At 42.8% G+C, this 115,343-nt stretch carries 73 protein-coding genes (1 of these 73 running past the window's edge); 36 read left to right on the forward strand and 37 right to left on the reverse strand.

Annotated elements, in window-relative coordinates; translation table 11 throughout:
* A partial coding sequence (locus KXD93_RS21370) for an IS4 family transposase (protein WP_258139393.1) occupies positions 1-1,039 on the reverse strand: 1,039 nt, incomplete at its 3' end.
* Between the two features lie 353 nt (positions 1,040-1,392).
* On the reverse strand, positions 1,393-2,865 hold the full coding sequence (locus KXD93_RS21375; RefSeq protein WP_308726300.1) for a glycoside hydrolase family 30 protein: 1,473 nt from the start codon (positions 2,863-2,865) through the stop codon (positions 1,393-1,395).
* Between the two features lie 537 nt (positions 2,866-3,402).
* Here KXD93_RS21375 and KXD93_RS21380 point away from each other — a divergent pair.
* The 10 genes from KXD93_RS21380 (at position 3,403) to KXD93_RS21425 (ending at position 24,119) form a co-directional block, all read left to right on the forward strand.
* Positions 3,403-5,763 carry an ABC transporter permease gene (locus tag KXD93_RS21380; RefSeq protein WP_258139394.1) on the forward strand — a complete coding sequence of 787 codons (2,361 nt, stop codon included), beginning with the start codon at positions 3,403-3,405 and terminating at the stop codon, positions 5,761-5,763.
* 220 nt (positions 5,764-5,983) lie between these two features.
* Entirely contained in the window at positions 5,984-8,374 is a 2,391-nt protein-coding gene (locus KXD93_RS21385) for an ABC transporter permease (RefSeq protein ID WP_258139395.1), read from the forward strand.
* Positions 8,375-8,485: 111 nt separating this feature from the next.
* Positions 8,486-10,861 carry an ABC transporter permease gene (locus KXD93_RS21390; protein ID WP_258139396.1) on the forward strand — a complete coding sequence of 792 codons (2,376 nt, stop codon included), beginning with the start codon at positions 8,486-8,488 and terminating at the stop codon, positions 10,859-10,861.
* 271 nt (positions 10,862-11,132) lie between these two features.
* The gene (locus KXD93_RS21395) at positions 11,133-13,535 is read left to right on the forward strand and encodes an ABC transporter permease (protein WP_258139397.1); all 2,403 of its coding nucleotides are present in this window, start codon (positions 11,133-11,135) and stop codon (positions 13,533-13,535) included.
* Between the two features lie 131 nt (positions 13,536-13,666).
* Positions 13,667-16,048 carry an ABC transporter permease gene (locus KXD93_RS21400; protein WP_258139398.1) on the forward strand — a complete coding sequence of 794 codons (2,382 nt, stop codon included), beginning with the start codon at positions 13,667-13,669 and terminating at the stop codon, positions 16,046-16,048.
* 139 nt (positions 16,049-16,187) lie between these two features.
* Entirely contained in the window at positions 16,188-18,656 is a 2,469-nt protein-coding gene (locus tag KXD93_RS21405) for an ABC transporter permease (RefSeq protein WP_258139399.1), read from the forward strand.
* 80 nt (positions 18,657-18,736) lie between these two features.
* The gene (locus KXD93_RS21410) at positions 18,737-19,420 is read left to right on the forward strand and encodes a hypothetical protein (protein ID WP_258139400.1); all 684 of its coding nucleotides are present in this window, start codon (positions 18,737-18,739) and stop codon (positions 19,418-19,420) included.
* A gap of 35 nt (positions 19,421-19,455) precedes the next feature.
* On the forward strand, positions 19,456-20,103 hold the full coding sequence (locus KXD93_RS21415; RefSeq protein WP_258139401.1) for a hypothetical protein: 648 nt from the start codon (positions 19,456-19,458) through the stop codon (positions 20,101-20,103).
* Between the two features lie 263 nt (positions 20,104-20,366).
* Positions 20,367-22,931, forward strand: coding sequence for a BamA/TamA family outer membrane protein (locus KXD93_RS21420; protein WP_258139402.1), 2,565 nt, complete (start codon positions 20,367-20,369; stop codon positions 22,929-22,931).
* 42 nt (positions 22,932-22,973) lie between these two features.
* Complete coding sequence (locus KXD93_RS21425; protein WP_258139403.1) at positions 22,974-24,119, forward strand: M28 family metallopeptidase; 1,146 nt, start codon at positions 22,974-22,976, stop codon at positions 24,117-24,119.
* A gap of 9 nt (positions 24,120-24,128) precedes the next feature.
* Here KXD93_RS21425 and KXD93_RS21430 read toward each other — a convergent pair whose 3' ends face one another.
* Positions 24,129-25,112 (reverse strand): hypothetical protein, encoded by a 984-nt coding sequence (locus KXD93_RS21430; protein ID WP_258139404.1) that lies wholly within the window; start codon positions 25,110-25,112, stop codon positions 24,129-24,131.
* Between the two features lie 144 nt (positions 25,113-25,256).
* On the opposite strand from KXD93_RS21430, the gene KXD93_RS21435 reads away from it, so the two are divergent.
* Complete coding sequence (locus KXD93_RS21435) at positions 25,257-26,396, forward strand: aminotransferase class V-fold PLP-dependent enzyme (RefSeq protein ID WP_258139405.1); 1,140 nt, start codon at positions 25,257-25,259, stop codon at positions 26,394-26,396.
* 88 nt (positions 26,397-26,484) lie between these two features.
* Here KXD93_RS21435 and KXD93_RS21440 read toward each other — a convergent pair whose 3' ends face one another.
* On the reverse strand, positions 26,485-27,258 hold the full coding sequence (locus KXD93_RS21440; protein WP_258139406.1) for a MerR family transcriptional regulator: 774 nt from the start codon (positions 27,256-27,258) through the stop codon (positions 26,485-26,487).
* Positions 27,259-27,374: 116 nt separating this feature from the next.
* Between KXD93_RS21440 and KXD93_RS21445 the strand changes: the two genes are divergently transcribed.
* From KXD93_RS21445 to KXD93_RS21455, 3 genes are all read left to right on the forward strand, one after another.
* Complete coding sequence (locus KXD93_RS21445) at positions 27,375-27,950, forward strand: arylesterase (protein WP_258139407.1); 576 nt, start codon at positions 27,375-27,377, stop codon at positions 27,948-27,950.
* 211 nt (positions 27,951-28,161) lie between these two features.
* Entirely contained in the window at positions 28,162-30,465 is a 2,304-nt protein-coding gene (locus KXD93_RS21450) for an ATP-binding protein (RefSeq protein ID WP_258139408.1), read from the forward strand.
* Positions 30,466-31,665: 1,200 nt separating this feature from the next.
* Complete coding sequence (locus tag KXD93_RS21455) at positions 31,666-31,851, forward strand: hypothetical protein (RefSeq protein WP_258139409.1); 186 nt, start codon at positions 31,666-31,668, stop codon at positions 31,849-31,851.
* Here KXD93_RS21455 and KXD93_RS21460 read toward each other — a convergent pair.
* Positions 31,848-32,270, reverse strand: coding sequence for a DUF5655 domain-containing protein (locus KXD93_RS21460; protein WP_258139410.1), 423 nt, complete (start codon positions 32,268-32,270; stop codon positions 31,848-31,850). The two genes, KXD93_RS21455 and KXD93_RS21460, sit on opposite strands and share 4 nt — an antisense overlap.
* A 330-nt stretch (positions 32,271-32,600) precedes the next feature.
* Between KXD93_RS21460 and KXD93_RS21465 the strand changes: the two genes are divergently transcribed.
* The 6 genes from KXD93_RS21465 to KXD93_RS21490 all read left to right on the forward strand — a co-directional run bounded on the left by KXD93_RS21465 (position 32,601) and on the right by KXD93_RS21490 (position 38,585).
* Positions 32,601-33,281, forward strand: a complete 681-nt coding sequence (locus KXD93_RS21465; RefSeq protein WP_258139411.1) for a DUF6134 family protein — start codon at positions 32,601-32,603, stop codon at positions 33,279-33,281.
* A gap of 1 nt (position 33,282) precedes the next feature.
* Positions 33,283-34,263 carry an SDR family NAD(P)-dependent oxidoreductase gene (locus tag KXD93_RS21470; protein WP_258139412.1) on the forward strand — a complete coding sequence of 327 codons (981 nt, stop codon included), beginning with the start codon at positions 33,283-33,285 and terminating at the stop codon, positions 34,261-34,263.
* Positions 34,260-35,051 carry an SDR family NAD(P)-dependent oxidoreductase gene (locus tag KXD93_RS21475; RefSeq protein WP_258139413.1) on the forward strand — a complete coding sequence of 264 codons (792 nt, stop codon included), beginning with the start codon at positions 34,260-34,262 and terminating at the stop codon, positions 35,049-35,051. Before KXD93_RS21470 ends, KXD93_RS21475 begins: the two co-directional genes overlap by 4 nt.
* 184 nt (positions 35,052-35,235) lie before the next feature.
* The gene (locus KXD93_RS21480) at positions 35,236-35,889 is read left to right on the forward strand and encodes an RNA polymerase sigma-70 factor (protein WP_258139414.1); all 654 of its coding nucleotides are present in this window, start codon (positions 35,236-35,238) and stop codon (positions 35,887-35,889) included.
* The gene (locus KXD93_RS21485; protein WP_258139415.1) at positions 35,886-36,860 is read left to right on the forward strand and encodes a FecR family protein; all 975 of its coding nucleotides are present in this window, start codon (positions 35,886-35,888) and stop codon (positions 36,858-36,860) included. Before KXD93_RS21480 ends, KXD93_RS21485 begins: the two co-directional genes overlap by 4 nt.
* 6 nt (positions 36,861-36,866) lie before the next feature.
* Positions 36,867-38,585 (forward strand): STN and carboxypeptidase regulatory-like domain-containing protein, encoded by a 1,719-nt coding sequence (locus KXD93_RS21490; RefSeq protein WP_258139416.1) that lies wholly within the window; start codon positions 36,867-36,869, stop codon positions 38,583-38,585.
* A gap of 3 nt (positions 38,586-38,588) precedes the next feature.
* Here KXD93_RS21490 and KXD93_RS21495 read toward each other — a convergent pair whose 3' ends face one another.
* The 6 genes from KXD93_RS21495 to KXD93_RS21520 form a co-directional block, all read right to left on the reverse strand.
* Complete coding sequence (locus KXD93_RS21495; RefSeq protein WP_258139417.1) at positions 38,589-39,170, reverse strand: TetR/AcrR family transcriptional regulator; 582 nt, start codon at positions 39,168-39,170, stop codon at positions 38,589-38,591.
* A gap of 62 nt (positions 39,171-39,232) precedes the next feature.
* Positions 39,233-39,988 (reverse strand): SDR family oxidoreductase, encoded by a 756-nt coding sequence (locus KXD93_RS21500; protein WP_258139418.1) that lies wholly within the window; start codon positions 39,986-39,988, stop codon positions 39,233-39,235.
* Positions 39,989-40,164: 176 nt separating this feature from the next.
* Positions 40,165-40,479, reverse strand: a complete 315-nt coding sequence (gene rhaM, locus KXD93_RS21505) for an L-rhamnose mutarotase (protein ID WP_258139419.1) — start codon at positions 40,477-40,479, stop codon at positions 40,165-40,167.
* A gap of 19 nt (positions 40,480-40,498) precedes the next feature.
* Positions 40,499-41,938: an arabinose isomerase gene (locus tag KXD93_RS21510; RefSeq protein ID WP_258139421.1), complete on the reverse strand. Its 1,440-nt coding sequence runs from the start codon at positions 41,936-41,938 to the stop codon at positions 40,499-40,501.
* Positions 41,939-41,950: 12 nt separating this feature from the next.
* Positions 41,951-44,983, reverse strand: a complete 3,033-nt coding sequence (locus KXD93_RS21515) for a glycosyl hydrolase (protein WP_258139422.1) — start codon at positions 44,981-44,983, stop codon at positions 41,951-41,953.
* Between the two features lie 129 nt (positions 44,984-45,112).
* On the reverse strand, positions 45,113-45,886 hold the full coding sequence (locus tag KXD93_RS21520; protein ID WP_258139423.1) for a DNA-formamidopyrimidine glycosylase family protein: 774 nt from the start codon (positions 45,884-45,886) through the stop codon (positions 45,113-45,115).
* A gap of 112 nt (positions 45,887-45,998) precedes the next feature.
* Between KXD93_RS21520 and KXD93_RS21525 the strand changes: the two genes are divergently transcribed.
* The 5 genes from KXD93_RS21525 (at position 45,999) to KXD93_RS21545 (ending at position 49,941) form a co-directional block, all read left to right on the forward strand.
* Positions 45,999-47,096 (forward strand): serine hydrolase domain-containing protein, encoded by a 1,098-nt coding sequence (locus KXD93_RS21525; RefSeq protein WP_258139424.1) that lies wholly within the window; start codon positions 45,999-46,001, stop codon positions 47,094-47,096.
* Between the two features lie 141 nt (positions 47,097-47,237).
* Positions 47,238-47,630: an MmcQ/YjbR family DNA-binding protein gene (locus tag KXD93_RS21530; protein WP_258139425.1), complete on the forward strand. Its 393-nt coding sequence runs from the start codon at positions 47,238-47,240 to the stop codon at positions 47,628-47,630.
* A 106-nt stretch (positions 47,631-47,736) separates the two neighbouring features.
* On the forward strand, positions 47,737-48,327 hold the full coding sequence (locus KXD93_RS21535; protein WP_258139426.1) for a TetR/AcrR family transcriptional regulator: 591 nt from the start codon (positions 47,737-47,739) through the stop codon (positions 48,325-48,327).
* 100 nt (positions 48,328-48,427) lie between these two features.
* Positions 48,428-48,649 (forward strand): hypothetical protein, encoded by a 222-nt coding sequence (locus tag KXD93_RS21540; protein ID WP_258139427.1) that lies wholly within the window; start codon positions 48,428-48,430, stop codon positions 48,647-48,649.
* A gap of 5 nt (positions 48,650-48,654) precedes the next feature.
* A complete protein-coding gene (locus KXD93_RS21545) occupies positions 48,655-49,941 on the forward strand; it encodes an MFS transporter (RefSeq protein ID WP_258139428.1) in 1,287 nt (428 codons plus the stop codon).
* Positions 49,942-50,095: 154 nt separating this feature from the next.
* Here the strand turns inward: KXD93_RS21545 and KXD93_RS21550 are convergent, their stop codons facing one another.
* The 5 genes from KXD93_RS21550 to KXD93_RS21570 all read right to left on the reverse strand — a co-directional run bounded on the left by KXD93_RS21550 (position 50,096) and on the right by KXD93_RS21570 (position 58,497).
* A complete protein-coding gene (locus KXD93_RS21550; RefSeq protein WP_258139429.1) occupies positions 50,096-52,561 on the reverse strand; it encodes a glutaminase family protein in 2,466 nt (821 codons plus the stop codon).
* 98 nt (positions 52,562-52,659) lie between these two features.
* A complete protein-coding gene (locus KXD93_RS21555) occupies positions 52,660-54,420 on the reverse strand; it encodes an alpha-L-rhamnosidase-related protein (RefSeq protein ID WP_258139430.1) in 1,761 nt (586 codons plus the stop codon).
* A 212-nt stretch (positions 54,421-54,632) separates the two neighbouring features.
* On the reverse strand, positions 54,633-55,046 hold the full coding sequence (locus tag KXD93_RS21560; protein WP_258139431.1) for a response regulator: 414 nt from the start codon (positions 55,044-55,046) through the stop codon (positions 54,633-54,635).
* 72 nt (positions 55,047-55,118) lie between these two features.
* A complete protein-coding gene (locus tag KXD93_RS21565; protein ID WP_258139432.1) occupies positions 55,119-56,447 on the reverse strand; it encodes a vanadium-dependent haloperoxidase in 1,329 nt (442 codons plus the stop codon).
* A gap of 16 nt (positions 56,448-56,463) precedes the next feature.
* On the reverse strand, positions 56,464-58,497 hold the full coding sequence (locus KXD93_RS21570) for a kojibiose hydrolase (RefSeq protein ID WP_258139433.1): 2,034 nt from the start codon (positions 58,495-58,497) through the stop codon (positions 56,464-56,466).
* 368 nt (positions 58,498-58,865) lie between these two features.
* Here KXD93_RS21570 and KXD93_RS21575 point away from each other — a divergent pair, with 368 nt between their 5' ends.
* Positions 58,866-59,801, forward strand: a complete 936-nt coding sequence (locus KXD93_RS21575) for a GyrI-like domain-containing protein (RefSeq protein WP_258139434.1) — start codon at positions 58,866-58,868, stop codon at positions 59,799-59,801.
* 223 nt (positions 59,802-60,024) lie between these two features.
* Here KXD93_RS21575 and KXD93_RS21580 read toward each other — a convergent pair whose 3' ends face one another.
* The 6 genes from KXD93_RS21580 to KXD93_RS21605 all read right to left on the reverse strand — a co-directional run bounded on the left by KXD93_RS21580 (position 60,025) and on the right by KXD93_RS21605 (position 74,602).
* Positions 60,025-63,321, reverse strand: a complete 3,297-nt coding sequence (locus KXD93_RS21580) for an FG-GAP repeat domain-containing protein (protein ID WP_258139435.1) — start codon at positions 63,319-63,321, stop codon at positions 60,025-60,027.
* A 22-nt stretch (positions 63,322-63,343) separates the two neighbouring features.
* A complete protein-coding gene (locus tag KXD93_RS21585) occupies positions 63,344-66,646 on the reverse strand; it encodes a VCBS repeat-containing protein (protein ID WP_258139436.1) in 3,303 nt (1,100 codons plus the stop codon).
* Positions 66,647-66,721: 75 nt separating this feature from the next.
* The gene (locus KXD93_RS21590; RefSeq protein ID WP_258139437.1) at positions 66,722-68,269 is read right to left on the reverse strand and encodes a RagB/SusD family nutrient uptake outer membrane protein; all 1,548 of its coding nucleotides are present in this window, start codon (positions 68,267-68,269) and stop codon (positions 66,722-66,724) included.
* Between the two features lie 11 nt (positions 68,270-68,280).
* Complete coding sequence (locus tag KXD93_RS21595) at positions 68,281-71,253, reverse strand: SusC/RagA family TonB-linked outer membrane protein (RefSeq protein WP_258139438.1); 2,973 nt, start codon at positions 71,251-71,253, stop codon at positions 68,281-68,283.
* A 62-nt stretch (positions 71,254-71,315) separates the two neighbouring features.
* A complete protein-coding gene (locus KXD93_RS21600) occupies positions 71,316-72,719 on the reverse strand; it encodes an MFS transporter (protein ID WP_258139439.1) in 1,404 nt (467 codons plus the stop codon).
* 2 nt (positions 72,720-72,721) lie between these two features.
* Positions 72,722-74,602, reverse strand: a complete 1,881-nt coding sequence (locus tag KXD93_RS21605; protein ID WP_258139440.1) for a P-loop NTPase fold protein — start codon at positions 74,600-74,602, stop codon at positions 72,722-72,724.
* Positions 74,603-74,952: 350 nt separating this feature from the next.
* On the opposite strand from KXD93_RS21605, the gene KXD93_RS21610 reads away from it, so the two are divergent.
* The gene (locus KXD93_RS21610; protein ID WP_258139441.1) at positions 74,953-75,945 is read left to right on the forward strand and encodes a LacI family DNA-binding transcriptional regulator; all 993 of its coding nucleotides are present in this window, start codon (positions 74,953-74,955) and stop codon (positions 75,943-75,945) included.
* Positions 75,946-76,131: 186 nt separating this feature from the next.
* Positions 76,132-77,706 (forward strand): alpha,alpha-trehalase TreA, encoded by a 1,575-nt coding sequence (gene treA / locus KXD93_RS21615; protein ID WP_258139442.1) that lies wholly within the window; start codon positions 76,132-76,134, stop codon positions 77,704-77,706.
* An 80-nt stretch (positions 77,707-77,786) separates the two neighbouring features.
* Here the strand turns inward: treA and KXD93_RS21620 are convergent, their stop codons facing one another.
* The 10 genes from KXD93_RS21620 to KXD93_RS21665 all read right to left on the reverse strand — a co-directional run bounded on the left by KXD93_RS21620 (position 77,787) and on the right by KXD93_RS21665 (position 95,546).
* Complete coding sequence (locus tag KXD93_RS21620; protein WP_258139443.1) at positions 77,787-79,493, reverse strand: DUF3863 domain-containing protein; 1,707 nt, start codon at positions 79,491-79,493, stop codon at positions 77,787-77,789.
* A gap of 93 nt (positions 79,494-79,586) precedes the next feature.
* On the reverse strand, positions 79,587-81,281 hold the full coding sequence (locus KXD93_RS21625; RefSeq protein WP_258139444.1) for a RagB/SusD family nutrient uptake outer membrane protein: 1,695 nt from the start codon (positions 81,279-81,281) through the stop codon (positions 79,587-79,589).
* Positions 81,282-81,289: 8 nt separating this feature from the next.
* The gene (locus KXD93_RS21630; protein ID WP_258139445.1) at positions 81,290-84,679 is read right to left on the reverse strand and encodes a SusC/RagA family TonB-linked outer membrane protein; all 3,390 of its coding nucleotides are present in this window, start codon (positions 84,677-84,679) and stop codon (positions 81,290-81,292) included.
* A 301-nt stretch (positions 84,680-84,980) separates the two neighbouring features.
* Positions 84,981-86,162 (reverse strand): FecR family protein, encoded by a 1,182-nt coding sequence (locus tag KXD93_RS21635; RefSeq protein ID WP_258139446.1) that lies wholly within the window; start codon positions 86,160-86,162, stop codon positions 84,981-84,983.
* Positions 86,163-86,613: 451 nt separating this feature from the next.
* Positions 86,614-86,940 carry a hypothetical protein gene (locus KXD93_RS21640; protein WP_258139447.1) on the reverse strand — a complete coding sequence of 109 codons (327 nt, stop codon included), beginning with the start codon at positions 86,938-86,940 and terminating at the stop codon, positions 86,614-86,616.
* 68 nt (positions 86,941-87,008) lie between these two features.
* The gene (locus KXD93_RS21645; RefSeq protein WP_258139448.1) at positions 87,009-87,614 is read right to left on the reverse strand and encodes an RNA polymerase sigma factor; all 606 of its coding nucleotides are present in this window, start codon (positions 87,612-87,614) and stop codon (positions 87,009-87,011) included.
* Between the two features lie 276 nt (positions 87,615-87,890).
* Positions 87,891-89,234: a DUF3863 domain-containing protein gene (locus tag KXD93_RS21650; RefSeq protein WP_258139449.1), complete on the reverse strand. Its 1,344-nt coding sequence runs from the start codon at positions 89,232-89,234 to the stop codon at positions 87,891-87,893.
* Positions 89,235-89,354: 120 nt separating this feature from the next.
* On the reverse strand, positions 89,355-90,818 hold the full coding sequence (locus tag KXD93_RS21655; RefSeq protein ID WP_258139450.1) for a GH39 family glycosyl hydrolase: 1,464 nt from the start codon (positions 90,816-90,818) through the stop codon (positions 89,355-89,357).
* A gap of 102 nt (positions 90,819-90,920) precedes the next feature.
* On the reverse strand, positions 90,921-92,432 hold the full coding sequence (locus tag KXD93_RS21660) for a RagB/SusD family nutrient uptake outer membrane protein (RefSeq protein ID WP_258139451.1): 1,512 nt from the start codon (positions 92,430-92,432) through the stop codon (positions 90,921-90,923).
* Positions 92,433-92,453: 21 nt separating this feature from the next.
* The gene (locus tag KXD93_RS21665) at positions 92,454-95,546 is read right to left on the reverse strand and encodes a SusC/RagA family TonB-linked outer membrane protein (protein WP_258139452.1); all 3,093 of its coding nucleotides are present in this window, start codon (positions 95,544-95,546) and stop codon (positions 92,454-92,456) included.
* Positions 95,547-96,061: 515 nt separating this feature from the next.
* Here KXD93_RS21665 and KXD93_RS21670 point away from each other — a divergent pair.
* The 5 genes from KXD93_RS21670 (at position 96,062) to KXD93_RS21690 (ending at position 105,161) form a co-directional block, all read left to right on the forward strand.
* Positions 96,062-96,973 (forward strand): AraC family transcriptional regulator, encoded by a 912-nt coding sequence (locus KXD93_RS21670; RefSeq protein WP_258139453.1) that lies wholly within the window; start codon positions 96,062-96,064, stop codon positions 96,971-96,973.
* Positions 96,974-96,985: 12 nt separating this feature from the next.
* Entirely contained in the window at positions 96,986-99,442 is a 2,457-nt protein-coding gene (locus KXD93_RS21675; RefSeq protein ID WP_258139454.1) for an alpha-L-rhamnosidase-related protein, read from the forward strand.
* A gap of 291 nt (positions 99,443-99,733) precedes the next feature.
* Entirely contained in the window at positions 99,734-102,529 is a 2,796-nt protein-coding gene (locus tag KXD93_RS21680) for a TonB-dependent receptor (RefSeq protein WP_258139455.1), read from the forward strand.
* 24 nt (positions 102,530-102,553) lie between these two features.
* The gene (locus KXD93_RS21685; RefSeq protein WP_258139456.1) at positions 102,554-103,939 is read left to right on the forward strand and encodes a hypothetical protein; all 1,386 of its coding nucleotides are present in this window, start codon (positions 102,554-102,556) and stop codon (positions 103,937-103,939) included.
* A gap of 16 nt (positions 103,940-103,955) precedes the next feature.
* The gene (locus KXD93_RS21690; protein WP_258139457.1) at positions 103,956-105,161 is read left to right on the forward strand and encodes a metallophosphoesterase family protein; all 1,206 of its coding nucleotides are present in this window, start codon (positions 103,956-103,958) and stop codon (positions 105,159-105,161) included.
* Here the strand turns inward: KXD93_RS21690 and KXD93_RS21695 are convergent.
* From KXD93_RS21695 to KXD93_RS21715, 5 genes are all read right to left on the reverse strand, one after another.
* The gene (locus KXD93_RS21695; RefSeq protein WP_258139458.1) at positions 105,158-105,724 is read right to left on the reverse strand and encodes a hypothetical protein; all 567 of its coding nucleotides are present in this window, start codon (positions 105,722-105,724) and stop codon (positions 105,158-105,160) included. The genes KXD93_RS21690 and KXD93_RS21695 overlap by 4 nt on opposite strands.
* A gap of 67 nt (positions 105,725-105,791) precedes the next feature.
* Positions 105,792-106,607, reverse strand: coding sequence for a sterol desaturase family protein (locus KXD93_RS21700; protein ID WP_258139459.1), 816 nt, complete (start codon positions 106,605-106,607; stop codon positions 105,792-105,794).
* Positions 106,608-106,934: 327 nt separating this feature from the next.
* A complete protein-coding gene (locus KXD93_RS21705) occupies positions 106,935-107,843 on the reverse strand; it encodes a helix-turn-helix domain-containing protein (protein ID WP_258139460.1) in 909 nt (302 codons plus the stop codon).
* A 25-nt stretch (positions 107,844-107,868) separates the two neighbouring features.
* Positions 107,869-108,675 carry a helix-turn-helix domain-containing protein gene (locus tag KXD93_RS21710; RefSeq protein WP_258139462.1) on the reverse strand — a complete coding sequence of 269 codons (807 nt, stop codon included), beginning with the start codon at positions 108,673-108,675 and terminating at the stop codon, positions 107,869-107,871.
* Between the two features lie 18 nt (positions 108,676-108,693).
* The gene (locus KXD93_RS21715) at positions 108,694-109,743 is read right to left on the reverse strand and encodes an SDR family oxidoreductase (protein WP_258139463.1); all 1,050 of its coding nucleotides are present in this window, start codon (positions 109,741-109,743) and stop codon (positions 108,694-108,696) included.
* A 262-nt stretch (positions 109,744-110,005) separates the two neighbouring features.
* Between KXD93_RS21715 and KXD93_RS21720 the strand changes: the two genes are divergently transcribed.
* From KXD93_RS21720 to KXD93_RS21730, 3 genes are all read left to right on the forward strand, one after another.
* The gene (locus tag KXD93_RS21720; RefSeq protein WP_258139464.1) at positions 110,006-113,053 is read left to right on the forward strand and encodes a sensor histidine kinase; all 3,048 of its coding nucleotides are present in this window, start codon (positions 110,006-110,008) and stop codon (positions 113,051-113,053) included.
* A 54-nt stretch (positions 113,054-113,107) separates the two neighbouring features.
* Entirely contained in the window at positions 113,108-113,734 is a 627-nt protein-coding gene (locus KXD93_RS21725; protein ID WP_258139465.1) for a response regulator, read from the forward strand.
* Positions 113,735-113,855: 121 nt separating this feature from the next.
* Positions 113,856-115,343, forward strand: partial view of an IPT/TIG domain-containing protein gene (locus tag KXD93_RS21730; protein ID WP_258139466.1) — the 5' portion only. Its footprint extends 315 nt past the window's final position; the window shows 1,488 of its 1,803 coding nt (coding positions 1-1,488); its start codon is at positions 113,856-113,858; its stop codon lies off the right edge, out of view.

The following is a 115,343-nucleotide window of genomic DNA, read 5'->3' on the forward strand; positions in this document are numbered from 1 at the left end:
CCATGAAAACTGTAGCATAAAAGTCTTGCTCAACAGATTCGACAGTTAGCCCACTGAAAGCTTCCATCTGTAAGATGTTTTTCTGGATGGATATATTGGTTTCCACTCCCCACCTCAAAAAATAAAGCGCCTTAAATTCACTATCCGGATGACCTTCTTCTTCCCAAAGATTGGTCACCAGTACTTCTATCGTCTTTTCCAGATCTACCCGTACAAGCCTTACTTTCAACAATGTGTGCTTTGTTATGATAAACCCGCTTTCCTTTAATGATTTTATAGCTGTAGATACGGGGGATAGGTAAACAATAGCTGACTGTTTGCCCCCTGCTATGAATTCTCTTACCATATTTTGATCGTCCTTGCCCCTGATGACAAATTTGATTTCCTGCTCCGCCCACATATGCAGGGCAAACATTTTGTAACTGCAAAAATTTCTATCATAAATAACCAGCATATCGTCTTCCAATTGTTCTATTGCATCATAAGCCATAGGTACTTCTCCATAGCGATAAGGCATTATCCTGGGCATCAGGACAAGTTCATTCAGTACGTCATAGTAGTAAAAGGTCTTAGCTTGAACAAAACTGCAACTCTGATTGCTTGCACCACCAAAGTGACTGTTTAGCACAACTGTATTCACTAAACTAACGTTGGAACCGTCAGCAGCAACAACACGAAATCCCTTCCATCGCTTTATATCATTCAACCCCGCATAATGATAATAACTGCTTAAAAGAACCTTGTTCCACCAATAAAAGAAAGGCGCTTTTAACTTTATACGCTGTTGCGTAAAGGCACTCACTGAACAGGCCCTGTGCTCTCCTAATTCCTCAAAAAACCTTTCCAGCTCTATGCTAAGTGTCTTTTTACAAAGCTTAACTATCAGCAAAACAAGGCGTTCAAAGGGTAGTTTTCTATTACGGGTAAAGTCTTTATCCGATTTTCGGAAATTATCTAACAGCTTCTCATCCTGAACTACATGGGATATAAAGCTTTTTAATTCAGAAATGATTTTTATTCCTATTTTTATCTCGGCCATTAGGGTTGTAGTAGTGTTTTGTGTTTTAGTCGATTCAAAACTACTTGCTGCAATCCTTTTTTTATTCCCTTTTTCCTAACTTAATAACATATAGGCCAGTCCATTATCCCTTAACTTAATGACATTGATTGCTGCAATCCTTTTTTTATTCCCTTTTTCCTAACTTAATAACATATAGGCCAGTCCATTATCCCTTAACTTAATGACATTGGCCTACGGCACGGACTTCTGCTTGCTTGTTTTTCTACCAATATTTGGCCCTTACAGGGCCGGACTGTGGTGATAATTGAGGTAAATAAAAATGTCCTTTTAAGCTAGGCTTAAAAGGACATTTTTATAACAAGTCATAGTAATTATTCTACAACCAACGTAGCAATTGAATGCGCTAACGCAGTTGTTTTTGCGGCTTTACCTTTTATCCAAAGCGAGTAATCAATGTTCTCGTCGGTTTTGTTCATTACCACAACGGCAAGCTTGCCGCCAGGATTAATATAGGCAGTGGTCAATAGCTTATCCCTACTGGCTGCGCTTACGATGCGTTTTGCACCCGGGTGAATAAACTTTGAAAAATGGCCCATGTAATAGTAAGAATTTGTATAGATCAAACTTCCATTACGGGTATCTGCATGGATTGGAGCGAAGCAAAAGTTGCCCACGTGGTTTGGTCCGCCTTTTTCGTCGAGCAGGATGTTCCAATCGGTCCAGGCTACGGTGCCTGCGTTAAAATCATTGATCATTGAAAGGCCGTAACGTTCCCCAAGCGACCAATCACTCAATTTGTCAAAATCAAACTTCTCCACGCAGCCTTCTGTAAATATCAATTTCTTATCAGGAAAGGAGTTGTTTACTAAGCGGGTGTTTTCAAAGTTCATACCTGCGCCGGTCCATGTTTCGTACCAATGGAAACCCACGCCCCAAACATATTTGGCGGCAGCTGGGTCTTCAAGAACAGTACTGGCGCGTTGGTAAAGCAAATCGCGGTTATGATCCCAGATGATCAGTTTTTTGCTTGCCATCCCGGCTTTAGTAAGCGTTGGGCCTAAAAAGTTCTTGATAAAATCGCGTTCATCTTCAGCAGTATATATACATGATTCCCAGCTTTGAGTAGCCATCGGCTCGTTTTGTACCGATAAGCCCCAGATAGGCACACCCAGCTTCTCATAAGTTTGGATAAATTTGATATAGAAATTGGCCCATGGCTGATCGTATTTTGCCAGCAGTTTACCACCGTGCAAAACATTGTTATTGCTTTTCATCCATCCCGGCGGGCTCCATGGCGTAGCAAACAGGTTGATATGCCCCCCCGCAGCAGCCATTATCTCCTTTATAAAAGGAATGCGGTACTTTTTGTCGTGACTAACATCGAATGATTTCAAGCTCACATCACCGTCTTTGATATAGCCAAAACTCTCGCTCGAAAAGTCGCTGCTCTGGATGCTGGTGCGACCCATGGTATAGCCAATCCCTTTATCCTTGTCAAAATAAGCGGTTAGTAGTTCCTGTTGTTTATCCTTTGGTAATTTGTAAAATGTTTCTGCTGCTGCATCTGTCAGCGCGCCGCCAATACCCAGCATGGTTTGGAATGTTTTTGACGGGTCAACAAACACGGCTACTTCCGTTTCAACCGGCTGCGGACTATCCTTAAATGTAAGCGTTTCAATTTGTTTCATCCGGTCGTCCGTACCTTTTGCGGTAACATATACTTTTACCGATTTATTGGCTGCCGAATATGTCTTCGCTGCTTTCTTTTGAGCGCCCGCGTGTTCAAAGCTGAGCAGCGCCATCAAAACAAAAACAATGGAAAGTTTAATAGGTCTTCTTTTCATAATGAAGTTAAAATAGAATAATGAGATGTTTATAGCTGGTTATAACAACCAAATCTATTAAAGATTCTTAAATTTCGGGTACGAAAATTTTATAAATAATTGATTTATAGCAGCTTGATTATTGTTTAATACGCTTTAATACCAGTCAATTTCCTTACAAATAATTCTCATAATCAGTCAATTCCATACGTCAGTTTAAAAAATGAGCGTAATTTTTAATACGGCTGCATTTTTTCTAAATAATGCAGCATTTACGTTGTTTTAGATAGATAAATAATAGTGTTATATTAAAGTACTTATAACTAAGCCATTATATTGTAACAAAACCGGACACTTACCGTACGGATATGCAACAAACGCACACCCTAATAAAATGTATTAATTAACTGATTATCAATATTTTAAATTATCGGCATGATGTTGATTGCTGAGATTAGAGGTTGGAGGTTACAGATTAGGTTGAAAAACGCTGAAAAGAAAATCAATAACCTGTATTCTACCAATTACCAATAACCCAATGACTAATGACCCAACGCTATGATAAAGAACTATTTAAAAATCGCCTGGAGAAATATCATAAAAAATAAAACGTCGTCAATAATAAATATTGGCGGGCTTGCCGTTGGTATGACCGTGGCCATGTTGATTGGGTTATGGGTTTGGGACGAATTATCGTACGATAGGTATCACCAAAACTATGACCGCATAGGGCAACTGATGACTACGCAAACCAGCAATGGCGAAACGGGGACTTTTCCTTCAACTGTGGTACCGCTCAGTAATGAATTGCGCACAAAGTATGCGGCCGATTTTAAACGTGTTGCCCTTACCTGGGAAGGATCACATATACTGGCGATAGGCGCCAAAAAATTATCGCTGAATGGCATGTGGGCTGAACCTGACCTGCCGGCAATACTATCGCTGGTAATGGTTCAGGGCAATTATGATACTTTTAACGATCCCGCATCTATTCTTCTTTCGGCCTCGGTAGCAAAGGCATTATACGGCAATGCCGACCCTATTAATCAAACCCTTAAGGTTGACAATAAAACCAACATGAAAGTTGCCGGTGTTTATGAAGATTTGCCGCATAACACCACTTTTAGCCAAACCATGTTTATGATGCCCTGGAACGATCCGGCAAACTGGTGGACCACACAAACAACAGCATGGTCTAACCATGGCTGCCATCTTTTTGTACAAATGAATACACAAGCTGATTTTGCCAGGGTATCAGCCAAAATAAGGAACATTACTAAGCCGCATTTTAAAATGAATGACGAAACCATGCAGGTATTTCCAATGGCGAAATGGCATTTGTATAGCGAATTTCAAAATGGAGTTTCAATTGGGGGGCGGATAAAATTTACGTGGTTGTTTGGCATAATCGGCGCATTTGTACTATTGCTGGCCTGTATTAATTTTATGAATTTAAGCACCGCACGCAGCGAGAAAAGGGCCAGGGAAGTGGGTATCCGCAAAGCGATTGGTTCGTTAAGGAGTCAGCTTATCCGGCAGTTTTTAAGCGAATCGATGCTGGTTGTGTTTTTAGCTTTTGCGTTAACAATAATACTTATGGTGTTGGCCGTGCCATACTTTAATACAATAGCAGGCAAAACAGTAAGTATTCCCTGGAGCAACTCCTTATTTTGGTTAATCGCACTAACTTTCACTTTTTTAACCGGTATTATATCAGGAAGCTATCCTGCCTTTTACCTGTCGGGTTTTAAACCCATTAAAGTGTTAAAGGGTACCTTCAAAGCGGGCCGTTTAGCCGCATTGCCACGTAAGGCGCTGGTAGTTATTCAATTTACAGTATCAATAGTTTTAATAATAGGCACTATTGTAGTTTACAGGCAAATACAATTTGCCAAAAATCTACCGATTGGTTATAACCGAAGCGGCCTTATTACGGTCAACATGAATACGCCCGAAATTTATGGCCACTACGATGCCTTGAGAAACGACCTGATACAAACGGGCGCCGTAACAAATATGGCGGAATCAAACAGCTCCACTACACAAATATGGTCAAATAACGGGGGCTTTGACTGGCTGGGAAAAACGCCGGGTTTCGACCCTACTTTCGGCACTATTGCCGTTACGCCGGACTTTGGTAATACTATTGGCTGGAAAATAATTGAAGGGCGTGATTTTTCAAGGAATTTTCCTTCGGATACCGGAGCCTTTATTTTAAACGAGTCGGCTGTAAAGCTTAGCGGCATTAAAAATCCGGTGGGTAAAATAATGCGGTGGGACGGCAAAAATCACGTTATTACCGGTGTGGTAAAAGATATGATAATGGAATCGCCTTATAAGCAAACTATAGCCACCGTTTTTCATATGAACCCGGGATGGGTTAACCTTATTACTTTGCGCATAAATCCAAAAACACCAATGCGCGATGCGCTGAGCAAAATTGCGCATGTATTTCAAAAATATAATCCCGGCAGCCCGTTCGACTTTAAGTTTGTTGATGACGAATATGCACGGAAGTTTTCAGATGAGCAACGCATAGGCGATATCGCTACTGTTTTTGCAGGGCTTGCCATTTTTATTTCGTGCCTGGGGCTGTTTGGTATGGCATCGTTTATGGCCGAGCAGCGCATCAAAGAAATTGGCGTACGCAAAGTGCTCGGTGCTACGGTATTTAATTTATGGCAACTATTATCAAAGGATTTTGTGGCGCTTGTAGTTATCGCATTACTTATTGCCACGCCTTTTTCATATTATTTTATGCATAAGTGGCTGTTGGGCTACCAGTTCCACACCCAAATTACCTGGTGGATATTTGCGGTTGCAGCTGTTGGCGCAATTACAATTACATTACTAACGGTTAGCTATCAAAGCATTAAAGCTGCGCTGGCAAACCCCGTGAAGAGTTTGAAATCAGAGTGATTAGAGGTTAGAGACCAGAGATTAGTTAAAAAAATCGACTTCGGCTACGAACCATCAACTAAAAATGAGTGATTAGAGGTTAGAGACGAGAGATTAGTTAAAAATTAGTTTCGGCTATGAACTATGAACTAAAAATGAGTGATTAGAGGTTAGAGACCGGAGATTAGTTAAAAAAATCGACTTCGGCTATGAACCATGAACCATTAACTATGAACCAAAAATGATAAAGAACTATTTAAAAATCGCCTGGAGAAACCTGAACAAGCACCGGTTCTTTTCATTAGTGAATATTTGCGGCCTGGCCATTGGGGTAGCGGCCTTCTGGATTATCGCGTTATACGTAACCGATGAGTGGAGCTACGATCGTTATAATGAAAAATCGGATCGTATTTTTCGTGTGGCGCAGCATGGCAAATGGGGCAATGGCGGTTTTAACCTCGCGATAACTTCAATTCCTTATGCACCAGCCTTAAAGGCAGACTACCCCGAAGTAGAAGATGCAATCCGTATTGATTTAGAGGGTGGCGGTAAGATCACTTATGGCGAAAAGCAAATTGAGGCAAATGATATCTCATTTACTGACAATGCCATCTTCAACATATTTACTTATCATTTTTTGTCCGGCGACCCGGAAACGGCTTTGTCAAAACCGCATTCCATCGTATTAACAAAAACCCTGGCCGAAAAGATCTTTGGCGATGCCTCCGATGCGATGGACAAAACTATCTCCTTTGATAAAAATGACCACAACGTAGTTACCGGAGTAATTGATGATGTACCTGCAAACTCAACCTTTAAATTCAGTGCCCTACGCTCTCTTAATGTAGACTATAATGGCCGCTGGGGCAGTGCAGGCGTGTTCACCTTCGTTTTATTAAAAAACCATGATGATTATAAAAAGATCGAGGCGCATTCTGACGACTTTTTCAACAAACATTTGAAAGGTGATTTTGCCGGGGTAAAATACAAAATGGAGCTGCAGCCGCTTACTTCCATCCACCTGCATTCAAACCTTGACTATGAAATGGGCAATAATGGGAACATTGCTTATGTATACGTATTCAGCATTGTTGGTTTGTTAATCCTGGCTATTGCCGTAATAAATTATGTAAACCTAACAACCGCGCGCTCTTCGGTAAGGATCAAGGAGATCGGCATCCGTAAGGTTATCGGTTCGGGCAGAAGCCAGCTGCTTTATATGTTCTTTTCCGAATCGGTATTATTAGCGGTATTTGCGACCATCGCCGGGATGGTTTTAATACAGGCTGCTATTCCTTATTTTAATTTACTATCGGGAAAATCGCTTGATATCTGGTATTTCGGGATAGCTAAATCATTGTTGATATTCGCATTTTTCGCGCTAATAATCGGACTCATCAGCGGCATTTACCCGGCTTTATTTCTATCCGGCTTTAATACAATTCCAGCTATGAAGGGGCAATTGGGTAACCAATCGTCGACTGTTATATTTAGAAAAGGTCTGGTAATCTTCCAGTTTGTGATCACCATTGTGATGATAGTTGGCTCCAGCGTTATTTACCAGCAGCTCCATTACGTTTTAAATAAGGATTTGGGATTTAATAAGTCGCAAATGCTCACATTTCATATCCACAGTCATGATGCCCGCGCAAAAACAGAGGAAATAAAATCGCAATTACTGCAAAACCCGCTGATTGAAAGCGTAGCCGTTGCGGGTAATCCTATCGGCAATAATGATATAGGCTCAAACGACTTTAACATCGGTCCCGATGGGAATAATGCTCCCGATACCAAAATGGTGGAATCGTTAATTATCGATGAGGACTTTATCCCCGCTATGCAAATAAAAATGGCGGAGGGCCGCAATTTTATCAAAGGTGTTTCAGATACTGCAAACCATTCCATCATCGTAAATGAGACCCTTATCAAAGAATTGGGTTGGACTAACCCGATAGGCAGGCGTGTGCGCACAGGGGTTGATCATGGCGTTATTCAATACTCAACCATTGTAGGCGTGGTTAAGGATTTCAACACTTATTCCCTACAACACAAGATCTCGCCAATGGTATTAAACCTGCCAGCTGTATCAAATGATAAAGACAACCTGTATGTGCGTTTAAGAAAAAACAATATCCCGGCTGCGCTTAGCTACCTGCAACAGGTGTACGCCAGGTTCGATCCTGAAAACAAGGTGGATTACCACTTCCTCGATCAAAATTTTGCAGCACAATACCAATCAGAACAAAAACAGGGAAACCTGCTGTTAATTTTCACCGTGCTGGCCATCAGTATTGCCTGCCTGGGCCTATTCGGCCTGGTAACATTTACTGCCGAGCAACGGGTTAAGGAAATTGGGATCCGTAAAGTTTTAGGTGCCGGTATTCACCATATCGTAAATATGCTGGCAAAGGAGCTGGTACTACTGGTATTGATTGCCGCAGTTGTCGCCACGCCGCTTGCATGGATGGCGGCGAGTAAATGGCTACAAAGCTTTGAGTACCGCACGAGCATCCATTGGTGGGTATTTGCAGCTGCAGGGTTAGCTGCTATGTTGTTGGCTTTTATAACCATAAGCGTGCGTTCGGTTAAAGCAGCATTGGCTAACCCTGTGAAAAGCCTGAGGAGTGAGTAAGGAGTTGACAGTGAGCAGTTGGCAGCCATGGTGATTCTTTCCGGCCATGAACCATGAACTATCAACCATGAACTATCAACCATGAACTAAAATGAACCATGAACTAATACCATGATAAAAAATTATTTAAAAATTGCCTGGCGCAACCTTATCCAAAACAAGGTTTCATCATTGATCAATATAGGCGGACTGGCTGTTGGTATGGCGGTGGCTGTATTGATCGGTTTATGGATCTGGGATGAATTGTCGTTTGATAAATACCATAAAAACTACGACAATATAGCCCGGGTTATGCAAAATCAAACGGCTAATGGAGAGATCAGCTCCGTAAAAGCTATGCCAATGCCTGTGGCTTATGAACTTCGTCATCTTTATGGCAATGATTTTAAACATGTAGTATTATCTTCCTGGACTAACCCTCACCTTCTTTCATTTAAAGATAATAACATTTCTATGCCGGGCAATTTTATGGAGCCCGATGCACCTGAAATGCTTACCTTAAAAATGATCAGGGGAACTGGAAATGCCTTAACAGATCCTTCTTCAATATTATTATCCGAATCGGTATCCAAAGCCATTTTTGGTAATATCGACCCAATAAACAAAATATTAAAGCTGGATAACTTCACTTTAAAAGTAGCAGGCCTATACAAGGATCTGCCTGCGAATACAAGTTTCAGCGAGGTTAAATTTATTGCTCCCTGGGGATTATACGAGCATACTCCAGAAATGCAGCAAGCCAAAACCAACTGGAATGCTAATTCATTCCAGATTTTTGCCCAGGTAGCCAATCAAAAAAACATGGCTGATGTTTCAGCAAAAATAAAGGACCTTAAACTTAATAATGAAGACCAAGATGGCAAAAAAGGGAATCCGCAAATTTTCCTTTTCCCGATGAGCCGCTGGCATTTATACGCAGAATTTAAAAACGGCGTAAATACTGGTGGAAGCATCAAATATATCTGGCTATTTGGGATCATTGGTATTTTTGTACTGATGCTGGCGGGTATAAATTTTATGAACCTGAGTACAGCGCGGTCCGAAAAACGGGCAAAAGAAGTTGGGATCAGGAAATCAATAGGCTCATTGCGGGGGCAACTGATCTGGCAATTTTTAAGTGAATCTTTATTGGTGGCAATCCTGGCTTTTATGCTGGCGCTATTCCTCGTACAATTAACCCTTCCATTTTTTAATGATTTAACGGGTAAGCAATTATTTGTTTTATGGAGTAATCCTTCATTTTGGCTAACAGGGATAGGATTTGTAATTATTAGCGGACTGTTTGCCGGCAGTTACCCTGCTTTTTATCTTTCCTCGTTTCAGCCGGTAAAGGTGTTAAAAGGTTCATTTAAGGCTGGCAAAATGGCAAGCCTTCCCCGTAAGGTACTTATCGTAGTTCAGTTTACATTTTCTGTAACAATGATAATTGGAACCATCGTGGTACTGCAGCAAATTCACTTTGCTAAAGATCGCCCTATTGGTTACAGCCGCTCCGGGTTAATTATGGTGAGGCCTTATTCAGAGGCCTTGCACAGGAATTTTGATGCGCTTAGGAATGAATTGCTTCAAACAAGAACAATAACAGAGATTGCTGAATCGGGAAACCAGATAACAAAAGGGAGCAGATCAAGCGGCGGATTTAGCTGGCAGGGTAAAGACGCTGGCACAGCCGGCGAATTTGCCACTTTCGCCGTAACTCCCGGGTACGGTAAAACAGTAAACTGGCAATTTACTCAAGGCAGGGATTTTACAAATTCATCTGTTTCAGACTTAAATGGAGTGATCTTAAACGAGGCCAGCGTAAAATACATGGGGCTTAAAAACCCTGTTGGGCAAATCGTAAATTGGGATGATAAAAAATATACCATATTGGGTGTTGCGAAAGATATGATCGTAGAGTCGCCCTATGAACCTGTAAAACCGACTATCTTTTACATTGAAGGTGGCCCGGGCCTGGTAAATGTGCGCATTAACCCTAAAATGAGCGCCAGTACAGCAATAAGCAATATTGAAGCTGTTTGCAAAAAATATGCGCCCGGTGACCCTTTTGATTACAAATTTGTTGATGACGAGTATGCCAAAAAATTTGGCGATGAAGAACGTATAGGTAAGCTTGCAAGCTTTTTTGCCAGTCTGGCCATATTTATCAGCTGCCTGGGTTTGTTTGGCATGGCATCGTTTATGGCAGAGCAGCGGACCAAAGAAATTGGCGTGCGAAAAGTGTTGGGTGCTACAGTGTTCAATCTATGGCGGATGTTGTCAAAAGACTTTGTATTGCTGGTTGTTATTTCACTACTTATTGCCACACCTGTATCTTATTATTTTATGCACAACTGGCTGCAGAATTATCAATATCGTTCTGAAATAACATGGTGGATTTTTGCTGTAACCGGGTTGGGCGCCCTTATGCTTACGTTACTTACAGTTAGCTATCAAAGTATAAAAGCAGCATTGGCAAACCCGGTGAAAAGTTTGCGTTCAGAATGATTAGAAATTAGAGACCAGAGGTCAGTAAAAGAAGCAATTATGAAGTAGTAACGAAATAACACAATTCGGATTTGACAGTTTGCAGTTGGCCGTAAGCAGTTAATGTCCTATAGATTGAATATAGAATATGCTCCGGTGCGGAATAAAAACCGCATCGGATTATGCATTTAGTTAATTGACAATGAACAGCTTGCAACGCTTATGAAAAAACATTGTCTGTTAAACGGTAAAGATCTAATGATCAATAACACAATGATTAAGACCAACTGACATGATAAAAAACTACTTAAAAATTGCCTGGCGGAACCTTATTAAGAACAGGGCTTCCTCATTGATCAACATCGGCGGCCTTGCCGTGGGTATGGCTGTTGCCATGTTAATAGGTTTATGGATCTGGGATGAATTGTCCTTTGACGCTGGTTACAAAAATCGCGACCGGATTGCAACGGTGATGGATAACCAATTGATCAATAGCCAAACGGAAACATGGGGGTCATCGGCCTGGCCGCTTGCTCCTACCTTGCGCAGTAACTTCGGCAATTATTTTAAACATGTCATTATCGCGGCGTTTACCGGCGATCACCTTTTAACCTTTGATAATAAAACCATCACCCAAAGTGGTAACTACATGGAGCCTGCCATTACCGATATGCTATCGGTAAAAATGGTAAAAGGCAACGCCAAAAGTTTAAACGACCCTTCATCTATCATCATTTCCCGAACAACAGCAAAAGCACTCTTCGGCGATACAGACCCAATAAATAAACCGATAAAGATCGATAAAACGCAGAATGCCAAAGTCACCGGCGTTTATGAAGATCTGCCTGTACACTCATCTTTTGGTAATCTTGCTTTTATCGCTCCTTTTCAAATGCTGGCCATAAGCCAAAACTATCCCGGCAGATTTAATAATCCATGGGGTGCCAGCTGGTTCCAGACACTTGTACAGATTGCCGACAATGCCGACATGGCACAGGTATCAGCAAAAATTAAGGACATAAAGTTAAATATGCTTCGGGGTCTGAATAACAGTGATGCACGCTTCCGGTCGCAGTTATTTCTGCACCCTATGCCCAAATGGTACTTATATGGCGAATTCAAAAACGGGGTAAACAGTGGCGGCCGCATTCAGTACGTGTGGTTATTTGGCATAATCGGCGTATTCGTATTATTATTGGCCTGCATCAATTTCATGAACCTGAGCACCGCACGTTCCGAAAAACGGGCAAAGGAAGTTGGCATCCGCAAAGCAATTGGTTCGGTTCGCAGCCAGCTTATTGCCCAATTCTACAGCGAATCGCTATTGATTGCAGTGCTTTCATTTTTTTTATCGCTGCTTTTAGTTCAGCTGCTCCTGCCCGGGTTCAACCAACTGGCAGATAAAAAGGTAGCTATTTTATGGGGCGAGCCCTTGTTTTGGTTATTGGGCATCGCGTTCACTTTATTTACAGGGCTTGTGGCAGGTAGCTACCCGGCATTATATCTATCATCATTCCGGCCTGTAAAAGTGCTGAAAGGCGCATTTAAGGTTGGTAGGCTGGCAGCTATTCCGCGTAAGGTATTGGTGGTAGTACAGTTTACCGTTTCGGTAGTGCTCATCATCGGCACCATAGTGGTCTTTCAACAGATCCAGTTTGCTAAAAACCGACCGGTGGGCTACAATCGGGATAATTTGCTAAATATAACCCTGCAAACCCAGGACTTAAATAAACAATACAAGGCGTTAAGAAACGACCTGCTTGCCAGCGGTTCAGTTAGCAATGTATCTGAATCTGAAAGCCCAATAACCAGTGTATACATTGGCAATGGCGGTTTTAATTGGAGGGGAAAAGACCCGGCTTTACAAGAGCAGTTTACCAGTATGTCCATAACCGCCGACTTTGGGAAAACGGTAGGCTGGAAAATCAAGGAAGGCCGCGATTTTAATCCGGCGTTCGTGTCAGATTCTTCAGGCTTTATTATTAATGAGGCTGCTGTAAAATTCCTGGGTTTTAAACATCCTGTTGGAGAAAACATTGAATGGATTGGTAATGGCAAGTATAAAATTATTGGTGTAGTGAAGGATATGGTTAACCAATCGGCATATGAAACTACTAAGCAATCCTTTTTTTATTTACCAAGAAACTGGAACCAATTATCAAACATCAATATAAAAATCAACCCATTGGTAAGCTCACATAGCGCCATGGATAAGATCAAGGCTATTTTAAAGAAATATGATCCATCAACATCATTTACCATTCAGTTTGTTGATGACGATTACGCCAAAAAGTTCGATAACGAAGAACGCATAGGTAAACTTGCCAGCTGTTTTGCCGGCCTTGCCATTTTCATTAGCTGCCTGGGCTTATTCGGAATGGCAATATTTATGGCCGAACAGCGCATAAAGGAGATCGGCGTGCGTAAGGTGTTGGGGGCATCCGTGTTTAACCTATGGCAATTGCTATCAAAGGACTTTGTTATACTGGTGGTCATTTCGCTGTTGATAGCATCGCCCATAGCCTGGTACTTTATGCACAGCTGGCTGCAAAGCTACCAGTATCGCACAGAAATAAGCGGATGGATTTTTATAGTAGCCGCAGCCGGAGCAATGATAATTACCCTTTTAACAGTTAGCTATCAAAGCATAAAGGCTGCACTGGCAAACCCGGTGAGAAGCCTGAAAAGTGAGTAGGTTGTTGGCAGTGAGCAGTTGGCAGTTTAAAACAGAGAGATTAGAAATTAGAGACCAGAGATTAAAGATTAGTTAAGAAATATGAATTGGGTTCGGCTATGAACCATGAACTATCAACCATGAACTAAAAAATGATAAAGAACTATTTAAAAATTGCGTACCGGAACCTTGTTAAGAACAAGGTGCATTCGTTCATTAACATTACCGGGTTGTCAGTGGGTATGGCGGTAGCTATGCTGATAGGCTTATGGATCTGGGATGAGTTGTCGTTCGATAAGAATTTTAAAAATTACAACAACCTTGCCCAGGTAAAACAAAACGTTTTGATGAACGGTGAAACCGCAACGGGCACAAGTGTACCCTGGCCCATCGGCGCTGAAATTTTCAAAAACTATGGCAACAGCTTCAAGGCCGTAAGCATGGCCTCGTTTACCTATGGCCATATACTTACCCTTGGTGATAAGAAATTAACCAAAAGCGGGACATTCCTTGAACCACAGGCGCTGGATATGTTTTCAGTAAATATGTTGAAGGGCAATAGAACTTCCCTTAACGATCCCTCGTCCGTTATTCTTTCTGCGTCAACAGCTAAAGTTTATTTTGGCGATGCCGACCCGATGAACAAGTTGATGAAGATTGATAATAGCATGACGGTAAAGGTAACCGGCGTTTACCAGGATTTTCCTTACAGCTCAACTTTTGCTGATGTGAACTTTATTGCCCCATGGGAGCTTTTGTCAACCGCGCAGGGGATGAAACAGCAAAAGGATACCTGGCGGTGCAATTGCTACATGGCTTTTGCAGAAGTGGCCGATAACGTTGATATGAAAGCGGCTTCGGCAAGAATAAAAGACGTAAAGCTTAGCAAGGTAGATAAGAGCGAGTTAAAAGAGAAGCCGCAGGTTTTCCTCGACCCGATGAAGAACTGGCACTTGTTTTCCGATTTTAAAAATGGCAAAAACGTGGGTGGCCGCATCCAGTATGTTTGGTTGTTTGGCATTATCGGAGTTTTTGTGCTGCTGCTGGCCTGCATCAACTTTATGAACCTAAGCACCGCCCGGTCTGAAAAACGGGCCAAAGAAGTAGGCATCCGCAAAGCCATTGGCTCCTTACGGGCACAGCTTATTTACCAGTTTTTAAGCGAATCGCTGCTGGTGGTTGCTTTTGCTTTTGCGCTCGCTATCCTGTTTGTACAGCTTGGGCTTCCCTTTTTTAATGATGTATCGGGCAAAAAAATGGTTATCCCCTGGGGCAGCCCCTTGTTTTGGTTAGTGGGGATAAGCTTTAGTTTAATAACAGGCCTTGTTTCCGGCAGCTATCCGGCATTGTACTTGTCATCATTTCAGCCGGTAAAGGTATTGAAGGGTACATTTAAGGTTGGCCGACTGGCAGCTATTCCGCGCAAGGTATTGGTGGTAACGCAATTTACCGTTTCAGTTACATTAATCATTGGCACCATAATAGTTTACCAGCAGATCCAGTTTGCCAAAAACCGCCCTGTTGGTTATACAAGGGATGGCCTGGTTATGCTGCCCATGGTAACAGGCGAAATTCATAATAAATTGGCCGCGGTTAAGGATGAGCTGTTCAAATCAGGCACTATCACCAGCATAGCCGAATCAAGCAGCCCTACAACCGGCGTGTACGGAACAAATGCCGGTTTTGATTGGAAAGGTAAAGATCCAACACTTGCTGTTGATTTTCCTAATACTGAAATATCGCCCGATTATGGCAAAACCGTTGGCTGGCAGTTTAAAGACGGGCGCGATTTCTCGGCGCAATTCTTATCTGACTCTGTTGCTTTTGTGATTAACGAAACCGCAGCAAAATTCATGGGCCTTAAAAACCCGGTTGGCGAAACCATACGTTGGGATGGCGTACCGTTTAAGGTAGTTGGGGTAATTAAAGACGTGGTTACTGAATCGCCATACGAGCCGGTAAGACCCATGCTCTATCACCTGGCCAAAGGAGGTGTCGATTTTGTTATCCTCAAAATCAATCCAAAAATCAGCACAAGCCAGGCTATAGATAAAATAGGCAAGGTGTTTAAAACATACAATCCGGCCCAGCCATTTGATTACCAGTTTGCAGATACAGAATATGCCAAAAAATTCGGGAATGAAGAACGCATAGGCAAGCTGGCGAGCGCATTTGCAGGCCTGGCCATATTCATCAGTTGCCTCGGGCTTTTTGGCATGGCCTCGTTTATGGCTGAGCAGCGTATAAAGGAAATTGGTGTGCGCAAAGTATTGGGCGCAACGGTATTTAACCTTTGGCGTTTGCTATCTAAAGATTTTGTGATCCTGATTACCATTTCGCTGCTGATTGCAACGCCGGTAGCTTATTACTTTATGCACGGTTGGCTGCAGGGTTATACCTACCGGTCAACCATAACCTGGTGGATCTTTGCCATAACCGCCGCCGGCGCTATGGTCATAACATTATTAACCGTAAGCTATCAAAGTATAAAAGCAGCGCTGATGAACCCGGTGAAGAGCCTGAAAAGTGAGTAGGCAGTCGACAGTGAGCAGTTGGCAGTAACAAATGTAGGGGCGAATTGCATTCGCCCTTATGCAAGCAACTCTGCACCAATGAACTAATGAACCAATGAACAGCTTCGCTATGAACCATGAACTATTAACCATGAACTAAATGATATCAAACTATTTCAAAATCGCGTGGCGGATTATTATACGCCAGAAAGTTTTCTCGCTTATTAATATAATGGGGCTGGCAATCGGCATGGCGGCATGCCTGCTTATTGTACAGTACATCAGCTTTGAGTTAAGCTATGATAACTTCCATAAAAACGCGGCTAATATCTATCGCATAAAGCATGAGAGTTTTAGCCAGGGCAATTTAACCGAGAATATGCCCAAAACATATTCAGCGGTGGGACCGGCCTTAAAGGCCAGCTTCCCCGAAGTGCAGGACTTTACCCGGGTATCAAAAGGCGGCGGGTTGGTAACTTCGCAGCAAAGCAATGGCTCATTGATAGCCTTTAATGAAGACAGGGTTTACCAGGCAGATGCTTCGTTCCTGCGGATGTTCTCGTTCCCTATGGTGGAAGGGAGTTCCTCAGCTCTTAATAACCCAAGTACAGTAGTTATCAGTGAAAGCACTGCGAAGAAATATTTCCCTAACCAGGAGGCAGTTGGCAAAACCATCCATATCCAGCAGCAGGTATCAGGCACCGATATCAAAGCAATGGTTACCGGTGTGTTTAAGGACGTGCCCGCAAACTCGCACCTGCAATTCGACTTCCTGGTATCAGCCGATGCAAAGGCCGGCGATTGGGTTTACCCGGATTCATATACTTATATCTCGCTATCACCACAAACCGACGCTAAAATATTTGACGGCAAGCTGCCCGCATTTATTAAAAAATACGCAGTGCTTAGCGGACAAAATGCAGCCAGCTTTACGCAGGGAAAAACCAACATCAACAACATCAACCTAAGTCTGCAACCACTAAAGGACATTCACTTATACTCCAACCTTTCAAACGAAATCAGCAATGGCGGTAATGGCAATTTGGTTTGGTACCTGGGGCTAATTGCTGTGCTCATCCTGCTAATAGCGTACATCAACTACGTAAACCTGTCGACAGCAAAGGTCATCGAACGGGCAAAGGAGGTGGGCATCAGGAAGGTATTGGGCTCACAACGTGCACAGCTTATTAAGCAGTTTTTGTTCGAATCGCTACTGCTTAACGTTATCAGTGTAGCTGTGGCTGTATTTATCGTGGTGCTGTGTATGCCGTGGTTCAGTGCACTTTGCGGTGTTGAAATTGGGTTTACCTTGTGGAAGGATCCGTATTACGCACTCGGTTTTGTTGGGCTGTTAGCTGGTGGCATTTTATTATCGGCTACCTATCCGGCGCTAATCCTTTCGGACTATAAACCTGTACAGATCCTGAAGGGCAAATTCATGAACAATACCCAAAGTATTTCGCTGCGGAAGGGCCTGGTTGTTTTCCAGTTTGTGGCCACAATAGCTTTTATGATGGGCACCATGGTGGTTTACCGCCAGGTAAATTTTATGAAGGCCAATAACATGGGTATGGACATGAAGCAAACCCTGGTTGTTTTGGCACCGCAAAATGTAAGGGCGACTGATGCCGATAACGCAAATTACACGGTTAAGGATAGCGTTTTTCAAACGGAAGTATCACGCGATCCGCGGATTAAAAGTATCACCTCATCGTCGAGCATCCCGGGGGAAAGTATAGATTACATCATGTCGTACACCCGCCACACACAAAACGGCGAAAAAAGTCTGCGCCTGTCAACGCTGGAGATTGGCAACAGGTATCTCAACCAGTTTAAGGTAAATGTTATAGCCGGCGAAAGGATCACTCCAAACACCAATTTCGCCAAAAGCCCGATGATGCTGAACGAGGCTGCAGTGATGGCCCTTGGCTTTAAAAACGCAAAGGATGCAGTCGGCAAATTGATTGAAACAAAGAATGGCCGGGGTCGTGTGTTTGAGAACGAGGTGGTAGGCGTAATTCAAAATTTCCACCAAACCTCGTTAAAGGATGATTACACGCCATTGGTTGTCCGTGCTATTGATCCATCGAGCGTATCGCATTACGAGGTAAAATTTAACAACAATAACCTGCCGCAAACCATCGCCGGGGTAGAAAAAATCTATAAAAACGTATTCCCCGAAGCAGCATTCCAGTATTTCTTTTTGGATGAGTTTTTTGATCAGCAATATAAAGTGGAGCAGCATTTTGGGCAAGTGTTCAGCCTTTTCTCGGGCTTTGCCATTTTTGTGGCCTGCCTGGGGTTATTCGGTTTAACACTAATCACCATATCGCAGCGGGTAAAAGAAATTGGCATCCGCAAGGTGCTGGGCGCATCGGTACAAAACATCCTGCTGCTTATCTCAAAAGATTTTATCGGCCTGATATTAATTGCTAACGCGATAGCCTTGCCGCTGGCCTATTGGGGTTGCTATAAATGGCTTCAGAACTACAAATTCCGGATTGACTTTAGCGCCTGGTTTTTTATAACGCCGATGGCAATGGTGTTTTTGATAGCCATACTAACGGTGAGCTATCAAAGCATCAAAGCGGCGCTGGTTAACCCGGTGAGGAGCTTAAGAAGTGAGTAGGCAGTTTTGAGTGGGCAGTTGGCAGTAAATACCAATAGAGTAATTCGGCCATGAACAATGAACTATTAACCATGATCCAAATGAACTACATACAAAAAACACGGCGAGTGCTTTTAAGCAACAAGGGTTTTGCCTTACTTATTGTACTCACAATTGTTTGTCTGCAGGCTTACAGCCAGCAAACGCATTACGATCTGGCTAAAATGTTTAAAGAGAAGCAACTGATTATTTATCCGGGTAAAAAAACCGTGCTGATAAACGATGCAGGAAAAAGTGGCATCAGCACCGATGGCATTATATGGCTTAAGGATGTTGATTTCAGTACCGGCACCATTGAGCTTGATATGCGTGGCCGTAATGAATTTTTGAAAAGCTTTTTGGGCATCGCCTTTCACGCTACGGATACACTGAACTATGAAAGCGTTTATTTCAGGCCATTTAATTTTCAGTATACACCTGATACGGCACGAAGAAAATGGTCGGTGCAGTACATGAGTATTCCAGATTATTCGTACGAGCGACTGAGAAAGGAGCAAACCGGCAAATTTGAAAATGACATTAAGCCAAACCCGAAACCGGAAGACTGGTTTCATGCGCGGATAGTTGTTACAAAAGACAGTACTATTGTTTATGTGAACCACGGCGACAAGCCATCGCTGAGTGTAAAAAACTTAAGTAAGAGAATTAACGGGCTTATTGGTTTGTGGACATCGACCGGAGCGAGAATGAGTGATTTTGCCAACCTTTTTATAAAACAGGATTGATTTGAATTAAAAGCGTGGTAAACTAAATAAAAAAAATGAAGAAATACATTACAACCCTTTTTGTCCTTTCAACCACTTATTTACTTGCACAGCAAAAACAGGTGGTGCATAATTACAGTACAATAAAGCCATCTGAATGGGTGATCCCTAAAAATGATACGCTGGATTATGCTTTTAATACTTATTCAGGCGCAGATGCGTTACTGTTAAAACGTAAAATCCAGAATTATAAGGGCGCCAGCGTTGCCTATCCAAAATCGTTGAAATTTAAGGATGGAACTATTGAAATGGATATAGCATCGCCGGCCGGCAAAAACGGTTTTGTGGGCTTCGCATTCCGGATAAAGGACGCCCATCACTACGAAACACTGTACTTCCGTCCGGGCTCATCGGGCACCATAAATGCTGTGCAGTACATGCCCGAAAAGAAAAGCGAATTTAACTGGTGGGAGTATGAAGCCGACAAGTATCAGTCAAAAGCCACACTTCCGCTGACGGCCTGGTTCCACGTGAAGGCCGTAGTTAAGGGGCCGGAGATAGCAGTATTTTTAAATAATCAACCCAAACCTGTAATGGTTTATAAAAACCTCGATCCCTCGTTAAAAACCGGCTCAGTTGGTTTTTGGTTGGGAAATTGCAACTCAGGGGCATATAAGAATTTAGTAGTTGGCGCTAGCGATTAGAGGCTAGAGACCAGAGATTAGTTAAATACGAATGCTGGTTACTAATCACCACTACAAAAGAGCTTGGATCTTCTTCATCTAAGATCTGAGATTTAGTTGAGTAGCGTTCCGGGTGAGATCCGGAACGCATTTTTTTTGCCTTCACTTTTATACACTCCAAATTTATTGCAGTATATTTATTGCAGCGTGAAACTTCCCGCTTTTAGCCAGTGCCCCCTATCCTGGCTAAAACAAGTATGCCCGTTACATGTTACCGTTTTACCATGAACAAAACCATTACCCTATTATTGGTATTATCACTTGCCTTTACAACAAGCTATGCTCAGCAGATAAAAAACGACAGTATTCGTATTGCCGTCGAACCTGAATATAATAACGTCGGAAAAACACACCGTTTTTTGTTTGGCGAGAATTACCGGGCGCTATGGGCCGCACCTGTTAAACTGCCTGTTTTTAAACTGGAAAACGCTAAGGGCGGCTTAAAAATATTGCAAAAGGGCGGCGGCTTGCAAACCATGTCGCTACGCTTGCAGGATTCCACGGGGCAACAATGGGTGTTGCGCACCATTCAAAAGTACCCGGAGCGTGGTTTACCGCCAAGATTACGCCCGACCGTGGCCAAGGATATTTTGCAGGACCAGGTATCAGCAGCGCATCCCTTTGCCGCACTTACCGTACCGCCGCTGGCACAGGCTTTAGGCGTTCCGCATTCAAACCCGCAGATAGTATACGTTGCTGATGACCCGGCGTTGGGTAAATATTCAAAGGATTTTGCCAATAAGGTTTTTCTATTTGAGGAACGCGAGCCGCTGGATGCTGAGAAAACAGACAATACCGAAAAAGTACAGCGCAAGCTAAAGGAGGACAATGATAACCGTGTTGATGAAAAAACGGTATTAAAGGCGCGATTGCTGGATATGATCCTTGGTGATTGGGACCGCCATGAGGACCAATGGCGATGGGAAAAAATTGATGAAAAGAAAGGTTCTGTTTATGAACCCGTTCCGCGCGATCGCGACCAGGTTTACTATAAAACCTCTGGCGTTTTTCCGTGGATCGTATCGCACCAATGGCTTAAATCAAAATTCCAGGGTTATAGCGGCGAGATAAGAGATATTGACGGATGGAACTTTAACGCCCGGTATTTTGACCGTTACTTTTTAAACCAATTGAGCGAGGACGATTGGCGTGAACAAATAACCTATGTCCAAAAAACACTTACCGACAGCGTGATCACGGCTGCAGTTAAACTAATGCCGGATACCATTTTCAAACTCTCGGGCAGGGAGATCATCGCTAAAATGAAGGGTCGGCGCGACAATTTAATGAAGCAGGGACTGGAGTACTACCGCTTTATCTCTATTTATGTAGAGATCCCGGCTACGGATAAACGTGAAAATTTCAGCATTGATGAACAGCCAGGCGGCAACCTGGAGGTAACCGTTAAGAAGATTAAAAAGGATGGCGATTTGGATAAAACCATTTACCACCGCGTTTTTAAACCAGATGTTACAAAGGAAGTTCGGCTATATGGCTTTGATGGTAACGATGTATTTTCGGTAACAGGCAATACGCCATCGCCAATAAAAGTGCGAATGATAGGCGGCGCAGGTGTGGATAGTTTTTATGTAGATAAAAAGCTGAGCAACCGTGGCAAGCTTTATGTATATGACCGGGCCGATTCCACCAATTTAATTCCATCGTCATCGCAGGCAAGGATCCGGACCAGTACCGATACCGGCGTAAATAATTACAACAAAACCAGTTTTAAGTATGATAGGTTTGAACCCATCGTATTAGCCAATTACAATACAGATATCGGCATTTTGCTGATAGGTGGCTTCTCGTACGAAAAACATGGCTTTCGCGGCGAGCCTTATTCATTCAGGGAGGAGTTTCTCACCAATTACTCGCTCTCACGAAAATCGTTGCTGTTCACCTATGTAGCTGACTTTAAAAATGCTATTGGAAATAATGACATTCGCATAAGTGCTTTGTCAAGGGGGCCTAATAACGTGAGCAACTTCTTCGGCATTGGTAACGGAACTCCTTTTGTAAATAAGGGAGATAAAGAAATTACCTATTACCGAAACAAGTATGATTTAATCACCACTGATGTTTCCCTTTACCATCAATATGGCAATTGGCAGCTTCATGCCGGCGTTGGCGGACAGTTTTACTACAGCAATGCCGATGATAACAGCGACAGGTTCCTGGGTGATTATAACGCAGCCCACCCATCCGAAAATGTATTCGACAACAAATGGTCGGCGGGTTTGGTGGGCGGCGCTACCTATGATACACGTAATAAAGGTAACGTTACCACCAGCGGAGTTTATTGGAACACTACCGTAACATCCATGAAGGCCTTAACCGGATCGCATAATGCGTATACGCAAATACTATCGGAATTTAACTTTTATCTTAATCCCGACCGCGACTCTGTGTTAATAATAGCCAACCGCACCGGTGGCGGTACTTATTTTGGCACTGCCGATTATTTTCAGCAGATAAAGCTGGGCGGCCCGCAAACGCTGCGCGGCTTTCACACATGGAGGTTTACCGGCAGAACCATGCTCTACAACAACCTTGAACTACGGCTTAAGGTACTGGATTTTACCTCGTACCTGTTTCCAGGCAGTATCGGGGTGATCGGATTTAACGATATCGGCAGGGTATGGTCGGCAAACGATACGTCAAATACGTGGCATGATGGCTATGGCGGCGGCATTTACATTGTCCCCGCCGAGTTGGTGCTGATCCAGGCGGCTGTTGGTTTCTCAAGGGAGGGATCATTACCTTATATTTCTATTGGTTTCAGGTTTTAGCCGACGGATTTTTGCTACTTTGCAATATCCTATTTATCACCAATGAAGCTAAGATTAAGCCTGTTTTTATTACTATCCTGTCAATCTTTATTTGCCCAGGATTCTGTTTACGCGCGCCGTATTGTTGATACTTTAACATCACGTTATTTTTGGGGCAGGGGCTATACAAATGACGGTATGGGCAAAGCCGCGCGGTTTATAACAAGCGAATTCAAGAGCTTCGGATTGCAGCCTTTGAGTGGTAAGGATTTTGTTCAGCCATTTACCTATAACGCCAATATCTACCCGGGTAAAATGAAGGTAGCCATTAACGGCATCGATTTAAAACCTGGTGTGGATTTTATTGTAAGTCCTGAAAGCATGGGTGTTAAAGCCGACGGCAAATTACAGCAAAAGGATAGTGTCACATTTTTAGATGCCGAACACCGCATCGTCGTACTACTGCAAAATAAACTTACCTGGTCGGTTGAGCAGGCGGCTTCAGATTATACAGCCATTGATCTGGATAAGAAGGCAATTACCAAAACACCGTCTTCCATCAGTGTAGATATTGAGAATAAAATAATAAAGGATTTCAAAACCGGGAACATTTGCGCCATGGTTCGCGGCACAGCAAAGCCGGATTCATTTATAGTGCTTACTGCCCACTACGATCACTTAGGTGGCATGGGTGCCGACACCTATTTCCCCGGCGCTAACGACAATGCAAGCGGCGTGAGCCAGGTGATGAGCCTGGCTAAGTATTATGCGAAGCACCCGCAGCGGTACAGCATGGTTTTTATTTGCTTTGCAGGAGAGGAAGCCGGCTTGCTGGGCTCCATGTATTTTGCTGAACATCCGCTAATGCCGCTGGCTAATATCCGGTTCTTAATAAACCTGGATTTAGAAGGCACCGGCGAGGAAGGCATCACCGTAGTTAATGCAACCATCTACCCAAAGGAATTTGAGCAACTAAAAAAACTTAATACACAGGGGCATTACCTGTATAAAGTATATTCAAGAGGCAAGGCCCCAAACAGCGATCATTACCCCTTTACCGAAAAAGGCGTACCCGCATTTTATATGTATACCATGGGCGGCATAAAAGCTTATCATGATGTATTCGACATCAGCAAGACATTACCGCTTAATGAGTATAATCATTTATTTAAGCTGATAGTGGATTTTGTTGGGGCGGAGACGAGGTAATCAAAAACATTACTGCACCTTCTCGGTCATCTCAAACCTATCCACTTCCTTATCTGATCGTGGCTTTTGATTAAATGCCGTATAATAAACATACTTTTTATCCTTGTCAATTCCCGGCATTATTTTGCCTATCACCTTCCTGATCAGCAGGTTTTCATTTTTTATGGCCAACGTGTCCTTTAAATTCACTGACGTTAAATAATGGACTATTGGAAATGTGCCCTCGCTATTGGTTTGTGTATAAACCCTTATTATCCGTGGCTTAGTTGGCACCTCATTAATTGTAAATGGGAATATGTACTTGGTGTTTGCCTCATTTATTATGTCGCCATAAAATGTGTGCAGACTGTCTTCAACCGGGTACCGCCATATATTGACCGGAGCTATGCAATTATTAGCCAAAGCCGCGTTGTTAACAGCATCGATGAGGTAATTTTTACTATAATTTTCTTTCGCCAGCTTATAAAGCTCAGGGGCGGTTTTCCCGTTAAATGTATAAGGAGCCACATCCATGTCGCTGATCTTCCACCCGTAGCTATATTTAGAATACACCAGGGTGATCATATATTTGTTAGCGCCCGCTTTGGGCAGGAAAAAGGCTACATACATTTCCTGTTCGGGATTGTGATATATAAGGCTGTAGCGGTTTACGCCTTTATCAGCAGAATTTACGGTATCCGCATTGCGCCATTTATTGATGATATAATATTCTTCAAAAAGGGCATACTTGTTATCATTCAGGTAATTGCTTAGGTGTTCTATTGTCCTTTCTGTTTGTGAGTCCCGATTGAGTTCTTTTGACATAATAAACTTCATGCGCTTATACTTGTTAGCCTTTAGCCAGTATAGGGCATCGTCGGTCAATTCGTGAAAATCAGATCTTTTTCCGGCTGCTATTTTTTCATTTTCCCAAACGCCGGGCTTGTCTACACAACTTTGTAATATAATTAGTGATAATAAAACGGGAATTAATTTAAGGGGATAAGGCTTCATATTGAATACTAAAGTACTATGATAAAGTTAAAATTTCAATGTAAAATAATCCTTAATTAATAGTGATAGTTACAGCAATTGACAAATGTCAATCTTTTACGGTTGTAAACAGCCTAACTTTGCCGTGCAACAAATACCGCAAACATGGAAAACGAAATAGTTGAATTATTTGACATCCCCGAAGGCGTGGTTTATTTAAATTGTGCAAGTCTTTCGCCTCAGTTACGGTCAGTTACAGAAGCGGGTGCCAAGGCGCTGCAAAAAAAGGTTCATCCCTGGGAGATCCAATCTTCAGATTGGTTTGATGATCCTGAAACGTTGCGGGCTTTAGCTGCACAGGTTATCAACGCCGATGCAGATGGGATGGCAATTATCCCCTCCGTTAGTTATGGTATCAGCATTGCTGCGGCTAACGTACCGATAGCAAAAGGGCAACAAATATTGGTGATGGATAAGGAATACCCATCTAACTATTATTCATGGAACGAATTGGCAAAAGTAAAAGGCGCTGAAATTGTAACCGTTAAAAAAGAAGAAGCATCCTGGACAGCAGCTATATTGAATGCCGTTAATGAAAAAACGGCCATTATAGCCATTTCCAATTGCCATTGGACTAACGGAGCACTTGTTGATCTTGTACAGGTAGGCGTTAAAGCCAGGTCGGTGGGCGCCGCCTTGATTATTGATGCCAGCCAGGCGATGGGAGCATACCCTATAGATGTAGCCGCAATTCAACCTGATTTTTTAGTTTCGGTTGGGTACAAGTGGCTATTGGGGCCTTATGGGTTAGGGTATTTATATGCCGCACCAAAGTGGCGTGCGGCCGGAAAGCCTATAGAGTATTCATGGCTCACCAAAAACAACAGTGAAAACTTTGCCGGCCTGGTAAACTATAGAGATGATTTCAGGCCTGGGGCAAGGCGTTTTGACATGGGCGAATTTCCGGGCTTTATCAATGTCCCGATGGCAATTGCAGCGCTTACACAGGTATTAAAATGGGGTGTTGGCAGTATTCAATCGCAATTAAAAAGCATCACACAGCAAATAGAACAGCAGGCCGATGAACTGGGCTTAGGTTTCCCAAAATCAGCAGAAAGGGTTGACCACATGATGGGTCTTGACCTGCCAGGCGGTGTAAGCGATGCACTAAAAGCCAACCTGAAAAATGAAAATATTTTTGTTGGTTTCAGGGGAGAGAGCATCCGGGTTTCGCCATATTTATATACAACACCGCAGGATCTTGAAAAATTATTTAATGTTTTAAAAGAGCATGTAAAGCGTTGATATTTTAACCCCGCAACCTCCGTGCATCTCTGGTGAACTCTTGGCAAATTAACCCCGAAGTTCGCAAACATATACACACAGAAAAAAGCTATTTCAATTTACTATCCGCAAAACACATCATCGCCTTATACATAAATGCAGCAAAAACAGGATTGGTTTTCCCTTCAACAGTTGTATAACGATCATCCGCAACATACAGATCTGCAAGCCCTTTATAGGTTCCAATTTTCAAGTCAGTAGGATCTGACACACCCCAAAAGCTGCGGATATTGGCATAATGCCTGGCTATTTGTTCCTGTACAAGTCCACTTTCGGGGTTTTCATTTACCAGTAAGACCAGTTTCCCGGCGATGTCTTTCTGATCGGCCTTTAATTGTCCAAGATTAAGCTTCGGCATTTCCAGCAGAGCCTTTTCTGATCGCAAAACAATAGCTTCGCCCCATTTTTCAACGGCTTCATTGCGGTATGCTTCGGCTTCCTCTTTTGGCATGCCTTCATATAATTCTTCGTAGTTACTCATGGTTTTGTTTTTTAAATGATCAACAGTTTTATCAATGGTTTGCAGCAAAGTTGTAAGGTGGTCTCTTTTTGTGATGATGGATTCTTTATGGCCTTCGAGCGCCTTTACCAGGTCAAAATCGGGGTCGTCAAGAATGGGGCCGATCTCTTTCAGCGGAAAATCAAGCACTTTATAAAAAAGTATTTGCTGCAGGCGCAGTAGTTCCTTTTCTCCGTAGCGGCGATACCGGCTTTCGGTACGAATAGACGGATTTAACAGGTTTAACTTATCATAAAGGTGTAGCGTACGTACACTTACGCCCGCCAGTTTAGCCAATTGTTTTACCGAATAATCGTCTTTCATATATTTACTTAAATACCTGATTACAAAGCTATGCTATGACGTAAGGTAAGAGTCAAGTGTTTTTGAAAATAAATTCAACCACAGAACAATAGGCTGCCATTCCCGGTTAAACTACTATGCAAAATATCTTGTTTTTTGGTGATAGCCTTACCGCCGGCTATGGTTTGCGCAATGCGACTATGGAATCCTATCCCGCAATTATCGGACAAAAAATAGATGCGGAAGGGCTCGGCTATAAAATCATAAACGCAGGCCTGAGTGGCGATACATCTGCCGGCGGTCTCCGCAGGATCGACTACTGGCTTAGCCAGCCGGTAAGCGTATTTGTGCTTGAGCTGGGCATCAACGATATTATCCGTGGGATTCCGCCGGCATTAACCTTGAAAAACTTACAGGCTATTATAAATAAGGTAAGCGTTAAATATCCAAAGGTAAAAATGGCAGTAATGGGTATGCAAATCCCTGCATTTATACATAGCCCGGTGGCGGCACAATTCAGCGAAATTTTTAGCGGTTTAGCAGCTGCCAACCAGTTAAGTTTGGTCCCGTTCTTTTTAAATGGTGTTGCCGGCAATACTCATTTAAACCTCCCCGACAGGCTGCACCCCAATGCAGAAGGTTATAAGGTTATTGCTGAAAATGTATGGCCGGTTATTAAAAAGCTTATTGGTCAGCTTCCCGGGCAGGTGTAAAACGAAATTTTTTACGGGTGTTTCCGGCAATAAAAAAAGGTGATTAACCACTTGATTTTTAAGCTAATATTAATTAATATTACAAAAATCTCAACGCAGCCTTTTGATGTGGCACAGCGCCACTAAATAATAATTTGAAATACAGATAATTAGCGAAGGGTAGGGCGCCCATTTTTTATCACTCTTAAATAATTTTAAGGGTTAATTTTTTATGGGTACTAACGCGATCAATAATTATTCAATAGCAAGCGAACTCCATACCGGTTTTTGGGAATGGAATATGCAAGGCCAATTTCCTTTTGACAATCCCGCCCTGATGGAAAAGCTTGGCTATCTGCCTGCTGAGTTGTCCGTCGAGCCATTATGGATCGACAAGATCTCAGGCGAAAATCAACGGTTATTGCGTGAGCAAATTGATCTCCACATTAACAGCCACGCTGCTATACCATTTACCTGCGAAGTTTATTTTAATTATAAAAACATTAATGCCCAATGCTATTTTTTTAGTGGTAAAATAGTTCAATGGGCAATTGATGGCACGCCATTGTTAATGCTGGGCAGCTATATTAATATAACCAGTCAACGCCAGGTACTGGGTGAGCTTAACCGGATAAAGAGCTTTTTAAGCAAAGCCAACCTGGCTGCAAAAATTGGCGCATGGGAAATTGATATAGATACCCTAAAGGTTAACTGGACACAGGTTACCCGTGAAATTTTTGGTGTAGACGATAATTTTGTACCAGAGAAGGACAATTTTATACACTTTTTTAAAAAGGGCGATGATGACTTACTGAACGCTGCCTTTCACAAGGCAATAGCAGACGGCACAGCATACGACCTTGAACTTGAAGTTATAAACGCCAAAGGCGAGGAATTATGGACCCGCACCATCGGTCAACCCGAATTTGAGGACGGTCGTTGTACCCGGGTTTATGGAATTTTCCAGGATATAACAAAGCAAAAGACAGATGAGGAAAAGCTGCGTATCAAGCAAGCTCAACTAGAGGCTTTTATAAGCGCTGCGCCCACTGCACTCGCCATGCTCGACAGATCATTCAATTATATAGCCGCCAGTAAGATCTGGATGAAGTCATATAATATTGATGTTGCTACAATTATAGGCAAGAACCACCTGGATATTTTTTACGAGATTTCGGAGGAGTGGAAGGATTACATGCGCCGCTGTTTGCATGGTGAATCCTTCAGGATGGAAGAGGATCCGTTTATCCGCAGGGATGGAAAACAAGAATGGCTGCGCTGGGAAATAAAGCCATGGTATGAGACCCCCGACCGGGTTGGCGGTATTATATTATTTACAGAATTGGTAACCGAAAAAAAGCTTGCCCAACAGGAACTGATAAAGGCTAAGGAAGTTGCAGAAAACGCCTTGCAGGCAAAGTCGAGATTCCTTTCTGTGATGAGCCACGAGATTCGCACACCAATGAATGCCGTGATTGGATTTAGCAACCTCCTGTTGCAGGACCCGCGCGAGGATCAGCAGGAATACCTGAAGCTCTTAAAATTTTCGGCAGATAACCTGATGGTGATCATAAACGATATTTTAAGCTTAAGCAAAATTGACGAGGGCATGGTGAGTATTGAGCAGGTTGATTTCAGTTTAAGGGAATTACTTGAAAATATTTCCGCCATTAACAGGCAGGCCATTGTTGAAAAAAAAATCGACCTGAAATTAAACTTCGATGCCAGGCTTCCCCTATTTATTAAAGGTGATACCGTACGGTTGGGTCAGGTAATAACTAATCTTCTTAACAATGCGGTTAAATTTACCAGTGAGGGTGAAGTGGCCATAAACGTAGAAGTGGCTAATCAAAATGATAATACAGTTGACATCTATTTTGAGATAAAGGATACAGGTATAGGTATCGCCGAAGAAAAGCAGGAGTATATTTTTGAAATATTCACCCAGGAAAGCACTGAAACCACCCGAAAGTTTGGCGGCATTGGGCTCGGGCTGGCCATTTGCCGTAAATTGGTTCAATTAATGGGTGGCGATATAAAAATAAAGAGCAAGATTGGCGAAGGTTCTGCCTTCTATTTTACCCTGCCATTTAAAAAAGGCGAGCTACAAAAGGATGCCCCCGTACCTGAAAAGAAGGACAATAGTGGAGATATTACCGGAAAGCGAATATTGCTGGCTGAGGATAACCCTATAAATGTTTTGGTGGTGAAGCGTTACCTGCAAAAATGGGGAGTGGAGTGTGATGTTGCCGAAAACGGGCAGGTAGCCGTACAGATGTTGTGGGCAGGGCATTATGATATGATATTAATGGATCTGCAAATGCCCGTTATGGATGGTTATGACGCCGCGCGACAAATTAGATTGACAGGAGGAAGCTATGCTTCCATCCCAATTGTTTCAATAACCGCATCATTAGTTGGCGATATAAAACAATCTATCCTGGCCGCGGGTATGAACGATTGGGTAAGCAAGCCCTTTAACCCTGATGAGCTTTTCAATATTGTTAAAAAATACACGGTTGATGTTATCAATTAAGCACAATTACCGATTGCAATTTATCAAACGTAAATATTACCGACTGCAACTTAAGCGGGATGAGAATAAACCGTTTTTTGGTTGAAGATTTGTTAATACGGATTAGAGCTTAGATAAGGCTCTTTAAAATTAACATAACCGCTAGAAAACCCATCAGCGAGCAGATTTGGAATTTATTACCACAAGAGCCTACCTTAAAGCCCAATGGGTGACAAAATATAACACATAATGTCTGGCCTTTGATCAATTGAAACGGTTTCCCGCATTTCGGAAACTGTTTATGTTAATGCCCAATTCCAAAATACGACCAAAATCCCATTTAAGACCCTGGTATTAGCATAAACCATTGGTTTAAAATGCCTTATAAAGGTTAAAGTTGACCCTTGTCAGGTAGTATTGGTTTAACAATAAGCAATAATTTGTACAAAAATTTTCTTGGCCAGCAAACCATAATCAAATTTTTGCCGTATGATAATTAAGATGAGTAAACCTTTACTTAAATGCCATAAATGTGGCACTGTATTTCATTTCCAGATTCCGCGGGGCTTTCTACTACGGCAGGTACTCTTCTTTCTGCCAATAAAGATATATTTCTGCGCCAGATGTAAAAAGCAACGTTTTTTGTGGATTACAGACCAGCAGGCTAATAAATACCAAAAAGTATAAGCTATCCTGTTGCTAATCTTCGTGCTTTACAGCATACTGGTTGTTTTATTTTTGTTTCCCACCTGATTCCCTCCAATAACACATTTAGCTCAAAACTAAAAAATACAAACTACTTGGTATTTTCCGGTAAACTTATAAACCGGAATTTTAACCAACTAAATTATTATTAACTTTTGAAGTACAGATAATTAAGATGAACAAACCTTTGCTTAAGTGCCATAAATGTGGCACTGTATTTCACTTCCAGATTCCCCGGGGCTTTGTATTACGGCAGGTACTCTTCTTTTTGCCTATAAAAATATATTTCTGCGCCAAATGTAAAAAACAACGCTATTTATTGATCACAGACCGGGAGGTGGATAAATATCACCCGGTATAATTATTCCCCGGAATTTATAAAACTGTTTCTGTGTATCCCCGCCGTACCCGCGGTACCTTACGTGGTACCTTTTCCAACCCCCTGAAAAATACAAACTACTTGGTATTTCCCGGGGAGTTCATAAACCGGAATTTTGACTAACTAAATTATACACCATGAAACAGTTATCATTAAAATGCCCTGTATGCGCACATGCATTTCATCACCGGGTTAAGCGCAATTGGTTTTTAAAGCACGTTTTATTCTTTTTACCGATCAAGATTTACTGCTGCAGTGAGTGCAAAAAGGCGGTATACATGGTGGTGAAGGACATTGAAATTGCACCAAGCACTTCATTTTAGCAACCCGATTCGAAGGCCATCTTCATATACATCCGTACCTCATCATTTATGTCTTCCTTAAAGAACATCCGGAAGTGGTGGTTAAAATCATCACTTCCCGGAACCTGCTTTATCTTGTTAAAGCATAAGTTACTTTCATAAGGTTGCTTAAACGGAAACACCACATCAACAAAGTCTTTACCGAGCTGAATCACATATGCAAACCTTTTCCTGGCAGCAAAGCTGATCATTGACTTTGCGGGATGTACCCTTATGTCGCCCATTTGCTTATACTCATTTACCAAATGATCAAGCAGCTCAATAGTGTGCTGAGATTTGCCATTTAGGAAATCGACAAGCTCTTTGTCCCTGCACGAGTGTACCTGGTTGGTGTTTATAAACTCCTGCGAGCATAACGGGCACATCCACATAACTACCATTCATTTAATGCAGCAAGTTAGTGCATTATTTCTTTTCCTAAAAACTCCCAATACATTAAAATTATACTCATATCGTGAATTGAGCAGATGGATAAACGATTGCCGTGTACTATTGCTTATCCGACAAAAACCATATTTCGCCCTACAAAACTTAATGGTTGATTTTGATGGGGTGAAATTTAAGCCTCGTCGAATAATTAAAAATTGAGGCCGTATTCCTGGTTGATTTGCATCATGATAAAAACAAAACGTCAACCCACATAGGGGTAAAAGTTAAAACAAATGTATTACCTGTATAAAACAAAAAATAAACACTCAAACCACATTCATATGATACCTGCATTAATTATCTGGCTCTTCAAAAAATACGGAAGACCGTTTTTCAAGAAATATAACTTTTCCTTTAACCGGTTTGTAGTACCAGTTAGAAGCGCTTCGGTTACCGTGTTGTTTGTTGCGATAAGCTCAATGGCATTAGCCCAGGAGCAAACATTAAACTACAACGTGCTGCACAGCGGCCAAACCGTTGGACACCTGAAACTGCAACAGCGCAAGGAAGGCGATGATACATTTCTGAATGTCGCTTCTGATGTTAAAATGCGATTTATCTTTAGTATCAATGTAAACATTCGTGAGGACTCCCATTATCACGACGGCAAGCTGGTTTGCTCGCATGTTTCGCGCATGGTTAATGGTAAACAAAAGGCAAATAAGATAACCAAAGCAAATGGAGAAACTTACCAGCTTTCGGACGACGGTAAGATCAGTTCCATCAACCAAAAACAGATCAGCAATAACCTTACCGCCATGTACTTGAAGGAACCGGTTGGCTTATCCCAGATCTACTCAGATAATTTCCAGCAATTTGTACAGGTAAAACAGACTGACAGCCACACTTACCGTATCGACCTGCCAGACGGCAACTACAATTTTTACACCTACACCAACGGTGTTTGCAGCAAGGTTGATATTCATCATTCGTTATACACCATTCAAATTCAGCTCACCTAACATGAAAATACTAGTAACAGGGGCCACAGGTTTTATAGGCCGGAATTTATGTTTGGAGCTTGCTGAAAAAGGGTTCAGGGTGATGGCTTTATGCCGCAATACGGCCCACCCCTATCTCATTACCCATAAAAATATCACTGCCATAAAAGGCGACATTTTGGATAAGGAAAGTTTAACAAGAGCCATGACCGGCTGCCGGCAGGTTTACCATACCGCTGCACTTGCCAAAATGTGGTGTCGCGACAAAAACGATTATTACAACATTAACGTCATCGGCACCCGGAATGTGCTGGAACTTGCCGGTGAGCTGTCTGTGAACAAAGTAGTCTACACCTCCACCTGCGGTGTTTGGGGGCCAACCATAAAACATCCAATGAATGAGACCGATCCACGCATTGATGGTTTTGCTATCGACTATGAGCGTACCAAATACCTGGCGGAAATTGAAGCACGAAGCTATTCAGCAAAAGGCTTAAATATAGTTACCGTTAATCCCTCACGGGTATACGGGGAAGGGCCGATAACCGACAGCAACAGCGTTGGCAAAATGATCAGCGGATATTTGAAGGGTAAATGGCGCATCATCCCCGGCAAGGGCACACAGGTATCAAACTATGCTTATTTGGATGATGTGGTAAGGGGACACATAGCTGCTATGGAACAGGGCATTTCGGGCAACCGGTATATTTTGGGTGGGGAGGATATCAGTTTTAATACCTTTTTTAGCACACTTCAAAATATCAGCGGTAAAACTTATGGTATGTTAAAGTTGCCGCAAAAGTTTATCGAGGCTTATAGTCGATTCGAATCATTTAAAACAACACTTACGGGTTTACCGCCGGTGTTTTTACCGGAGTTTGCTGCGCGATTAAGGAAGGATCAGAAATACAGCAGTCAGAAAGCAATCACCCAATTGAATTATAGTATTACACCTTTCGAGGAAGGCATGGCAAGGACAATTAATCACATCAAAAGCTTATGAACAGGTTAACCGCTATAGTTACAGGCGCAAGCGAGGGCCTGGGAAAATCATTGGCCCTTGAACTGGCATCGCGCGAGATTGATTTGGTACTCGTATCGTTGCCGGAATCAGGCCTGCCCGAACTGGCTAATTTTATACGCAAAAACTTTGAGGTTAAGGTAACCATTTTTGAGGCCGACCTAACCCTTGCAGAAAACTGTACTTCGTTATTTACCCTGTTAAAAAGTGAAGAGCTGACTGCGCATATCCTGGTAAACAATGCTGGATTAGGTAATTGGTCGTGGTTTGAGGACATGAACCTGGGATTTTATAAAAAACAGATAGAGCTGAACGTGATTGCGCCAGTGCTGCTAACTCATTTATTTTTAGCACAGCTTGATGAAGAACGCACCGCCTACCTGCTCAACGTGGGCAGCCTGGCGGGCAGGTTTGTGGTGCCGAAGAAGCAAGTGTATGGCGCAACCAAATCGTTCATCAGCTATTTTACCCGGTGTTTGCAACTGGAGATGGAACGGGCAAACATCAGCATTAGCTTATTGAGCCCGGGCGGGATAAACACAAAGCCGGAATTGCTCGTGCTTAATCATACGCTAAAAGGCATTGCAAAATCGACCATTACGGAGCCGGACAGGGTAGCTTATGAAGCCATCCATGGGATGTTCCTGGGCAAAAGGGAAATTATCCCCGGTGGGGTTAATAAGCTTATGGTAGTACTAAATAGTATTTTACCGGGATTTGTGAAGGACATGATCATTAAGAGTAAGTTAAAGCCGGTGGTGAAGATGTGAAAATTACTTTTATAAATTTTGTCATTGCGAGGAGGAACGACGAAGCAACCTCGTCGCCATGCATATTTGACCTGCTTAGCTACGAGGTTGCCGCGCTACGCTCGCAATGACAAAAGTTTTATATTATTTTTCACCAGTCATCCTGCGGGGCAATACAAGCTGATCTGTCCCTAAAGAATGCCTGGTGAAAACGAAGATGGGTTATACGCCAAATATGATGAAAGCCATTATCTTTGAAAGGTATAATCAACCTTTTAAAGTGGAGTACAGCGAACGCACTGTTATTAATTTAATTAAGGAAGGAGACGGGCGGGCGTTTGAAAAAATATTCAGGGAGTATTTTAAAAGCCTGCACGCTTATGCTTATACATTTATGAAGGATGATGAACAGGCGGAAGAAATTGTTCAGAATGTTTTTTGCCGTATTTGGGAAAAGCGGGATCAGCTCAACCCGGATGGTTCGATAAAGGCATACCTGTACAGGGCAGTACACAACGAAAGCGTTAACTATTTGAAGCACCAAAAAACGCGGACGGCCTTCCGGGTGCATTACAATAATAGCGAAGAGCAAATCGGCGGTGAGGCTTCAGAAAAGGTTATGACCGCGGAGCTGGATGGCCATATTCAACAGGCATTGAATGAATTGCCACAGCAGTGCCGGATAATTTTCCAGATGAGCCGGTTCGAAAATTTAAAATACAGGGAAATTGCGGATCAGCTTAACCTGTCGGTAAAAACGGTGGAGAACCAAATGGGTAAGGCATTAAAGGTTTTAAGAACAAAACTTGCCGAATTTTTGCCCGTTGTTTTGTACATAATTGCATGGCTATATAAATGAGCGCAGATAACGAAAATATGATGGATGATCTGCTGGTAAAATACCTGCTCGGTGAAGCCGATGCCGGCGAAAGCCGGGAGGCGGAGCTATGGATCAATCAAAATGAAGCCAACAGGAAATATTATGCCGATTTTAAACTGATCTGGCAGGAAAGTGAGCGCATTGCATCGGTTAATCAACCTGATGAAGATGGAGCCTGGCTGCGCCTGCAAAACCGTATTGACAAAAATGATGAGCAACAAACGCCGGCTTTAAAACCTGTGCCGAAGTTTACATGGTTAAAAATTGCGGCATCGATACTGTTGATTAGCGTTGTTGGTTATTTTGCATACAATCAATACTATAGCACCAAAATCGCCAGCAATAACAGTACTGCGGCACTGACGCAAAATTTACCTGACGGCTCATCAGTAACATTAAATAACGGTTCGCAACTCATCTACCCAAATCATTTCCGCGGCAGCCATCGATTGGTACAATTGAGCGGGGAAGCGTTCTTCAAAATCACGCACGATAAAACAAAACCCTTCATAATAAAAATAAATACTGCAACGGTTAGCGTGGTTGGTACGTCATTTAATGTAAGGAACATTAAAGGCAAAACAGAAGTGATAGTTGAAACCGGTATTGTAAAAGTTAAGGCAAACGGCAAAGAGGTGCTGCTGCATCCGGGCCAAAAGGTAATTGCAGATGAACATACTGCCGATCTGGTGGTACAGGAAACCAGGGGCAGCCTTTATAATTATTACATGACAAACGCACTTGTCTGCGCCCAAACTCCCTTACATGAATTGGTCGATAAGCTGAACCAGGTTTATAACAGCCACATCCTGATCGACAATAAACAACTGGATAACTTGCCCATAACAACTACCTTTAAAGGACAATCGCTACAGCAAGTGTTAAACGTTATTGCCGAAACCTTTAAAATAAAGGTTGAAAAAAGTGGCGATCAAATCCTCTTAAAATAGCTGCAAATGCGTTTCAAGGGATTGCTTATACTCCTGTTTTCCGTTGCATTGGCACCCTGCTTCGCGCAACCGGTACTAAATCGCTCCATCACCATGAATGTAAATGGCCAGCGACTCGGCAGCGTTTTGCAGCTGATGGAAGAACGGGGCAAATTCAACTTCAGTTATAACAGCAACCTGATTGCAAAGGATAGCCTGGTAAATATTCACGTAGCCAACCAAACCGTAAGGGAGGCGTTGAATCAACTATTGAGCAACCGGTTCGAGTATCGCGAGGCTGGAAACTATGTGATATTACGTTACGCTCCATACCAATTATCCCTTGTTACCGATAAATTTTTAAATGAAGACCAGGCGTGCACGGTAAGCGGTTATATTGTTAATGAGCGTAATGGTCAGAAACTGGAAAACGCCAGCGTTTATTGCGGCCGCACACTTGAATCGGCTTTAACTGATGCCGGCGGCCATTTCGAGATCAGGGTAAAAAGCGAAAACCAGCCGGTAACCTTAACAGTAAGTAAGGAGAATTACCGGGATACATCGGTTACTTTTTTATCGGATATTAAGGTTACAGATGTCAACCCAAAAACTAAAAGTAATAATTTTCATTACCAGGCCGGCGATTTATCAAAGTTGGAGGCAACCGGAGTTGGGAAACTGTTTGTATCGTCCAAACAAAAAATCCAGTCGCTAAACCTTGGCGGGCTTATAACGCAGGCGCCATTCCAGGCGTCGTTGGTGCCCGGCTTAAGCACCCATGGTTCATTGAGCGGGCAGGTGGTCAACGCCATTTCGCTTAACCTTATCGGTGGTTATAATGCCGGTGTGGATGGCACCGAAATAGGCATCTTTAACCTTGATAAAAGCAATGTTAAATCATTTCAGTTGGGCGTACTATTCAACACCGTTGGCGGTTCTGTTGAAGGCGTACAGATCGGGGGTGTGTTTAATGAAGTACTAACCGACGTAAGCGCTTTCCAGTTTGGTGGCGCCTTCAATACTGTTAACGGCAATGTAAGTGGCGTTCAAATGGCTGTTGGATTTAATGAATCAAATAAATTAGACGGCGTACAGGTTGCGGCGCTTAACATTGCCCATGGCAATGTGTCGGGTGTTCAGTTTGGAGAAATGAATATAGCCGAAAAGAAATTCGACGGGGTACAACTAAGTGGCTTATTCAACTACGCGCAGAATCTGAGGGGGATACAACTTGGCTTTATTAATGCGTCCGACACGTCTTCGGGCGTTAGCATCGGGTTTATTAATTTGGTACGAAATGGCTATCATAAACTTGTAGCAACCACTAACGAAACAACGGACCTTACCCTGCTGTACAAAACAGGCACGCCATGGTTGTATAATGTGTTTATTGCAGGCGCAAACTTCTCCTCAAAAAATAAATTATTTGCTTATGGCTGGGGTTATGGCAATGAGCTTCCGGTATTTAAATTTCTTGCCTTTAATACTGAGGCTACAGTACGCTATTTAAACCAGGGTAATGGCAGGTACCTGAACCTGCTTTACCGGTTGGATGAAACCGTAAATATTAAGCTGAGCCGTTCGTTCAGTATTATGGCCGGGCCATCGCTTAATTTTTATTATACCGATCAAAAAAATCCGGTTAGCGGTTATGCCTTTGTTGCCAATCAAGCTAATCATCATCCAACAAATAATCCCAAATATTCCCGCTGGATAGGCTGGACAGTGGGGATCAGTATATTTTAGCAATTATTTTAAAGCAGATAAAGCTATTTCGGCCATATCTTCCAACGTCTCTTTAGGCGTTCCTGAACGGGCCGCCACTTTTATGGCGGTGATGTTTCCAAAAATAAAACGGGCATAGGTGCGTGCGTCGTTTTTCGTCGAGAACTGGCCATCATGCTGGCCTTTTTCTATTATTTTGGTTAGGGCATCTTCAACACTTTTGTTGTTTTTGTTTACTATGTCGCCAATTTCGGCGTCTATCCCGGCAAGCTCAACGGCAGTGTTTACCATAAAGCAGCCTTTCAAAAACGTATCGTCCGCACTTTCCTGTATTAAGTCAGTAAAGATCTGCTTTAGTACCTTTTTTGCGTCATCAGCCTTGCCCAGCATGGCAATCATTGCATTGGTTTGCTTTAGCTGGTATTGCTTTAATGATTTTGTGAAAAGCGTTTTTTTGTCGGTATAGGTATTGTAAAGGCTTGAACGATTTATACCTAATGCGTCAACCAAATCCTGTGCAGATGTGGCATGGTACCCCTTTTTCCAGAACAAGTTCACTGCCTTTTCAAGCAACTCATCTTCATCAAACTCTTTCGGACGTGCCATAGTAATAATTTCAGACAAAACTACTGATCTGAAACAATTGTTCCAGATCAGTATAAAAATGATTAATATATAACAGCATTAACGGTAAGGCCGCCATCAACCGTAATTTCGGTACCGGTGATAAATGAGGCATCATCAGAAGCAAGGAATCTTACCACATTGGCAATCTCTTCCGGTTTACCAAAACGTTTAAGCAGGATCCTTTGCCCAAGCACAGTCCCAAAGCCATTCACTTCTTCTTCACTTAAACCAATCTTGCCATATAAAGGTGTAGCAACCGGACCGGGAGATACAGCGTTAACACGGATCTGACGAGGAGAAAGCTCACGTGCCAAAACCCTGTTTAATGAGATGATCGCAGCTTTGCTTGCCGAATAAACACCACTGTCGGGCATGCCCAACACTGCGTTTACAGAAGTGTTGAAGATAACAGAAGCACCATCATTTAATATCGGGATGAATTTTTGAACGGTGAAATAAACGCCTTTTACATTAAGGTCCATTATGGTATCATAGTGTGATTCGGTAGCCGTTTCAACCGGGCTAAAATTAGCAACGCCTGCATTTAAAAATAACACGTCAACCTTACCGAATTTCTCCTTTACCTGGGCTACTAAATTATCTATTTGCTCAAGGCTCCCCTGATCGGACACTATACCGGTTACCCCAAGTTCTCCGGCAGCTTTTTCTACCGACGCTTTATTACGGCCTGTGATAATTACTTTAGCGCCTTGTGCGGCCAATTCTTTTGCTGATGCATAACCGATACCGCTATTACCACCTGTAACTACGGCAACTTTGTTTGTTAAGTTTATCATTTCAATTGTTGTTTAATTTATCTGAAACAATCGTTTCAAAATTATTTGTTGTTTTACTTTTGTTTTGATGGATCAAATGTAGACATTTTGAAACGATCGTTTCAAATAAAAAATCTTTAATTACTTTGGGATGATAAATGAAAAAGTTCGTTGATGTGTTTACGGGTTTGTCGACCCTATTCCAAATGAAAAACCTTTTCCAACGGTACTACTATAGGAGAGTTATCCGGGTTCACCTCCGAAATGTCTGCCATATAATCCCACCAGGTTCTCATTATAGGTTCTGCACTTAAATTTTGAGCAGCGGTTGTACTGTCTAGTTTTTGAACAGCGAATAATATATTGGTTTCCTCATCGAAAAAGATGCTGTAGTCGCTGATGCCATTTGTCTTTAGTAGCTGCTGTAATTCGGGCCAGATCTCGTTGTGCCTTTTAAGATACTCATCTCTAAAGCCTGGTTTTAGCTTCATTTTAAAGGCAATTTTTTCCATTGTCGGGCTTAATAATTGGTTAACAAACCTTAATGTATTGAATCCCCAGCAGCTTTCCTAATTTTTCTATTTTCGAGGCAATATGGCCGCGCCCTACTGCACAATGGTGCGCCGGTCCGTATGAGTTCCACGCTTCCACAAAGCCCCTCGCCCCTATCGGGAAACGGTAACGGCTATTGGTGTTACCTATCTCCAGTATCGGTCCCGCTACAGATTCCGCTTCAGCGACGAGCAATTGTAATTTACCATCTACTGTTTCAACAACTGAAAGCAAAGTAACCGGGCCATGCTTAACCGACATCTCGACGGATAACCCGTTGCCAACCTTGCCATGATATACCTGTAATGGTTTTACCTTTATTTTTCCTTCGGCAATCGCCGGGTGACAGGGTCCATCATGCCCCATCAATACAACGTCTTCTGTAAAGTCCATTGCATAATATTCGGTAAATGATCCGCCGGCACCAAAGCTGTCCATTATCTTCATGGCCTGGGCGTTCTTCACTTCGTACTCGCCAGCAACCGGAATGTTATTGGCAGTAAGTAATGAGGTGCCCAAGATAACCGAAGTCATGGCATCTAAGTTCTGCGGGTTGCCTGTCCCTCTGTGGAAGTAGGCCAGCGAGCCAAGCTTGTGTTTTGCTACCAATTTATCAAGCGCAACGGAAGTAACAGCAGCACGCTTAATTTCGGCATCAGAACAATCGGGCTGTACGTCAAACTGCTCATTAAATCTGTTGATCTTTTCTGTAATTTCTTCTTCTTTTACATCTTCCCTGATGCCTGAAAGCTCATCAACTTCAATGATCTCGATATGGCCGCCAAAGGTTGCCAGGTGAAGCGTAAGGTTTGAATAGATATCGAGCATCCCCCCATAATAACTCCCCATTACGCCAAGCCGGTTATAATACATGGTATGCGCTACCTTTGCCGCAGCAATCCATTCCTCAACCTCGTTCCAAACTGTAGGATCATTATGCAACATTCCGGTAATTTGGTAAAATGGAATCTTCGAACGGTTAAAAACGCTGGCAATCTCGGGCACCGGGCAAGCAGAACAAAAGGCAAGCCATTCGCCGGTCATGGCTCTGCGGTCTTCCATATTATTGAAAACCGTGTAATCTATTGCAGCTTCCGGCACCAGGTTCAAAACAATCACGGGGACTTTGGCCCTGCTTACAACCGGCAAAACGGTGGACGAAAGCGCATAAGTTGTAACATATAAAAATATCAGGTCAACCTCTTCCCTGCGGAACCGGCTGCCCGATTCAAATGCTTTTTCGGGAGTGTCAACCAAACCCAGGTTTACTATTTCGGCACCGTAGCTTTTCAGTCGTTCGCCTACTACTTCAACGTAACCCGTAAGGCGCTGTTCCAGGCCCTCAAACTGTTCCCAGTAGGCCTGCAGGCCTATCCCAAAAAGGCCAACCTTTAACCCGGGTTTAAAACTATCTTCCATTATTTATATTGGTTAACGTTTGCTATATTGTATGGTAACCGGCCCAACCAGCCCCGATTTTAATAGCGGAGATTTCTCATCGTAAAAATTATAGGTGGCAAAAGTTAAGCGTTTGCTGTGGCGCGGCAAGCCCTTAACAATCCACTCGGGCCAGGTCTCATCTTTAATACCATCGTCGGGATATTTTGAGTCGCCCGTAAGCCGGTTTGGCCAGCGGTTGATAACTTCAATCTCCAGCTTATTATGCTTTTGCAAACCGGCGCTGGCAATATTCACCCGCCATGGCGCTGTCCACACAATGCCCAGGTCTTTACCATTAAGTTTTACCCTTGCCATATCGTGCACCTCACCCAGATCGAGGTATATTGACGTTTTGCCTAAACTTACATTTTCCGGCAAATCAAACTCTTTCTTGTAAACCGCAGTGCCCGAATAATACTTTATCCCCTCTTCAGTCCTTTGAGTCCAGTCCTGCAACTTATCAAAAGCGATGTTTGCAGGCCCCCCCCACTTCGGATCAAATGATACCTCCCACGGACCATCCAGTGTACTCGTTGCGTTTACCATCGGGAAGTTTTGCTGCGTTGATTTCGGTACGATATTTCTTTTTGCAAACACCACAAAAAAACTTTCATAAGCATCAAACTGCATCGGGATGGTTGTTTGTGTGCCGTTCACTTTATATTCCGGCAAATTCCTGATTTCTCCTGTTATAGCATTCCAAAGCTGTGGCGCTCCCTTAGTACTCCTAAAAATAGCATTTGTTTTTAGTGATCCATCGGTACGGTTGGATACAAAATATATATCCCAATCTGCAGAGGTTCGGTGTGTATACCTGAGTTGTCCATCAGTTTCGAAATCGGGTTTAACATCCATTGCTTTTAGCAGGGCAGCAGTAAGTTCATACTTAGGGTACAGGTTATCAATTTGTTCTTCAAGCTCGCCGCCCCAAATCACTTTTCCTTTGCCATAAGCATGGGTCGTTTGCTTGTCTGTTTGCAGGTTAGCGCCCCATATTGCTTTTGCTAACGCGATTACCTTATTATCACAAGCCGGGTAGCCAGATAAGCCCGGCGATTTTACCGGTGGTGCACCAACTACTACCGCACCGTCCTTAACCAACTGACCTATCTTTTGTAATAAATCTGGTGTCATTGTCTTTACAGCGGGCAGCACCATGATCCGGTAACTTGCTCCGCCGGGGAAAACTATCCTGCCATTTTTCACAATTGCTTTATACAATTGTCCTGGCGCGCATCCGTCAAAATTATAACCCTTCCTGTCGGGGATAACTACATCACCGTCTATTGCCGAAAATGGCGGCCTGAAAACATGCGGAGACCCTTCGGGCGTGAGGTACAAAACATCGGCAACGGTATTGCCTTGTTGTAAAAGATAGGAGCAGCGCGACACATATTCATGATACGCGCCAACCATTGGCCACCAGGTTTGGTTACGGTCCCAATGAACACCGTAAGGGCCCATGGTCATCCCGGGCCTTAAAGAATCGGCCAATACCTGGTTTTGAAATGTATGGAAGGTAAACCGGTTGATGCCGTTTGCGAAGGCCCAGTCGCCCTGGTTTTTCATTGATCCGGGATACTGTTTCCAGCCCTCGTTATCCTGCGCGGTAAAGGTTTCTGCCGGAACCAATGATTTACCGTTTACGTGTGCAATTGAAGTCGCTTCAAAACAACTGAACGAAGAGTTAAAGCCCAATCCTTTGCTCCAAAATTCAGCCATTGGTACATCGGCAATATTACCGAGTTCCAAATCAGCAGTTGGGTTCATATCATAAGGCTCAATAGATAACCCTAGTCCATTCCGGTGTCCGTATTTTTTTACTTGTCCGGCATGATATTCCAAGACCAATTCTTGTGATGTTTGGCGCAGATCCCACAAAAAGCGCTCGCTGATCTCCAGGCTTTCTACAACGTTGCCTGCATATACCGGGTAAAATGGCAAGGGATCATATCCTCTACGCTTTATAAATTCAGCGCGGAAATGTGAGGTCCAGTTTTGCGAGCCCATTTCCCAGCTGTCCATGTGCAGACGTTTCAGGCCACCTGCTTTTTTGCTATCCGGCTTACCGGTCTTCCTGATCAGGCGGCCAACATAATTATCCAGGTGTGCGTTTAAGGCAACCGTATCAAACTTATCCGATTCGAAGCCTAAGCCGGGGACAGGCGCGGGGCGGGTAATAGCACCGTTATTGCGTTTTCCAAATCTCACAATCGTCCAATTGCCTGGAGGCACCTTCCAGCTCAGTGTTCCGTCTTTTTGCAATTTATTGGTAAGATCAATTATTTTATTTTTGTGGATGATAGCTTCCGGCGGCAACTGCTCGTATACAGGCAACGATGGTAAATACTGCTTCACGTCCTTTACCGACGAGTACGGTGCGCGGTAGTATAAAGCCTTTTCATCAATATCTTCGATTTTTTTATTCGCAGTTGGCGTTGGATAGGCCAATACTGCAACATCTTCATAAAAATCATTCCATTGCTTTTTTAGCTCCGGGGTAAAAGCACCTTCGCCAAAGTAAGGTTTCATTGGGGCCGGTATGGGCAGAGTGATTTTTTGATCGCTGCCGCCTTGTATGTTTATAGCGCTTGAAACCAAGTGCTGCATGGATTGATTTGCCGGCACCCAGGGCCCGCCGCTACCGGTCCATCCGGGTCCTATTCCTAAAGTTATCTCAATACCAAGTCGTTCAGATTCCTTAACCGCGTGCTTAAAAAGTTCCTGCCATTCATCACTCAAAAAATCAACTTTACCACGCGGGATACCAACGTTTACTTCAAGGAATATCAAATTACCAATACCAGCCTTTTTCATGGCTTCCAGATCCTTTGTAATGGATGCGGCTGTCATGTTACCATCCATAAAGTACCAGTATACACCCGGCTTTGCGCTGGCAGGAGGATTAAGAAACCCCTTTTTTAAATTGACAAGCTGCGCAAATGCAAATTCTGCGGTGCACATATAAGAGCCAATTAAAAAGGCGGCCATAAAAAGCCGGAGCCATAATTTGTTGTAATGCATGGTTTAAAAACAGGATATACAAATCTATTTCAATACCATTCCACTTGTATAGCTAATTTGATATTTGTTTTATAGTTTTTGATATGCTTTTGTAAGCTTCTTATTCCATTCGTGGAGCTTAATTACCGCTTAACTAAACAATTCCTGCACATCCGTATAATAAGTCTTTCGTGAGCCAACCGGTTTTTGGTGAATGGTTTCGCCGGCAGGGGTTTCCTTCTTTTTAGGTTGATGAACCAACATAAAATCCCTGAATTCGCCGCTAATGATATCCGGGTTATTTTTAAGGATATACTTTTCTGAGTCCTCCAAGATTCTTTTGATGGATTTTGCCAGTTCTTTTATTTTGCTTTCAGGAATTTTGTTGGAAGCAGAAAATGGCGATAGCTTTGCATCATACAGAATTTCATCTGCGTAAGCATTGCCAATACCCCGCAAAACTTTTTGATCCATTAGCACAGTTTTAACAGGCGTGCGCGTGGCGCTAAACTTTTGTATCAAATACTGTTCATCAAAATCCAACGCATCCGGCGTATCCAGTTTTTCAGGATCGAGAGTCGGTGTGGCTGCCTTTTGAAAATCGGTAAGCGCAAGGCCTTTCTCACCCTCAAACAACATTTCAACAATGGTGAATTTATGCTCGTTATTTTTGTCGAATTGAAAAAGTTGGCCATGTAACATCAGGTGAGTGGCCAATATATGCCCGTTGTCAAACTCGAATTGCAATTCTTTGCCCACGCGAACAACCTTGTTAAGAACCTGCCCTTCAAGTATATCTTTTACCTGTTTTTCGGGCACGTTTAGTTTCTGCGCTACCTTAAATTCAATTTTCTCGAGTTGTTTTCCCTTAAATAATTTGGTGAGATTATGGCTAAAAACCTGTAGGTCGGGTAATTCTGGCATGGTATTACATTTTATCTGTAAAACTGCTAAAGTACTGATTGGTTTTATTTTATGCCAATATTAAACCTTTTGGGGTTATCAACCTTCCAAATAAAAAAACGTATAACGCCTTATGAAAAAAATTTACCCCTGCCTTTTTGTCCTTATAAGCTTTACACTACTATTATCCTGTAAAAAAAGCAGTACACCCGCACCTGTGGTTACCAGTAACCAACCCTTGTATTTCCCACCGCTTGGCAGCAATACCTGGGCCACAACAACTGTCGCATCTCTAGGATGGAATGAGACGAATTTAAACAACCTTTATCCATACCTGCAAAGCAAGGGCACCAAAGCTTTTATCATTCTGAAGAACGGGAAGATCGTTACTGAAAAATATTTCGGAACATTTACTACCGACAGCCTTTGGTATTGGGCATCCGCAGGTAAAACCATGACCGGTTTCTTAGTTGGCATCGCACAACAGGAAGGTTTAGTAAATATTGATGACCGAACCTCAAAATACCTTGGTACCGGATGGACGTCAGAAACTTTGACTCAGGAGAACCTAATCACAATAAAAAATCAATTGACCATGACAACCGGTTTAGATGATGGCGTAACGGATCCGGATTGCACTTTACCAGGCTGTCTTGTTTTTAAAGCTAATGCCGGAACACGCTGGGCTTATCATAACGCCGCTTATACCTTGTTAGACGCGGTAGTTGAAAAAGCAACCGGATTATCATATAACACCTACTTTCAGCAAAAGATCAGGAACAGGATCGGCATGACCGGGACATGGGTAAAAACCCCAAACTCAAACAATATATTTTACAGCAACGCCCGCAGCATGGCAAGGTTTGGCTTGTTAATGCTGAACAAAGGCAAATGGGATGCGACTACAATTTTAACTGATACCAACTATTTCAAAAGCCAGGTAAATACCTCACAAAGTTTAAATTTAAGCTATGGTTACTTAACCTGGCTAAATGGCAAAAGCAGCAACATGCTCCCGCAATCGCAAATTGTATTTCCCGGTTCTATTATCCCTAACGCACCTGCTGATCTTTATGCCGCACTTGGAAAAAACGACCAGAAGATCTATGTAGTGCCATCACAAAACCTGGTGATTATTCGTATGGGAAATACCGCCGGCGGGGTAAAACCCGCCGGATCGGACTTTGATAACGAACTCTGGGGAAAATTGAAAGCGATCATCAATTATTAAGAATTCTTCCTGGTATGACCTAGTCCTTACCCTTCATGAAATTGATGCTTGCTGTCCAAATAAGTAACCGTTATTTGTTATGGTGATAAATTAAACACCTGGCACCCGAAACTTGTAAATTAGGGATCAATTAACAATTAAATGAACAACAGGCATCATTGGCGGTATAATGTTTTCCAAAAGTTAATAGAACCGCAGGTTGTGGTTTATTTAGCGTTTATCCGCAATGTATTAAATGATCTGCCGGGCGTTACTGAAAAACCCTGTTATAGCACACCTGCGTTTTACGTCAACAAAAAAATATTTTGCAGGCTGAAGGAAGATTGTGAAACACTTGTAATACAATGCATTGAACGCGACAAATGGATGGATACCGATCCGGTAACCTTTTTTGTTACCGATCATTACCTTAATACCGATTTCATGCTGGTAGCGCTTGAAACGGTTTCGCCTGGTGATCTTAGCAAATTATTAGTCGCTGCCTGGTATAGCCGGGCACCCAAAAAGCTAGTTGACGAATATAAAAAGGATTAACTGTTTAAGGTTTATTGTATTGTTCGAGCACCCGTCTTATCAAAAAAATAAAAAATATTATATAACTAAATGAATATTCATTTATATTTGTTCCGTAATTAAGATAATGCGTACAAGAGATATTGACAAGGAACAGCTGGTAAAGCAAAAGGCTATTGAATGTATTGTAAAAGATGGCATGGAAGGGTTCAGCATGAATAAGCTGGCAAAAGCATGTAAAATTTCGGTTGCCACGCTTTATATCTATTACAAGGATCGCGATGATCTGATCATTTCAATAGCCCGGGAAGAAGGGCTGCGAATGGCCAAAATAATGCTTGAGGATTTTGATGAAAATGCATCCTTTGAAGATGGATTGCGGGTACAATGGAAAAATCGCTACAAACACATGATGGAAAATCCTCATTTGGGTGTATTTTTTGACCAGTTAAGGAGCTCAAGTTACCATGCACAGTTTATGGAAACCTTCAAAACCAATTTTGAAACAGCCATAGGTAATTTTATGCACAATGTGCATGAACGGGGGGAAGTTAATGAAATGCCCTTTGAAGCTTTTTGGTCGGTTGCGTACGCGCCGCTTTATTCCCTGATCCGTTTTCACAATGAGGGATATAGTGTAGGAGGAAAGCCATTTGCGATGTCTGACAAAATACTGTGGGCAACGTTCAACCTGGTGGTGAAGGCGCTGAAGAATTAGTGTTAGAGGCTGGAGATTAGAGAACAGAGATTAGGAAAAAAAGGAGAAAGCTTAACAAAATATTTTTTGCACTATTAAGTAAGTGAATATTTATTTATTAATGAAGAAATTTGATCATATATTATTATTTAAAACAAATTGCAGCACAGGTGCCGACAAACTTATGCTGCAATGCCTGATGCAACAGGACGGGATTGAAGAATGGAACCTTGACCTGGATGACTGTGATTATGTTTTAAGGGTAATATCACGTACCTTAAATCATGCATCTATCATTCTATTACTAAACCGGCACGGCTACGAATGCTGTGAATTAATTTAAAAAAAATGAAACCACAACAACAAGAAATCATACCATTTACCGGTTATCAAAAGCTGGTAATACTTATACTGGCCCTTACCCAGTTTACGGTAATCCTTGATTTTATGATCATGTCGCCATTAGGAGATATGCTGATGAAATCCATGAGCCTTAAGCCATCGGCGTTCGGTATTGCCGTTTCGGCCTACGCCTTTAGCGCAGGGATCTCCGGGCTGCTTACAGCGGGCTTTGCGGACAAATTCGACCGTAAAAAACTGTTGCTATTCTTTTACCTGGGATTTATTGCTGGTACCGTACTATGTGGAATGTCAAACACCTATCCCCTGCTATTGGCAGCAAGGATCATCACCGGTTTGTTTGGTGGTGTTATCGGCTCCATCTCCATGGCCATTATTACTGATCTGTTCGCCTTACAGCAACGCGGCCGGGTTATGGGTTTTATCCAGATGGGATTTGGCGCAAGCCAGGTGTTAGGTATTCCAATAGGGTTATATCTGGCAAACCATTTTGGCTGGGAAATCCCCTTCTTTTTAACCGCTGCACTTGCCGGCGTTATCGCCATAGTTATCATGTTAAGATTAAAACCTGTTACCGCACATTTACTGGTTCAGCATGACCGGTCAGCATTTCTGCATTTATGGCATACAGTTTCAAAACCTGATTACCGCATTGGCTTTGCGGCTACTGCGTTGCTTTCCATCGGTGGTTTTATGATGATGCCGTTTGGCAGTGCGTTTGCTATTAACAACCTGCACGTAACCAATCAGCAACTGCCAATTCTATTCATGATCTCAGGAGTGAGCTCTTTATTAATAATGCCCTTAATAGGCCGCTTAAGCGATAAGATCAGCAAGTTTAAATTATTTGCCGCAGCTTCTGTTTGGACGATGGGGATGTGCATATTATATACCAATCTTTCGGTAACGCCATTCTGGCTGGTAGTAGTATTTAATATTTTGCTAATGATGGGTGTAATGAGCAGGATGATCCCTTCTTCTGCGTTAACCAGCGCTGTTCCTGAAATGGAAGATAGGGGTGCCTTCATGAGCATTAACGCGTCCCTGCAGCAAATTGCAGGTGGCGTAGCCGCTGCGGTTGCAGGGATGATTGTTGTTCAGCAGAGTAAGGGTAGTCCGCTGCAGCATTACGATACAGTGGGTTATGTAATAGTCGGGATTTCGATATGCAGTATTTTACTAATGAGCCGTGTAAGCAAAATGATCAACAGGAAGATAAAGGATCATCCTGCGCCAATTAAACAGGATGATGTGGTGATTAGTGAGGGATATTAAAGAAGTCTTTCTTGTCGCTTTAAATTTCAGGGCCATTTAAAACATAAAGGCTCCGTGCTCTCCGTGTTTTCTCAGTGTCCTCTGTGGTAATATTTTTACCACAGAGGACTCAAAGGAAGACTCAAAGGTCACGGAGCTTTTCTAATTTGTTATTTTATTTTTTACCCCATTTTTGTTCCAGCATCTTTATAAAATATCCGCCTACCACACTGCGGGCCTGGAAGCCAACTTGTTTCCCATTAGTAGTTTCGTGCCAATCGCTCAAGGGTACACGGGTCGGTGTTTCTGTGGCAAATTTATACACAGGGTTTGCTAAAGCTTCAAAGTCGGCTTTGTCCTTCGCAAGGGTAGCGGTCCACATGATCCAGTCGCTTTTGGTATAAGTTTTACGGCTATCTAAAGGTAGGCCGAACTCATTTTGTTTAGTTAGATAGAACTTAACCTCGCGATCATAAACTGATTGTGGGAAAAGATCAAGCCTTAAAATTTTATCCCAAACCATGTTGTACTTCTGGCTCCAGCTGCCTTTGTTATCAAATGTCAGGGTGTAATGGTCCTCATCCCGAGCCATTAAAGCCCAGCGTTCGGCCATATCCTTTGCAATTTTCTTATACTTGGCAGCCCCGGGTTCGTTCAATTGCGCAGCTAGCTTAGCATAGCAGGCAATACCCACTATGGCCTTTACCGACAAGTTGGTGTTACGTGCCAGGTGACCAGCAAAATCATCGGTACAAAGCTGGTTCTTAGGATCAAAACCTTCCTCTACCAGGTAATTAACCCATTTGCTTAATATTAGCCAGTGTTGTTTTGCATAATTTGCGTTGCCTTCGGCTTTGGCTATTGCCGCCACCAGCGAGATCATATTGCCCGATTCCTCAACCGGCATGCCTTCGCCGTATTGTTGTCCGTTTGCCAGCGGGTAGGTACCCAGATCATGTGCAGCATATCCCCTTTGAAACTTGCCACTCTCACTAAAATAGAAGATTCCGTTCAACATGCCTTCCAATAACTTAGGGTTGTACAATAGATATAACGGAGCTGATGGATAAGTTACATCAACCGTATTGATAAACCCACCACTGAAATTCTCCTTTGAAAGCCATAGCAATTTACCCTGCGGACTCTTTACCAACGCATGTGCCGCTATACTTTGGCGATAAGCCATCACACACAGTTTTGCATATTTTTCGCCGCCTGCCTTTACCGCGTCTTTATACATTGACACGTTAAAAGCGTCGCATCTTTTTAACAGGGAAGGATAATCGACTGCAGCTTTTGCCAATACCTGTTCAATGGTTTTGGTTTGGGCAGTTTGCCACCAGGGCTTTAAATTGGTGTGGAAATATTGAATCGGCTTAATTTCATCGTAACCCATTTCAACAAATTTTTCAACTGCAGCCTTGCCAACCGATCCAAACGGAATCACGGTATTTAGAACCACATCGGTTCCCTGTTTTACGGTTGATTGTGTTTCGCCTTTGAAAAAGCTGTTCACCATTTCAGTTCCCGAGCTTATGTATTGCGATGAATTAAAAGACTTTGGAACGGCCACGTACATATAGCCCCAATCTATCCGTAAGTCATCTCCCTTTTTTTGCAGGATGGGTTGCTCAACTGTACCTGCCTTTAGAATGGACAAATTACCAGATGCATATTTTTTAGCAGTTACTGGCTGAGATATAGTATTGCGTGCAATATCCGCCGAAGCGCTGAAAAACACTTTAACATCATGCTGTTTGCCATCGTTGGATTTTACGCTGTATGCGATGTATGATACCGGCCTCGCCAGGATATTCAAATCATTCAGCAACAAAGGAGAGGTAAAGGTTAATTTTAAATCAGCTGCACCGCACTTAAAATTGTAGATGGTTTGTGTAGCGTTCATTTTAACGCTTGTTTGTTTTGCAAGCTTTAGTTCTGCATGGTCAGTTGGTTTTATCTCATCAGAAAAACCGGCATCCAGCCACGCAGCGCCACCTGTATTGGTACAATGCATTGCCAAAACGTTTTCGCCATCCTTCAGTTTGGCAACCACATCATCGCTCATGGGGAAATATTGTAAGTCACCGTTTGCTCCGCTTGCGGTATAGATCTTCTCTCCATTTAAATAGATCTCTGCATCATCATCATGGTGCAGTTTCAGGTAAAGTTTGTTTACTTCCTTTTTGCTGTATGTAAAAACACGGCGCATCCAAACCGCCTTGCTGGTCCACAATGTTCCAGCCCTGTCCTTATCGTCGCTAAATGGCGCCTTTCCGTTCTTCCATGCGCTGTCGTCATATTTTAAGCCTGTCCAGCCGTCACCGGGAATTAAGGTAATGTACTTGCAGGTATATGCTGCTTCGTCGGCTGCGGGCACCAAGATCTTATAGGCCACAGGTTCCTTACCCATAAAGCGATAAACATCACCATCAACTTTTATCAGCCCGATCAATGACTGATCCTTGCCTGTCCAATGATGGGTTGTAGATTGGTTCAGCTCGTCGCTAAACGACCAAACACTGAAATAGGTGCTGTGTGTGATCAGCGGATAAGCCGGCGCTTTTGTTGCCTGCGCAGATGCTGAATAATTTGTTGCTGCCAATAAAACCAGGCAAGCGTACTTGGTAAATTTATTCATAATTTAGATGTATTGTTATAACTAGGTACGGTCAAAACTACATAAAAAAACATTCCGGCATAATAGGGGCATACCGACTCAAGATTATCGACCTAAAACTAACTTACAATTTTCACACCCGCAGGCGCGTGCACAGTTGTTTTTATTTTCCCATTAGGCATTTTTGCGTGTTTTACTTTTAAAACGCCGTAAGGCGTAGGGAAAGTACCTTCAGCAAAGGTTAAGTTGCCAAGATGCGGTTCTATTTTTATAACCTTACAGCCCGGGGCCAGAACTTTAATTCCAAGCACGTGCTCCGTAAGCCATGGTGTTGGCCCTGAGGCCCAGCCATGCGCCAAACTATGCCGGAAACCTTTATAACAGAACGCACCATATTTGCTATGGATATCTATTTTCCCCTCCGGCACCAATTCATCTATCCTCGATGCATTGGGTAGCCAGTCGATATTAAAATCCTCCCAAAAGGTTGTTGCGCCCAGGCTTAACATTGGGCCCCAAAAGTTTTTTATAGCATCCATAGCACCCTGGTAATCGCCGGCTTTTGCTTTAGCCTGCAGCATGTAGTAGCCAAAATAGGTGGAGAAGTCATGTACGCCATTTGCAGATATAATACTATTTGCTTTTTCGGGCGATATCAATCCCGCCAATCCCATCAACGCGGCTGCCTGTTTTGATCCGTTAGCATCAGGAACATTTTTTATTAAGCGCGCTACAACGGCCCTGCATTTTTTTGCTGTAGCCGGGTCTTTTAAGATATCACTTAATTCGGCTCCATCATTTAGGGTGATGATCAGCATGCCCTGTAAACCGGCATGGATCCCTTTTACGTTTGGCGACGAGGGCCAGTCGAGGAAGCGGTTGCCGCCATCAAGTATTTCGCTGTCGTTTTTATCTATTTTTTCACTAAGCTGACCAAGTAGTTTTGCGAGGTAGCTTTTTTGTTGCTTTAAATAACTCAGGTTACCGTTATGCATATACCAGTCGTGCTGAATAATTATCCACCACATGGAGTACGATACCATGCCGGCCATATACCCGGGATACGGTGTAATATCACGGGCTTCATCCAGGCTTTTTGGAACTACATCGTTATCACCAAAAACAGCAGCTATGGTTGATGTTTCCGGGTGCATATCCCCTACCCACACCAGGCGGTCGCGTTTGATGCCGTCCCACAGGTAATCCTGCATATTGAGGTGAACGGTATAAGCACCCGTCATCCAGATCTTATTGAGCAAAGTATCGCTGCAATTAAACGAGCCGAGATATGGGATATCCCTAAACACAAAAATTGCGTTTACTTCCTTCAGCTTAAGCTCAACATTATCATCCACCAAATCCATCCGCACAAACCTGAACCCGGTATTGCCAATTTCAAGTTTACCCAACCATGGTACCGAAACAATGTAATCACGCATGGCGTGATCGTTGGTGGCATTCTTCGCTGTATCGGCAACGTCAGACATTGCTTCGGCAACTGATTCACCGAAACGAAGACGAACACGAATCGGTTTACCGCCGCGCGATTGATCGGTTATTATTTGCAAGCCTCCTTGTAATTCTTTTCCAAAATCAAATAAAATGCCTGCCTTACCCTTGTCATTACTTTTCAGGATGCAAAGATTACTTCCTGAAAGATCAGCCTGGCCAATACCTGGTTGCAATAGTTGTTTTGCATTAACGATATTGGTTGCAGCATTTTCCGACTCCCATTCAATTTTTACCGGTGGTAAATAACGACGCACCGTGGCTTCCGTGCGCGACTGAGCAGCTCTGCCTTTTGAAAAAACAGGCGGTAGTTGAGCTTCGGCTGTATTTACTACCAGCACGATAAAAATAAACAGGATAAATTTTTGCATAGGTTATTTAAACGGAATTTTTGTTTACAAGTGGGTAAACATAATCAACACGTTGACTTTGCCCGTCATGTACTGTCTTACCGGCGGGTACTATGGTTTATCGATGGAAATAAATAAAGAGCGCTTCCACGAGGGTGAAAGTGCTTAGTTCCTGCTTTTCCTGGTATTTAATTACCGATTTTCCATCTAAAAAGCGGCAAAAAATTTTAAAGCTACTGAGCTTCTATCAGGTTAAATATCTTGCAAATCTTGTCCGAAAACAATGGTTTCACCACGTAATCCTTTACAAATGGATAACGGCTTGCCCTTTTGATATCTTCGTCGTGGACGGAAGATGTGAGAAGAAAAATTCTGGGCTTTTCATTGGCATCGGTTGCCAAATATCGGTAGTTATCCAAAAACTCCCAGCCATTCATTACAGGCATATTCAGGTCCAGTAAAATATAATCATAAACAAAAGCCGGCTGCCTGGCTTTTGTTTCCGTTATTAAATCAATAGCGATTTTTCCGTTTAAACACGACGTAATGTTTGAATTGACAAAGAATTTTTTTATATACTTTGTTGAAATTAAATTATTAAGGTTATCGTCATCAACTAATAAAACATTAATTGCCTTATTCTGCATAGTTATAGGTCTTTATATGGGTGTTATTCAATAATTTATCACTAGAGATTCTGAAGATAATAAAATTTATTTTCATTTCTTCATATGCAAACTTAAGACAACACTATCACCTACCGTTTTCCCATAACCTGATGACACTATGGTTGAATTACGAAAGTGAATACCGCCATAAAATCGCGATAATGATGTTTCATCAGCCGCCTGCCGGAAAGACTTGAATGAACGACTTTTGATGCCAAATTCAAGTTCAGAAGTGTCCTTGTAAGCTATATTATCACCGAAAATATCGGTCAGTACTTCAGCGGCTGAAGCCGAGATGGTACAGTGCCCACAAGTGTATTCCGGGAATGGCGGGGTTTGCAGGTGCGGACGCCAGTCTTTATCAAAATACCTGTCGATAACCGTTTCCGGCCTTACCGTAGCGTATTTAAACTTGGCGGCCCAACATTCAATAAAGGCGTCAAACAATGCGATGGAAGTTTTTGCAAAGGCGTATACGGTTGTTGGGAAATCTGCTTTGGCCTGCCCTGCCGCAATACCGGTTACACTCATCCAATGTCCCGGGGGCGAGAATTTCTTTGTAATAAACATCACGTGGCCCAGCACATTTAGCTTGCCGGGATTATCATCCCAAAAATCGGCGATATGAGTCTGCTCCGGGTCTAATTTATTGCCTGCATTCATTATCATCATTACTTCCTGGTAATACTTACTTGTTTTATCAGTAACGTTAAAAGCCGGTGGCGGCGCAACGTCAAATTGGTTGGCATCCTTCATTACCATTGTGCGAATCTCGGACCAATGCGGTTCAACAGCGGCTGCATATGATGGCGGTGTTGGGACCCATCTACCGGGAATATCCTTCACCGAATACTTTGATGAGCTACGGGTTTTTAAATAATTGTCGCCCTTGCTCCACTTCATAACCGACATGCCAACCCGATTTGCGTAAGCTTCTGATCCGCTTACCATATCGCTTGACATGCCATGATCAACCGCCAGCTTGTGCAGGCTATCGGTATAATACTTCATACTTCCCTCCGGAAAGGTAACTGCCCCGCCAACATGGCAAAATGCCTGCAAAGCAGCATATTCAAAATCTATTTGTTCGCCAGGCAATGGTTTTGCTACTGATTTAAAACCATTCAATTGCCCGCATAACGAATTGAATTTTTTAGGGTAACCGGCGGCCATTACCTCGTAAGCCGCAATATTGGCGTAAGCGTAATTACGGGACGCCACAACGGGCGAAAAATTATTCCCCATCACCACGCTGTTTAGCTCATGAACGGTACTGCTATATAATTCCGGGTCGTGAAGGATCTTTTGATAGTCCGGCTTTTTACACGCGGAAACAAACAAAACACATACCAGCAAAAACAATAATTTGAAAAACTTCATATTCTATAAAAATTAGCTACTTAATAACGTATGTCTTCTTCTCAACACCAACGCCTGTTATGGTCAAAGATTTCCAGTTGGATGGCAACTTGCTTTTTACCTGCGTTATCCCGGTTGGCGTAATATCCAATCCACCAAAGCCCATCAACAAGCTTTGAATAATACCCCCTGCCCCGGTTGCAAAATAGGGATTGGTGCCGCCCTTTGTCTCTGCAATCACCCTGAACGGCGGGTTTAAATTTGGCTCATAAGCATCCTTAAAAAAGTGATATGCTTTATCCCCATTTCCAAGCCGCGCGTACAGCAAAGTAAATATCGCCTGCGTCATGGCAGGTGTGCCCTGGTTAGGTACACGGGTTTCGTAGTACTCCAAATCCTTTTTTACCCGGGCCGCGTCTGTGATGGTCTTTAGTGGATAGGCCAACAGGTTTACATCGGCCTGTTTAATACCCTCGCCTTTATAGGTGTCAAATTCCTTGGTTACACCGTCGTCAAATTTTGCAATAGGTATGTTCTGTGCCACCAGTGCCCAATCAGCATTTGCGTTAAGCCCTAAAAGTTTTGCGGCTGCGGCAGCATTTTGCAAATTGGCTTTAGCAGCGGCATTTGTAAAGGCATCGTTGTCAACGTTCTCCGCCCATTCATCGGCAGCAACAACGTCCTTTATATCATAATGGCCGGGGCCGTTGCGTTCCACGCGGCTTGCCCAAAAATCGGCAGTGGCACTCAGGATCGGCCAGCCTTTTTCTAACAGCCATTGCTTATCCTGCGTAACGCAATAATAGTTCCACGCGGCCAAAGCCACGCAGGCAGTTATATGATGTTCAAACGGACCGCTTAATGCCCAAACCGGTGTTTCCTCTACCCCACTGTCGGCGCTTTCCCAAGGAAACATAGCGCCCTTATAACCGTGCGAAAATGCATTCTGCTTTGCCACCGCCAGGCGCTGAAAGCGGTATTCAACCAGCGATTTTGCAATCTCCGGGTGCAGCACCAACAAGGCCGGGTACATCCAAAGGTCGGCATCCCAAAATACGTGACCATTATAGCCTAATCCTGAAAGACCCATGGGCGATGGCGAGTATGCAGTGCCCTCTCGCGAAAAAGAATATAGGTGATACAACATGCTGTGTACATCCTGCTGCGCTTGCGGGTCACCCTCAATTTTAATATCACTTTTCCATAGCTCATCCCAAGCCTGCTCGTGGTATTTTATCAAACGTTCCCGCCCCTCCAATTTGGCAAACATGGTTAAACGTTCGGCCTGGTTCAGTGGGTCGGCATCATGTGCTGATGTTATGGATGAACCCGCAACAGCATATTGCCAGGTTTGCCCTGCCGGGATAGCTTTGGTAAACTTCATCAGGTGCATGTTGTTATCCCACATCTCGTGGATCACCCTTGGTTCCTGGCCATGCAGCTCATTAAATAAAAATGTATTTGATGCGCACAATTGCAATTTACCCGTGGGGCTTTTTGCCGTGGAGGTTAGCAGGCTTACCGTTACATGCGGCCTGTCAATCTCGTTATAATAATTCTGTACGTCCTTTAAAGCATCAGGTGCTTCCATTATGCTGGCTGCAGTAATAGTTATCGCCTTTTTTGCCGTGATGGAGATATCCATCAAAACAGTAAAAGGCAAATGGCGCAAAGAATAATAGGTGTATTTTACCGATGCGGCATCGCCGTAATCAAAGGTGGTTGTAAATGCAGCGTGCTGCATATCCAGTTGCTGCTTAAAATTAGTGATGTTGCCGGCCTCTATGCGCTTCCCGTCAATTTCGAGATACATATTTAACAGGTTAAAGCTGTTGAGGAAGTTGCTTACGCGTCCGCGGCCATATAGATCATAGGCACCTGCCAATACCACGTTCTTTACTTTAAAAGGTTCGGGTGATGATACTATCCCGATCATCCCGTTGGCTACAGTAATGCCATAGTAATTTGCCGGATCGATGTGATCTGCCTTAATTATCCATCCATCCGGGGTTTGCGAATAACTGCTTAAACACGCCGAAATACAGGTTATGATAAGGATAAGTTTTTTCATTCGCACATCTTTATAGTTCGCGCCGTCTCAAACTGTTGTATAATCAATCAGGCGTCCTGTTTAAAAAATCAGGGGTCTAATAATCAAATAATCAGCTGCGGAGAAGCAGGGTTTAATAATGGTTAATTAGTTGCACTAAGATAAATAAGCCTTTTGATGCACCCACTACGTTACCGGTTAATTTTTTGCAAACCTTACCGGAAACCTTATCGCAAACGTTTGTTGTTGGCAAATAACAAGCATGTGTTTTTTAACAATTTCCCAAAACGACAAACATTCCCTAAAACCTGCCTATCTTCAGTTTTAATGCGTTTTCTTCGTTCTATATTCCTATTTTTACTCATCAATTATACCCCCTGAATTTAAAAATGGCTAAACGTTTTCTGTGGATCCTGCTTTCGCTGGCAGTATTATTCTTTGCAGCTATTTACCTGCTTATCCCCTCAAAAATTACAATAACAAGGTTTATAATAGTTAGGGTGGCCGAGAATCATGCCGCCGATGTTTTAACAACTGCAACCGGATGGAATAGCTGGTGGCCCGGTAGTAAAGGTACAATTGCCGGGGCTTATGCTTATAAAACCACTTTGTATAATGCTGCAAAATTCAGCAACAGCGGTGTTCAATTAACTGTTATAAACAACAATGTACCGTCAACCGCTAAAGTAACCTATCTTGCTGAAGATAAGGAAACCACGAAAATCACCTGGACAGACGATCAATTAAGCAACTCGAACCCGTTTATAAGATTGAAGCAGTATATGAGCATATCCGCTAAAGAGAAAAATACGGACCAACTATTGCAGCATCTTAAACAGTTTTTAGAGGATGATAAAAATGTTTATCACCTTGCTGTAAAGGTATCGCAGGTGAAGGATACCATTGTTGTTACAAATAAGCTTGCGCTAAAACAGCTTCCGGATTTGCAGCAAGTTTACCAACTGGTTGATGGCTTAAAACAATTAATAGTAAAACAAGGTGCCATTGAAGTAGCTCCGCCGATGCTGAATATCCACCAGTCGGCGCAAAATGAGTTTGATGTTATGGTGGGCATCCCTATCAATAAAGAGATAAAAACAAGCGGTACGGTAGCCATCCACAAATTAGTACCGGGCAATATTTTGGAGGCCGAGGTGAAAGGCGGGCCGAATACCATAAACGCCTCTATAAATAAGCTTGAAGCCTATAAAAAGGACCACAACCTGGTTTCGCCTGCAATGCCCTATCAATCTTTAATAACTAACAGGATGGCTGAAAAGGACACCGGCAAATGGGTTACCAAACTTTATTGCCCTATTTTTTAGGTCGATAAATGCTCCTTTTTTATAGTTAGATAGGAGTTACCCGCAAATCTGTATAGCTATTTCAGGGCGGGTCAGGGGGGGTAACAGGGTTAACATAATTCAATGTTAACCCATGTATAAAAATCTACTAATCAATAACTTACATATATTTCTGAAAAAAGGGGGTTAACATTTTTAGAATAAATACTATTGGTTGAACTTCAATTTATAAGTTACACAACCCTTATTTAGTTATCAATAATTTACCGTCGTAAGTTACCACCAGGTAGGCATTTTTCCCATTCTGCTTAAGCGGTTGCATAAAGGTTACTTCCTGGAAATTGAATGCGGTGTTAACCCAGTAATCCGGGATCTTGAAGTCTTTGCGCTGTTTGTCATATCCCAACGTGGCTAAACCAAGCGCATCGTATTTTCCTTCGTAAGGTACTACGCCCCAAAAATTACCGTTGATGATCACATCATTTCCGGATGAGGCAATAATTGAACGGATAGGCGCCTGCTGATAAGCATAAGGCAAATCAATAGCAGTTTTGGCATGCAGTACATCGCTGATGAAAACACTTTTAAAAGTATTGGCGGTGAGTTTTTTCTCCTCATCCAACTTGTCCTTGAAAATTTCAGCGGTAGTTTTATCGGCCATTTTTTGGAAGCTCAACCATTCCTTTTTAAGATAGGGAAGCTCCTGTTCCAAATCATTTTTAGGTCTGAAAGGATAGTAATTTCCTTTGTAGCAATAAGAAAGCACAAGATCGTTTTTACCATCGTCGTCCAGATCTGTATTATAAGCAAATAGCGGAGAGGATGGGGTTACGTTATATTTATTATTCAGCCCCCAGTTGCCGGCAATTAAATCAGGTTTACCATCTCCATCAATGTCAGTAATTGCTGCCGACTGCCACCAGCCCTTCATCTCATCGAGGAAAGCGGATGAAAACCGCGTAAGCTTATGATCTTTACTCAGGAAGATATATAAAGGCTGCCATTCGGCTGTGACGATAATGTCCGGTTCGCCATTCTTATCCACGTCCGCCGAAGTAATACTGGTAATGAATTGAATCTTACTAAGCTCGGGATATTTATCTTTTGCGACATCAAAGTTGCCGTTACCTTTATTTAGCAGGATAACAGATGACGATGGAGCGGTATAATTACGGTACGAAATACCGCCGCACAGAAAAATATCCATCAGTCCATCGCCATTAAAATCAAACAAAAACAGTTTTGAAAAACGACCGGCCACTTGCGGCAGCGGCTTGTATTCAAACTGGTTATTTCCCTTGTTAATGTATAACCTTGGCGGCAATATCTTATCCGAATCTGCAAAGGGATGATTTGAGCTTAACACCAAAAGATCAGGCTTACCGTCCTTATTGGCATCAATCCACTTAGCATCCGCGTCACCAAAATCGGGAGATTGATTAAAAGCAGGAACTGTCACTTTTTTAAAGCCTCCGTTAGCATTACCCGTTAGCAGGTATTTTTCCTCACCGGGGATGCCACCAACGTAAATATCATCCAGCCCGTCCTGGTTTTCATCGGCAATGGCAATGGCCGGCGTATGCGGCAGGTAGCAATGCGGCAACAGGTAATAATAATTAAAATCAGGCGTGTCAAAGGTTTTCAGAGTTGCCAGGGATGTTACGCCGGTTTGTTTGTTGTCGAATTGTTTTTTATTCGACAAAAAGTCGGCTATCACTATTGATACGTCCTTATTTGTTTGTGCCAGTTTGGAATCATAAGATATGATCGATTTTTTATTTAAGCTGAACGATTTGATAATTTTGGTCGAGTTATCCGGCCAAACAACCATTAGTTCTGTTGGCTTATCCCCTTTCGAAAAAGTAAACTGAAGCTCGTTACTTTGCCCGCTTTCAAAGGCGTTGCTGGTTTGAATCTCCTGGTGATCAACGTTATGTCCTGATTTCATGAACAGCTTGGTACCGATCCCATTTATGTTACCCACTTTAAATTTTACAGAATATTTTAAGAACGATGGCTTATCGTTTGGATGATTTTCTATCGTCATGTTCCGGTAGATATAGGCCGGTTCATCCATGTTATTGGTTACAATTTCCATGTCACCGTCTCCATCCAAATCAACGGCTATCGAGCCGGATGAAATAGACGGCTTTTGCATATCGTTATCAAAGGAAACATCTGCAAATTTCAACTCATTCCCTCCTTTATAAAGAAAATTATGCACTGCGCCATCGGGCATCATATTAATTTTCTGGCGATCAAATTTCCTTTCGTTCTTGTATTGCCTAATGGTATTTGGATCGCCAAGATATTTCAGGTAATCCATATCGTTCAAACGCTTTTTAATACCGTTCGAAAAAAACAAGTCCTTATGCCCGTCCATGTCAAAATCCTGCGCCAGCGGCGACCATGTCCAATCCGTAGCAGAAACCCCGGAGTACAGCGCCATATCCATAAACTTCTTGCCGTTGGCCACATTTATTTGCAGGCAGTTTTTTGAATATTGGTAATAAAATCCGCTGTTTACCTCCTGGTTATAAATATCTAAGGGCTCGTCATTAATGGTCGACTTTAGCGCCTTCATATCCTCAGGAAGCATATCCGTGCTTATCACATCCAGCATCCCGTCCTTATTGATATCGCTCATGGTGTTACCCATAGAGAAAAGGCTGGTATGCCCGAAAGCACTTTTCAACTGCTCCTTAAATGTGCCATTATGCTGATTGATGTAATAATAATCCTGCTCAAAAAAGTCGTTGCTTACATAAATATCATCCCAGCCGTCGTTGTTCAAATCGCCAACACTTACACCAAGTCCGTAACCAATTGGCGATGCATAAATACCGGAACCCGCGGTAACATCGGTAAAATGTCCGCCATCGTTTCTGAACAAATGGTCGCCGGCGTTATGGCTGTATTTAAACCGCTGCGACGAATCGCCATAAGTATCATTACTGTGTACCGATGAGGTTAACAGGAACATATCCAGATCGCCATCCTTATCATAATCAGTAAACGACGCCTGGGTGGAAAAGCCTTCAAAGTCAAGCCCGTATTTGGCGGCGCTTTCAGTAAAGGTATTGTCGTGGTTGTTGATGTAAAGCTGATTTTTACCTTTAAAGCCATTATAGCCGGAAACAACAGTAACGTAAATGTCCATATAGCCATCTCCATTAATATCAACAACTGTAACGCCTGTCTTCCAATCGCCGGCACCTGCTACTCCTGCTTTCGCTGTAATATCCTCAAATTGCAAATTGCCTTTGTTAAGGTACAGCTTATTCGGTCCCTGGTTTGATACAAAATAAAGATCGGGTAGCCCGTCGTTGTTAAAGTCGGCAGATGCCACGCCGGCACCATTGTAGAAATACAGGTAATCAAGGATGTTTACAGCATCGGTAGGCGTATTTTTGTTTACAAAATCAACATGGGTTTGGGTTGATGACAGTAGTTTAAAAATTCCCGGCTCAACCTTTTTATGTCCGCATGAGGTTAAAAAAACAACCAGGGCAAAAAGCGCAATCAATACAATTCTTTTCATGTTACAGGCTTAGCATTGCTGGTTATTTATTGATCTGGAATACCTTAAGCTGATCGTCGTTTTGGCCGAACAGGTAATATTTTGCACCACTGCTGTTTTTAATTACCAATGATGACCGCACCTGCCCCCTGAGCATAATGCCGCTTTTTGCCGGCTCAGTATACACAAACTGACCATTGATGTATTTATAAAACAGCCCATAGCTGGCATCAAGCCTGCCAATTTCGGGTTTAAAATCGAAAAAGTTACCGCCCATTATCAGCGTATTCTTACCGCTGTTGTCGACGTCGTCAGCCACAATGGTATTAATTGGTGAAAACTGTGCACGCGATGGCAATGCCTTACAGGTAAATTTACCGCTGCCACTGTTAAAAAAAACTGCAGACTGCAGATAATTCATTTCATGTACCTCGCAGCTATCAAGCATATCAGGTGTAAATACCTCCCTAAATGGCTTGCCTGCATAATCAATATAGTTCAGAAAGCGCTTTTTAAATAACGGCATCTGTCCTACCAGGTCTGGCTTCATGTTAAAGGTGTATTCAACATGGTCTGATCTGTACATCGATGTTACACACTCTTTAGTGCCGTTGTTATCAAAATCCTTAATGTAAATCTTCATCGGCTCGGTAAACGATGCCCGGAACTTTGAGTTAGTTCCCAGGTTTCCTGCGATGATATCCGGTTTGCCGTCTCCGTCAACGTCCGCAACTTCCAGGCTGCTCCACCAGCCCTTATAATTTTCAAGCTGTTTATCTTCGGTAAACCTGCCGTGGTTATTCATAAATATTTTGATACCCATCCAGTTACCGGCGACGACAAGATCGGGATAGCCATTGTTATCCAAATCAGCCCATTTTGCTGCGGTAACCATTCCAAGATGTGTGTCGTTACCCAACACCTCCTTTGAAACATCCTTAAAATGCCCGGCACCATCATTATGAAAAACGTACGATTTAGGCGCGGAGCCATATAAGCCGGGAACACTTAGACCCCCGACAAACAAATCCAGGCTTCCGTCCTTATCATAATCAGCGGCGCATATAACCGAGGCATTTATGGCGGCATGGATAGTCTTACTTTGGTTCCACTTAAAATGGCCCTTACCGTCATTTTCATAAAAACGGGGAAAGTAAATGGGGGTGCCTGCTTCGTCAGCATTTCCTCCTACAGCGACAATTAAATCCTGGTCGCCATCGTTATCAAAATCGCCAAATACGGCACCTGCATTTTCCAGGTAATTTGATTTTTCAAAATCTTCGGGAACGTATTGTTTAAAATGTCCGTTTTTCTGCTGGATATAAATAGAGGCATTATTTCCCTTCGAACTACCAAAATAAAAATCCTTTAAGCCGTCGCCGTTAATATCCCCCGACGCCATGTAGGGGTTTTGTGTCGATAGTTTTTGCAGCATCAACTTTTCATTGTCAAAGTCAACGAAATCATCCTCGTGATGGCGCGGGATACTATCGAATAAACTTTTCGCAGATTCCTTGAAGATCGGTTTAACAAGCTTCCTCGTAAAGTCGTAATTAAGCAGGGCATTTGTGATTTTGAATGTATAAACCTTGTTGGCCTTCAGGCTTTTCTGCACTTCATACTTACCTCCAGGCCAAATAATCTGTATGGAATCAACCGATGTATTTTTACCCAAACCAATAGTGAGTAAATTGGGAGATGTACAGCTTTGGAAGCCGCGTGTAGGCTGGTTATAATAGATCTGGGAAGTATTTTTATTAAATATTTTTATAGTCGTCCCAATGCCAAAACTGTTCATTTTCGTTCCCTGTAGTTTTACCTGGATGAAATGATTTACAGCCGCGTTGGAATTATTTTTATAGATGAACGGCGGCATATTTACGTTATTGATCACCAGGTCATTATCGCCGTCATTGTCCAGGTCGGCATAGGCCGCACCGTTACTAAACGATGGTGTTGCAATACCAAACTCCTCTGCCTTATTAGAAAATGTTAGGTCGCGATTGTTCAAAAAAGCATAGTTCGGCAAGGGGGTTGAAGTCATTTTATCAGTAAAATCCTTATAATCAAACTTCTTCTTATCCTTTACCTTCGCCATATTTTCTTTGTTAGATAAAAATTCTATATAATCCTGGTCGGTGAGGTCTTTGTATATCCCGTTGCAAACAAAGATGTCTTTCCAGCCATCGTTGTTCATATCGAACATTAAAGCTCCCCAGCTCCAGTCGGTAGCAGCTATGCCACTGTGAAATGCAATCTCAGAAAATGTGTTATCTCCGTTGTTTAACTGAAGACAATTTTGGGAATACTGGTTAAAAAAACCATCCCGTTGTTTAAGCTTATTCTCGTCGTACGATTCAAAAGCTGTCATTTTTTTTAACCGCTTGTCTCCTTCGGGGAGCATTTCGGTTGTGAAAATATCATATTGACCGTCGTTGTTAATGTCGGCAATATCCGATCCCATTGAGGCCAGGCTTAAATGCCCGGTTTCATCCTGGATCTCCTCCTTAAAGGTTCCGTTTTTTTGGTTGATGTATAAATAATCCCGTTCAAAAAAGTCGTTGGAAACGTACAGGTCAGGGTAACCATCCTGGTTAATATCCACCACAGAAACACCAAGCCCAAAGCCTATATCGCTCGAATAGATGCCAGCTTCTTTGGTGACATTTGTGAAATGCCCGTTATCGTTCCTGTACAGGCGTGCACCGCCTAATTTATCGAATATTGTTCTTAAGTTTTGGGTGAAATCAAATGTCCCTATCGGCCTGAAGGAATTATTTAGCACAAAGCAATCCAGGTCACCATCATTGTCATAATCAAAAAAGATAGCCTGTGTTGAAAGGCCATTATCTGTAAGCCCATATTTTTCGGCTTCTTCTTTAAAAGTACCGTCATGCTGGTTAATAAACAGCTCGTTACCCCGTGATTTTGCGGGACCGTTGCCGCTATGGCAAACGTAAATATCCAACCATCCATCGCCATTGATATCAACTAAGGTTGCCCCTGTGCTCCAATATTTTGTCCCCTTAACTCCTGCCTTTTCTGTTACATCCTCAAACTTCCAGTTGCCTTTGTTTATGTAGAGTTTGTTGCCTCCCTGGTTTGATGTCATGAACACATCGTTCAACCCATCATTATTTAAATCGCCAATGGCAACGCCACCGCCGTTATAATAATTCCGGAAAGCGAATACATTCGTGCGGCTCAGGTCGTTCAACTGGTTGATAAAACCAATTCCGATTTCCTTGTTATCCTGTAAAGTGAACAATGTTGCTTTTTTATTTTTACCACAAGAAATCAACAGAAAAAACAATACAACAACTAACTGGTATTTTTTATACGGCATAGGATGGGGGAAAAACAAACGTAGCGAAATAAATTTCGCTACGTTTCAATCAATCAAAATAAAATATAATCACTATTAATATCCTGCGTTCTGTTTCAGGTTAGGATTTGAATCCACTGCCCTTTGAGGAATTGGGTATATAGTACGTGTTGGTGAAGTTTTAGCCGGACGCTGATCAACCGGATTGTTAAACGTTCCAAACCTGATCTGGTCATTTCTTCTCCAGCCTTCCCAATATAACTCACGTCCTCTTTCAGCCAGCAATGCAGTAGCATCAACTGAGGCTAAAACAGAAGCGCCACGGGTTACACGGAGGTCGTTAACTATTGAAAGTGCAGTTTGTCCACCTGTTGGGGTTCCGCCACGCATGATAGCTTCGGCTTTTTCCAGTAACACGTCTGAATAACGGAAAAGAACATAAGTGTTAGTTGCATAATCGTCATTTACAGAACCATCGGCTGCCGGTTTTGGTAAATATTTAATTACGCGGATACCCTGCGCTTCAGTTGAATAGTTCAAGCTCACAACGGGGGTAAACACAAGCGGTTGTCCACCTCTCTGTTTAAGCGCCACATTACCATGACCATACTGCTGGCCAATCAGGAAACCTGCTCTTAATCCATTCAAATCAGTCATTCCCGGATATGCAACACCTTTACGCTCATCGCTATCCTCAAAGCTGTTGTAAAAATCAGCCAGGGTGGTAAAGCCGTTCCAACTGCTTGGAGTTTGGTTGTAGTGCATTGTCATCCTCCAGCGGTTGTGTGTGTTCGCCGGTGCATTTGTTGCAGAGTTAGTTAAACCAAAAATAATCTCTGTGCTGGCTGTTGAGTTATCCCATGAAAAGTTTGCAAAGTATTTTCCGTGTGCATTTAAATGGTAACCGGCAGCAGTTATTTTATCGGCATAACCGATAACCTTGTTCATGTCGGCTGCATCAAATGTAAATGGTCCGCCTACATTTGCGGCTTTATAAACCGCCTTGTTCAGGTAAACTTTTGCCAATAAAGCATCAGCTGCTGATACGCTTGCCTGGCCTTCATCAGATGTTGGGCCAAGGTTTGCTTCTGCAAATTCCAGATCTTTTATAATAAAGTCGGTTGCTTCACTGCGGCTATAAACTTTTGGGTTAACATCAGATGCTGCCGCTGGATCCCTAAATGGCGCCTGACCATAAAGATCCACTACCTGGAACATAAAATATGCTCTCAGAAAGCTCGCTTCAGCTTTGTTTTGGTTGCTAACACCCGAAGCGTTAATTACCTGTGTAGCACGGTAAACACCTGTGTTCAACTCATCCCAGGTATCGCTAACCTGGTTGTGAAATGCATCCCAGGTATGGGTATGCAATTTACGCCAGGTTCCAAAATCACCCCAGTCAGTTCCCCTTGTCGGGCCCATCATTTCATCTGTTGGGTGTTCCTGCAAGGCATAAGTGTTTGCCTGGTTAGTTTGCCCGTCAATTTGTGAATAAACTCCTTTTAGGTCGGATGCGGAGCCGTTGCTGGCATCCCGGATGCTTTTCGATCCGTAAACCTGTTCATTTAGTTTTGTACAGCTAGCCGCTATAAGCAAAAACGCCGCTATACAAATTGTTCCAATTCTCATTGTTAATTTTTTCATATCCTTATGTATTAAAATCCTGCGTTTAAACCAAATGTAATTGTGCGCGCTCTTGGATAGGCAGTGTAATCTATACCTCTTGATGGCACACTGTTGATAGCTTTGTTCGTGTTAATTTCAGGGTCCAGGCCTTTGTAAGCGGTAAACAGCGCAAGGTTTTGGCCACTCAGGCTAAATCTCAAGCTTTTAAACACCTTGCCACCTGCCATAGGCACAGTGTAACCCAACGACACGTTTGAAACACGAAGAAAATCACCTTTTTCTAACCAGCGGGTTGAAACCTGTCCCGAGTTAAGCGGATTTTCGTTTGTAAATGCTACATCCTTAGTTACGTTATGACCGGTAAGCAAGCTGCCTCTATAGAAATAAGCATTTGCAGTGTTGTCATATACATAAAAACCGGTAACAGCGTTAAGGAATACGCTTAAGTTCCAATTTCCGTAAGTAAAGTTGTTGGTTAAACTGGCGGTAAAGGTCGGCAATGCACTTCCTTGCAAGGTTTGTCCGTCAATACCATTTGGATAAATTCCAAATCCATCGGCGTCTAGGCCATTATACTGTGAAACTTTGAATGTAAACAATGGATAGTTGTTTTGAATAACCTGTGCAAACGCACCTGATAAACCCTGGCCGTCAATTGCACCGGTTTGAACTACACGTTGTTTAAAATTCTTAACATTATTTTTCAGGAAAGTCATGTTGTATGCGATGTCCCAGCTAAATTTCTTGCCTTGCACAGCGCCGAAATTAATCCCGAATTCAAGCCCGTTGTTAATAACATCACCAGGAAGATTGATCCATTGACCTGGCGAAGGTGCAGGCGCAGAAAAATACTGGAAGAACAAAAGGTCCTTAGTATCCTTGTGGAAATAATCGATAGTACCTGATAACCTGCCATGTAAAATAGTAAAGTCAATACCTGCACCGGTTTGGGTTGTGGTTTCCCACCTCAAATCAGGATTAGGCGAATATAATTGACTGCTGCCACTCGAGGTAGTCTGGAATACAGAAAGCGACTGGTATGGAGGAAATTCCTGGTTACCGGTTTGTCCGTAGTTAATTCTTAAGCTCAGATCGTCAAAAGTATTTTTTGGCGCCCAGTCTTCATTTATCACCTTCCATTTAACAGCAGCTGCCGGGAAAGTTGCATACTTATTGTTTTTACCGAATTTCGATGAACCGTCTGAACGTACAGTTGCTGTTAACAGGAAGCGATCCTCGAACGAGTAGTTCACTCTGCCGTAGTAAGACTGTAATTCAGATTTGGTAGAGTCACCAAAAATGGGATATCGTTTGGTAAAATCATTAAGATCCTTTTTCAACACATTTTTTGTAGATGTGTTAAACCTAACATCATTAAACGAAAAGTTTTTAAACACCTGGTAGCTATAACCTGCTAAAATTGTCAGAGCGCTTTTATCGGTCCATTTTTTCTCATAGTTCAAGGTTTGCTCTGTAATTTGTGAGCTAAGTTTAACTGTCTGGAGCGCTCCGGAACCTGAGCCTGAAATTGAAGGGGTAGACACACCTCTTATGCTGCCTCCACTGGTATAGCCGGGTATATTTGGATCATAGTAGGTCCTTCTTTTCGCCAGCGCAACATCATCTCCAAACGTACCTTTGTAGCTTAAACCTTTGGCTAATTTAACGGTAATCCCAATGTTAGCCAAAACACGATTAACATTATCCCTGTCGTCAGTCAAATTTAACATAGCAACGGGGTTAAGGGCGCTACCATCAAAATAATAGGTTCCGTCAGGATTTTTAATCGGGTATGTAGGGTTAAGGCCTATAGTTGCACCAATCAAACTTCCGGTAAAACCGGCGTTGTTTGAGATAGGAGCAAACTGGTCCTTAACATTAGATCCCAATAAGCTCAGGTCTAACTTAACTACATCTTTAAATAAGTTTTGTGAAGCATTAAAATGGCCGGAGAATTTCCTTAGCCCCGAATTCCTAATAACACCGTTTTCATCGTCATAGCCTAAAGATGCACGGTAGGTGAACTGGTCTTTAGCACCACCAAATCCTAAATTGAAATTTTGCGAAACCGAAGTACGGAAAATCTGATTCTGCCAATCTGTGTTCGCGCCTTTGTTAATAGCGCTTGCATCGGCGCCTGTGCCGTTAACCGCAGCTACAAATTGTGAAGCGTTTAGCAAATCATAACGATTGGCTGTATGCGAAATGGTGGTAGCTTCTGAAAACTGAATTCCCTGGCCTTTTCTGCCTTTACGGGTGGTGATCAAAATTACACCATTAGCACCACGTGAACCATAAATTGCCGAAGCAGATGCATCCTTTAAGATCGAAATATTTTCGATATCATTCGGATTTAAAAACTCAAGCGGGCTACGTGATGATGATGATCCTATCGGGCTCATTGGAGATGATGCCGGATAAGTATCGTTAGTGATCGGCACGCCGTCGATTACATACAATGGATCGCTACCTGCTCTGATGGAACTGGTACCACGGATGTTGATTGATGCGCCGCCGCCGGGCTCACCGCTCGACTGCGTTACCTGCACACCAGGGATACGGCCTTCGATCAATTGATCCGGTGTAGCGATAATTCCTTTGTTAAAGTCCTTGGGATTTAAGGAGGCCACAGAACCTGTTGCATCCTTCACCTTTTGCGAACCGTAACCAATTACCACAACTTCATTTAAGTTGTTTGAACTGGTTATCAGCGAAACGTTCACCACGGTTTTGTTTAAAATACTTACCACCTGTGTGTTGTAGCCGATAAAGCTAAAAGTAAGACTTGGTGTTCCTGCCGGCAGTGATAATTTGAAATCACCATTGGCATCTGTTACCGTCCCGAGCGGGCTGCCGGGCTTTGGAGAAATGGAAACTCCGCTGAGTACGGAGCCGTCCTTCTTGTCAGTTACCTTACCTGTTATCACTGTATTCTGGGCCATTGCCGACCCTACAATAAAGTAGAATAACACAAGGAAACAAAGTTTGGATAAATGTTTCATTTGCATAATTTGAGATTTAGTTGGTTTGATTTATTTATTTATTAAGGTCTTTTTTTCGATAGTCAATTATTTAATGGTGAAAGATTAATTATTTTCTTAGGTGTTGTTATCAATAAAACCGAAAGAGCTGCCAGTATTAATAGTACCCCTCCAAGCATTATTGCATTTTGAGGGCTGTTACCAAGCCAGTTCTCATAATATAGCGGCATGGTGACATTTTGCAGCAACATAGGTATTACTATAAACATGTTAAAGATGCCCATATATACGCCGGTTTTTTCAGCGGGAATGTTCCCGGCCAATATCACATAAGGACTTCCCATCATACTTGCCCAAGATAATCCCATACCTATCATAGGGATAAACACCAGGCTTGAGCTATGAATATGTGGTAGTACCAATAACCCCGCGCCTGCGCAAGTAAGGCATAAGGCATGAACTATTTTAGCGCCATATCTTTTCGCATACCATGCAAGTGCAAAAGCAGACAGGAACGCAACGAAGTTATAAAACGCACCAATTTTGCCTGTAAGCAGATCTGCTTCGCGGAAACTTGACGCGGCACCGTTTGTTACCGAGCCGAAAACCGAACCCGAAAGACATTTAGCTATATAGATCCAGTAAATAAACATGGCATACCAGCTAAAAAACATCATCGGGATCATTTGCTTCATAGCCCGGGGCATAGTAATTACTGCATCAGCAATTTCCTTAAAGGTTGCTGAAATGCCCTTTGATGTTTTCAATATCCTTTCCTTCTCATCTGCAGATATTGGTAGTTCCTTTGTTGTTTTAAGGGTATACAATATTGATCCGATAGACATAAAAGCCCCGATAATAAACGCTATGATTGTAGTAACCGGGATATGATTTTCATTAACTGCAATTTTACTTACCCCAAAAAATATAAGTAAGGTGGGTGTTAAATAAGCCAATGTCTGGCCCAATCCGGTAAATGCGCTTTGAGTTAAAAAACCGATGGGATGTTGGTCTTCATTTAGCTTATCGCTCACAAATGCGCGGTAAGGTTCCTGTGTTATATTGTTTGACGCATCCAGGATCCATAATATACTTGCAGCCATCCATACCGAGCTGCTGTACGGCATAAAGAACAACGCAATGCTGCAAAATATGGCTCCTACTAAAAAATAAGGTGTCCGGCGCCCATATTTAGTGACTGTTTTATCACTAAATGCGCCTACAATGGGTTGGATTATAAGTCCGGTGATTGGGCCGGCAAGCCACAAATAGGGTAATTTACTTTCGTGAGCGCCCAGGTATGAGTAAATGGGGCTCATATTAGCCTGCTGCAAGCCGAAGCTGTATTGCAGGCCAAAAAAACCAAAGTTCATGTTCACAATTTGCCAGAATGATAAGCGCGGTTTTAACCCAGCAAGCCGTTCAAAAGCTTTAGTCTTTATCACAACTGCTGTTTTTATGGCCGGTGCGCTTGTAACGTTCATCATGGTTAATTGTTCAACGATTTAAGTTTATAGCTTACAACTTTCCAATGATTGTCAACAATCATATCAGCTGCATCCTGATGCGATCTTATTATTTCGCTTTCCTTCTTTAATACCTTTTCAATAAAGGGTGTTACCGTTTCGCGGTTTCGTTTAATCCGGCTTTGCCGGGTATCCTCATAACTGGTGTTTATTAAAATTTTATGATCAGTTTCCTTTAATAATGTCGAATACGTTCCCTCAACCAATATTACATTCACATTTGTAATATCAACCACCTTGCTTTCCTCCGTATCGGTGATCCAGTTCATGTATGGAACGGTTAATGAGGCATTTGTTTTTCCTTTTGCGGCTGCAATGTGGTTATCGAGCAAATGTAGCCTCACTTCCTTAGGTCCTACCAATGAAAAGTCATTTACCCTGAACTGGTGGTTCATCTTTGGTGGCAAAATGAAATAGTCGTCCATGTGAAGTATAAGAGGGGTAAATCCTCTTTCAACTAAAATATCTGCAAACAATTTACTAAGCGTAGTTTTACCCGACCCTGACTCACCGGCTATCGAAATAGCAATTACCCGTTTTTTGTCCAAGTGCAATTTATCAACCAAATTAGCTGCATATGGCCTTAGAGATTTAAGCAATTGGGGTTCGTTTTGGGGCGAACTAATTATTCGCTTGCTAAACGCGGTGTAATCTTCTATAGCAAGGTTGCCGAGCAAATAGCCGGATGCACTGAAGCACAAATTATTTACACCTCCGGGGTTGCGATCGTAAAAATCAAAGTATTCAGAAAATGGGTTTTCTGTTAAATTTATACCTATTTGCTGATCCAGCGCCTCCATCAGCCGGTTGGCGATCTCAGGCAAGCCTGCAGATTTGAAACCCGCAACCAGGAAACCGTTAACTACCGGCCAAATTCCGCCGTTATGGAAGTGCCCCGGCTTATTTTTAAACTGGAAATTGTGATTGGACGCGAGTGTTTTATAGTGAATACTATCTTCGGTAATAACCGGCCAGAAAGCCGGCACCCCTTTTTGATCGGTTTCATTTAATAGATCGGTAACTACCCGTTCAAGTTTCTTTACCGATGCTTCCGATGGAATTTTTAATAGCAGCAATAATGCTATTGACCATGAATCTATTACCTCTAAATATTCACCGGGTGAAAATGAAGCTACAAAGCTATCACGGATATCGAAGTCCTTCAACGCAAGTTGCTGGGAAACTGTATAGAGGCTGTCATTTAATTCAGCTTCAAAAAGATAGTGCTGTTTTATACTTACCTTTATCTGTAGCGCCTTTTCGGCCCAATCTGCCCGGTCAAAAAATTCCGAACTAACCAGCAAAGCCCAATACCTGAGCAACTGATCGTAAAGAACATAGCCATTAGTGATATATTCATCTGCCCAATTGCTGCTCATGGGCACATACATTAAACCCTTTCCATTAAATTCCCATGATTCAGCGAGGTTGAAAATTGTTTCACATTGATTATAAACAACATCCTTAAAACCGGCATCTCTATCATCCTGTTCAAGAAACAAAACCGATGCTATTATCCACCAAAAACTTGCGTCAACCCTGCCTACCGGCCCGCCGAAGCTTACTTTAGTTATAATATCAAATTCGTTTATCTGTATATTGGATGGAATTTGCCCGTGAGACGAGGCCGCCCTTTGCAGGTTTATCAATGATGTTTTAAGCGGGGCATATAATTCAGATAGCTGATTGGCGATTATTGCCAATCCTGTAACCGATGCATCACGTGCCCACAATGAGTTATAGTTATCCTTTAGCTCGGAAGTTGCTTTAATCCCAGATATCGACGATGCCATTTTAAGCACTTCAACAGCCCGGTGTGATATATTATTAGGTTCTAAAACCAACTTCTGATATAGTTTAAATTTGTAATATTTAGTTTATAATTCAATTACAGCTTCTGTAAAGAGGTAGTGATTACGATTCCGCAGTTGAGTTATTTATTAATTGGTGAATAAAAATACGGGTTGATTGTAACTTATTTATCACAAAACATCTAAATTTCAGCGCAAAGCTTTCCGCAATCGTTTGCGAAAATGATTGCTGTTGAAAAAAATGCATCAGACAGTAGGGGTAGGTTACACACTAATCGTTTAATGATAATTATTTAACTTCCAGTTTAAAATAATTATTTTTTTATATATTTAGGATTTTATGTAGCAGAATAGTTACATTTAACAACCAATTATAGACCTAAATGTCTGAAGTAACTTTAAAAAAGTTAGCGGATATGCTCAATTTAAGCATATCAACAGTATCTAGAGCGCTCAAAGACCATCCCGACATTTCCGGCGATACCAGGATTAAGGTAAAGGAACTGGCAGGAGTGTTAGATTATGAGCCTAATACCTATGCAATAAATTTGCGTACCAATCACAGTAAAGAGTTTGGAATAATTGTGCCTGGCATTGGAAATGATTTTTATCAGTCGTTTATTAGTTCGCTTGAAAAGGAAGCCCGTCAATTTGGATATTCCTTGATTATAATGCAATCAGGCGACGATCCTCAAATTGAGTTGGAAAATCTCAAACGCTGCAAGCAAAGCCGCATGGCAGGCATATTTGTATCCATAACGTCAAAAACAATTGATATTCACAATTTTTTAAAACTTGGCGAGCAACATATCCCGGTAATATTTATTGATAAGGTACCCGCATTCGAGGCCTGCAACAAGGTTTGTGTTGATGATTCAGCAGCTGCAACAATGGCTGCTGAAGCGCTGATCCTGAAAAAGAAACAAAGAATATTGGCAATTTTTGGCAACACTCAAATGTCAATTACCAGTAAAAGATTAAAGGCTTTTAAAGAAACCTTCACCAAGTATAGCGCGGATACGTCACTTGAAATTACTCATGCAAATTCAACCCAGGAAGCCCAGGATATATTAATGGACACCCTGGAAAATAGTTTGCGGCCCGATGCCATTTTTTGTATGAGCGACGAGATCCTGATTGGTGTAATGAAAGCTGTACAACGATTTGGCTTACACCCACCGGAGGATATAGGTGTGATTGCGATTAGCGACGGTTACGTTCCCACCTTTTACTACCCGCAAATAACTTACGTGGAAACCAGCGGATTTAAACTGGCTAAAACCGCCTTTGCACGAATGCAGGCGTGTATAGCAGGCAGCACCTACGCGCAGGAGCTAAAAATTGATTCCATGATTGTTGAAGGCGGCTCGTTGTAGCTCGTGATAATAAAAAACAAATGATGGCCGTTTTCAGCTATTAAAGGAACTTTAGTTTTTGACACAAAGGTTTGCGAAAAGCATTGCTATTGAAACTCAATACTTTTGGATCGAAGCCATTAAATATTCCGTATAACTTGTGCTGTACCTGGCTTATAGTCGGCCCAATTTATAACCTTTTTTAAAATGATGATCACCAGAAAATTATTCCTGCTTTTTTTATTCGCATTTATTACTGCGTCGGGATATTGCCAACTACAAACGCCCAGGCAACTGTACCCGGGCTTGTTTGAAGCAATTCAGCTATCGGATATTTTCCCTGATAACAAAACATTTGTTGATGCCGTTGTCCGAAGGGAACCGACAGATATTATAAAAGATTATAACAACCAAAAGGATAAGGCCGGCTTCGACCTGAAAAAGTTCGTTGCCGACAATTTTATCGCGCCGGGTAGTAAAACCGATATTTTTAAAAGTGACGTATCAGCAGGCATCCGAAAACACATTGATACCCTGTGGAAGGTGCTTTACCGCAAGCATGATACAGTTTCCCGGTATTCGTCATTAATCCCGCTGCCAAATGATTTTATTGTTCCGGGTGGTCGCTTCCGCGAAATTTACTATTGGGACTCGTATTTTACCATGCTTGGGCTGCAGGAAAGCCACAAGGCAGATGTCATCAAAAACATCATTAATAACTTTGCCTACATGATAGATAAGTTTGGTTTTATCCCCAACGGAAACCGCACTTATTATTTAACACGTTCGCAGCCTCCATTTTTTGCAATGATGATTGATTTACTGGCAAAGGACGATGGCGAGAAAACCCTGGTAAAATATCAGCCGGAATTATTAAAGGAATATGCTTTCTGGATGAGGGGAAGCGAAAAACTAAAACCCGGCGAGGATTTCCGCAACAGTGTAAGACTGGACGATGGTGAAATTTTAAACCGCTATTGGGATGAATCTGACCTGCCACGCGAGGAATCATACAAAAAGGATGTAGATGCTGCAAAGGAAACCACCCAAAAGCCTGGTGATTTTTTCCGGAATATTCGCGCAGCAGCTGAGTCGGGATGGGACTTTAGCACCCGTTGGATGGATACTACGGGGAATCTGAGTACTATCCAAACAACGTCAATTATCCCTGTCGATCTTAATTGCCTGTTATACCATTTGGAAGTTACTATTGCTCAATCATACAAATTGCAGGGCAACATAAGCAAACAGCAGTTTTATCTTGGAAAAGCATCTACCCGCAAAAATGCAATTCAAAAGTATTGCTGGAGCGATAAGGAGAGCTGGTTTATGGACTACAACTTCAAACTAAAACATACCACTACCTTCCACACGCTTGCCGGGGTTTACCCGCTTGAATTTAAACTGGCGACCGACAAACAGGCTGTAAAAGTTGGCGATGAATTAAAGACCAAGTTCTTAAAACCGGGCGGGCTGGTTACAACCTTCCAACGATCAGGCCAGCAATGGGACAGCCCGAATGCCTGGGCGCCACTGCAATATATGGCGATTGATGGTTTAAATAATTACAATCAAACTGGCCTGGCACAATCAGTTGCCCAAAGCTGGATAGGCACCAATATGCGCGTGTTTGAAAGCACCGGGAAGCTAATGGAAAAATACAATGTAGTGGATACTGACATTAAGGCAGGAGGCGGCGAATACCCGTTACAGGATGGTTTTGGCTGGACAAACGGCGTACTGCTTAATTTGATCAATAAGTATCATATGGATAATTTATAGATCTCTTTCCTATACAAACTAAAAATGGCTGCGGGATAATTGTCCTGCAGCCATTTTTAATATCCCTTAAGGAAACAAAATCACCGCTTTGCTGCACCACCAACGTTGAGCGTAATTGTGTTCATTTGTGGTTTTATTCTCCAAACAGCGCCGTTAGCCGGTTTTGAAAAGGTTCCCTGCATTGCTGCAAAATTGTATTTCATTCCTTCAAAACTGCAATCTACCTGCTTACTCTTAACTCCTACAAAAGGCAGTTTGGCTTCCTTTGACGTATTCAGATCTAGGAACCAATCGATAGGTTCCTTAGTTACCAATATCATTTTCACCTGCCTTTCACTTAAATCCATTTCAAGCGATCCCTTTATTGATGTTAAGGGCCAGGAGATATGTAATGTACTTGTACCCCTATTAGTGAATTTCGGGTCGCCCCCATTTAACAATACTTCTTTGCCGTCAATTAATGCCTTTACACGCAATCCGGCAATTTCACCCTTTTTGCTCCAGATATAGCCGTCAACTACCGGCAAAGTAAAGAAAGTGCATTCGTTCGATGTAGCTACTCCCTTTGTATAAACCGACGGAAAATTCTCATTAAATAAATGCAAATCTCTTATCCGCAGGTTACCGTTTTCCCAGATCATATTAATCCGGTAAAAACGACTGTCAAACCAGGCGGTTTTCAAATCGCTGCCTTCAATGTCCTTGCCTACGGTAAAAGAGGTTGACGGCGTAACCTTATAGTTTTTCTTAAACCATAAACCTGACTGCTCCATCGTTTCCACCCTGATCTTACCCTCATTGCGCAATTTAGCTATCAGCGGCATCTGGATCTCCAGGCCTTTCGCCATGGCATCCCAGGTAAAGGAATTTTCCTGACCTGCCTGGGTATAGTTAAATCCAAGGGAATTATCATCGGTTAATGCTTTGAAAAACCAGTTAACCCAGGTTGAATCGCCACCGCCAAATTTGTAAACAGGTTCTAATGTAACAACGCCTTGCCGCCTTGTACCCAAACCGTTATCATACTGGCGGACCGGGTCGCTGCCGAGCATCCTGAAAATAGGTACAGGGATCTGGTTCTCTGCATGCTGCGCCGGCATGTATGAATTTATTTTACTTGGATAATAAGCCTGGTTCCAATAGCCGCCCCATAAGGTGTAACCATCGGTACCATATTGATCCTTACAATTGCTTGATGCTACTATGTGGTATTTCTCATACATATAATTAAGGCTGTAGGCATCAATGAACCATGAGCCCACCGATTTTGGATAATAGCCAAAGATCTTTTTAAAATCCCTCATATAAACATCGATGATCTTCTCGCGCTCCTTTGGCGTATAGCCTGTTGAAAAGCCGATGTTGGCACGCCAATCCCACGGGTAACGCCCGCGCCATTTCATCCCGGCGTTTTCAACCAGCGGCTGCGGGATCTCCCACCAGGCACCAATTTCAAACGATCCTTTAGGCAAGCTTTTTAGCAGGGTCTGGTAGCGGCTATCCAGCAGGGCATCATATTGCAATAAAAAAGTACCGCCAAGCTTATATTTCTTCATGATCTCCACCTGCTTTACCACGGTTTGATACAACACATCCTCGGTGATCTGCGGATCACGGGGCTCAAGCAAACGGATAAAGTTCACAATATTTACGATCTTAGGAGTTTTGGCACTGCCTTTGTCAGCGGGCTTATCCGGCCTTATTATATAAAAGGAAGATAGCGTTGCTACAATGATCAGGCTGCATGCCACCCCGGCCAAAAGCCTACTGGTTATTTTACGCTTCATTATATTTTGATGGTTGTATATTATAGGTGATGTTACGTACATTAAAAAGGAGATAAACAGACGGCAGAACCCGCCCGTTTATCTCCGGTATTTTTACCAGCCCGGGTTTTGCTGCAAAACGTGCCCGCTTGCTGCATAAAACGCCACCTCTTTGGTAGGCAGGGGCTGTAAATAGTTTTTGTTCGGATCAAACTTCCTGCCTGTTTCTGCAATCATAAAGCCGTCGGCATCTGTTTTACTTTGATAAGGAGCTGTGCTGTACAGCGGGTAGGTTTGCCAGGTTGTTCCTTTAATCTTGATCCCTTTTACATCTTCAGCTAACTCTGTTTCGGCTGTTTTCCAGCGCCTTAAGTCATCATACCGAAAACCTTCAAGGGTTAGCTCTACAGTTCTTTCCCTTCGGATCTCGGTGCGCATATCAAGGTTATGGGCTGCTACAAAGGCTGTGGTTAAGTGCGGCATGTTAACCCTGTCGCGCAGCTTATTTATCGACATATCCAAATCTGCATCCGTAACGGAACCATTCTTTTCAAATGTAGCTTCGGCGTATATCAGCAACACTTCGGCGTAACGGATCAAATGCTTATCGTAATCAAACAAGCTGGCATCCCCTAACTGACCTGAATTATTGGCGGTAGCATCCTCAGACATGTATTTGTAAAGGATATAGCCCGTATTCGGGTTACGCTGTGGCTTATCAGGATAATTAGCCACTTTGTTTACCGGGAAGAACACACGATTAGTGAGCATGCCGGGAATGATCATGGTCATGGTCATCCGTGGGTCGCGCTTTTTATATTCCGAGGTCATGGTTCCGTAACCCTGGAATACTGAACCCGGAGAGTTTATGGGCATTCCGTTGGTATCCAAATACAAATCGACCATTTTACGGGTTGGGTTATAACCGTTACCATCATATTCATAAGGCATATCATGCCCTATAATATTCCGGGCATAACGGCGATCAAGGATGCACTCCTTTGAGTCGTCACCTGCTTCAATAAATGCATAACGGTAGCTCTGTGCACCGCTCCCATTATATAAAGCATAAGTTCCTGCATTGATAACTGCGCTTGACGAAGTTACCGCTGTGGTAAGGTATTGGGTTGCATCAGCAGCGCCCCTGAATTTCTCCCAGGTGCCCTGGTATAAGGCCACCCGTGCACTCATTGCCAAAGCTGCTCCCTTAGTGATTCTACCGATATCCGGGCTTGAAAGATCAGACTGCACCGGCAAATCATTCTTAGCCTCGTCAAGATCCTTCAGGATAAAATCGGCTGTTTCTGATTGGGTTGATCTTGGGGTAAATAAAGCCGGATCATCCGTAGTCAGTACTTTGGTTATTATTGGTACACCGCCGTACAAACGCATCAGTTTCCAGTAATACCAGGCACGGAAGAATTTCGCTTCTGCTACATACTTTTTGGTATCGGCATCAGTAAATGAAGCGCCGTGGGCCAATATGTTGTTACAGTCCCTGATATAGTTATAACTACTTGTCCAGGTATCTGACGTTTGCGATACCTGCAGGTTGCCATTACTTACGCTATTAGGAAAATTATAGGCAATGTCCGACTCTGTGTCTTCAAACCCGAACCTGTCCAAACCCTGGTACAGCGCGTTGGCAGCCAGTTTAAAATCGCTGGCTGTTTTCCAGAATGTTGCATCAGTAATTGAATCCTGCGAAACCAGGTTAAGCTGCTTTTTACAGCTTACTCCGAATAATAGCGCGATCAACAAAACCGATGTATATATAGTTGTATTGTTTAATATCTTAATTGATTTCATGATCATCTTTATTTAAATTTTACATCTAATCCCAGTGAATAAACCTTGTTGAAAGGATAGGTGCTTTCACTCAGAGAACCATCCTCCGGATTGTAGTTACCGCCAAGCGTTCCTTTGGCAATAGTGAACAGATCCTGCCCGCTGAAATAGATTCGTGCAGACCGCATTTTAATAGCATTGGCAATTGATGTTGGCAGATTATAACCTAATGTGATCACTTTAAACCTTAAGTAAGCATCGTTATGCATGGTAAGCGTTGAGGTATGGTAATCATAACCCCGCAAATCGTCATAACCTGTACCACCGGGCAGGTAGCGCGGATATTGCGCATTCGGGTTTGAGGCGGTATAGGTTTTACCATAATAGTACTCAAGCGATGGCCAGTAAAATGCATTTGGAACCGCTAACGCCCCAACGTATTGAACATCGCGTTTACCTACGCCCTGGATGAACATGCTCAAGTCGAACTGCTTGTAACCAAGGCTAATATTGGCCGAGTAGGTATAGCGTGGCGTATAATTACCAAGGTAAACCATATCGCCATTTTGCCCTTTGGCTTTATCGCCAAATTCAGTTAGCTTGCCGTCGCCGTCAACATCCTTGTACATCACATCACCAATAGCAATGTTTGAAGGCACACCCTGGATCTTTTTATAATTATCCAATTGGGCCTGAGTTTGAATTATACCTTCAGATACATAGCCGAAGTAAGAATTTATAGGATACCCTTGCCTTAAACCATTAAGCCCCTCGCCGTAGCTGTCGGTATTTTTAAGCTGAACCAGTTTGTTGGTATTGTCGCTCAGCTGTAATGCTACGCTATACCTGAAATCATTGATATGATCCTTCCATGCTATCGAAGTTTCAAAACCTTTGGTAACAAGTTTACCTTGGTTTGATGATGGCGGTGTACCGCCATAAACAGCAGGAACAGCAATATTAACCAGCATGTCATTATTCGTTTTGTTGAAATAATCGAATGAGAATGTCAGTTTGGATTTAAGGATCTGCATATCAATACCAATATTCTTGTTCTCGATGGTTTCCCACGTTCTGGTGGCTGATGAAGTATTTGCCGTAGCACCCGGCACCCCAGCGTTCGGCGAACCCAGCGGGTATAATCCGCCTACTGTGATGAGTGGAATATAGTCAAACAAGCCTAAACCGCTGATGTCCTGGTTACCCATTTTACCCCATGAAGCCCTTAACTTTAATTGATCGAAGAAATTCAGATTCTTGATAAAATTCTCCTGGGTGAGGTTATAGGCAAGCGCAGCTGATGGGAACACAGCACTCCAGCGTTTATTGGGAGCGAACTTCGAACTGCCGTCTGCACGGGCAGTAATATCAAGGATCAGCTTATCTTTAAACGAGTAGCTAAACCTGCCAAAATAAGAGTTTAAGGCTTGGTCGCTAAGGTTACCTGTAAAATTGCTATAAGCAACACTTGTCCGGTCGGCAAGGTTCAGGGTAAAGATCTCGTTGCCGGGGAAGTTATAACCGGTAACGCTTTGCCCGCTGTTATTGGTCTGCTCTAACGAAGTACCAACGGTCAGGTCAATTTTATGATCAGCGCCGAACTTTTTATCGTAGTCTGCATAAACCTGGTACAAGCGGTAATCAGTCCGGGTGTTTCCGTATGATGCCTGGTTTGGCGTGTTACGGATATCCTGGATCCCTCCTGCATAGTTATACCTTGTAAAAGTTTTTGTGATGGCAACATCGTTTCCATAGTCCAGTCTTATTGCCGCCTGTCCGGTTAATGTCAGGCCATCAATTATATGATAGTCTGCCTTGAAATTGGTGCTGAATCTTGAGAAATCATAAGTATGCTGACCACCGTCGGTAAGCGATTGTGCCGGGTTTTCATATCCCTGGTAGCCATAAAACTCTCCTTGTGGATTATATACAGGCTGGTACGGAAACTGCCGAACCACATTCGGGATCGCATTGCCCAACATTGTAGGGTCCTTAGTAACGGTGCTTTCAAAACTTGATCTTGTTTCTACATCCAGATCCTTCAACAGCTTGAAATCGTAGTTCAAACGAAGGTTATACCTATCAGAGTAGTTTGTTCCATAATTTAGGCTACCATTGTCACGGTTATATCCTGCCGAAACCAGGTAAGTATTATTCTCACCACCGCCCGAAATGGCTACATTATGTACTTGTTGAATGGAGTTTTTGTAGATCACTTTGTTCCAATCGGTATAACCATAAAAGGAGGGGTAACTGCTCAATCCATAGTTCCAGCCTTGTGTAAGGTCGGGCGCGGCGTTTGCAGCGATCTTATCAAATACAGATTGCGGGAAACCCGGAATCCCGGCGTTGATTAACCCTTCATTCATAAAATGGGCGAACTCGTTAGTGTTCTGCATCTTCTTTAGATAGTCAGGGGTTTTAAGTCCAACGTTGGCGGTGTACTGGATGGTCGGCGGGCCTTTCCTGCCTTTTTTGGTGGTAACTATAATAACCCCATCAGCCGCACGGGCGCCATAAATGGCTGCTGCTGCATCCTTTAAAACAGAAATCTGGCTAATGTCGCTTGGGTTCAAGGTTCCTAAATCACCGGGAATCCCGTCAATTAATACCAAAGGCACATTTCCGTTAATAGACGAATAACCCCGTACCTGCAGGTTGTATCCCTGGTTTCCTGGCTGACCGTCGGACCGCGTAATGGTTACGCCCGGAACCGTTCCCTGCAAAGCATCAAACACGTTGTTTTCGGGGCGATTTTCAAAAACATCAGCTTTTACGGTTGTAATAGCGCCGGTAATTGCGCCCTTGGCTCTTGTACCGTAGCCTACAACAACAACCTCATCAAGCTTATTTTCCGATTTAACCATTTTGATGGTCAACTGGCTTTGGCCGTTAACAGATACCTTTTGGGTTACATAACCAATATACGACACTACCAAAACAGCATCTGCCGATGGAGCCGTTATTTCAAAGCCGCCGTTAATATCCGTAGTTGTCCCTGTTGAAGTGCCATCAATTCGAATGCCCACTCCCGGCAATGTTTCACCGGTAGTTGCATCTTTAACCGTGCCGGTAACCTTCTGGGCCTGTTGCTCCGTTACCGTTTTAATTTCCGGTAATATTTGCTCCTTTCTTACCAGCAAGATGGTTTTATTGATCACCTTAAACCCAAAAGGCTGATCCTTGAAGCAGAGGTTCAAGAGATCCTTCAGGTTCATGTCCTTAGCTTTAACAGTGATGGGTTTTGCGCCTTCAACTGTCGAGTTGTTGTAAAGAAAATCAAAATCGGTTTGCTTCTTGATCTCAGAAATCACCTCTGACAACTGCGCCTTTTTTACAGACAACGTTACCTGCTGGGCCAATCCCTCAGCCCTGATTTGCAGAAGTGCAACAAATAAAAGGATACATGTTAGTTTCATTTTGAGTACCAGATTGGAAATTACGTAGGACTCCCGCCTGAAAAGTAATTCAGTAAATTTTTTATACATTTGATTGTTAGGTTAATTTGATTTATTGGATAGCTTCAATAATTTTTTTACCTGATTTCAGCATACCGCTGACCGACCAGGGACGGTTCGAACGTTCCTGGTTTGGTAAAATTCTGTGGGTGAGTTCGTGTCTCTTCTATAAATACCCTCCTTAAATTTATTGGTTAATACTCCGTTAATTAATTTTGAAATTGGATTTCAGGTTCTATAATGATGTTATAAGTAGCTGCTTTTAATTGCTTACAATAATTTTCCTTTTGTCGAGCTTAAAATGAACCTTACCGAGCCGCTCCAGGTTAGTAAGTATTTCTGTTAAGTTTGATGAACGCGAAAATGTCCCGCCAAACCTTTCCTTTTCATTACTGAAGTTATTGTACTCCACCTCCACATCATACCAGCGGCTCATCGATTTCATAATGCCGGCAATAGTCTGGTTATCGAAAATAAAATAGCCGTTTTTCCACGACATCACCTGCTCCAAATTGGCGGTTAAAACAACAGATTCATTGCTCGCTTTATTAAAGCTTGATTGCTGCCCGGGAATAAGCAGGCTGGATTTACCTGTAATAAGATTGCTTACCTTTACACTGCCTTCCAACAAAGTGGTGCGTATGTTTACTTCGTCGCTATAACTTTTCACGTTGAAATGGGTGCCGAGGTCTTTAATTTCCACCTTGTCGGTAACCACTTTAAATGGAAACCTGGCATTGTGCACCACTTCAAAATACGCCTCGCCCGAAACCTTCACTATCCTGGAATCTCCTGTGAAAACAGTCGGAAAGGTGATAGATGAAGCCGCATTCAGCCAAACTTTTGAACCATCTGGCAAAATCAGCGGGTAAGGAGACTGTTCGCCCCTTGCTGTACTTAAAGTGTTATAGGCAACTTCATTTTGTTGAGCATTTTTATTCACCGCGTAGGTGATCCCGGTATTCTTGTTAATCAAAACTGAAGTATTGCCTTGTTGGGCCAGCGTTCCGCTCATAGCGCTTGTTAAAACAATCTTTTGGCCGTTAGCCAATGTTAGCGTGGCCTGTTTTTGGCCGGGAGTTATAGGCTTGAGTACAGCAATTATTGTTTTATTTTTGGTTTGATGCCTGAATACATTTATGCCCAAAGCAACAAAAACAACAATTACGGCTGCTGCCGCACCAATGCGGTAAACCAGTCTCTTATAATTGCTACGCTGCGGTTTCATCTGCTCTTTAATTAGCTGGTGAACATTAGCGAGTCGCTCTGCTTCTCCCGCATCAGGCAAGTGGTCGTCATCAGCCATTTCAAGCTGGGCGAGGATGTGTTTTTTTAACGCATCCTCATCCGTATCGCCGAAGTGGGTAAAAAGTTCATCCAACTCCTCATCGGTGCAGGCGTTATCAATGAATTTGTGAAACAAATAATCCAGGTGATCTTTCAAGGTTATTGATCTTAATTAATGCTAATACGCTTGTGGAGAACGCGGCATCTACTCTGGTTGAAAAAATATTAAGTTTTTTTATTTCGATCTCAAAAAAATGGCGCTTTTGATATGCTGATAGTTATTTGCAGTATTAAATTCGAACTTTAAGCTCAAAAAAAAAGCCGGGCGAACCCGGCTTCCTCTCTTATTTACAGGTCTTGTCGCATTCACCTGATGATTTGCAGGTTTTGCTGCAATGATCCTTGCAGGATGATTGACTGCAGGATTTTGAGCATTTGGTGCAATGGTTCATTTTGCTGTTACAGCAAGGTGTGTTAGCGAACGAAATTGAATTTATAGTTAATAGCATCATCGTTACGATGAAAAGAAACTTTTTCATGATTTTAATTTTAAATGTGTTTAATAATAAATTACCTCTGTGATAAGGCAGCAGGTTACGGTGTTATTATTAAACTTTCGGAGGGTTCCAGTTGAAGCGCGCGTAGCCGGACAAGTCACCTGTATTATAAGAGATCGCTGTTAATTCCTTTACTACAGAAAATACAGGACCAACAGAAATAGGGTCAACTTTTAAAAAACCACAACCTGCACAGGATAACATGGTATTACATGTCCCCTGCCCGCAATCGTTGTTTTGTTTGGAGCTGCAAGGGGATTGTTTAGACATCTTATGACAGCAACTTTCTTTTGCCGAAGGCTTAATGGTTTTTGCCCTCCCCGGGAATGCGGAAAGAAAAACCAAACAAAACACCATCATAAGTGCAATCACCTTCATCGCTACAAATATGGGCATTAACATTTAAAATAAATTGATGGTCATCAATTTTTAAGATGATATAGATCTTATTTCAATTTGGTCAAAACGGCTAAAAACACCAGAAAAGCCACATCATGCGAAGCTAAAAGTGCCATTTTAACTTTTTTAGTTGCTTTTACAATGTGTCCGTTTATTGTCGAGGTGGAGATTCCGAGAATTTCGCTAACCTCTTCGTAGCTTTTTCCTTCCAGCTTGCAAAGCTTAAAAACCATCTGCTGTTGCTGCGGCAACTGTTCAATTGCGCTGGTGAGCAGGTCGTGTGTTTCTTTAAATAGTAGTTTTTCTTCAACTTCAGTTGTAAGTTCAGTCATGCGGTTTTTAACCGCAACCTGGAGTTTTTCTTCGCGGGCAAGGCTCCGGTAAAAATCGTAAACTGAGTTTTGGGCCATCTGGTACAGGTACCCCTTTAAACAATAATCAGAATCTATCAGTTCCCGTTTATCCCACAATTTAATAAATACGTTTTGCAGCAGGTCCTCGGCCAGGAACTCAACCTTAACCATTTTAAGCAGCTTGCGGTAAATAGGGAGACTGTATAATCTGTAAAAATAATCGAACGCTTTCTCGTCGCCGGCCTTCAGCTTAATCAGCTGGCTTTTTTCCTGGTCGGTATGAACTGGTTGAAGCGCCATTTGAAGATCGTTACTAAAATTATTTGTTCCGTAAAAAACCGGCTGCAGTTACCTTGCAGATTAATCCCTAATAATCAGACAACTATCCAATTATTTAATTCATCAATAAATTATTTTTAGGTTGCTGACACGCCGGCATTAAATATTACAATATTTAACTGTTAAAACTAAATAACAGGTTTCGCATCACTGTCCCCTACAGTCTTGTGTACCGCAAAACAGAAGATTTTATAAAACCAGCGTATGAAAAGGGGATATATATCGGTGTTAATTACTCTATAAATTTGGATAACGCTTATGAATGATCAATTGTGATTTTTCGGGAAGCTGATTGATCATTACCGGTGTATCCTGCGGGCGGGTTTGTTTTTGGTTAATATCACCAAGTAAGCTCCATTTACGGGTCATCTCCTTCGGCTCAGTTGCATGCAGATCGTACCGTGTAAAATCAATTACTTTTTCAGGCGAGTTGGTTTTCCAGTTCTTCAATAAAGCTAAACGGAAATCCTTGTTCATAAACCAGCGGATCTGTTTATCAGCATCCGATCCGCCTATGCCTGATCCTTTTTCTACAAAACGATAATTGAAACTGTTACTTTTATAATGTGCGCGCCAAAGTAAGCCAAACTCGCCTTGAGTAATCAGTTTTGTATCGGGCCAGCGTTTTTTTATTGCAGCCAGCCAGTCGTGTAATGATTTTACATCTATGGGTAAAGAGAGCTCCCAGCAATTGGTAACCCATGCAAATCCGTTTAATTTATATCCTTCGTCGAAATGAATTGCGGTGGAGTGCATCATCTCCATCAAGCCGGTATCAGCGCCATAACGATCGACGGTTTCAATAGGGCCAACGCCCATTCTGCTGTTGAAATGATCCTGGAAGCCTCTTCTTCTGCCGGCTAAAAAATCAACTGTCCAGCCGTCGAGGTTAACACAGTCAATAAAATCAGCCTTGTTTTGTGCGGGTTTGCAAAAATGTTCTTTGGATGTATAGTAAGGATAGGATACTGATCCGTCGCCATCCTGGTTATCAATACTGAACTGGCTCCAGATGTTGGCCTGGCAAACATGAATGCCCTCCTTTTCAGCCAGATATTGTTGATTTTTTGCTGATAGGAATCCTGCAACAATGCTCAACGGGCGGTACCCATGACCAACCATTTTGCTTACCAATATCAAAGCATCATGCAAATCTTTGTTTACCTGTTCGGTAGTATTGTAGGCATTGGCAAAATATGCCCCGGGGATAAAGGTTACCTCATCGCCATATTGGTAATGGTATTTTACAACCAGCCGACGGATCTCACGGTAATTGTATGTGGTGTCATTCAATGCCAGCCAGCTTAACGACCAGGTGATCCTTGCTCCGGGAAAACCGTCAGTTACCGCCTTTCTAAAAGCTATTAATTTTTCCGGTGTATGGAGTGCGCGTTCATCTTCGCCTTTGTTAACATCGCGTGATACTTCGATCTGGTTTACGCGGATAACCGAGTTAAACGTAAGAAAGCGGTGCCCCATCAGCTCTTTCGGCACCTTGTTGGTGCTCTGCGCATTGGTAGACAGGCAGGACAGTGAGAGCAACGAAAGTAAGATGGTATTGCGGAACGTTTTTCTTAACATTGGATCGTTGTTATTTGTGCTTTAACTGGTTAAATTGACTACTGCGGTAGCCGGGCGTTAAAACTAAATAACAAATTACACGGCACCATCCTTTACCGTCTGATACCTTGTAATCGAATTTCAATTCATCTTTATTAACGTAACAGCGAAAGGCTTCATCTCTATTGTATCGTCGCTTATTGTTACTTCAACAGGAAAATTATCGCCGGAAACAGAATCAACCGTAGTTATTTTTGCACCCTTAAAATCAGCCGATAATTTTATCGTAGTACTTTTGTTCCGCTTGTTCAGCAGCAATACAAGTTTGTGTCCATTGTCATCAAAACCCTGTGCGAGGATATCGTCACCGCTGTTATTTTCCAGGCCTGTGTTTACAAGCTTGCTTCCTTTGTGGATGTTATCCTTAATCAACTTTAAAACCCAAAAACGCGGATTAGGCTTATTGTTAAGGTGGTTAACCATGGTTACATCGGGGAACTGTGTGGGAAAACCCACCAATTGGGATTCGCCGATAACGTCTATCCCAAGCTTTGTAAGTTCAATAAAAAAGTAGGCATAAGTACTGGCCGAGAGATTAAAATAAACCGGCGGAATAGGCTGGTTCCGCATTTCATCGTTTACAAAAGTGCCCAATTCGTCAATATCAGTTTTAGTATCGGGCGATAATCGCTTCCTGATACTTTCAACATAAGTTACTGTGTTGATGAAGTTTTCTGCCTTATCAAAAACCGCATACTCATAGTCGTCAAACTTCTGTTTTGAATTGGCGCTGGCATAGCAATGGTAGGAGATCATATCAACAGGGATGCCCGATTTGTGATTTTTTGGATTTAAAAAGTATTCAAACCATTCCGGTTTTTCATAAGCCAGCGCAAGCCCAACAAATTTGGCTTTGGGCAATACTGTTCTTATTGCGGTCACCAGGGCATCATAGATCCGGGTATAAGTTTGGGGCGACATTTTATGTTCCAAATCCGGCTCGTTCAGTACCTCCCAGTAAGGAATTTCATAGTGATAGCCTGATTTATGGTATTTTCCCAACTCATCGGTAAAGCCGCCTTTGGTATACCAACTGATGAGCCTTACATAATAACCCGTTAGTTCTTTTAAGGTAGAGTCGCGCAGCTCGGTACCGCCGCCGTAGCCCCAACCCACCTGGTTCGGGTCGTCGGGATAGGTAACCGGTTTCTCAGTCTTGAACATCCATTGCGGGATAGTGCTGAAATTCATGATTACCGAATGGCCTTTTGTAGCCTCCAGGAAGTCTATGGTCATGGGGTCGATCAGCGAGAAATCCCAATGTGTTTCCTTTCCCGGTGCCTCCAATTCAGCCACAGCTAATTTGGGGTAAGGGAACCATGGAACGTATCTCACAAAATCAGCATTCAGATCTTTCAAGGCATTGAAAGAGTTGTCATGCATCGGCGCTCCGCGGCGCAGCATCGGGTTGCCAACAACCTGCAAGGTTGGTGTTGATTTTGAAGTCATCGCCGTTTCGGTCCAGTTGACCTTTAGCTGTAAAGGCTGGGCCTTGCAAATGCCAAGGCAAAAAACAAAAAAGATAAAATTTAAACCTTGTTTCATTTTGTATCTCCCTTTCTATCAAAGGTATTAAAAATATAAAAGGCAGAAAGGCACCGGCACTTTACCGGCACCCTTTCTTACCATTAACCAATTTAACCCAAATTAGTATCCTGGATTTTGCTTTAAGTTATGATCCAAAAACAGTTGCCTGTCCGGGATCGGGTAAAGCGCCTCGTATCCGTCAAATTTATAATCGCTCGGAGCAAAGGGAACCCCACCCCTATCCACGGTCGGATTGGCTTTTTCGTCCTGTCCGTGTGCATTAAGCAGGGCCGTCATCTGTTCGTTTGTAAGGGCGCGCTTCAAATCAAACCAGCGGTCGTTTTCAAAAGCAAGTTCAACACGGCGTTCATGCCTTATAGCGCTTCGGAACGAGTCCTGGTTAAGGCCGCTCAAAGCTGCAAGACCCGCTCTCGTCCTAACCTGGTTAATATATTGGTAGGCATTGCCCGGGCCCGATTGCTCGTTAATCGCCTCGGCAAGCATCAATAACACGTCTGAATATCTTAAAACCGGCCAATCGTCATCAGTACGTCCATCTATAGTATGCGGGTGATTGTATTTATTAACAAAGGGAATAGCCACAAATACACCGGCAGAATTTGTATAGCCTGTTTTTAATGACACGGCTTTGCGTTTATCATTTGGTTCAAACTCGTTTATGATATTCCTGGTAGGGATGTTCCAACCCTGCGGACGGCTTGTACTGAAACCGGTAACTGCGCCTTCCGATCCCCTTGGGGCAAAAACATCGATGAAGTCGCTCCACTCACCAAGGTTATTACCGCCCTGGTACTGAACTTCAAACACCGACTCGCTGTTGTTTTTGTTATTGGTATCAAATACTTCGTTATAATCAGCCACAAGCGAATAGCCTAATGACAATACTTGTGTTAAAGTGCTTTGTGCATTTGGAAAGTCCTTTTTAGTTAAATAAACCTTACCCAACAGCCCAAGCGCTGACCCTTTTGAAGCACGACCAATATCCGCGGCGGCATAATCGCTCTTTTTAGGGAGTTTGGTGGCGGCGTCTGTAAGATCGGCAATTATCTGGGTGTATACTGCATCTTCTGTAGCCCTTGTAGTTGCAAATGCGTCAGACGATGTAGCTAATGGCTTGGTGATTAAAACCACCGGGCCAAAGTAACGCACCAGGTTAAAGTAGTAGTAAGCCCGCATAAACTCAAGCTCGCCTATATATTGGTTTTTCTTCGCATCGGCAATGCCGGCAACACCGCCAATCTTTGAAAGTGCAAAATTGATGTTGTAAAGTGCATTATAGCTTTGCGCATACATGTCGGCAATGTTGGCATTCGTGGCTGTCACGTTCCAAAACTCAAATGCTTCTATCCTGTCTGTTTGTCCCCTGTCCGAAGGGTTTAACTGAACGGTAGTATTGTCTGATGACATTTCCGCAAAGATCCATTGGCTGTTTACATGGTCTTGTAACGAGCTGTAAGCGCCGTTAACAGCCTGCTGGATCTGGGCTTCATTTTGATAAAACTTGTCTGCCGTTTTTTTAGTTGGATCGGACAGATCAAGGAATGATTTTTTGCAGGAGCTTACTGCAAGAAAGCACAATATGAGATATGATATTTTATGTAGATTCTTCATCGTGTAATAATTTAATAATGATTAAAAGTTTACCCTTGTGCCTATTGAAATGGTTCTTGGTACCGGGTACGATTCGCCGTCTCTTCCCGGACTAATTACGTCGTTACCGTTGTTGGCACGCGCTGCATTAATTTCGGGGTTATTGCCTGGGTACTTGGTTATCAAAAAGGCATTATCAACACTGATGAAAACTTTTGCATCAAACACGTTCTTTATTCTTGGGATGTTATAACCCAGCGTAATATTTTTTATCCAGGTATAAGTACCGTCATATACATAACGTGAGTTGGCTTCCCTTGTAAAATAGTAGGTGTTTGATCCCGGCCATTTGCCCGCTCCCGGATTCGCTGCAGATCTCCACCGGTTTTGAACATCCGAAAGCACATTGAAAACACCATCAATATTTGCCAGGTTCATTTCAACTGCACGGTAAATTTGAGCGCCATACGAGCCATTCAGCAGCATGGTTAAATCAAAGCGTTTGTAGCCTACATTCCAGTTCCAACCCCAGGTAAATTTAGGGTTGGGATTACCTATAACTACCATATCCTGGGTATCGTAAGAGATTTGGCCATCACCGTTACCATCTAGGTATTGGTAAGTACCAGGAATGTTATTAACGTTATGCGGAGTAGCATTTATCTGCGCCTGGTTTTGGTAGATGCCTAATACCTTGTAGCCATAAAACATCCCGATAGGCTGCCCTACCTGGCTGATGTTGTAACCATCGTAAAACGCACCTGTCAGCAATGAATTCCTGTCGCCATCAATAGACAAGATCTTATTCCTGTTAAAGGATATATTGGCGCCTGTATTAATCGTAAAGTCGCCGAATTTATCACGATAATTAACACCCATCTCAATACCCTTATTTTCCAGCTTGCCAATATTGGTGATGATATTGCTAAAGCCCGCCACTGCCGGAACTTCAACATTCAGCAGCATATTAGTGGTTAATTTGCGGTAATACTCACCGGTAAAGGTGATCTTTCCGTTCAATACGCTAAGGTCTGCACCGATGTCAAGTTGCCTTGATTCTTCCCAGCCTAAATTTACGTTTGGAAATGAACCCACGGTAGCACCCGGCACAACGGCGTTGCCTAACACGTAGTTACTGGAGTTGATATTTGCCTGCGATGTATAATTACCAATATTGTTGTTACCGGTAACACCATAACTGGCCCTCAACTTCAAATCATCAAGCCAGGTAAATTTTGGAAAGAAGCTCTCTTGTGATAAACGCCAGCCAATGGATGCCGATGGGAAGTTACCCCAGCGATTGTTGCTCCCGAACCGTGAACTAGCCTCGCGGTTGAATGCTGCAGTAAACAGGTACTTGTCTTTATAGGAGTAGTTAACTCTTGATAAAAAGCTTTCGATAGTAAAGGCCGCCATGCCCGAGCTGCCGTCGCGCTGGTTTGCTGCCGAAACGTATTCCACAAGGTCATCAGGAAATTGAGTGCCTGATGCGTTGCCCGTATTAACCGTATTTTTCTGAAAGATATGCCCAACCGTTACTTCAAGCTTGTGATCCTTAAACTTTGGCGAATAGGTCAACAAGTTATCCATGCCATAGTTCATGTAATTGTAGAATGCCTCGTTGGCGCTTGCCAGGCGGGGCGGCGCACTATTGAAACCGGCAACGTCGGATGGCGTGAAGTCGTGGTTCCTGTCGTCATCAAGCGCACCGTGAACGTTGGTGCGGAATGACAAATTCTTTATCGGCTTAATTTCAAAATAAGCGTTGGCGGTTACATTACTGGTATATTGCTTATGCAATTCCTCGTTAAGACGCTGCACCGGGTTAGGGAATCCGAAGATATTATCATGCCCACCAATGTAGTTGTTGTATGAACCATCGGCATTGTAAATTGGTTCCCTTGGATCCATTAACAGGGCCTGGTCAACAATGTTATTACCGAAGCCACCGGCAACGGCATCGCTGTTTTTGGCCCAGGTATATGCTCCTGATAAATGCAGGCCAAAGTTCATATAGTTAGTCGGTCTGCCATCAAGGTTGGCACGCGCCGTAACGCGATTGAAGCCTGTATTAATTAAAGACCCCTGCTGATCAAGATACCCTACTGAAATGTATGAACTTGACTTTTCAGAACCATTCATCAATGATACATTGTAGTCGCTGAACGGAGCATTTTGATGCAGGATAGCCTTATACCAATCGGTCGAAACCTTATTTTGTTCCGGGTACCTGAAATCAGCCGGAATATCAGCCGGAACAGGTTCCCGGTTATTGAAGTACCTGATCTTATCAGAATAAACATCATTTTCAAATTGGGCAAATTGCTCGCCGTTCATCATCTTAACCCGGCGCGAATCTGGCACGTTTGCAAAACCATTGTTAGTACTCACCGTTAATTTGTATCCGTCTTTCTTACCACTCTTAGTCGTGATCAGCACAACGCCATTTGCGCCGCGCGAACCGTAAACTGATGTAGATGCCGCGTCCTTCAAAATGGTAATGCTTTCAATATCGTTAGAGTTTAAAGCGGTACCTACACTGGTACCTACCGGGAAACCATCAACTACGTAAAGTGGATCGCTGGTTGCGCCTAACGAGCTGTTGCCGCGGATTTCCACCTGCAACTCCTGCCCCGGCTGGCCAGTAGTTTGCTTTGCAACAACACCCGGCGCCTGTCCTGCCAATAAACGCCCCACGTTTGATGCCGGAATCCCCTGCGATTTGGAAAGGTCGACCTGCGAAACTGCCGCAGTAATATCTGCTTTCCGCTGCGAACCGTAAGCAAGTACCACAACTTCCTTGAGCCCCTGCGATGCAGCTGAAAGGCGCATATTTACAGTCGCATTAGCCCCAGTTACTACCTGGTTAGGCTTATAACCAATGTACTTAAAAACAAGAGTTGAGCCTGAAGTTGCCGTGAGCGTGAAGTGGCCCTTGATGTCGGTTTGAGCGCCGTTGGTAGTACCCTTAACAGATACCGAAACACCCACCAGTGTTTCTGAGGTAACCGAGTCAGTCACCGTACCTGTATAGGTTAGCTGGGTTTGTGAGAACGATGGGAAGGCAAACAAAAGGAATAACATTAATAATCCTCCGTACTTCCATGTTTTAAAGAGTAAAAGTTTTCTTTTCATAAAATTGAGCTTGGTTTAAAATTTATTTATTGATAGTTGGCTGCACTGTTCAAGCTATTTACACACCCGTTTTTCAAGGCATTTTCATATATGTAAACAGCTATTTTATATAGTAAATAACCACAGCCCGAAGGGATTATGGTTATTGGTTTTTAATTGACATTTCAAAAGTATTTGGAAGAGGGAGGGCAAAAAATAGACTATTTGACAATTGAATTGTAGTTTTTGGCTTAGTGTAAATAACTGTTAAACAAATGACTAAGACATGGAAAAACCCTCATTACAGCTACAAAATGAAGCTAATTACACTAAAACCGGTAAGCGGCACATGGGACCGATTTATAGTTTATTTCAAACTTTAAGCACAAAACCTGTGTTTGTATTTTTTGGCAATTAGTTTGCCTTTTTTGATATACCTGCTTAGTTGCGCGAAAATGTTGATATTTTTAAGCTGTTATGAACCGGCGATACCTTTGAGCCATTATTTATCGGATATTGATTAACTGATTACAGACATGGTCAACTATTATAAATATTTACCTGTTAGCCAGGATGACGAAAGTTGGGGACTATATGTTTTAAATACGGGCTGTACCCATATTGAAGCGTGTGGCTCATACCCTTCAAAAACACACCCGTCGCACCATAATTTTAACTGGAATACCGGCCGCGTTTTAGACGAATATCAAATTATATATATAACAAATGGGAAGGGGTATTTCGAGTCGGATAGCTGCAAAATGAAGGAGGTAACAGCTGGTACTATTATCCTGCTTTTTCCAGGCGAAAGGCATCGCTATAAACCTGCCGATGAAACCGGCTGGGACGAATTTTGGATAGGGATAAAGGGTAACATTATGGATAATTTAGTACAGAGGAACTTTTTCAGTCCCGAAGACCCTTGCTTGTATGTAGGGTTTAACGAGACCGTATTCAACCTCTTTACTAATATTATAGAAAAGACCAAGCTCGAGAACACAGGCTATCAGCCCCTCATCTCGGGAGCTGCACTGCATTTAATGGGGAACTTTCACGCTATTATTAAACAAAACTCAATTGAATGCGAGGAAAAGGACGTGATTGTTAGTAAGGCCCGGCTGCTGTTCAGGTCAAACATCGCTGAAGATTTTTCGCCGGAAAAGGCAGCGGAGGAGCTAAAGGTTGGCTATTCGTGGTTCAGGAAGATCTTTAAGAGTCATACTGGTTTATCGCCGGGACAGTATTATATCCAGCTAAAAATAGAAGCCGCCAAGGATCTTTTGAATGATCCTAATATCTCCATTAAGACTATAGCATATAATTTAAGGTTCGAATCGTACTTCTATTTCTCCAAATTATTCAAGGAAAAAACCGGTTTAACGCCCAGTGATTATCGGAAAAGAGCTATCATATCGGGGATCATCCCCAATAATACAGTTACTATATAAAAATCAAAATTTATGTTTGCTAAAGCAATCCGCGTCGTTTTAATTTATTGTTCAATTTTAGCACTGCCTGCGGCAGCCAAAGAGATCGTTATCAAAAATCCAAAAATCACCATGACGCTTGACTATGGCGGCAAGGCAAGCATCACTTCGCTTATTATTAACGGGCAAAAGGTGATCAGCAGCGTTGACGGAATCTATACATCAGTAAACATTGGCGGGACTATCTATTCTTCACTTCATTTAACCGGAACTCCCACCCTGGTAAATCAGGGAAATACCATCATGATCAGCGGCATTAACTACGGGATGATCAGAGAAAACTGGATCTTCACCATCAGCGATAAAACAATCAAATGGACCATACAAAGAACATCGGCCAGACCATTGAAAGTTGATGAGTCTGCCGCACCAGTATTTAATTTCGACAGCATTAATACGTGGGAAGGTGCGTACCAGGGTTATGGCGGATTAGCATGGTTTTACCTGTTTAACGAAAAGCTGTGTACCTATGGCGTACACACCCGCTCATCAAATTTCTGGAACAGCAAAACGAATAACGGGCTGAATGTTACAGTAAGTGCGCCCGGAAAAAATGTGGCCATGAAGTACAGCCGAACTAATGACGATAAGCTTGCTTACACGGTTAGCGTATCCACAAAAGAAATGGGTTTAAAAGGTGATACCGGTACAAACAGGCGCAGGTTTATAAGAGGCGCTACCGATGTGTGGGCTCCGTTCAATATGGCGGCCGGCTCAAGTACGCAAACAATAACGCTCAGCTATTTTGATGTTAACGACAAATACGGTCGCGGAACATTTAAGGGCATTGATGGCGATAAGGTTGGCGCTGTACTCAACACCATTGCAAGGATAGGGGTGATAGACTCTTTGCATTTCGGCGGCAATAGCTGGCATACTCCTTATGGCCCCATCTGTTTGCATGAACAGTACATTGCCCAAATGGGTTTAGCTATTAATGATCCGGCTTATTTAAGAGGCGACCAAACCTGTCTTGATTATTACCGCGACCATGCCATAAAACCCGATGGACGCGTTTACCCGCGCTGGGCCTATACCAACGAGGATGCCATGCCTGGCAAGTTCAATAAGGAAGGTTTTTATGAGGCTCAATGGGGCATCCTGATGGACTCGAACCCCGACCTGGTTACCAATATTGCTGAACTGTATGATATGAATGGCGATAAGGCATGGGTTAAAACACACCAGCTATCGTGCGAAAAGGCTTTGGATTGGATCCTGAATCGTGACAGTAACCACAACGGCCTTGTTGAGATGATGCCGAATAATGAAAGCGAAAAACGCAGCAGCGACTGGATAGATATTGTTTGGGCGTCGTTTGAAAATGCATTTGTAAATGCCAAGCTCTACCACGCCCTTGTTAAATGGGCGGATATTGAAAGCCAGTTGGGCAACACCGTAAAGGCAAAATACTATGCCGGTTTCGCAGCCAAGCTAAAAACCAATTTTAATAAGAGCATAAAAGACGGTGGTTTTTGGGATGAAGAAAAGGGCTGCTATGATTATTGGATAGATAAGGACAAATCGGTCCATGGCCGTAACATGGTTACCCCCGTAAACTTTATGGCAATTGCTTACGGTATTTGTGATGATAACGCCCGCAAAAAAATAATCCTTGACGGGATAGAAACACAAATGAAGAAAGAGAACCTGTTCTTCTGGCCTTTGTGTATGTACCCTTATGCGCCGGGCGAAGCAAAGCAATCGCAATACCCTTTCCCGTCATATGAGAATGGAGACCTGTTTTTATCATGGGGATCAATTGCGGTTAAGGCTTATGCCGAATATGATCCGGCCCTTGCCGTCAAATATGTAAAGAATGTATTGGAGCAATACAGTAAGGACGGGCTTGCATTTCAACGCTACGGCAGGGAGAAACAGGACGGTCTTGGTGATGATATCCTATCGGGTAACAGCCTTGCCATTGTTGGCTTGTACCAGGCGGTTTATGGCATAAACCCATTGTACAACCGTTTTTACCTCGATCCGCATATTACGCCGGAACTTGAAGGAACTGAGTTGAATTATAAATATAGAGGTATGAAATTGAACATCAGTTTGAATAAAAACAGCTATTCGATAAGCGACAAAAGATTTAAAATAAATGCAGTTAAGAACTTTGGATTTTACTCGACAAATAATCAGTTATCGTACTTCAATGAAAACAGTGCAAACGTATCGTTACGGGCAACAACAAACCATTTGTTAAGCATCTGGATAAAAAATTGGGACTCAAATAATATGGAATGGCTGCAAAGTGTTACTGAAGACGCTAACTATACTTTGCATCAATTAAAACCGAATACAATTTATTCATTAACGGTAAACGGAAAGTTTGTGAAAAAGTTGAAGAGCAATTTAAAAGGCGAACTGATTACCGGCGATATGCACGGAACTGCAAGTAAAACCTTAACGGTGAAGCCCATCTAACACTTATTCATAAACACTTATTCTTTACCAAAACAAAGCCGCTTATTGAGCGGCTTTGTTGGTTCTATACTTTTTTTTACTGACTGCTTTGGCAGTTTCAATGTTAAATTAAAATCAATAAAACCGGGGGTAATTAAAGTAAATATTGCCTAAATGTTAGGCGATTAAAACCTTTGTGTTAAGGAATTGTACAATCCCAAAAAATTCAGAAATACTACAGATTTGGGCTGTTTTCTTTGCGGCGTTGATACCCCTAATAAATAAAAAATCGCATAGAAAACTCCCCGATCCATGAAATTAAACTTACCATTTAAACGGCTGTTATCGCTGTTTGTACTATTAACCTGCTTTTGCCTCGCGTCCGTGGCGCAGACCATCAAAGGCAAAATCTTCGACTCAAAAACCGGCGAACCGCTTACCGGCGCAACCATTCAACTTGAACGCGATGGTAATAAACAATCTGCCTCCGGAAGACTTGATGGTTCGTACTCGTTTCAAAACCTTCAGAACGGAACCTACAAACTGACGGCCAATTTTGTTGGTTACCAGGAGTCAAAAGCTGTATTGGTAAATATTACCAATACAAACCCGAATGCAGTTCAAAATATTTACCTGCAGGACTTGAACACGCAGCTTAACGAGGTTGCTGTTACCGGCCAGGGCAGCAAAGTTAGCGACCGCGCAGCACGCGGACTCGAAAAAGAGGCTACCTCGGTAATGAATATATTATCACAAAACGCCATCCAGTTGTTGCCTGATGTTACTGTTGGTAATGCCCTGCAACGCATAAGCGGTGTTACTATTCAGCGTTCAAACACCGGCGAGGGCAGGTATGCCATCATCCGCGGCATGGACCAGCGTTACAACAATACCCTGGTAAATGGCATTAAAATCCCAAGTCCTGATGATAAATACAGGTTTGTACCGATGGATATTTTCCCATCAGAATTGCTTGAAAGGTTAGAGGTAATCAAGTCACTTACTCCATCAATGGAAGGTGATGCTATTGGTGGTACCATGAACCTGGTGATGAAAAGCGCACCGCAGCAATTTGTTTTAAACGTAAACGCAGCTGCCGGTTACTCACTGCTATTTTCCGACAGGCCATTCAGCGCCTTTAATCATTCGGGTATCAATAGCAAATCGCCGGCAGAAATCTACGGCAATGATTATGCTGCTACCTATAAGGACTTTACCACATCGAATTTAAAATATCACAATTTATCAGCACCGGTAAACTCACAATTCGGGTTAACCATTGGGGACCGCTTTTTGGATAAAAAATTGGGCATAATCCTGTCAGCCAGCTACCAAAACTTTTACCGCGGCTCAAACTCCGACTACCTGGTACCCAACGCTCAGCCGGCGCTTGGTAATACACCGTTTTTCTCGGATGCCCTTAGCAGGCAATACTCTACCCAAACAACGCAGTTTGGTATAAATAACAAGATCGATTATGTATTCGATAAGCGAAACAAGATCTCGTTATACAATTTTTACCTGCACCAAAACGAATATCAAACCCGTTTTACAGCCGACACAGTATTAGCCATCAACAGTACATCAACCCAAAAGGAAGTTGACATTGAAAACCGCAGCATGCTTACCCGCCAAAGCGTTTACAATGGAACCTTAAAGGGTGAGCACCAGCTTACTGATGCTTTGCACTTAAACTGGACAGGCGTTTACTCGATAGCGAAAAAGGAAGTGCCGGATATGGCCAGCTATACCGTTGAGCACGACGTTACTTTAAATAATTCACGCCAGGTTATCGGTGTGGATTCTGTTCTAAAATCAATGAGCAGGAGGTGGATGCACAACTCGGATAAGGACCTTGCAGGGTACCTCGATCTGATCTATAACACTAACATAGCAAACAGGGATGTAGAGTTTTCGGCAGGTGGTTTATACAGGCATAAAACCCGTACTAATTACGATAACAACTACGACAACTTCTCGCCATTTCCACTGGGTATAAAACAACCTTTTACCAATATAGACAATGCGCTATTTGGTTTTGCAAGCGCAGATGACGGCATAGGCAACTTTACCACCCTATCAGCAAATGACTATACTGCATACGAAAATGTAGCATCAGAATACCTGCAATTGAAATTCAATTTGCTTGATAAATTACAGGTGATTGGTGGTGTACGGGTTGAAAGCACAACTGATAATTATAACACTGGCTTGCCGGTATCATACAACCAACGCTCGGGTAACATCAGCTATACTGATGTACTGCCAAGCGTAAACTTTAAATATGCACTAACCGATATTCAAAACCTGCGGTTATCATACTACAAAGCCATTAGCCGCCCCGGCTTTGGCGATATCGTGCCGATCCTGATCCCGGGCGAATATTTTGACCAGGAAGGTAATCCATTTATTAAGCATACACGTTCAAACAATTACGACTTTAGGTATGAGCTTTTCCCCGGAGGATCGGACCAGGTATTGTTAGGCGGCTTTTATAAGGATATTTATGACCCGATAGAATACTTCGTGGTACGTAACGGCGGGCCAAGCGCCCAGTTTATCCAGCCGCAAAATGTTAACAAGGCAACTAATTATGGCCTCGAAGCATTGGTAACTAAGTTCTTTGGCTCATTCGGCGTGTCTGCTAACTACACCTACACCCACTCAAGGGTAACTACCAGCAAATTATTTTATGGTAAAGACGGAACCCAAACTATTGTTGACCAAACCAGACCACTGCAAGGACAAGCTGATAATGTTGGTAACGTATCCCTTCTGTTTAAGGACAATAAGTTAGGCCTGAACATGCAGCTGGCATTTGTTTATACCGGCGAGCGTATTGCACAGGTATCGCCATATTACAACCTCGATTACTGGAACAGGGGTTATGGTCAGCTGGATTTTTCGTTCGAGAAAACTATCCTTAAAAAGCTTTCATTTTATGGAAAGATAAACAACCTTACCAATACGGCTAACAAGGTATTCCTGAAATACCCGCACGATAATATTCCGCAATCTTTAGCCATCCAGGATACAAAAAATGAAACGCTTGTAGAGAAAGATCTGTATAAGATCTCCTTTCTGGGTGGTTTAAGGTATAAATTTTAATTACACGAAACTAAGATCAACAAGATGAAAAAAATATATATACCGGTTATTTTATTAACCCTTGCAACCACCTTTTTCGGCTGCAAAAAATGGGATGGCGAACACCACAATATTTACACTTACACGCCACCGCCGGCAAGCCCCATAAGTGATGCAGCTCCGCTAAGCGGCAACATTAAAGGCACTATGCTAAGCGGTAAAACCTATATTTTAAGCGATGATGTTTATATTTTACCAACTGACACGCTAATTGTACAGCCTGGCGTTACAGTTTACGCAACAAACCAGGCAGGTATAATAGTTGAAGGCACTTTTGTTAGTCTAGGCTCAAAAGCGCAACCCAACTATTTTGGTGTAAAAGGTATAGTGAAAACCGATCAGCCGGGGGCTTCACCATCCAACGATCCGGCTTACAAGGGTTTATGGAAGGGAATTTTAGGTTCACCAACCTGCAAGGCCCTGATCATAAAATGGACTCATATTGAATTCGGCGGCGCAGCTTACGGAGCGGTTGCAGGTACCGCGTTAAAGCAAAGTGCAACAAGCTCATTTGCAATATTATTCCAAAATTTCAACGGCTATTTCGTTATGGAAGATTCGTGGTTATATGGGTCCACGGATGATGCTATGCGTATTTCGAACGGAAAGATCGACGTTATGCGTAATACCTTTGAAAAAGCCGGCCCAAGTGGCGGCGACTGTGTGAACGTTAAGGGTGGCACTACCGGCACAATGGCTTATAACCTATTTGTCGGCACAGCTACAAACGGCCAAAAAGCGTCGAACAAAGGCATCCCTACAGGCGCTCCGCAAACCAATGTAGTAATGTACAATTCAACCTTTATAAGCGGTGGTTACAGGCAAATTCAAACAGGTCGTGGTGCCAACATCAACTTTGAGGAAGGCGCACGCGGAATGTATTACAATAACGTTGCTGTTAACTGCAAATTTGGATACAGGGTTGTTGGCAGCCCGGTTGCTGATACTGCACACCTAAAATACGGCTATAATTATCAATATGCCGATTCGTTATCAGTGGCTAATCAATTTTATCCTATCGGGTATATCACTATTCCAAAATCTACCGACTTCCCTGCTCCTACTTATCTGCCTGCAAACTATACGTTGGGTGGTGTGTTTGATGGAAGCTCCCTGGTGCAAAAAAACAAACCAATGTTTGCCAACTTCCCATTACCTGTAACAGGCGGAATTGCGTTGAATGGCATAAGTGCCGTGGCGAATTTCAACTTTCACCTAACACCGCAGTCGCCTTTAATTGGCAAGGGCTTTACAGGCTTCCAGGCGTTGGTAACCGTGCCTGTCGACCCGGTTTTCGGAGCCACAGAAATTACGCCTCCTGGTGTAGATCTCGGCTGCTACCAGGTAAACGGCACCGGAAATCAGCACTAATATTTACCATTTGTATATGCAAATCAGCAATTCAATTTATAAACAGCTATCAGCAGGAAAATTCTTGCTGATAGCTGTTTTCGGACTAATATCGCTCCATACAAACGGACAAGTCAAACAGCCACAGCTAATAAATATGGTTTTCAGTTCAGATGCACACTTTGGCTTAAAGAAGGATAAGTTTAGGGGCGATACCAATGTTAACGCAAATTTGGTAAACGCAGCTATGATCAGCCAAATGAACGCAATTCCCTCGCTAAACCTACCGGCGGATGGTGGCATTGGCGCTGGGCAGGAAGTTGGGCCTGTTGATTATGTGATACAAACGGGCGACATCTGTAACCGTATGGAGCCGCCCGTTCAAAGCGCAGCGGCATCATGGGCACAGTTTGAAACTGTTTATATTAATGGCATAAAGCTAACCGGGCATAATGGTCAACCTGCTAAATTACTGCTTGCTCCGGGTAACCACGACATATCGAATGCCATAGGTTACACCAAACTAATGGTGCCTGCTACGGATCCTACAAGCATGGTTAAGATCTATAACCTGATGCTGAAACCCAAACAGCCGCTAACCAACGAGAATTTTGACTACACAAAGGATAAAACAAATTATTCCGTTAACGTTAAGGGCATCCACATGATGTTCATTACACTGTGGCCTGATTCTGCCGAACGCATTTGGATGGACAAGGATCTTGATACCGTAAAGCAAAAAACCCCGGTAATCATTTTCACCCATGACCAGCCGACGTGCGAGGCCAGCCACTTCACTAACCCCGTTCCGCCTCACACTATTAACCATGTAAATAAGCTTCAAAATTTGTTAACCGAAGAATACAAGGAAGGTACTGTTGCTGCAAAAGAAGAGGATGCTACAAATATTGAGCAACGCGGTTTTGTGAAGTTCCTGAAGAAACATCCTAATATCAAAGCCTACTTTCATGGCAACAGCAACTGGAACGAATTTTATACCTACACCGGCCCGGATAACGATGTTAAGCTTAATATCTTCAGGGTTGATTCGCCAATGAAGGGGAAATATTCCGCTAAGGACGAAACAAAGCTTTCGTTTCAACTCATCAGCCTTGATCCGGAAAAACAAATGATAACAGTACGTGAATGTTTGTGGAACGCACATCCGGAGAACCCTGACAGTAAAACCCTAATTGGCTCAAGTTGCACCGTTTCGTTAAAGGTGGATAAAGAATTCTATTAAAACAGCGTGGTGGTGAAACCCAGGCTGATTGATAGATTCTTGTTTGAAGACCCTTGTATGGAGTAATAGCTTCCTGGGTAAAAAGCTGGTTCTGCAATCAGTGCAAAATGTTCTGCCACATAGTACTCAAATCCGCCGGTAAACTTTAATCCTAATACTTGTTTAGTTACCTGGTCTATGGTGTATCCTCCCGGCCCGTTAGCAACTCTATCGTAGGTGCGTTGCTCAAGGCCTGTTTGCGCCAGAAAATACCAGCCTGTTTGTTTTGTTCTTTTTCGATAACCTGCGCCCAGCAGGAAATAGTTTAAATGAAGTGTTCCGTTTCTTACGTTGGTGGGCAGCTCAGGCTGATTCCCGTTTTTATATTTACTGCTTAACGCGTCATAGTTAAACCGGAAAAAGAGCGGTGTATTTTCGGGGCGATACTCTGCGCCAGTATTTATCACTATCCCCCGCCTGTAATTTAAATGCCCGTCATACAGATGAAGATCAATCCCAACCAGGCCCGGAAAATATAGCTTTGAAGTAAACTTTTCATTTTGAGCGTTGCAAAAACAACTCATCGCCATAAAAAAAATAATGAGCTGATAACTACGCATAAACTTTATTATCATTAACCCAATAAACCCGTCAATGTTTTCGATTTAAAGGCCTAAAAGGCATCAGCAGGATATTGGTAAACCGGCCATTAATATTGGGGTCCAGGTGCGTATCAATTCCAAATTTGGTTTGACTTTCGTCCAATTCCTGGTACGTGCCAAAAAGACGATCCCAAATGGAAAGAACATCTCCATAATTACGATCTGTATAAGGCAATTCATGGTGGTGATGAACATGGTGTAAATTAGGCGTAATAAAAACCCATCCAAGTACAGTAGCAAATCTTTCCGGCAGCCTAAATTCGGTGTGCGCCAAAATATTAAACAACGATTGAAAAACCTGACGGATCATTAACACGGCTATCCCGGCGCCAAAAAGGAAAACCCATAACATTAAAAAACAAGTTCTTATGCCTGTTTCTACCGGATGCTCCCGGAGGGTAGTAGAAACATCAACATGCAGGTCGCTGTGATGAACCAGGTGAAACCTCCATAATGGATCAAGCTTATGCATTGTTACGTGATATAAGTATTCACCAAGATCCATCAAAAGAAAAAGAACGATGTAGTTGATCCATAAATTACGATGAAATGGCACGAAATTGATCAGCCCCCAGTGATGGAGGTTTACCCATTTTACTATCATAATAACAAAAATGGTAAGCGCCAATTGGATGGGTAGTGCTGTAAATATGAACCTTCCGTTTAATAGCGTTCGTGATAGTTTTTGACCGGGGGTTAATACGCCTATAAACTTTTCGGTAAGCCAAAGCGAAACCAAAATGAGTGCATAAAAAACGACCTGTACAAGATCTTCATGCTGCATAATGAATGCACGGAAAAACATAGTTCAATTATTTTAGGGGTAAATAGCTCCGATAAATATAAATGTTAATTCTGATTTAAATTTGAATTAAGAAAAGATTGTCATTTTTTTTTCATTTTTTGGCAGATATCCCGGCCCATATTACTTAAAAAGTTGACTGTATCAGAGAACTTTATCCGGAGAAATGTCATAATCAAATTTACTTACCTGAAGAATTAAACGAACTTGAGTTTATGTTTGGAAAGCCTGAAATCTGTTAAGGGCGCCAGGGAAATATAAGATAGTTGTGACAAGTAGAAATAGTTTTTTTTCAAAAAAACATTCAAAAGACAGGAATTTCCTGAACTTTCACGCCCGAAATGCTGCGGGCGTAAAGTCGGTTTGTCTTTTAAAAAAGTGTGAAAAATGTGAAGGGTCATCAAAGCCTAAGGCATAAGCAATTTCAGCGATATTCCAGGTAGTTTGTTTAAGCAGTATTTTAGCTTCCTGTATTATCCTGTTACTAATAATCTGCGTTGTGGTACTGCCCGTAACTTCCTTTAATACTTTATTGAGATGATTTACATGCACAGCCAGCCTGTCAGCATAATCCTTAGCCGTACGAAGATTAAGCCGCTGCTCAATTGACTCGAGGGGAAACTGCCTCTCCAGCAACTCAATAAACAAAGAGGAGATCCGTTCCGACGCATTCTGGTTTGCGCTTAAAGCCTGCATAGGCTGCAGCTTTTGCCCGTAATGAATAAGCTCCAGTACAAGGTTGCGCAACAGGTCGTACTTAAAACGGTAATCGGCTTCCAGCTCCTTAAGCATTTTCCTGAATATGTATTCAATTTCCTTAACTTCTTGCGTGCCAAGCTGAAATACCGGCAGCTGGCCGGGTTGAAATATCGGAAGATCATCCAAATTAACACCAGCTTTACCAGGTGTAAGAAAATCTGCGGTAAAAATGCAGAACATCCCGGTTTGATCGCTGTCGTCGGGCAACCAATGATAAGGAATCTTCGGCGTCGCAAATAGCAGGGCATTTTCGTGAATATCAACTACCTTATCCGCATATTCAGCCCGGCTTCTGCCGCGGATCCAGCTTATTTTGTAATACGCCCTTCTGCTGTAGGGCATGATACGTGCTCCGGTGTTTTTATCAAACAGCGTTTCTGTTTCGAACACATTAAAATGACCAATTTCCTTCGTAATTCCATTCGGAAATGAAGCTACGTTCCTTTCATAGAAGTCATCGAGGGAAGAGCTGGTAATCATATCTGCCTTTAATATTCAAAGTTAGTTATTTAACTGCGGCTGACGGATTATATCCAAATTGCCTTTTAAACGCGAACGAGAAATGTGATAAATTTTCAAAGCCTACATCCAAATAAACATCCGCAGGCTTTCTCTTCTTTTCGAAGATCTCGTAATGGGCAAGTTCGAGCCGTTTATGTGTAAGCCATTTGCCGGGGCTACTTTTAAAGACCTTTTCAAAATCCTTTTTATAGGTAGTGAGGCTTCTGCCGGTTAAATACCCAAATTTTTCAAGGGACAGGTTGAACATGTAATTCTTTTCCATAAAGTCCACCAGGTCGAGTTTACCTGGTTCTTCAAACTGTCCTAACAGGTGATCTACGCCTTCATCAATGGCACGCAGCACGCGGATAGCTTCCTCTATTTTAAATGCTGCAATGTCCGCAGATAAGGCATCAGCTAATTTAAAGTAGGGTAACAGTGAATTGAACAGGCTTTCTAACAGGGGGTGATCCGGCAGCAGTTTCAGTTCCGGGATATAGTGCTTCAAAGGGATTATTTGACGAGCCGCGTAATATTGCTGCAATATCTCCCGCCTAAAAACAATCGATATTGCAGTACAGGGTTCTCCATTTAATGGCAGTTTGCTCATCCTGCCCAATTGGTTACGCGGGATCAACATGGTATCGCCCGCAAAAAAATTAAACACGCGATCAGCCGAAGCGATCCTTACCTCGCCAGATAGTACACGTACAAGGGCCGGTTGCGGCAGGATCAGTTCGCGGCTATAATGCTTTTCCTTTTTGCAGGAGATAAACACTTCTGCTACGCTGGCGGCTCCCAAAATTTCCATCCTTGTAAAATTAAGCAATTATTTATTTAGCAAGTTTAACCTAACAAGGCTCTCTGCTGTGGCCACTATGGCTTCTTCGCTAGACCGTGGCTTCCAGCCCAGTTTTTTTATTGCCTTTTCACTGGTGGAGTTCATTACCTTGCTGAGCATGGGGACAAGTGCTTTTACCGCGGGGTCGCCGCGCAAGGCGGCAATGCGCAGCAGCCAGTTAGGCAATTCCCGAACTTTAATATGCTCCGCTGCCTTCCCCATACGGCGTTTTAACACCTCGGCGATATCCACCAGCCAGATGCTTTCGCCTGCGGTAGCCAGGAAGCGTTCTCCCTTAGCAGCCGGATCGGTCATGGCCCGCAAATGCAGGTCTGCCACATCGCGAACGTCCACAAAACCGCAGTTGATCTTCGGACTACCGGGTGCCTTGTCATTCATCAGTCGTTTAATGACGTGAATGGAGTGCGAATAGTCCGGCCCTAACACAGGGCCTAAGACAGCCACCGGGTTAACAACGGAAAGTTCGAGTCTGCCACCTTCACGAGCGATGAAATCCCAGGCCGCCCGCTCGGCTAGTGTCTTCGATTTTTGATAGGCTGGCACGTCCCCGTTCAAGTCTGTCCAATCGGTTTCGTTGAATGGTGCTGTCTGCGGTTTGTGCCCAAAGGCAATAGCTCCAAGCGCGGATGTTAGCACCAAGCGTTTGACACCGGCATCACGTGCGGCACGTAATACCCTGAGCACGCCTTCTCGGGCCGGAATAATCATTTCATCCTCATGCCGGTAGCCCTTTAAGGGGGTTGGCGAAGCCACATGTAATACGTAGGTGCAGCCACTTACGGCTTCCTTCCAGTTGGCGTCCGAAGCCAAATCGGCTGCGATAAAAGCCAACCTGTCGCCCGCTTCTGTTCCACCCTCCTTTAACATCACCCTAACATCGGCTTCGCGGTTCAGCGTACGAACGGTAGTCCTTACCCGGTAGCCAGCATTTAAAAGTTGCAATATACAGTGCACAGCAATAAAGCCCGATCCGCCTGTTACCAATACAGTTTTTTCATTATTTGAATTTGTTTCCATTTACTAATTATTTGATAGAACAAAATTCGATGTAAAAACAACCGGCCGTTTTGTTTAAAAGGCTTTATTACTTTGTTTAAAAGGCTTTTTTATTTAGGTATAAACTTGCCCTGAGAAGGGTATGTTGACTGCCTTGCGAACAACAAACTAAAAGCGTAGTAGCCCGGCTAACAAAAATTAGGCTGCGGGTTGTAAGATGAAATATTTTTATAATCCTGGATAAATAATGCACTGAATGCCATATCTTTAGTTATTTCGAAACATGCACCGACAACTGATTTTGCTTTTGTTGCTCAATAGTGTGTTCGTCCCTGCACGTTCACAAAAACTGGATAAGATCAGGCCAGCCTATATTTCGGTAAAAGACGGTTTACCCGATGCTACAATTAATGCCATTTGCCAGGATGAAGATGGCTTTTTATGGATAGGTACCAACTACGGCTTAAGCAGGTACGACGGGGTTGAGTTCAAAAATTTTTACCACTCTAAAACCACCCCTTCCTTGCCGGGTAATTATATCAAATCAATACAAAAATTATCCGGACACCGGTTATTGGTAGCTACTTCTACCGGCCTGTGCCTGTTCAATACCAGGGCGAATACTTTTAAAAATTTGCTGATTCCGGGTTCGGCAAAAATGTTCCCTTTTGAAAATAATTTTAGCATCGTAACCATTGATAAGCAAAATGATGTTTGGGCGGCCTCGCAAACCACTCTTTATAAGCTGGATCAAAACCTTAATGTGCTACAAACTAACAGGGGTTTGAATGAACGGGATTTAAGCCTCACATGGTTTTTGTATGTCGAAAGTATTAACCCCTTGCCAGATGGAAAAGTACTCTTCAGGCTACGGAAGAATAAAAAACTTCAATATTATATTTATACCCCGGCAAACAAACACATTTTCCCATTAAACCAACTTAATGAGAGTCACCTGTCAATGATCGACAATTCAGAAATCAGGGATATAGCGTTTGATAAAAAGGGAAATTCGTGGTTTGTGAAGCACCTGGTAGACAGTGTTTACTTTCTGAATTCAATGTCAGGCCAGATAAGCGCTGCAGCATTTGGTCATTTGCCCGGAAAAGGGCAGATCTATTTTAATACGCATATCAACCTGGTGAACAATTGGCTGGCAACTTGTACATTGAGCGATGGCGGGATGGTGTATTGGAACTACGAAGCATCCGACATTAAGCAAGGGAATTTTACAAGCGGTATATTATTACCCAAACATCACGTAACCTGTATGTTATATGACAGGGAAAGTAATCTTTGGGTGGGTACCGATAATGGTTTATATAAGTTTACACTGATAGGCAACGCTATCTCCACTTCGGAACTACCTGCGTATAACGCAGAAGATCATCGCGGAATTGACCTGTCGGGCACTTTTGTTGCAAATGGAAAAATTTTTTTAAGCACTACCGGCGGCGGGGTATTTTATACGAATAAGCTTAATGCCCCCTGGAAGGAGATTTCATGGGGGAAAAATGTCTATGAAAATAACACGTGGAATGTAAGGGCAGCAGATGGAAATAAGTTTTGGATTGGCACACAAAAAGGGATGTACGAATGGGAAAAAAGTATGGTGCGGCCCCAATTGGTTAAATGGCCGAAAAATCAGCAATGGATAAATGATTATCCTATAGTAACTCAATTTACAGATAAGGAGAACTTACTTTGGATGGGCCTTGGCCAGGGGAAGGGACTTGCCGCTTATAATTTGGCCGACCATAGCCTGCAATTTTATTCAAAAACAGACCGAAAAAACAACTTACCCATCAGATTCCCCGTCACCATTAATGAGGATGAATTCGGTGATCTGTGGATGGGAGGCACTGAAGGACGCGGGTTGGTAAAATGGAACCGGACGGATAATAGATTTACGCTGTTCCTTCCTGCTTATAATACCAATTTTGACAACGGAATCATTAATGCAATATATGCAGACCATAAAGGTAAAATCTGGCTGGGCACCAACTCAGGCCTGTTGAAATTTGATATACACAGCCAGAAAATTGAAAAGGTTGACATGCCGGAGGGATTATCTTCAAATACCATTTATGGCCTGGCTGCCGACAACCAGGGGCGTATTTGGATCGGCACTAAAAATGGGTTAAGTTGTATGGAGTTAAGCTCCGGTCATTTTTTTGTATTTAATGGTTATTACCAGTCATCAGAAGATCCTGTGTTATGTGTAAAGTATGATGCTCCAGCCGATAAGATATATTTTAACACGTCTCACCTGTTTTATAGCATTACCCCTGCAGAGTTGTTGCGGCCCCGCCCGGCTCCCAGTGTTTTGATCACTTCGGTAACTTCTTCAGGCAATAGTTTAAATCCAGCCGAAAGCATCAGTTTACCGGCTAACGACAATAATATCAATATTGCCTTCAGTGCCGTTAACCTGGTCGACGGCATGCAAAACAGGTACTATTACCGGCTGAATGAGCTGAGCAAAAATTGGATATCCGCCGGCAGAACAAGGCAAATATCCTTTTCAAACCTGCTGTCGGGTAACTATAGTTTCAGGGTTAAAGCACAGTTATCTGACGGTACGATGAGCACTAACGAAGCTATCTTACTTTTTTCAGTACAAACACCATATTATAAAAGCTGGTGGTTTGTTGTTTTAGCTATCATAATTACAGGCAGCGTAATTTATTCCATTTATCTTAATCGCATCCGGCAGCTGCTGCGCGTTCAGGCTATCCGGAACAGCATTGCCACCGATCTGCATGACGACATCGGTTCAACCCTCAGCAACATCAATATACTTACCGAACTAAGCAACGCTAACCTGGAGAAACCGGAACAAGCCAGGCAGTTTTTAAGAAGAATAACCGAAGAAGTAAATACGTCCAACCAGTCGTTAGACGATATTGTATGGAGCATAAATACCCTTAATGATAGCTACGAGCAGATTGTGGCGCGAATGAGGAGATATACCGCCGAATTGTTTGAAGGAGCAAATATTGCCTATCATATCCATTTTGATGAAAGGATTGCAAACAAAAAACTGTACATGGAAAAAAGGAAGGATATTTACCTGGTATTTAAAGAGGCGGTAAATAACATATATAAACATTCAGGGGCCACCAGTGTAGATATAAAGCTGCAAACCGACCAAAATTATTTTCAGATGGTTATAAAGGATAATGGCAAAGGCTTCGATCCCGCTATTCCATCGGCCCGTAATGGCATAAAAAACATGAAAATACGGGTGTCAAAATGGAAGGGCAGTATTTCGATTTTATCAGCTGCCGATAAGGGTACTATGCTTACCATCATTATACCCATCCTTTAAATATCACTCAAAAGAGTGATAGGCCAATAAATAGTAAACTGTAATTTAGCACTTATGCCGGTAAGTATAGTTTTATTTGAAGACAATGACCGCTTGAGGGAATCGTTAGCCTATCTGCTTAACAGCGATCCAAATTACACGGTGAAGGGCGATTTTGATAATTGCAACCAGGCAGCCGAAATTGTTGAACAGCTTACGCCTGATGTTGTGCTGATGGATATAGATATGCCCGGAAAAACGGGTATAAGCGGCGTTGCTATGGTAAAACAAACCCGGCCGGAAACTGCTGTGATCATGTACACTGTTTTCGAGGACGACGAACGACTGTTTCAATGCCTTTGTGCCGGAGCAAATGGCTATTTGTTAAAAAAAACGCCTCCGGCGCGGCTGTTTGATGCCATCAGGGAAGTATTGGAGGGTGGCGCGCCTATGTCACCCATAATAGCGCGAAAAGTGCTTAACTCATTTCAGCATAAACCCGATAATCAATATAATTTAACTTCCCGCGAGACCGAGGTACTGCAGCTTTTAATTAAAGGGAACAGCATTAAAATAATAGCCGATGAATTGAATATGGCTTTTGATACTGTGCGTTCTCACCTCAAAAAAATCTACCTCAAACTTCATGTAAACTGTGGCAAAGAAGCCATTGCCAAAGCGCTGAAGGAAAAACTGCTTTAGTGAGCCGATTAGGTTACAACTTAATTTCACTCAAAAAGAGGATTGCCGGTCATTGGGAATATGCCCAATTTCACAGGGATAATTATTAATACCTACCGGTAAAAATACTAACCCATATCCTATGAAAACATCTACCATCCATCCAATTTTTATGCTTTTAGCCACCCTGTTCATCATGCAGGGTTGCAAAAAAAGCAATTCCGGCCCAAAGCCGATTATCCCGGTTCATCCGGCAATTACCGCTATTTCGCCAACATCGGGGACTGTGGGCACAACGGTCACCATCACCGGGTCAGCATTTGCGCCTTCAGCTGCGGATAATACAGTCAAATTTAACGGCACGGCTGCTACCATAACTTCGGCAACTGCTACAACACTTGTTGTTACAGCACCGGCAGGAGGCGGTACGGGGTCCGTAACTGTCACCACCACCGGTGGAACAGCGACAGGCCCGACGTTTACCTATTTGCTGGCGCCCACCGTTACCACCATCAGCCCTACAACGGGTGTTGCAGGGGCCTCAGTAACTATTACCGGCACCAACTTTGATGCCGTTGCAGGCAATAACGCAGTTAAATTTCACGGTGTGGCAACAACCGTAACATCGGCGACAACTACTTCATTGGTTGTTAAGGCGCCGGCGGCAGGCACCACCGGGGCCGTTACTGTAACCACTACCGGTGGCACGGCAACGGGGCCGGTATTCACCTATTTACTGGCACCTGTTATTACCGGCATCAACCCTGTTACCGCAGCGGCAGGTGCAGCCGTCACCATCACAGGTACAAATTTTGATGCAACCGCCGCCAATAACGTGGTTAAATTTAATGGCACCACCGCCGCTGTTACCAGCGCAACCACCACTCAAATAATAGCTACCGTACCAGCCGGTGGAACAAATGGGAACATAACCGTAACTACCGCCGGCGGAACATCCAACGGCCTGGCCTTTACTTATTTTGTTGCTACCGGCCCCAACATTTATGTGATTGGCTCCGATACAAGGTCGGGCTTCGGTTATTGGAAAAACTCCACCTTTACCGCTACTAACGATTGTAACCAGACTGATGCCATCGTAGGCTCAGGTACGGATATTTATGTCGCAGGGCCATCAACAGCTCAAACGCCCACTTATTGGAAAAACAATACCGCCGTACATGTCTCTTCTCAAACAGGGTATACCTTTTCCATTGCCGTTTCAGGCACGGATGTTTATTGCCTGGGGAATATCAACAATGTTTACAATGTTTGGAAAAACGGCACCGCGACACCTTTAACAACTACTAGCGTAGACATGATAGGAAACGGCACTTATACAAAAAATGCCATGGCGGTGAGTAGCGGGGACGTTTATGTAGCTGGCGCACAATATTTGGGCAACTCTACTATTTTAAAAGCCACTTACTGGAAAAACGGAACCCCGATAGATCTTACAGACGGGATCCATTCGGGCAGCGCCAAAGCAACGGCTGTGTATGTGTCGGGGACCGATGTCTATGTGGCCGGTGTAGAGGAGATTCGCGACATTAATACCGGAGGTATCATTAACGAAGCGCCACGTCTTTGGAAAAACGGTGTTTCCGTCGCCATCTCAACGCCTGCAAACAGT

It is taken from the genome of Mucilaginibacter phenanthrenivorans, from assembly GCF_024721155.1.
Classification (GTDB): domain Bacteria; phylum Bacteroidota; class Bacteroidia; order Sphingobacteriales; family Sphingobacteriaceae; genus Mucilaginibacter; species Mucilaginibacter phenanthrenivorans.

Coding starts and splice junctions, on each gene's coding strand:
- KXD93_RS21375 (WP_308726300.1), bottom strand. CDS start 2,865: ATGAAAAGAAGACCTATTAAACTTTCCATTGTTTTTGTTTTGATGGCG.
- KXD93_RS21380 (WP_258139394.1), top strand. CDS start 3,403: ATGATAAAGAACTATTTAAAAATCGCCTGGAGAAATATCATAAAAAAT.
- KXD93_RS21385 (WP_258139395.1), top strand. CDS start 5,984: ATGATAAAGAACTATTTAAAAATCGCCTGGAGAAACCTGAACAAGCAC.
- KXD93_RS21390 (WP_258139396.1), top strand. CDS start 8,486: ATGATAAAAAATTATTTAAAAATTGCCTGGCGCAACCTTATCCAAAAC.
- KXD93_RS21395 (WP_258139397.1), top strand. CDS start 11,133: ATGATAAAAAACTACTTAAAAATTGCCTGGCGGAACCTTATTAAGAAC.
- KXD93_RS21400 (WP_258139398.1), top strand. CDS start 13,667: ATGATAAAGAACTATTTAAAAATTGCGTACCGGAACCTTGTTAAGAAC.
- KXD93_RS21405 (WP_258139399.1), top strand. CDS start 16,188: ATGATATCAAACTATTTCAAAATCGCGTGGCGGATTATTATACGCCAG.
- KXD93_RS21410 (WP_258139400.1), top strand. CDS start 18,737: ATGAACTACATACAAAAAACACGGCGAGTGCTTTTAAGCAACAAGGGT.
- KXD93_RS21415 (WP_258139401.1), top strand. CDS start 19,456: ATGAAGAAATACATTACAACCCTTTTTGTCCTTTCAACCACTTATTTA.
- KXD93_RS21420 (WP_258139402.1), top strand. CDS start 20,367: ATGAACAAAACCATTACCCTATTATTGGTATTATCACTTGCCTTTACA.
- KXD93_RS21425 (WP_258139403.1), top strand. CDS start 22,974: ATGAAGCTAAGATTAAGCCTGTTTTTATTACTATCCTGTCAATCTTTA.
- KXD93_RS21430 (WP_258139404.1), bottom strand. CDS start 25,112: ATGAAGCCTTATCCCCTTAAATTAATTCCCGTTTTATTATCACTAATT.
- KXD93_RS21435 (WP_258139405.1), top strand. CDS start 25,257: ATGGAAAACGAAATAGTTGAATTATTTGACATCCCCGAAGGCGTGGTT.
- KXD93_RS21440 (WP_258139406.1), bottom strand. CDS start 27,258: ATGAAAGACGATTATTCGGTAAAACAATTGGCTAAACTGGCGGGCGTA.
- KXD93_RS21445 (WP_258139407.1), top strand. CDS start 27,375: ATGCAAAATATCTTGTTTTTTGGTGATAGCCTTACCGCCGGCTATGGT.
- KXD93_RS21450 (WP_258139408.1), top strand. CDS start 28,162: ATGGGTACTAACGCGATCAATAATTATTCAATAGCAAGCGAACTCCAT.
- KXD93_RS21455 (WP_258139409.1), top strand. CDS start 31,666: ATGAAACAGTTATCATTAAAATGCCCTGTATGCGCACATGCATTTCAT.
- KXD93_RS21460 (WP_258139410.1), bottom strand. CDS start 32,270: ATGGTAGTTATGTGGATGTGCCCGTTATGCTCGCAGGAGTTTATAAAC.
- KXD93_RS21465 (WP_258139411.1), top strand. CDS start 32,601: ATGATACCTGCATTAATTATCTGGCTCTTCAAAAAATACGGAAGACCG.
- KXD93_RS21470 (WP_258139412.1), top strand. CDS start 33,283: ATGAAAATACTAGTAACAGGGGCCACAGGTTTTATAGGCCGGAATTTA.
- KXD93_RS21475 (WP_258139413.1), top strand. CDS start 34,260: ATGAACAGGTTAACCGCTATAGTTACAGGCGCAAGCGAGGGCCTGGGA.
- KXD93_RS21485 (WP_258139415.1), top strand. CDS start 35,886: ATGAGCGCAGATAACGAAAATATGATGGATGATCTGCTGGTAAAATAC.
- KXD93_RS21490 (WP_258139416.1), top strand. CDS start 36,867: ATGCGTTTCAAGGGATTGCTTATACTCCTGTTTTCCGTTGCATTGGCA.
- KXD93_RS21495 (WP_258139417.1), bottom strand. CDS start 39,170: ATGGCACGTCCGAAAGAGTTTGATGAAGATGAGTTGCTTGAAAAGGCA.
- KXD93_RS21500 (WP_258139418.1), bottom strand. CDS start 39,988: ATGATAAACTTAACAAACAAAGTTGCCGTAGTTACAGGTGGTAATAGC.
- rhaM (WP_258139419.1), bottom strand. CDS start 40,479: ATGGAAAAAATTGCCTTTAAAATGAAGCTAAAACCAGGCTTTAGAGAT.
- KXD93_RS21510 (WP_258139421.1), bottom strand. CDS start 41,938: ATGGAAGATAGTTTTAAACCCGGGTTAAAGGTTGGCCTTTTTGGGATA.
- KXD93_RS21515 (WP_258139422.1), bottom strand. CDS start 44,983: ATGCATTACAACAAATTATGGCTCCGGCTTTTTATGGCCGCCTTTTTA.
- KXD93_RS21520 (WP_258139423.1), bottom strand. CDS start 45,886: ATGCCAGAATTACCCGACCTACAGGTTTTTAGCCATAATCTCACCAAA.
- KXD93_RS21525 (WP_258139424.1), top strand. CDS start 45,999: ATGAAAAAAATTTACCCCTGCCTTTTTGTCCTTATAAGCTTTACACTA.
- KXD93_RS21530 (WP_258139425.1), top strand. CDS start 47,238: ATGAACAACAGGCATCATTGGCGGTATAATGTTTTCCAAAAGTTAATA.
- KXD93_RS21535 (WP_258139426.1), top strand. CDS start 47,737: ATGCGTACAAGAGATATTGACAAGGAACAGCTGGTAAAGCAAAAGGCT.
- KXD93_RS21540 (WP_258139427.1), top strand. CDS start 48,428: ATGAAGAAATTTGATCATATATTATTATTTAAAACAAATTGCAGCACA.
- KXD93_RS21545 (WP_258139428.1), top strand. CDS start 48,655: ATGAAACCACAACAACAAGAAATCATACCATTTACCGGTTATCAAAAG.
- KXD93_RS21550 (WP_258139429.1), bottom strand. CDS start 52,561: ATGAATAAATTTACCAAGTACGCTTGCCTGGTTTTATTGGCAGCAACA.
- KXD93_RS21555 (WP_258139430.1), bottom strand. CDS start 54,420: ATGCAAAAATTTATCCTGTTTATTTTTATCGTGCTGGTAGTAAATACA.
- KXD93_RS21560 (WP_258139431.1), bottom strand. CDS start 55,046: ATGCAGAATAAGGCAATTAATGTTTTATTAGTTGATGACGATAACCTT.
- KXD93_RS21565 (WP_258139432.1), bottom strand. CDS start 56,447: ATGAAGTTTTTCAAATTATTGTTTTTGCTGGTATGTGTTTTGTTTGTT.
- KXD93_RS21570 (WP_258139433.1), bottom strand. CDS start 58,497: ATGAAAAAACTTATCCTTATCATAACCTGTATTTCGGCGTGTTTAAGC.
- KXD93_RS21575 (WP_258139434.1), top strand. CDS start 58,866: ATGGCTAAACGTTTTCTGTGGATCCTGCTTTCGCTGGCAGTATTATTC.
- KXD93_RS21580 (WP_258139435.1), bottom strand. CDS start 63,321: ATGAAAAGAATTGTATTGATTGCGCTTTTTGCCCTGGTTGTTTTTTTA.
- KXD93_RS21585 (WP_258139436.1), bottom strand. CDS start 66,646: ATGCCGTATAAAAAATACCAGTTAGTTGTTGTATTGTTTTTTCTGTTG.
- KXD93_RS21590 (WP_258139437.1), bottom strand. CDS start 68,269: ATGAAAAAATTAACAATGAGAATTGGAACAATTTGTATAGCGGCGTTT.
- KXD93_RS21595 (WP_258139438.1), bottom strand. CDS start 71,253: ATGAAACATTTATCCAAACTTTGTTTCCTTGTGTTATTCTACTTTATT.
- KXD93_RS21600 (WP_258139439.1), bottom strand. CDS start 72,719: ATGATGAACGTTACAAGCGCACCGGCCATAAAAACAGCAGTTGTGATA.
- KXD93_RS21610 (WP_258139441.1), top strand. CDS start 74,953: ATGTCTGAAGTAACTTTAAAAAAGTTAGCGGATATGCTCAATTTAAGC.
- treA (WP_258139442.1), top strand. CDS start 76,132: ATGATGATCACCAGAAAATTATTCCTGCTTTTTTTATTCGCATTTATT.
- KXD93_RS21620 (WP_258139443.1), bottom strand. CDS start 79,493: ATGAAGCGTAAAATAACCAGTAGGCTTTTGGCCGGGGTGGCATGCAGC.
- KXD93_RS21625 (WP_258139444.1), bottom strand. CDS start 81,281: ATGAAATCAATTAAGATATTAAACAATACAACTATATATACATCGGTT.
- KXD93_RS21630 (WP_258139445.1), bottom strand. CDS start 84,679: ATGAAACTAACATGTATCCTTTTATTTGTTGCACTTCTGCAAATCAGG.
- KXD93_RS21640 (WP_258139447.1), bottom strand. CDS start 86,940: ATGAAGGTGATTGCACTTATGATGGTGTTTTGTTTGGTTTTTCTTTCC.
- KXD93_RS21645 (WP_258139448.1), bottom strand. CDS start 87,614: ATGGCGCTTCAACCAGTTCATACCGACCAGGAAAAAAGCCAGCTGATT.
- KXD93_RS21650 (WP_258139449.1), bottom strand. CDS start 89,234: ATGTTAAGAAAAACGTTCCGCAATACCATCTTACTTTCGTTGCTCTCA.
- KXD93_RS21655 (WP_258139450.1), bottom strand. CDS start 90,818: ATGAAACAAGGTTTAAATTTTATCTTTTTTGTTTTTTGCCTTGGCATT.
- KXD93_RS21660 (WP_258139451.1), bottom strand. CDS start 92,432: ATGAAGAATCTACATAAAATATCATATCTCATATTGTGCTTTCTTGCA.
- KXD93_RS21665 (WP_258139452.1), bottom strand. CDS start 95,546: ATGAAAAGAAAACTTTTACTCTTTAAAACATGGAAGTACGGAGGATTA.
- KXD93_RS21670 (WP_258139453.1), top strand. CDS start 96,062: ATGGTCAACTATTATAAATATTTACCTGTTAGCCAGGATGACGAAAGT.
- KXD93_RS21675 (WP_258139454.1), top strand. CDS start 96,986: ATGTTTGCTAAAGCAATCCGCGTCGTTTTAATTTATTGTTCAATTTTA.
- KXD93_RS21680 (WP_258139455.1), top strand. CDS start 99,734: ATGAAATTAAACTTACCATTTAAACGGCTGTTATCGCTGTTTGTACTA.
- KXD93_RS21685 (WP_258139456.1), top strand. CDS start 102,554: ATGAAAAAAATATATATACCGGTTATTTTATTAACCCTTGCAACCACC.
- KXD93_RS21690 (WP_258139457.1), top strand. CDS start 103,956: ATGCAAATCAGCAATTCAATTTATAAACAGCTATCAGCAGGAAAATTC.
- KXD93_RS21695 (WP_258139458.1), bottom strand. CDS start 105,724: ATGAGTTGTTTTTGCAACGCTCAAAATGAAAAGTTTACTTCAAAGCTA.
- KXD93_RS21700 (WP_258139459.1), bottom strand. CDS start 106,607: ATGTTTTTCCGTGCATTCATTATGCAGCATGAAGATCTTGTACAGGTC.
- KXD93_RS21705 (WP_258139460.1), bottom strand. CDS start 107,843: ATGATTACCAGCTCTTCCCTCGATGACTTCTATGAAAGGAACGTAGCT.
- KXD93_RS21710 (WP_258139462.1), bottom strand. CDS start 108,675: ATGGAAATTTTGGGAGCCGCCAGCGTAGCAGAAGTGTTTATCTCCTGC.
- KXD93_RS21715 (WP_258139463.1), bottom strand. CDS start 109,743: ATGGAAACAAATTCAAATAATGAAAAAACTGTATTGGTAACAGGCGGA.
- KXD93_RS21720 (WP_258139464.1), top strand. CDS start 110,006: ATGCACCGACAACTGATTTTGCTTTTGTTGCTCAATAGTGTGTTCGTC.
- KXD93_RS21725 (WP_258139465.1), top strand. CDS start 113,108: ATGCCGGTAAGTATAGTTTTATTTGAAGACAATGACCGCTTGAGGGAA.